This is a genomic window from Pantoea conspicua, assembly GCF_002095315.1.
In the GTDB taxonomy this organism is placed as follows: Bacteria; Pseudomonadota; Gammaproteobacteria; order Enterobacterales; family Enterobacteriaceae; genus Pantoea; species Pantoea conspicua.
This window is the reverse complement of record NZ_MLFN01000006.1, coordinates 1-113,822: the sequence shown is the minus strand read 5'-3', so window position 1 is coordinate 113,822 and position 113,822 is coordinate 1. Positions and strand designations below refer to the sequence as shown.

Genomic DNA, 113,822 nt, shown 5'->3' with positions numbered 1-113,822 from the left:
CGCGGCGGTGCATCCTGCAGGCTGCCACACAGCATCTCGCGTTTGGGCCCGAAACCTTTGCGCCGGGTAACGCTGAAGCCAGCCTGCTGCAATCCGCGCCGCACGAAGCCGGCGGCAGTAAAGGTGGCAAAGGTGGCCTGCGGCCGCGCCAGCGCTGCCATCATGCTGAACAGCTCAGGCGTCCACATATCGGGGTTTTTCGACGGCGCGAAGCCATCAAGAAACCAGGCGTCCACCTGTCGATGCAGGCTGTCATCCAGCGTACTTATCAGCTGATTAATATCACCCAGCCACAGATCGAGCGTGATGCGCCCGCCATCGAACAGTAAACGCTGGCAGCCGGGCAGGGCGGCCGGCCACTGCGCCTGTAATTCGCTGGCCCACGGCGCCAGTTCAGGCCAGTGCTGATGCGCGGCGGTTAAATCAGCGCGCGTTAACGGAAACTTCTCAAAGCTGATGAAATGCAGACGTTTTAAAATCGCATCTGGCTGCTGACGCTGAAAGGCATCAAACGCCTGCCACAGCGTCAGAAAATTGAGGCCGGTGCCGAAACCGCTTTCCGCCACAATCAGTAACTCACGCGGATGCTGAGCGAAGCGCTGCGGTAACTGATTCCCCCCAAGGAAGACGTAGCGTGTCTCTTCCAGACCGTTATCATTGGAGAAATAGACGTCGCCAAACGCTCGGGAAACAGGTGTACCCTGTTCATTCCAGTTCAGCTGTGCATGTTCGACCGGGGTTAATTTCACGCTAAAGGCTCATTTTTCAGGCAATGACGCGATTTTAACGACCGACGTGACATGACGCAAATTTACAAAAGGAAATGGCTGATCGGACTTGTTCGGCGTACAAGTGTACGCTAGAGTGCTCGTCAATTAAGAAGAAGTGGATGAGGATTATTGAATGAAACGTGCTGTGATTACTGGCTTAGGGATCGTTTCCAGTATTGGTAATAACCAGCAAGAGGTGCTGGCATCTCTGCGTGAAGGGCGCTCTGGCATCACCTTTTCTGAAGAGATGAAAGATTCCGGCATGCGTAGTCACGTCTGGGGTAACGTAAAATTAGATACCACCGGCCTCATCGATCGCAAAGTTGTGCGTTTCATGAGTGATGCGTCCATCTATGCCTATCTTTCCATGGAAGAAGCAATTAAAGATTCTGGCCTGAGCGTGGAAGCGTATCAGAACAACCCACGTGTGGGTCTGATTGCCGGTTCAGGCGGCGGTTCACCGCGTTTCCAGGTATTCGGTGCTGATGCAATGCGCAGCCCACGCGGCCTGAAAGCGGTTGGCCCGTATGTGGTCACCAAAGCGATGGCTTCTGGCGTTTCAGCCTGCCTCGCCACGCCGTTTAAAATTCACGGCGTAAACTACTCCATCAGTTCAGCCTGTGCTACTTCAGCACACTGTATCGGTAATGCGGTTGAACAGATCCAGCTGGGCAAACAGGACATCGTGTTTGCCGGCGGCGGCGAAGAGTTGTGCTGGGAAATGGCCTGTGAGTTCGACGCCATGGGCGCGCTCTCTACCCGTTACAACGACACACCAGAAAAAGCGTCACGCACCTATGATAATGAGCGTGACGGCTTTGTTATCGCCGGTGGCGGTGGCATGGTGGTAGTTGAAGAGCTGGAACATGCGCTGGCCCGCGGTGCGCACATCTATGCTGAGATCGTCGGCTACGGTGCGACCTCAGACGGCGCAGACATGGTAGCACCGTCAGGTGAAGGCGCGGTTCGCTGCATGAAGATGGCGATGAACGGCGTTGATACGCCTATCGACTACCTCAACAGCCACGGCACCTCAACGCCAGTGGGTGATGTGAAAGAGCTGGGTGCGATTCGTGAAGTCTTTGGCGACAACACCCCGTACATCTCTGCCACCAAAGCCATGACCGGTCACTCACTGGGTGCGGCGGGCGTGCAGGAAGCGATCTACTCGCTGCTGATGCTGGAGCATGGCTTCATTGCCCCAAGCATCAACATCAGCTCACTGGATGCGGCGGCTGAAGGCATGAATATCGTGACTCAGCCAATGGAAAAAGCGCTGACGACTGTGATGTCCAACAGCTTCGGCTTCGGCGGCACCAACGCCACCCTGACCATGCGTAAATATCAGGCGTAATACGCTGACAGATTTCAGAAGGACCGGCTTGCCGGTCCTTTTTTTTGCCGATTATCCTCGCTGACACTTAGTTTTTTCCGGCCAGCAACCCGTGTAGTTTATCGCATCCCGCCACGATCTCATCTGGCGTCAGCGCCGCATAGCCCAGTATCCAGCCTTGCTGACGCGCCGGTCCGGCATAAAGCGGGCTAAGACGCGGCAGCAACAGGCCGATCTGCGCGGCCCGGGCGGTTAACTGCGCCTCATTCTGCGCTAACTTCACCGTTAGCTGTAATCCGCCGCCGCTGTCGATCGGGGTGATCCACGGCGTCAGCCGCTGGTTAATCTGCTCGATCAACTGCTCACGCCGGCTGCGATAGAGTTGACGCATCAGCCGCAGATGACTGGCGAAATGGCCCTGTTGCAGAAAGGCCGCAGTAATGGCCTGCGGCAGCAGGGCGCTGTGACCATCCAGCACGCTGCGTGCCTGGCCCATCGGTGCCACCAGCGCGGGCGGCACCACCATCCACGCCAGCCGCAGCGAGGGAAACAGTGATTTGGAGAAGGTGCCGAGGGTAATCACCCGCTGGTGACGGTCCAGCCCCTGCAACGCCGGGATTGGACGCTCGTGATAGTGAAATTCGCTGTCGTAATCGTCTTCAATCAGCCAGCTGCGGTTGCGCCGCGCCCAGTCCAGCCAGGCCAGCCGTCGTGGCAGACTCAGGGTGATCCCGGTCGGATAGTGATGGGACGGAGTCAGGTACATCAGCTTCGCACTGCCGCGGGTCGGCAGTGCGCCTTCGTCATCCAGTGCGATACCGCGTATCCGCGCACCCGCTGCCAGAAACGCGTTGCGCGCCCCGGGATAGCCCGGCTCTTCCATCCAGACCTCATCACCTGCATCCAGCAGCATCAGCGCCAGCAGCTGTAATGCCTGCTGGGAGCTGGTGAGGATCATCACCTGCTCTGGCTGGCAATGCACGCCGCGTGACAGCGCCAGGTAATCTGCAATGGCGCGTCGTAACGGCAGATAGCCGCAGGGATCGCCATATCCCATCGCGTCACGACCGAGTGAACGCTGCACGTTGCTGCTCAGCCGTCGCCAGGTCTCATGTGGAAAAGCGCGTAACTCCGGTGAACCGGCAGCAAACGCGTGGGGAAACGGCGGGTCCTGGCAGCCACCGGTTGCCAGCACCTGTTGACCGCGAGCCGAAAAATGAGCCGGCTGATGAACCCCTGACGGTGCTGACGGCGCGGGCATAGTAATCGCCACGAAGCTGCCGCGACCGGTTTCTCGCCGCAGATAGCCTTCACTCTCCAGCTGACCGTAAGCCGCCTCTACCGTGACGCGTGACAGGTTGAGATCGCGGGCCAGCTGGCGGGTGGAGGGCAACTGCTGACCGGCGTGCAGATGATGGCGGCTAATTGCCAGTCGCAGGGTGGTACACAGCCGTTCGCGCAGGCCGCCGGTGGCCTGATGTTGAAAAAGTTGCAACAGCGGTGAGCGCATAAGGGTCTTATCCGGTGGGTAAAATGGGTCTCAGAGAACAGTCCACTTTGCCGTAAACTGCCGGTACACCACAACAGGAGAATTATGATGTCATCGGTATTACGTATTCCCGCTGCCACGCCGCAGCAGAGTCTCGACTATTTACAGGCTAAACTCGCTTATTACACCGATGCCTGGGATCTGGCGGAAGATCTGGCGCAGCGCCAGCCGGAGGTTGTGGTGATTGATGCGCGCGCTGCAGCGGTCTATCGCGCGGGTCATATCTGCGGGGCGATCAGTTTTCCCCATCGTGAAATGGATGCGGTCAGCACCGCTCAGCTGGATCGCAGCAAAGTCTATGTCACCTACTGTGACGGGATTGGCTGTAACGGGTCGACTAAAGCGGCGTGGAAACTGGCGGCGCTGGGTTTTCAGGTGAAGGAGCTGATTGGCGGGCTGGATTTCTGGAAGCGCGACGGTCATCCGCTGAGCTGGGGAGATGCGCCGGGCGAGTGGCCAGTGGCCGCGCCCGACGCCGCCTGCGGCTGTTAACTCACAGCACCAGCCAGAAGATAAACAGCACCAGCAGTACCACGGCTATTCCCGGCAGCGGACGCTTTGCCAGCGGTTGCAGCGTCGGCGGCAACGAGGCGACAAACGGCGACCAGATCGGTTGCGGTTTGATCTCGCTGGCGGCCAGCGGCTGTTCGTGGATCTTTTCGGCGCGACGGCTGAACAGGAAGTTCAGCAGGTCCTGCGTCTGGGTCACGGTAAGCACCGTTTGCGGTGTCGCCTGGAAACGCTGCTGGCTGTAATCCTCCAGCAAGCGCTGCTCATGCTGATCGAGCGGCTGCTTCAGCGACGCTTCCAGCAGTTGCAGCGTCGGCGCGCTGTGCTGACTCAGAGTCTGACGCACCTGCAAATATTGTGTCAGTAACGGGAAATGACGCGACGGAATCGGATCGCCGCTGGTCAGGTTCACCAGCTTCAGCGCAGCGGTCCAGAGTTTACCGGTCGATTCGCCGGTGGCAGCGGCGAGACGCACCACCTGCTGATTCAGGGTCTGATGCTCAGCGGGTAACAGGCTGCGATCGCTGACGCGGGTCTGCTGCGGCTGTGGAATCGCCATCTGACCATTCTGCAACATGGTCAGCACCTGACGCAGCTGATCCTGGCTGAGCGCGCTCAGTACCGTCTGACCAAATTGCTGACGAATGAAATCGCTGACCGCCTGGCGATTATTGCCTTTCGGCAACAGATCGGTCAGCTGGGTCATCAGCTGACGCGTTGCATGACCGGTCTGCGCCTGGGTCAGGCGGCCATTCAGGTACTGCTCCGCCGCCGGAAAATGGCGCGACTGGAGTTCCGCTTCACTCTTAACGCCCACTTCATGGCGCACGCCGGCCCACAACTCAGGCGCTTTCAGATTACTGAGCGAAAGAATACGCACGATCAGACGTTCTAACGTGGTGCGCTGGGCAGGGGAGAGCGGCTGCTCACCGGCCACCGAACCAGGACGCGTTGCGCCGGTTTGCGGATTGACAGATGAACGATCGCCGACCGGCACACCGGGGCCGCTGAGAGGTTGCATGGCGGATTCCTTGGGGAAAACAGAACAGCGTGGGGTGCGCCGGAAAATGAATGCGCCATGATAGCAAAAGCCCCCGGGAAATCCCACGGGGGCGCACGCGTTTCGGCGGGAGATTTACTCTTCTGCCAGCTTCAGACGGTGACGACGCCAGCGTTTCCAGATTGGCGGCACGACCAGCACGGCAATCGCCAGCACCAGCAGCACTTTGCAGATCAGGCTTTCCCACAGGATGAACATATTCCCGTTGCTGATCGACAGCGCACGACGCAGGTTCTGCTCCAGCATTTCACCCAGCACAAAGCCCAGAATTAACGGCGACATCGGAAAATCCATCTTACGCAGGATATAACCGAAGATCCCCAGCCCGACCATCAGCAGCAGATCGAAGGTGGTGCTGTGTACCGCGTAAACGCCAACGGCGGAGATGGCGGCAATTGCCGGTACCAGGAACCACAGCGGAATGGTCAGCATACGGGCGAAAACGTTGATCATCGGGATGTTCATGACCAGCAGCATCACGTTGCCGATTAACAGCGCGGCAATCAGTCCCCAGACAATATCCGGCTGCTCAACAAACATCGCCGGTCCCGGCGTGATGTTATACAGCGTCAACGCGCCGACCATCACCGCGGTCGTACCCGAGCCGGGGATCCCCAGCGTCAGCATCGGGATAAAGGAACCACAGGCTGAGGCGTTGTTAGCCGCTTCTGGTGCGGCCACGCCGCGAATATCGCCTTTACCGAACTGATCGCTGCCGCTGATCTTCTTCTCGGTCATGTAGGCGATGGCGCTGGCGATGGTTGCACCGGCACCCGGCAGCACCCCGACGAAGAAACCGATGAAAGAGGAACGCAGCGTGGCGCCGGTTACCGTTGCTGCTTCTTTCATATTGAACATCATGCGTCCGCTGGCCCGTACCGCTTTCTGCCCGCCGCTGGTCGACTCCAGCATCAGCAGAATTTCGCTGACCGAGAACAGACCAATCACCACCACCACAAACTGAATGCCGTCGGAGAGATGAACGCTGTCAAAGGTAAAGCGGTAGACGCCAGTATTGGCATCGACGCCCACCGTGGCCATTCCCAGCCCAATCAGCGCGGCGAGGAACGATTTCAGCGGGTTATGGCTCATCATGCTGCCAAGACAGGCGATGGCGAACACCATCAGGCAAAATATTCCGCCGGACCAAACGCCAGCGACCAGCTGGCCAGCAGTGGGGCGAACAGAATAATGCCGATAATGGCGATGGTGGAACCGATAAAGGAGCTGACCGCCGAAATCGACAGGGCGACGCCCGCCTTGCCCTGTTGCGCCATCGGATAACCATCCAGCGCGGTCATGATCGCGCCAGCGTCACCGGGTACGTTAAGCAGAATAGACGAGATACGTCCGCCATATTCACAACCGATATAGACCGTTGCCAGCAGAATCAGCGCCGATTCCGCCGGTAAGTGCAGCGCAAAGGCCAGCGGCATCAGAATCGCCACGCCGTTAATCGGGCCAAGGCCCGGCAGCAGGCCGACGATGGTGCCGATAAAGCAGCCAATCAGGGCGATCAGCAGGTTCTCTGGCGTCATGGCGACGGCAAAGCCCTGCATTAAAAAGGACCAGGTATCCATGATGCTCTCCTTAACTCAGCCAGCTGCCGACCGGAAGGGTCACTTCCAGCAGGCGGTCAAAGGCGTAAAACAGCGTGCTGCCCATCACCAGCCCGGCCAGCGCCGCTGCCCACCAGCGTGCGCCAAACAGCAGACCGATGCCGAAAGTCAGCAGGGTGGTACAGATGGCAAAGCCCAGCGTTTCAAACAGCCAGCCATACAGCATCATCATCAGCGCCAGCGCCACCAGCCGTTTCAGCGTGCTGGCGGACGGCCAGTGAATGGTGTCGGGTTTACGAAATAGCATCAGCAGGGCACAGATCGCCATCAGGCCGAGGATCGCCATCGGGAAGGGCCGCGGCCCCACCGGTTCATAGCTGTATTCGCTCTGAATTTGCCAGGCCACCACCATGCCGCCAAGGCACAGCGCCAGCCAGAGGCCCGCAAAAATACGATCGCTCATTATTCGCTCCTGTTATTTGGCCAGGCCAAATGATTTCGCCTGCTCACGGTAATCCGCCACCTGCTTTTTCACGTAGCTGTCGAGCTCCTGGCCAAACATGTTGAATTCAAACAGGCCGCGCATATCACGCTGCTTTTTGAATTCCGGGGTATCCACCATTTTTTTGAACGCCTGCTCCCACCACTGATAATCGGCGTCGCTGACTTTCGGGCCGAGGTAGTAACCACGGATGACCGGCCAGACAATGTTGAAACCTTGCTCTTTAGCGGTTGGCACCTGCGCCAGCTGTCCCGGCAGACGCTGTTCGGACATCACCGCCAGCACCCGCATTTTGCCACTCTGCAGATGCGGCACCATCTCACTCATGTCGCCGGAGACCACCTGAATATGGTTGCCAAGCAGTGCGGTTACCGGCTCACCGCCGCCTTCAAAAGCGACATAGCGCATCTTGCGCGGATCGATACCCGCTTCGCGCGCCAGCAGGGCGGTTTTCATCCAGTCCTGGCTGCCGATGGAAGCTCCGGCACCGACCACCACTTTGGTCGGGTCCTCTTTCATTGCCGCCATCAGTTCGCCCAGGGTTTTCCACGGTGCATCGTCACGCACCGCCACCATGCCGTAGTCGGTTCCTACCGCTGCCAGCCACTTCACATCGTCCACCGAGTAGCGGCCAAATTTCCCCTGCGACAGGTTCAGCAGCGAGCCGCCAGAGAAGGCCACCACCGTGCCGGCTTCAGCCGGGCGCTGGGCAATAATCGCGTTGTAGGCAACCGCACCGACGCCGCCGGGCATGTAGGTGACGCGCATCGGCGACTCAATCTGTTTGGTTTCCTGCAGCGAAACCTGCAACAGCTTACAGGTGAGGTCAAAACCTCCCCCCGGTTTGGCCGGTGCAATACATTCAGTGCGACCCGGGCCCTCGGCGGCGGTTGCAGCAGGCACCATCAGCGCCAGCAGGGCGGTGGTCAGGGCGGTATGGATTATTTTTTTTCATCGTGGGCTCCATTCATTCTTCCAGAGTGTGATTGCTGCCGAACTATTGGCGTTACTGAATTGTTAAAACAATTACCTTTCATTTACCTTTCACTGCCCGGATTTAATGACAGGATGTGATATGCGTCTCTTACTGGTGGAAGATACGGCTGACCTGGCGCGCTGGCTGCAAAAAGCGCTGACCCAAAAAGGCTTTGCCGTCGACTGGGTGGCTGATGGCGTCGCCGCCGATCACGCCCTGCAGTGTGAAGCCTATGGGCTGGTGGTGCTGGACGTCTCACTGCCGCGCATCGATGGGCTGGAAGTACTGACGCGGTTGCGGCGGCGCGGACAGAGCGTGCCGGTTTTGCTGCTGACGGCGCGCAGTGCGCTGGACGATCGGGTGCGCGGCCTTAACCTCGGGGCAGATGACTATCTGACCAAACCTTTCGAACTGGATGAACTGGAAGCGCGACTGCGGGCGCTGCTGCGGCGCAGCCAGAGTCAGGCTGCGCAAAGTCAGTCGCTGGGCCAGCTGGTGCTGGATGGCGAAGGCTATTTCCTGCTGGGCGACCGGCCGCTGGCGCTGACGCCGCGTGAATCGAGCATTCTGACTACGCTGATGCAGCGCCACGGCCGGCCGGTTTCCCGCCAGCATCTGTATGAACAGACGTTTAGCCTGACGGATGAGGCCAGCCCGGAGAGCATTGAGCTGTATGTCCATCGGGTGCGGAAAAAACTGGCGGGCAGCGACGTTGCCATCGTGACGCTGCGCGGACTCGGCTACAGCCTGGAAATGCTGCCGTGCGGCTGATTCATTCACTGCGCGGCGAACTGCTCGCCTGGCTCGGCCTGCCGCTGCTGCTGCTGTGGGCGTTGTCGGTCTACACCCATTATCAGAGCGGGCTGGCGGCCGCCAATCAGGCTTACGATCGCTCACTGCTGGCATCGGCGCGCACCGTGGCAGAACGGCTGGTGGTGCGCCAGCATCATCTCGAGGTGGATGTCCCCTGGGTGGTGCTCGACAGTTTCGAACGCAACATGAACGACCAGCTGTTTTATCAGGTGATCTCTCCACAGGGCAAAACGCTGTCCGGTTACGATGACCTGCCGCCGATCCCGCCGGCCAGCGAAATGTCGACCGCTTACCCGGCGCTGGTACACTTTTATGACGGACGTTATCACCAGCATCGCATTCGGGTGGCGGCTCTGTGGCAACCCGTGAGCGAGGCGGGCGTCGATGGCATGGCGCTGGTGGTGGTGGCGGAAACCGTCAACTCCCGTCAGGAGTTTGCTCGCGGGCTGATGCGTACCGCGCTGATCAGCCAGAGTGGGCTGGTGCTGATGACGCTGCTGCTGGCCAGCCTGATGCTGCGCCGGGTATTACGCCCGCTGCGGCGACTGTCACGTATTGTATTAGAGCGCGACGGTGGTGAATTAACCCCGCTGCCCTCGCTGCCGTGGTCAGAACTGCAACCGCTGATCATCGCCTTTAACCGCTATCTGGCGCGTTTGCGCGGCCTGCTGGCGCGTCAGGATCGCTTCAGCGCAGATGCAGCACATCAGCTACGCACGCCGCTCACCATTCTTAAAACCCAGGTGAGCGTGGCGCTCAGCAGTGAACGACCTGAGCAGTGGCAGGAGAGTCTGCTCGGGATGCGACATACGCTGGATGAGACCATCTTACTCACCGATCGGCTGCTGCAACTGGCGCGTATCAAGGCGCGTCACGGTGAAGATAAACCGATGATGCGGGTCGATCTGGCGGTCATCGTGCGTGAAGCCTGCCTGAGTCGTTACTCGGCGGCACGTACCCGGCAAATCGATCTCGGCTATGAAGGCGAGGAGAGCAGTCAGGTGATCGGGGATGGCGTGCTGCTCGGCGAGCTGTGTGCCAACCTGCTGGACAACGCGATTAAATATACTCCGCATCATGGCATCGTTACCGCGCGGGTGGTGGCGGGGAAACTGGAGATCGAGGACAGCGGGCCGGGCATCGCCGGGGCAGAGCAGTTGAAAGCGCTACAGCCCTTTCAGCGGCTGGATAATGTCGGAATGCAGCCCGGTGCCGGGATTGGGCTGGCGCTGGTGCAGGATATCTGTGCCTGGCATGGTGCCAGTATGCAGCTGGATCGCAGCCCGCAACTGGGCGGGCTGCGCGTGACGGTGCGGTTTACAACCGACGCAGGCTGACCGGCTTAGTCCGGGTCAGCGGCATGCGCAGCCGCTGGGCCAGCATCACCCCGAACAGCGTCAGGCCGCCACCAATCCAGTGGTAGCTGTGCAACTGCTCATGCAGGAACATCACTGCGATCACGGCGGTAAACACCGGGATCAGATTCATAAAGATGCTGGTCGTGCTGGCCCCCAGGCGTTGTACACCGTGGATCCACAGGAACGGCGCGATGATCGAGGCAAACAGACCGGCAAACGCCACCAGCGGCAGATTTTGTCGGTTAAGCGCCACCTCAGGTGCCAGCAGAAAGCCAGGCAGCAGCAGCACTACACCGAATAAAATCTGCACATACAGGCTGTGCCAGATCGGCAACGGCAGCGCCCAGCGCCGGGTCAGCACGCCATACAGCGCATAGGCGGCGGAGGCGGCCAGCATCAGCAGTTCGCCTTTGCCCAGACCCTGATGCAGCAACTGCATCACATTACCCTGACTCACCAGCCACACCAGGCCAATGAACGAGATAATGCTGCCGAGCAGGATACCGAGTGTCGGGGCGATCCGCAGGATCACCACGCTCAGCAGCACTGTCAGCAGCGGGATTAACGCCCCGATAATGCCCATAAACAGTGCGCTGACGCTCTGGGCCGCATAGTAGGCGAGGCTCTGATAGAGCACCATGCCCAGCAGGCCAAGGATCAGTAACCGCCAGAGGTGTGGCCGGATCGCCTGACGCGTCCGCCATATGCCGGGCAGTACAAACGGCGTCAGCACCAGCAGCGCCAGTAGCCAGCGATAGAAGGAGATCGCTGCCGGATCGATTGCCGTTGCCGACAGCTTGCTGACAATCGAGTTGATCGACCAGATCAACACCGCGAACAGCGGGTACAGGAAAAACATGCTCACTCTCCACAGGCTAAGATGAGGCGCAGTGTACGCTTGTCCGGATTTATCCAGATAGTTAATATCAGACAAAATCAATCGCTCTCCGGACATAATGACCCTACAGATTACCTACCAGCCGCCGCTGGACGCACCACAGCTGCACTACTTCATGCGTTTCGAACAGGCCAATGCCCATACCGAATATCTGCCGCATACCCATGACTGGGGTCAGCTGATCTTCGTGAAAAGCCATGTGCTGGAGATGCGGGTAGAGGGCGAACGGTTACTGACCCCGGCCGATATCCCGGTGTGGATCCCGCCGGGTCACCGGCACAGCAGCTATAACCATCGTCAGGCGCAGTTCCGCACCTTTAACCTCGCCGCCGCGTTATGCACCGGCCTGCCGCAGCGCGCCTGTCTGTTGATAGTCGATCCGATTGTCCACGCCATCATGGATGAGTTTGCCGGACAGCAGATTGAGCAGCCGGTCACCGAAGCGCAGTGGCGGCTGTGTGAGGTGCTTCGCGATCGCCTGCCGCTGGCGCAGGTGCAGGAGAGCTATCTGCCGACCTCAACCGATAAATTTCTGGCACCGGTGCTGCACGCGCTGGAAGCCAATCCAGGGGATAACACCACGCTGGCAGGCTGGGCGGCGCGGGTTTTTACCACCGAGCGGACGCTGGCACGACGCTGTCAGCAACAGCTGCATATGACCTTTGGCGAGTGGCGACAGCGGCTGCGTTTTCTGCGCGCCATTGTGCTGCTGGAGCAGGGCGCCAGCGTGCAGAGCATCGCCTATGATCTCGGCTACAGCTCCGCATCGGCGCTGATTGTGATGTTCCAGCAGCAGGCCGGCACCACGCCGGATCGTTACCGCGCGCGGTTAGGCTAACGCGTCGCTTTGTGCCAGAATAATGGCCTTTATTGCAACAGACAGGAAAGCCGTGGTGAAGATTCTCGTCGATGAAAATATGCCGTATGCCCGTGAGTTGTTCAGTCGCACCGGAATGGTGGTGGCGGTGCCGGGTCGTCCATTGCCGGCGGCGGAGCTGGCCGATGCCGACGGCCTGATGGTGCGGTCGGTGACTCAGGTGAATGAAGCGTTGCTGGCCGGTAAGCCGGTGAAGTTTGTCGGCACCGCCACCGCAGGCACTGACCACGTCGACGAAAACTGGCTGGAGCAGGCGGGGATTGCTTTTTCAGCCGCGCCGGGCTGCAACGCCATCGCGGTGGTGGAGTATGTCTTCTCCTCGTTGCTGCTGCTGGCGGAACGTGACGGTTTCCAGCTGCGTGATCGCACCGTCGGGATCGTCGGCGTTGGCAACGTCGGCGGACGGCTGCAAAAACGGCTGGCGGCGTGGGGCGTTAAAACCCTGCTGTGCGATCCGCCGCGTGCCGATCGCGGCGACGAAGGTGAATTTCACTCGCTGGAGACGCTGGTTGAGCAGGCGGATATTCTGACCTTCCATACGCCGCTGTTCAAATCGGGACCGTATAAAAGCTGGCATCTGGCGGATGCGGCGTTACTGATGGCGCTGAAGCCCAACACCATTCTGATCAACGCCTGTCGCGGCCCGGTGGTCGATAATGCCGCGCTGCTGGAAGTGCTGAAGATGCGTGCTGACCTCAGCGTGGTGCTGGACGTCTGGGAGCCGGAGCCGGATCTGTCGCTGGCGCTGCTCGATAAGGTAGATATCGCCACCGCGCACATTGCAGGCTATACCCTCGAAGGCAAAGCGCGCGGCACCACGCAGGTATTTGAAGCCTGGTGCGACTTCATTGGTCAGCCCCAGCAGGTGCCGCTCAGCAGCCTGCTGCCGGTGCCGGAATTCAGCGACATCACCTTGAATGGCCCGCTGGATCAGGCAACGCTGAAACGGCTGGTGCATCTGGTGTATGATGTGCGCCGCGATGATGCGCCCCTGCGAAAAGTGGCGGCTCAGCCTGGCGAATTTGATCGCCTGCGTAAGCAGTATCAGGAACGCCGCGAATGGTCTTCACTGCAGGTTTGCTGCGATGACGCTGCAACCGCTGAGATGCTGACCCTGCTGGGTTTTAACGCAACACACGCTTCCCGATAATTTGCGTTCTGGCGCGAATGCCTGCGGGCAGGGAAAAATCCGAATCCCTGGGCGGTGAGATCACCGCCTTCTGTTTTTATGTCATTGTCTGGAGTAAACCAACATGTCTGACGGCTGGAATATTGCGCTACTGGGCGCGACAGGCGCAGTAGGGAACGCTGTACTGGAATTGCTGGCGGAACGCCAGTTCCCGGTTGGTGAATTGTATCTGCTGGCCAGCGAAAACAGCGCCGGTGAGATTAAGCGTTTTGAGGGCCGCTCGGTGCGGGTCGAAAACGCGGCGGAATTTGACTGGTCGCAGGCGCAGCTGGCGTTTTTCGTTGCCGGTCGCGATGCCTCTGCCCGTTTTGCTGATGACGCGGCGAACGCCGGGTGCTTAGTGATCGATAGCAGCGAGCTGTTTGCGCTGGAACCTGATGTGCCGCTGGTGGTGCCGGATGTCAATCCGCAGGTGCTGGCCGATTATCGCAACCGCAACATTATCAGCGTAGCGGATAACCTGGTCAGCCAGTTGCTGACCGCGATCAAACCGCTGATGGATGCGGCGGGCTTAGGCCGGTTGCAGGTCACCAATCTGATCTCCGTTTCCAGCTACGGCAAAGTGGCGGTGGATGCGCTGGCCGGTGAAAGTGCCCGGCTGCTGAACGGCATCCCGGCGGATGAACACCACTTCGGCCGTCAGCTGGCATTTAACCTGATGCCGCAGCAGGCTGATGCCGAAGGCAGCGTTGAAAGCGAACGCCGCCTGGTCGATCAGGTGCGTAAGGTGCTGCAGGATGAAGGCTTACCGATTGCGGTCAGCAGCGTGCAGGCTCCGGTGTTCTATGGCAACGCGCAGATTGTGCACATTGAAAACCTGCGTCCGCTGTCGGCTGAAGAAGCGCGTGCCGAACTGGCGCTGGTGTCAGATATCTCCCTGAGCGAAGAGGATTCTGTCCCGACACCGGTCACCGATGCCTCCGGCAACGGGGCGCTGAGTATCGGCGGCGTGCGCAATGATTACGGTATTCCGGAGCTGCTGCAGTTCTGGTCAGTGGCCGATAATATTCGCTTTGGCGGCGCATTAATGGCGGTGAAAACGGCTGAGAAACTGGTTCAGGAGTACCTGTAACCATGTCCGACGGTCAGACGCAAAAACTGGCGCTCGGCATCGAGTATGACGGCAGCCGCTATTACGGCTGGCAGCGTCAGCAGGAAGTGCGCAGCGTGCAGGAGAAGCTGGAACGCGCGCTGTCAAAAGTGGCCGATCATCCGGTCAGCGTGTTTTGTGCCGGACGCACCGATGCGGGCGTCCACGGCACCGGGCAGGTGGTGCACTTTGAAACCACCTCTCAGCGGGCGGACGGTGCCTGGACATTGGGCGTCAATGCCAATCTGCCGGCAGATATTGCGGTACGCTGGGTTAAAGCGGTGCCGGATGAATTTCACGCCCGTTTCAGCGCCACCGCCCGACGCTATCGCTATCTGATCTACAATCAGCGGCTGCGTCCGGCGGTACTCGCGCAGGGGGTGACCCATTTTTATCATCCGCTGGATGCTGAAAAGATGCATCGCGCCGGGCAGTGTCTGTTGGGTGAGAATGACTTCACCTCGTTTCGCGCCGTGCAGTGTCAGTCACGCACCCCGTGGCGCAACGTGATTCACCTGAATGTGACGCGTCAGGGGCCGTACGTGATTGTTGATATCAAAGCCAACGCCTTTGTGCATCACATGGTGCGCAATATCGTCGGTAGCCTGATGGAGATCGGTTGCGGCAATCAGCCGGAATCATGGATGGAGACGCTGCTGGCGGCGAAGGATCGGACATTAGCCGCAGCCACTGCCCGGGCAGAGGGGTTGTATCTGGTGGCGGTGGATTACCCATCCCACTTTGCGTTACCACAGCCGTCGATGGGACCGTTGTTCCTCGCGGATTAATTCACTTTAGGGCTAAAAGGGCGCGTTATGGAGTTCATCCATTTTCTGGTTGATTTTATTTTGCACATTGATGTGCATCTTGCCGAACTGGTTGCGCAGTACGGTATCTGGATTTACGCTATTTTGTTCCTGATTTTGTTCTGCGAAACCGGTTTAGTGGTGACGCCATTTCTGCCCGGCGATTCGTTACTGTTTGTGGCGGGCGCACTGGCGGCGCTGCCTGGCAACGATCTCAACGTTCATCTGATGGTGGCGCTATTAGTGGTAGCGGCGATCCTGGGCGATGCGGTCAACTACACGATTGGCCGTCTGTTTGGTGAGCGGTTGTTCAGCAATCCGAACTCAAAAATTTTCCGTCGCAGCAATCTGGATAAAACCCATGCGTTTTATGCCCGCCACGGCGGCAAAACCATTATTCTGGCGCGCTTTGTGCCGATTGTTCGCACCTTCGCGCCGTTTGTTGCCGGTATGGGACACATGTCCTATCGTCACTTTGCGCTGTTCAATGTCACCGGTGCGCTGGCCTGGGTGCTGCTGTTCTCCTATGCCGGTTACCTGTTTGGCGATCTGCCGATTGTGCAGGAAAACCTGAAGCTGCTGATCGTCGGTATTATTCTGGTCTCAGTATTGCCGGGCGTGATTGAAGTCTGGCGTCATCGCCGCCAGGCAAAGCAGCAGAAGCAGCCCTGAACGGCGGCTTCGCTCAGGGGTAAGACCAGATTTTTATCCACAGTCTGAACGGGTTGTGGTTTAATGAGCGACATTTACCGTCTGCTGAAGCGGTTTTCAGCAGTATCAAGACGACTGGACCAGGTCAGTTTTAAACAGAAAGGTCATCAATGAGCTGGATTGAACGCATTCTTAATAAAAGCACCACGACGCCTACGCGCAAAGCCAGTATCCCGGAAGGGTCTGGACCAAGTGCGATAGCTGTGGCCAGGTTCTCTACCGTGCCGAGCTGGAGCGTAATCTCGAGGTCTGCCCGAAGTGTGACCATCACATGCGTATGCACGCCCGTGAGCGCCTCGGCAGTGTCCTCGATCAGGGCACGATGGTTGAGCTTGGCAGTGAACTTGAACCTAAAGATCTGCTCAAGTTCCGCGACTCCAAGAAGTACAAAGATCGTCTGATCGCGGCCCAGAAAGACACCGGCGAAAAAGATGCGCTGGTCGTGATGAAAGGTCAGCTGCACGGCATGCCGGTCGTGACGGCAGCCTTTGAATTTGCCTTTATGGGCGGTTCAATGGGCTCTGTGGTCGGTGCGCGTTTTGTACGTGCGGTTGAGCAGGCGTTAGAAGATAACTGCCCGCTGATCTGCTTCTCCGCCAGCGGCGGGGCGCGTATGCAGGAAGCGCTGCAGTCGCTGATGCAGATGGCGAAAACCAGTGCGGCACTGGCAAAAATGCGGGAGCGCGGTCTGCCTTACATTTCCGTGCTGACTGACCCGACCATGGGTGGCGTTTCGGCCAGTTTTGCTATGCTGGGCGACCTCAATATCGCGGAACCTAAAGCGCTGATCGGCTTTGCCGGCCCACGTGTTATCGAGCAGACCGTGCGTGAAAAACTGCCGCCGGGCTTCCAGCGCAGTGAGTTCCTGATTGAAAAGGGCGCGATTGATATGATCATTCGCCGTCCGGAAATGCGGTACAAACTGGCAAGCCTGCTGGCGAAAATGATGAATCTGCCAGCACCGCTGCACGATGGTGAACAGTCCGCCCCGGCGACGACTGAACCGGAGAGCAACGAGGCCTGACAGGAGATAGAGGCGCGCCCGTCGCGCCTTTCACCAATGCACCGTATACCCTCAGCATCCGTCTGCCGGGTATAAATAAGCAAAACGGGACATATGGACAATCTTCACCTCCCTCAAGCCACGTCGCCTTTGGCCACGTGGCTTTATTATCTTGAGCACCTGCATACTCAGGCCATCGAACTGGGCCTGGATCGTATTCGCCAGGTGGCGCAACGTCTCGACCTGCTGAAACCGGCTCCCTTCGTCTTCACTGTCGCCGGTACCAACGGCAAAGGCACCACCTGTCGCACGCTGGAAACGCTGCTGATGGCGGCCGGCTATCGCGTCGGCGTCTACAGTTCACCGCATCTGGTGCGCTATACCGAACGGGTACGGGTACAGGGCCAGGAACTGAGCGAAGCACAACACTGCGCCAGTTTCGCTGACATTGAATCCGGACGCGGTGATATCTCTCTGACCTATTTCGAATTTGGCACCCTGTCAGCGTTGAAGCTGTTTCAGCAGGCGCAACTGGACGTGGTGATTCTGGAAGTGGGTCTCGGCGGACGGCTCGATGCCACCAATATTGTGGATGCGGATGTCGCGGTGGTCACCAGCATCGCGCTCGATCATATCGACTGGCTTGGCCCGGATCGGGAAAGTATTGGTCGGGAGAAAGCGGGCGTTTTCCGTGCCGGCAAACCGGCGGTAGTGGGTGAACCTGATATGCCGTGCAGCATTGCGGCGGTGGCCAGTGAAAAGGGCGCGGCGCTGCTGCAACGCAACCGGGACTGGTCTTATCGTGAGCAGCCGGAAAGCTGGTCGCTGCGTGACGCGCATGGCGAGCTGAACGATCTGCCGCTGCCGCAAGTGCCGCTGCCCAATGCGGCGACGGCGCTGGTGGCGCTGCGTGCTTCCGGGCTGCAGGTCAGTGAAGCGCAGATTCGCGCCAGCCTGCCGTTAGCCATGCTGCCGGGTCGCTTTCAGACCCTGAGTGAATCGCCACGGGTGATTCTGGACGTAGCGCATAATCCGCACGCGGCGGCTTATCTGGCGTCACGCCTGGCGACGCTGCCAAAAACCGGCAGGGTTCATGCGGTGGTGGGTATGCTGCATGACAAAGATATTGCCGGCACGCTGGCGGCACTGTCACCGGCGGTGGATAGCTGGTACTGCGCGCCGCTCGACGGACCCCGCGGGGCTACCGCGGCGCAGCTGCTGCAATGGCTGCCGCAGGGCGAAGCATTCAGCACGGTAGAACAGGCCTGGCAGCAGGCGCGCCAGCAGGCGCAGCCGCAGGACATTGTGCTGGTGTGTGGTTCGTTCCACACCGTGGCGCAGGTCATGGAATCGATTGAGACGGAGAAAGGGCGTGGCAAGTAAGTTTCAGAACCGTTTAGTCGGCACCGTTATTCTGGTCGCCGTCGGCGTGATTGTATTGCCGGGGCTGCTGGACGGGCAGAAGAAGCACTATAAAGAGGAGTTCGCTGCCATTCCGCTGGTGCCGAAACCGGACGATCAGCAGGACAGCGAGATGGTGCCGCCGGTTACCCAGACGCTGCCCGCGCAGCCGCCGGAAGGTGCCGGTAATGCGGTCAGCAGCAGCAGTGGTAAAACCAACGCCCCGGCTGATCAGGGACGCACCAGACCGGCAGAAGAGAGCGAGCCCGCCGTGGTAACGCCACCGCCGGTCCATCAGTCGACGCCCGTTCAGGTGAAGCCAAAACCGGTCGAGCAGCCAAAACCGAAGCCGGTTGAGCAGCCGAAGCCTAAACCGGTCGAACAGCCAAAACCGAAACCGGTTGAGCAGCCGAAAACCGTGGAGCAGCCGAAGCAGACTGAGCAGCCGAAAGCTGCGGAGCCGAGCGCACCCGCGGGTCAGGCCTATGTGGTTCAGCTGGGCGCACTGAAAAACGCCAGCAAAGTGAATGAGATTGTCGCGCAGCTGCGGCTGTCGGGCTATCGCGCCTTTACCGTGCCGTCAACGCCGGTACAGGGAGCGATCACCCGCATTTACGTCGGGCCGGACGCCTCAAAAGCGAAAATGCAGGCTGCAGTGGGCGAGCTGAAAAGCATCTCCGGACTGGGCGGCGTAGTGAAGCCGTACAGCGCGCGCTAACCCTGGCGATTGGCGCTGCCGATAGCAGTAACAGGCAGCGCCTTTAGCGCCATAGCACAGGCGGTTAACGTCGCGAAACGGTTAAAAACATGACGGTTTTCAATGGCCTGACCGTGCGGAAATCAACCAGGCGACGAAGGTTTTTTTCACCGCCTTTTTTATGGATGCAGAACAGGAAAACCGCTACGCAAACGTTTTCTTTTTCTGTTAGAATGCGCCCCGAACTGGATGCAGGGGTGCAATGGCACTGGCGCTGGAAGAGTTCATGATCTGGATTGATTACGTCATTATTGCGGTAGTTGGTTTTTCGGCTCTGGTCAGCCTGATCCGTGGGTTTGTCCGGGAAGCCTTATCTCTTGTTACCTGGGGATGCGCGTTTTTTGTCGCCAGTCATTACTACGCCTACCTTGCAGTCTGGTTTACAGGGTTTGACGACGAACTGGTTCGTAACGGTATCGCCATCGGGGTGTTGTTTGTCGCCACCCTGATTGTCGGTGCGATTGTGAACTACGTGATCGGCTCGCTGGTGGAAAAAACCGGCCTGTCGGGAACCGACCGGGTATTGGGCGTCTGTTTCGGGGCGTTGCGTGGTGTGCTGATAGTGGCCGCGTTGCTGTTCTTCCTCGATACTTTCACCGGCTTTTCAAAAAGTCCGGACTGGCAACAGTCCCAACTCATTCCCGAGTTCAGTTATATAATCAGGTGGTTTTTCGATTACCTGAAAAGCACGTCGAGTTTTTTACCCCGGTGATGCGACCGGGAGTGCGGCTTAATGAGGAAATGACAACATGTGCGGTATTGTCGGTATCACCGGTTTCATGCCGGTCAACCAGTCGATCTATGACGCGTTAACGGTGCTCCAGCACCGCGGGCAGGATGCCGCAGGCATTTGTACTATCGATGCGCTGAAGTGCTTCCGTCTGCGTAAGGCCAATGGCCTGGTCAGCGACGTTTTCGAAGCACGCCACATGCAGCGTCTGCAGGGCAACATGGGGATTGGTCACGCGCGTTATCCTACCGCGGGCAGCTCAAGTGCCTCTGAAGCGCAGCCATTCTACGTAAACTCGCCGTACGGTATCACGCTGGCCCATAACGGTAATCTGACCAACGCCCACGAACTGCGTAAGCATCTGTTCGAGAAAGGCCGCCGTCACGTGAATACCACCTCAGATTCTGAAATTCTGCTGAATATTTTTGCGCAGGAACTGGATCGCTTCCAGAACGATCCGCTGGAAGCCGACAACATTTTTGCTGCCGTCGCGGCGCTGCACCAGCAGGTGCGCGGCGCCTATGCGGTGGTGGCGATGATCATCGGTCATGGCATGGTGGCGTTCCGCGACCCGAACGGCATCCGTCCGCTGGTTCTGGGCAAACGCGTGATCGCTGATGGCCGTACCGAATATATGGTCGCCTCGGAAAGCGTGGCGCTGGATACGCTGGGGTTTGAGTTCATCCGTGACGTTGCGCCGGGTGAAGCGGTCTATGTCACTGAGCAGGGTCAGCTCTCTACCCGCCAGTGCGCCGAAAACCCGAAAAGCAATCCCTGCCTGTTCGAGTACGTCTACTTTGCACGTCCCGACTCTTTCCTCGACAAGATTTCGGTCTACAGCGCCCGTGTCCGCATGGGCACCAAGCTGGGTGAGAAAATTGCCCGCGAGTGGGAAGATCTTGATATCGATGTGGTGATCCCGATTCCGGAAACCTCGACCGATATCGCGCTGGAAATCGCGCGCATTCTCGATAAGCCCTATCGTCAGGGCTTCGTGAAAAACCGTTACGTTGGCCGCACCTTTATCATGCCGGGCCAGCAGTTGCGCCGCAGCGCCGTGCGCCGCAAGCTGAACGCTAACCGTGCCGAGTTCCGGGATAAAAACGTGTTGCTGGTAGATGACTCCATCGTGCGCGGCACCACCTCTGAGCAGATTATTGAGATGGCGCGTGAAGCCGGTGCGAAGCGGGTTTACCTGGCGTCAGCGGCACCGGAAATTCGTTTCCCGAACGTCTATGGCATTGATATGCCCAGCGCCACCGAACTGATTGCCCACGGGCGTGAAGTGGAAGAGATTCGCCAGCTGATTAAAGCCGATGCGCTGATTTTCCAGGACCTCGACGATCTGATCGAAGCGGTGCGTGAAGAGAATCCGGATATTACCCAGTTCGAATGTTCGGTGTTTAACGGGGTTTACGTGACAAAAGATGTCGATCAGCAGTATCTGGAGTATCTTGAATCGCTGCGTAATGACGACGCCAAAGCGCTTCAGCGGCAGAATGAAGTCGAGAACCTCGAACTGCATAACGAAGGCTAAGTGCCAGCGTTAAAGCAGAAAAAACAGGGCGGGAGCAATCCCGCCCTGTTTGTTTTCAGAAATCACCTGGCCGCGTTATGATGGTGCATCCGGATACAGCAAGGTTGGAATATGAAACGACTCATCATTGGCATCTCTGGCGCCAGCGGGGTGATTTATGGCGTACGCATGCTGCAGGTTTTGCAGCAGGTCGATGAGGTGGAAACCCATCTGGTGATGAGCCAGGCGGCGCGTCAGACCCTGGGGCTGGAGAGCGATTACTCGCTGCGTGAGGTGCAGGCGCTGGCCGATGTGGTGCATGACGTGCGCGATATTGCGGCAAGCATTTCATCAGGATCGTTTAAAACTCTTGGAATGGTCATTTTGCCGTGCTCAATGAAAACCCTGTCCGGCATTGTCCACAGCTACAGTGATTCGCTGCTGACCCGTGCGGCTGACGTGGTGTTAAAAGAGCAGCGTAAGCTGGTCCTGTGTGTACGGGAAACGCCGCTGCACGTCGGCCACCTGCGCATGATGACCACCGCAGCTGAGCTGGGCGCGATTATCATGCCACCGGTACCGGCGTTCTATCATCGCCCGGAAACCATTGAGCAACTGGTTGATCAAACGGTTAATCGTGTCATCGATCAGTTTGATATCGAATTGCCAGAGGATTTGTTCGCACGCTGGCAGGGTGCATAAAGTTCCACTGGCGCACTTATTTAGTGCATAAGCGCGCCTCGGATCACTCTTCGTGCATTTGATGCACCAAAAGTTAACATCATCGCTTTTTCTCTTTTACTTCACTGTTATATTCCCCTGACAAACTCAGCGTTTTCGGCTGTCCGACCTCACGCTAAGTGCGCGGATAACTTGCAGAACTGGCATGAAACATGCAAATTACTTTGCGCAAACACATCACGAACCACATAACAAAAAGCACTTCACTTGAGGGTAATCTATGAAAAAGCGTGTTCTGGCTCTTTCCCTGATGCTGGGTTTATCCAGTGCTGCCAGCGTATTTGCGGCGGTACCAGGTTCAATCCGCATCGGTACAGATCCAACCTACCCACCGTTTGAGTCAAAAAACGCGCAAGGGCAGTTAGTGGGCTTTGATATCGACCTCGCTAACGAAATCTGTAAACGCATTCATACCCAATGTACCTATGTTGAGAGCGACTTTGACGCGCTGATCCCTTCGCTGAAAGCGAAGAAAATTGACGCCATCATCTCTTCTCTTTCGATCACAGCAAAACGTCAGGAAGAAATTGCCTTCTCGGAAAAACTCTACGCCGCCAACGCGCGCTTAGTGGCACCAAAAGGTTCAAAAATTGAGCCGACGGTTGAGTCGCTGAAAGGCAAAAATATCGGCCTGTTACAGGGGACCACTCAGGAAACCTACGCCAACCAGAACTGGCGGCCAAAAGGTGTCAATGTGACCCCGTATGCCAACCAGGATCTGGTCTATCAGGATCTGAATGCCGGACGTATTGATGCCGCGTTCCAGGACGAAGTCCAGGCGAGCGAAGGGTTCCTGAAGCAGCCGGTGGGTAAAAACTACGCGTTCGCCGGTCCGGCAGTGAAAGATGACAAAATCTTTGGCGTCGGTACCGGTATGGGGCTGCGTAAAGATGACAGCGAACTGAAAGCAGCCATCGACAAAGCCTTTGCTGAGATGCGTAAAGATGGCACCTACGACAAGATTGCGAAGAAGTATTTCGACTTTAATGTGTACGGCGACTAACCATCCTGTCGCTCTGCCCACAGGTTGAGGAGGTTAGCGGACCGGATGCAGGTGCAGCGATTGCCGACGGCTGTCGGCGTTGCTCTCATCGGCATTGACTGGCCTGCTGAAATCCGCAACCACGAGGCAGAGCATAGCTGCCCGCGCACCACTGGCGGGCAGCGTTCCGTTTCCACCGCACGACAGGACCCTTTCGATGCTGTATGGCTATTCTGATGTAATTCTTCGGGGCACGCTGGTGACGCTGGAACTGGCGCTGACCTCAGTCGTGCTGGCAGTACTGCTCGGCCTGATTGGGGCCGGCGCCAAACTCTCCCGTAACCGACTGCTGGCGATGATTTTTGAAGGCTACACCACCCTGATTCGCGGTGTGCCGGACCTCGTTCTTATGCTGCTGATCTTTTACGGTCTGCAGATTGTGCTCAACCAGGTGACCGACGCGCTGGGTATGGCCCAGTTTGATATCGACCCGATGGTCGCGGGTATCATCACGCTCGGCTTTATCTATGGTGCTTACTTCACTGAAACCTTCCGCGGCGCCTTCATGGCGGTGCCAAAAGGGCAGATCGAAGCGGCAACCGCCTTTGGTTTCACCGGTTCACAGGTGTTCCGCCGTATACTGTTTCCGGCGATGATGCGCTATGCGCTGCCGGGCATTGGCAACAACTGGCAGGTCATCCTCAAGGCAACGGCGCTGGTCTCCCTGCTGGGGCTGGAAGATGTGGTGAAAGCCACGCAGCTGGCCGGTAAAAGTACCTGGCAACCGTTTTACTTCGCGATTGTGGCGGGCGTTATTTATCTGGTGTTCACCACGCTGTCAAACGGCGTGCTGTGGTGGCTAAACCGGCGCTATACGGTCGGCGTGAAGAGGGCGAGTTATGATTGATATCATTCAGGAATACTGGAAATCGCTGCTCTGGACCGACGGTTATCGTTTTACCGGTGTTGCTATCACCCTGTGGCTACTGATCCTCTCAGTCACCATTGGAGGATGTCTGGCGATTCTGCTGGCGATAGCGCGGGTTTCCCCTAACCGGTTTATCAGCTTTCCGGTCTGGCTCTTCACCTACGTTTTTCGCGGTACGCCGCTCTATGTGCAGCTGCTGGTGTTCTATTCCGGTATGTATACGCTGGAAGTTGTGAAAGGCACTGAACTGCTGAACGCATTTTTCCGTAGCGGGCTGAACTGTACGCTGCTCGCATTCACCCTCAACACCTGCGCCTACACCACGGAAATCTTTGCCGGTGCGATTCGCTCGGTGCCACACGGTGAGATTGAGGCGGCGCGGGCTTACGGCTTCTCCACCTTTAAACTCTATCGCTGCATTATCCTGCCCTCGGCGCTGCGTACGGCGCTGCCGGCCTACAGCAATGAAGTGATTCTGATGCTGCACTCCACGGCGCTGGCCTTCACCGCCACGGTGCCGGATCTGCTGAAAATCGCGCGGGATATTAACTCGGCGACCTATCAGCCGTTCACCGCTTTTGGTCTGGCGGCTGTGTTGTACCTGATTATCTCTTACGTGTTGATCAGCCTGTTCCGCCTGGCGGAACGTCGCTGGCTGGCCCATGTGAAACCCTCTTCATCGCATTGAGTAGAACTATGGCTGACAATAAATTAAGCGTCACCGAATTGCATAAGCGTTACGGTGAACATGAAGTGCTGAAAGGGGTCTCGTTAACTGCTAAAGCGGGCGATGTGATCAGTATTATTGGATCGTCCGGCTCAGGGAAAAGTACCTTTTTACGCTGCATTAACTTCCTCGAAAAACCGAGTGAAGGCAGCATTTTGGTGAATAACCAACAAATCACCTTAGTCCGTGACAAAGATGGTCAGCTCAAAGTGGCTGACAAAGAGCAGCTGCGCGCGTTGCGTACCAGTCTGACCATGGTGTTCCAGCACTTTAATCTGTGGAGCCACATGACGGTGCTGGAAAACGTCATGGAAGCGCCGATTCAGGTGCTGGGACTCAGTAAAGCGGCAGCGCGTGAGCGTGCCATCAAATACCTCGATAAAGTCGGGATTGATGCGCGGGCGCAGGCGAAGTATCCGGTTCACCTTTCCGGCGGTCAGCAGCAGCGTGTGTCAATTGCGCGCGCGCTGGCGATGGAGCCAGAGGTGTTGCTGTTTGATGAACCGACTTCGGCGCTGGATCCGGAGCTGGTAGGCGAAGTGCTGCGCATCATGCAGAAGCTGGCGGAAGAGGGCAAAACCATGGTGGTGGTCACCCACGAGATGGAGTTCGCCCGTCACGTCTCAAGCCATGTGATTTTCCTGCATCAGGGCAAAATTGAAGAGCAGGGGCCGCCTGCGGAGCTGTTCGGCAGCCCGAAAAGCCCGCGTTTACAGCAGTTCCTCAAGGGATCGCTGAAGTAACGGTTACATGTTAGTTAAGGCGAGGGAAGCGGGGCACCGGCGTAACGTGCCCTGCGCAGAATGAGTACGAGCCGCGTTTGAGATTTTGCATCATCTTTGCGTTCTGCCCTCGCACTCTGCATCCATGCTGAGATATCACTTCTGCAGTAGCTTCAGCGCTGTATCCTCATCGGTCACCAGTCCTGATACCCAGCCGCCCTGTAATGCAGCACGGATTGCAGGATACTTGCGCTCGCTACCCGCAAAGCCAATAATTTTGCGCTGAGTCCGACTTTCCAGTCGCACGCTGGTCAGTAGCTCATCCGTTTCTCCCCACACCCGTTCACCCTGCTGATTGAAAAAGTGACCGAGCATTTCGCCCACCACGCCGCGCCCATTTAGCGCCTCGACCTGCGCATCTGTGATAAATCCCTCGGCGTTCAACGGACAGCCCGGCATCACTTCGCCTATACCCACAAAAGCCACGTCCGCCTGTAATGCGCGATCAATGACGCGCTGGTAAACCTTATGCTGAATCCACATCGCTTTATCCTGTGGGGTGTCGGCGTATAAGGGCGCAGGGATAAAGAAATACTTACCTTGCATCTTTTCGGCCATCTTCAACGGTACGTCATAGCGTGTACCGGAATCATCCCGCGCGATGGCACCAATCATGGAAACACAATGATGCTGCGGGCGATCAACCCAGGGTAGCGCATCGATCATAGAGCGCAGGGTTTTACCGGAACCAATACCGAAAACCTGAGGCGTTTCCTCATTGATGAATTGTGTCATCACTGCCGCGCCTTCTACTGCCAGCATTTGTTGAACAGCCTCATCATTCAGACTGGCCGATGGCACTACGCGGCACAAATCCAGACCAAACTTCGCCTGTACCTCGTGCGCCAGCTGCAGGCAGTGTGTGACGGGATGATCGATTTTTACGTTCACCATACCCATTTCACGTGCACTGGATACCAGACGCTGCGCGACCTGTCGTGACAATCCCAATGCCTGCGCAATCTCTTGCTGTGTCACGCCTGCGACGTAATACATCCATGCGGCACGTGCGGCCAGCTCCTGCTTTTTCTCTTCTCTGCTCATCACGATGTTCCGTCGAATTCGAGGAGGCATCTTAACGCCGTGCGGTACGAAAAGCACTAGCTGAGCAAAAGCCCGAAAAAAGAGCAAAAGTATTATTTGTGACTCAGCTCGCAGAAGGATCTTCGTAATGGGATCTATGCTACCTGGCATCGGGCAAATGCCCTTTAGTGTGGCAAATGTTTAAATGAGGCGATTATGAACAACCAATCAGTGTGGATGCACATCGGCGCGGGATCTTTTCATCGGGCACATCAGGCGTGGTATCTGCATAAACTGCGTGAGCAGGGTGATGAAAGCTGGAGCATCGCGCTCGGCAATATCCGGAATGACGCAGTGCCGCTGCTCAATCAGCTCGCGGCGCAGCAGGGAGAATATGTGCTGGAAACCGTGACGCCTGAAGGTAAGCGCGACTACGAAACCATCACCTCGCTGCGCAAAATTTTGCCCTGGGACAGTGATATCAGTGCCTTGATTGAGCAGGGGGCCAGCGCGGAAACGCGAGTCATTAGCTTTACCGTGACCGAAGCGGGTTACTACCTGACACCCGCGTTTACACTGGATCTCAATCAGGCAGATGTGAAGGCCGATCTGGGTGGCGATATCCGCACCCTTTACGGCGCACTCAGCCATATTCTGACACAGCGTGTTACGCAAGGCGGGGCGCCGGTTACGCTGCTGAACTGCGACAATTTGCGGCACAATGGTGAGCGGTTCCGTGACGCCTTTCTGGCGTTTCTTACGGCCAAAGGCGATACCGCGCTGGCCGACTGGGTGCGCACCCAAACCCGCTCACCGAATACCATGGTCGATCGCATTACCCCCCGCCCTACGCCGGAGGTGGCAGAACGCGTACAGGCAGCGACCGGCAAACAGGATGGCGCAGCCGTAATGGCCGAATCTTTTATTCAGTGGGTCATTGAGGATGATTTTATTGCCGGGCGCCCGGCGCTGGAAAAGGTCGGTGTTGAACTGGTGGAGTCGGTACTGCCGTGGGAAGAGGCGAAAATTCGCATTCTCAATGCGACACATGCTGCGATTGCCTGGGCGGGCACACTGATTGGTCTGAACTATATCGATGAGAGCACCCGCCATCCGACGATTTATCAACTGGCTCACGACTACGTGACCCAGGATGTTATTCCCTCTCTGTCGCCCAGCCCGCTTGATTTAGCGGATTATCGTGACGTGGTGCTGGCCCGCTTCAGCAACCCTTACATTAAAGACACCAATCAGCGCGTTGGTGCGGATGGTTTGTCCAAAATTCCCGGCATGGTGACGCCAACCCTGCAACAGTGCTACCAGCGCGGCGTGCAGCCCACCGCAACGGCGGTGATTCCGGCACTGTTCTTCCTGTTTATGCAGCGATGGGCCAATGACGATTTACCCTATCGCTATCAGGACGGTGCCCTACAGGTCGATACGCTGCGTAAGCAGTTCGCCAGCGCCGATCCGCTCCATGCGTACCTGAGTGATAGCGCGCTGTTTGCGGAACTGGCATCGGATATGGCGTTTCATGAGTTAGTCACTCGCCGTGTTGCGAGTTTGCAGCAGTGGCTGAAACAGCCTGAACTGGCGGCGGTGTAATTATGTATCTCGGCATTGATATCGGCACCTCAGAGCTTAAGGCACTGATTATTAATACGCACGGTGAGATTGTGGCGTCTCAGCACGCCACGCTGAGCGTGCAGCGTCCCCATCCCCACTGGGCTGAACAGGATCCTGAATGCTGGTGGCAAGCCTGCAGCGAGGTTCTGGCGGGATTACGTCATCAGTTTCCTCTGGCATGGGCCGCGATTCGCGCTATTGGATTATCGGGACAGATGCACGGGGCCGTGTTGCTGGATGCCGGGGGGAAGGTGCTGCGTCCGTGTATCCTTTGGAACGACACGCGCAGTGCACCGCAGTGTGAAAGGCTACGGGAGCGCTATCCCCGGATAATGGAAATTAGCGGCAATATGATTATGCCCGGCTTCACTTTGCCGAAACTGCACTGGGTCGCGGAAAATGAGCCTGAAATTTTTAGCCGCGTCGATAAGGTCCTGCTGCCGAAAGATTACCTGCGCTGGCGTCTTACCGGGCGCTTTGTCAGTGAGCCTTCGGATGCTGCCGGAACGCTGTGGCTTGATGTGTCCCGGCGTGACTGGTCGGACGAACTGCTGACCATCACCGGACTGACTCGCGCTCATATGCCTGAGCTGGTGGAAGGCAGTGCAATAAGTGGACGCCTGCAGCCGACACTGGCGAGCGAGTGGGGCTTATCTACTGCGGTTACTGTCGCGGGGGGCGGCGGTGACAATGCCGCATCGGCAGTCGGTGTGGGTGCGGTGAATCCCGGTGATGCGTTTATCTCATTGGGTACCTCTGGTGTGATTTTTGTCGTAAACGACCGCTTACAGGCTGACCCTCAACTCGGGGTGCATGCCTTTTGCCATGCACTACCGGGCCGCTGGCACCAGATGAGTGTGATGCTCAGCGCCGCCAGTTGTCTGCGCTGGCTGTGTAATCTGCTGTCGATCAGTGAAAGTCAGCTCATGGAGGAGATGCTACAGCTCAGTGATGAGCAAATGCATAGCGCCCCGGTTTTCCTGCCTTATCTGTCTGGTGAACGCACACCACATAACGATCCTGACGCCTCCGGTTCTTTCTTCAATCTGCGTCATGAAACGCCACGCGCCGTGTTGGGCTATGCGGTGCTTGAAGGCGTGGCATTTGGACTGGCTGATGGGTTGAAGGTGCTCGGCGACGCCCGGCATCTCATTCAGCAGTGCAGCCTGACCGGTGGTGGTGCGCGCAGCGCGCTGTGGGCTCAGCTGATTGCAGATGTGCTGCAACTGCCAATCGTTACTCATCCAGCCAGCGCGTCTGGCGCGCTGGGTGCTGCACGTTTAGCGTGGCTGGCTGATGGCGGTTCTGAGCATGAGGTATGTCTGAAGCCGGCTGTACAGGCGCGCTACCAACCGGACGAGAGACGCGGCGTCGTGCTGCAACAGCGGCTGCGTCTGTTCCGGGAACTTTACATCCAACAACAACAGGTGCGCAGCTTGCTGCCTGCATAACAACTAACCCGATAGAAGGTCATTGTGATGCAATCGAACGAATACTGGTTTGGCTTACCGAAAAAGATGTTCTGGGGCTTCCTCGCAATCGCAATCTTTATGGCGGGTGATGGCTTTGAGATGGCGTTTCTGTCGCGCCATATCACCGATATGGGTTTTACGCCTGCGCAGTCTGCAGTCGTATTCACCTTCTATGGCTTAGCGGCAGCCCTGGCTGCCTGGGCATCTGGCGTGGTAGCCGAGTTGATCACGCCGCAGCGCGCGATGATGATTGGTTTTGTGCTATGGATCGTAATGCATGCACTGTTCATGTCGCTGGGGCTTGGCCTGCGCAACTATCCGCTTATGGTGCTTTTCTACGGCATTCGCGGGCTGGCTTATCCGCTGTTTATCTACTCTTTCATGATGATGCTGGTGCAGGTCTTACCGCGCGAAAAACTGGCGGCAGCGACCGGCTGGTTCTGGGCGATGTATTCTGTCGGCATCGGCGTGATTGGTAGCTATCTGCCAAGTCTGACCATCCCGATGCTGGGGGAAACCGGTACGCTTTGGCTGGCCATCATCTGGGTAGCCTGTGGTGGGATCCTCGCATATTTCAGCCTGCGCAAGGTACCCGTGGATCGCTCTCGTGTGAATTTGCCAATGCGTGACAAGATGACAGAGATGTCGCGTGCCGTGACCATCCTGTTCACCAATCAGCATGTGTTTTATGCCTGCCTGATTCGCATCATCAACACGCTTTCGCTGTTTGGTTTCGCCATTATCATGCCACTGCTATTTGTCGATCGTCTCGGCTTTACCATCTCTGAATGGCTTCAAATCTGGGCGGTGTTCTTCTTTGTCACTATTTTTACGAATATCTTCTGGGGCCTCACGGGTGAGAAGCTGGGCTGGATCCGTCAGGTGCGCTGGTTTGGTTGCCTGGGGATGGCCATCTCCAGCCTGGCCTTCTATTACCTGCCGCTGTATGCGGGGCATAACTTCTGGGTAGCATTAATCCCTGCGGTAATGCTGGGGATCTTTGTCGCAGCTTTTGTACCGATGACCGCCGTATTTCCGACGCTGGAGCCGCATCATAAGGGCGCTGCGGTCTCGATTTACAACCTGTCTGCGGGACTCAGTAACTTTGTGGCACCGGCTATCGCCTCAGTCATGTTGCCATTCTTCGACATTGTCGGTGTGGTATGGGCATATACCGGGCTATACGTGTTCGCTGGCGTACTGACCTTTATTATTCGTGTGCCACAACCGGGGCATACGCGTGAAGAGAAGGTAATGAAGTCGCGTGTAGCAGAGCAACGTAACTAACTGAACATACGGCGGCCCTGGGCCGCCGTATGTTTATCCTGCGACATCCTGCAGCGCCTGCTCCAGATCGTACCAGCGGAAGGTAAATCCCGACGCCTCCAGCCGTTTCGGTATCACATGCTGTCCACCCAGCACCAGCACGGCTGATTCACCCATCATCAGTTTAATGGCGCTGGCAGGCGTGCGCATAAAGGCCGGACGGTGCATCACCCGACCCAGAATGGCGGCAAACTGCTCATTGCGTACCGCGTAGGGTGCGACCATGTTAAATGGGCCGCGCAGATCGTCATGATCCAGCAGCCAGATAATCGCGCTAAGCATATCGTCAAGATGGATCCACGGCATGTATTGCTTGCCACTGCCGATCGGGCCGCCTATCCCCAGCTTAAACGGCAGTTTCATTTTGCTGAGCGCGCCGCCCCCGGCAGCCAGCACCACACCGGTGCGTAACAGGCAGACGCGGGTGCGATCGCTTTCAGCCGCGAGCGCCAGCTGCTCCCAGCGCGCGCACAGTTGATGGGTAAATTCGTCGTTTCCGGGGTCCTCTTCGGTCAGCACCACATCGCCGCTGTCGCCGTAAAAGCCGGTTGCCGAGCCGGAGATCAGCACCGCCGGTGGCGTGCTGCTGGCATTGATCAGTGAGGCGATCTGTTCCGTGATCTGCCAGCGGCTTTCGCATAACTGCTGCTTATGCGGTTCGGTCCAGCGTTTGTCGGCAATTGGCTCGCCCGCCAGGTTGATCACCGCATCAACATTATTGAGATCGGACTGTTGCGCCAGCCCTGACCAGAGCGCCACCTCATCGCCCAGTTTTTCACGCGCGTTCCCCACGTCACGCGTTACCACACTGATCTGGTGACCGAGCTGTTGCAGGCGTGGAATCAGATGACGACCTATCAATCCCGTACCACCGGTAATAAGAATGTGCATGTTGCGGCTCCCTTGACGTTGTTGTTATTTATTCTCTTCAGCATAGAAGAGTAAGGCCGGTGTGAAGTGAGTCGCGTCGCGCTTTCTTTCAATCAGGCGAAACATCGGACCAGCTCAGCGTTGCCTTCAGAAATAAAAGTCGGTAAACATGATGCAACCCTGACAGCCAATTGAGGTAACCGATGAATTATCCGCCCATCACCCTGTGGTCAGATTCATCATTTTTCAGTCCCTACGCCATGTCGGCTTATGTTTCTCTCACCGAAAAGGGCATCCCTTTTACCCTTAAACGGGTCGATTTGTCGCAGAACCAGCAATTCGCAGCGGCCTATCGTGAGCTCTCGTTAACCTGCCGGGTTCCCACACTGCAGATCGATGATTTTTTGCTGAGCGAATCCTCGGCCATCAGCGAATATCTCGAAGAGCGGTTTCCGGCTCCCGAATTTGAGCGCCTCTATCCACGCGACCGTGAAAAACGTGCGCGGGCAAGAGAAATTCAGGCCTGGTTGCGCAGCGATTTCCTGTGGATCCGACAGGAACGTCCGACTGAAGTGCTGTTTGCCGGCGAGCGATTTTCACCGCTGACCGCCACAGCGCAGCAGGCGGTGGATAAGCTGGTTACGGCGGTTGAACGTCTGTTACCCGAGGGGCAGCAAAATCTGTTTGGTGAATGGTCAATTGCCGATACCGATCTGGCGGTGATGCTCAACCGACTGGTACTGCACGGCGATCCGTTACCCGCACGCTTACAGCACTATGCTGAGTTTCAGTGGCAGCGCGCCTCAGTACAACTGTGGTTAGCTGAAAGCGGTAAAAATCGATAGCTTTCGAGGCTTGCTCAAGCTAACGGAAGTGATTACCTTACGCCACACTATGATAATAACGTGGTAAACAGCGCGTGCCTCCAGGCACGCTAAACAGGAAAGGGTTACGGATGGTGGATCACATTGCGGGTGACGATGTCGAGTGGGTCGATATCGTCAGCGAAGAGAATGAAGTCGTTGCTCAGGCGACACGCGCACAGATGCGTGCTCAATGCCTGCGTCACCGCGCTACCTATATCGTGGTACATGACGGTATGGGCAAGATTCTGGTACAGCGTCGTACCGAGACCAAAGATTTTATGCCGGGCAAACTGGACGCGACCGCAGGCGGCGTGGTGCAGAGCGGCGAAGATATGCTGGAGTCGGCGCGACGTGAAGCGGAAGAGGAGCTGGGCATTGCCGATGTGCCGTTTGCCGAACATGGCAAATTCTACTTCGAAGATGAGCACTGCCGGGTCTGGGGCGGGCTGTTCAGCTGTGTGTCACACGGACCCTTTGCGATGCAGGAAACGGAAGTCGATGAGATCATCTGGATGACGCCTGATGAGATCACCGCACGTTGTGATGAGTTCACCGACGATTCGCTAAAAGCGTTGTCGCTGTGGATGAGCCGCAACGGCGAGAACCGCGCCTGAAAAAGGATGAACCACGCTGCGTGTGCCGTTCACCGGAATCTGTAGTGACACTGAAGACCGCAGCATCTGCTGGCCATGCGATCGCAGACAAAAAGGGCATGCACAGTGGCATGCCCTGTCTGACAGATTAACGCTTAGCCTTCAGCCTGCTGTGACTGAATAGCGGTCAGAGCGATGGTGTAGACGATATCATCCACCAGTGCGCCGCGTGACAGATCGTTGACCGGTTTACGCATACCCTGCAACATCGGACCAATGGAGATCAGGTCGGCAGAACGCTGTACCGCTTTGTAAGTGGTGTTACCGGTGTTGAGATCCGGGAAGATAAACACCGTGGCGCGACCCGCGACCTGAGAGTTGGGGGCTTTGGACTTCGCCACATCTTCCATGATCGCTGCGTCATACTGCAGCGGGCCATCGATCACCAGATCCGGCCGTTTTTCCTGCGCGATACGTGTGGCTTCACGCACTTTTTCCACATCGCTGCCTGCACCCGAGGTGCCGGTGGAGTAGGAGATCATGGCGACACGCGGGTCGATACCAAAGGCTTTAGCGGAATCGGCTGACTGAATCGCGATCTCTGCCAGCTGCTCAGCGCTCGGGTCCGGATTAATGGCGCAGTCACCGTAGACCAGCACCTGCTCAGGCAGCAGCATAAAGAACACCGACGACACCAGCGAACTGTTCGGTGCAGTTTTGATCAGCTGCAACGGTGGACGAATGGTGTTAGCGGTAGTGTGCACGGCACCGGAAACCAGACCGTCGACTTCGCCGCTTTCCAGCATCATGGTGCCCAGCACCACGTTATCTTCCAGCTGTTCCTGCGCCACCACTTCGGTCATGCCTTTGCTCTTACGCAGCTCAACCAGACGCGGCACGTAGTTTTCACGTACCTGAGCCGGATCGACAATCTCGACGCCTTTGCCCAGCTCAACGCCCTGTGCAGCAGCGACACGCTGAATCTCATCCGGATTACCTAACAGCACGCAGGTCGCGATGCCGCGTTCGGCACAGATCGCGGCGGCTTTCACGGTACGCGGCTCATCACCTTCTGGCAGCACTACGCGTTTGCCCGCTTTACGCGCCAGCTCGGTCAGCTGATAGCGGAAGGCTGGCGGCGACAGACGACGGCTGCGTTCAGAAGTCGCGGTCAGTGACTCAACCCAGTCAGCATTAATGTAGCTGGCGACATACTCCTGCACTTTTTCGATGCGCTGGGTGTCATCAGCCGGCACTTCCAGATTGAAGCTCTGCAGGCTGAGCGAAGTCTGCCAGGTGTTGGTTTTCACCATAAATACCGGCAGGCCGGTCTGGAACGCGCGCTCGCACAGTTTCGCGATGCGCTCGTCAATTTCATAATTACCGGCCAGCAGAATCGCACCAATCTCGATGCCATTCATTGCGGCCAGGCAGGCGGCAACCAGCACATCCGGACGGTCAGCTGAGGTGACCAGCAGCGAGCCAGGGCGGAAATGCTCCAGCATATGCGGAATGCTGCGGGCGCAGAAGGTAACGGATTTCACCCGGCGGGTCTGAATCTCGCCTTCGTTGATGATGCGCGCATTAAGGTGACGGCACATATCGATGGCGCGGGTCGCGATCAGATCAAAGCTCCACGGCACGCAGCCTAATACCGGCAGCGGGCTGTCGGAAAACAGCTGCTTTGGATCGATATTCGCGATGCTGGCTTTTGACGAGTCATCAAAAATCTCTGACAGGTCAGGGCGGGTACGCCCTTGTTCATCCACCGGCGCATTCAGTTTATTGATGATCACGCCGGTGATGTTCTTATTCTTCTGTCCGCCAAAGCTACTTTGGGTCAGTTCAATGCGTTCTTTCAGCTGGGCCGGAGAGTCATTACCCAGCGCCATCACGAAGACGATTTCCGCATTCAGGGTTTTCGCGATTTCGTAGTTCAGCGCGTTAGCGAACTGATGCTTACGGGTCGGGACCAGGCCTTCCACCAGCACCACTTCGGCATCCTGGGTGTTGGCATGGTAACGGGAGATAATTTCTTCCATCAGCACATCCTGCTGGTTCGATCCCAGCAGAGATTCTACCCGTGACATCTGCAGCGGTTCAGCGGCAGGAATCGATGAGTTCTTACGGATGATGGTGGTGGTTTGATCCGGGGTATCGCCGCCAGAACGCGGCTGAGCAATCGGCTTGAAGACGCTGAGACGCACGCCTTTACGTTCCATGGCGCGAATAACGCCGAGGCTGACGCTGGTCAGGCCGACGCTGGTGCCGGTCGGAATGAGCATAATTGTACGTGACACGATTGAACCTCTCAGGAATGGCAGGGTGTCAAAACAACTCCGTCAGCCTGAGCTGACGGAGGGAAGTGATTACGCAGTCAGACGCGCGGCGTCCTGGGCGATGACCAACTCTTCGTTGGTTGGAATCACCAACGCCGGGCGGGTGCCTTCTTTATTGATGTAGCCGGACTGGCCAAAGCGGGCCGCCAGGTTACGATCGTGATCGACGTCGAAACCGAGTAGCGCCAGCTTCTGCAGCGACAGTTCACGCACCATTGCGGCGTTTTCACCAATTCCACCGGTGAAGACCACGGCGTCAAGGCGGCCATCCATCAGCGCGGTGTAGCTGCCGATATATTTCGCCAGGCGGTGACAGAACACATCCATCGCGCGCTTCGCATCTTCTTTGGTGGTGTAGTTCTCTTCGACGTAACGACAGTCGCTGGTCACTTCGGTCAGCCCTAACAGGCCGGACTCTTTGGTCAGCAGCTTGTTGATCGCATCCACACTCATGCCCAGCGTATCGTGCAGGAAGAAGATAATGGCCGGATCGATATCACCACTGCGGGTGCCCATCACCAGACCTTCCAGCGGCGTCAGACCCATTGAGGTATCGACGCACTCGCCATTGCGGATTGCCGAGACGGAACCGCCGTTGCCGAGGTGACAGGTAATGATGTTCAGCGAAGCCAGCGGTTTGTTGAGCATTTTGGCCGCTTCATGCGTCACGTAGAAGTGGCTGGTTCCGTGCGCGCCATAGCGACGGACGCCATGCTCTTTATATAATTTGTATGGCAGCGCGTAGAGATAGGACTCTTCAGGCATTGTCTGATGGAAAGCGGTGTCAAATACCGCGACATTCTTATCTGACAGGTGCGGGAAGTTTTTCATCGCCTCGTCGATACCGATCAGGTGTGCAGGGTTGTGCAGCGGGGCGAATGAAGAAGCATCTTTAATACCCTGGATCACCTCTTCTGTAATCACCACAGACTGCGTCAGTTTTTCGCCGCCGTGAACAATGCGATGCCCGATTGCAGCAATTTGTGCCGAAAGCGCGGGTTTTTGTGCCAGAATAGTTTTAACAATGAAATTCAGTGCTTCGCTATGCGCAGCGCCGGCACCGAGAGGGGCTTCCTGTTTTTGACCGTCCAGCTTCCATTTAATACGCGCTTCAGGAAGATGAAAGCATTCCGCCAGACCAGACAAAAACTCGTCACCGCTGGCTGGATTGAGGATGGCAAACTTAAGGGAAGAGCTGCCACAGTTCAGGACCAGAACTAACTTACTCGACATGGAAGTACCTATTTTTAGAGAGTGGCGAAAAAAAACGCAATCAGACTATCAGCGTAGCCCATGAAAGCTGGTAGATTAATGATAAACATCATGCGGTAGTCAGAAACCTGCTTTTCCGCAAAAAATTTTGGTAATTTTACGCAAAAATTTGAAATTTCTTTGTCGAAACATGACTCGTCCTCTTCCCAAAGGCGGTCGTTGCTGCCGGAAAGGTGAAGAAACGGCGTCAGGATAGCCGGAGTCACCTTTAAAGACAAAAAAAATTGAAGGATGTCACGTAAAGTTGTGTAGTTATAACTATTTTTTAATCTTTGCAGTATTAGTTGAGGTGAGCCATGGCGAATGAATCTGGCAGTACCAGCTGGTTCCGGATGTTTCAGCGCGGACAGCATTACATGAAGACCTGGCCAGCTGATAAGCGCCTGGCACCGGTCTTCCCGGAAAACCGTGTCTCATCAGCGACGCGTTTTGCCATTCGTTTTATGCCACCTTTGGCCATTTTTACGCTGACCTGGCAGATCGCGATGGGTGGCCAGCTCGGCCCGGCAGTGGCTACCGCACTGTTCGCCTGTAGCCTGCCTATGCAGGGATTGTGGTGGCTGGGTAAACGCTCAGTCACGCCGCTTCCGCCAACATTGCTCAACTGGTTTCATGAAGTGCGCGCGAAACTGGAAGAGGCAGGGCAGGCTATCGCTCCGATCGAAGGTAAACCAACCTACCAGGCGCTGGCTGACGTGCTGAAACGCGCCTTCAAACAGCTGGACCGCACCTTCCTCGACGACCTCTGAATCACGCCGTTTTTACACTAAAAAACCCGGCGAACCTGCAGTCAGATCAAAGAAAGGCGATACGGAGATTTCCGTATCGTCAGCCCTGTGTGATCATTTCCGCCTTGTCTGTTACCTGAGCGGTCTCTGGCCGGGAGTAAATGATGGAAATGACCCATGCACAGCGTTTGATCCTTACTAACCAGTACAAAATCATGGCAATGCTTGAGCCGGAAAATGGTGAGCGCTTCCGCCGTTATCAAACCATTATCGAACGCGGCTATGCGCTGCAGATGCGCGAGCTGGACAAAGAGTTTGGTGAGCTGAGTGAAGAGACCTGCCGGACGGTGATCGACATTATGGAGATGCATCATGCACTGCACGTCTCCTGGTCGAACCTGAAAGATAAAGGCACGCTGGAAGAGCGGCGTCTGGCTTTCCTCGGTTTCGATGCGGCAACCGAAGCGCGCTATCTGGGTTACGTGCGTTTTATGGTAAACAGCGAAGGGCGCTATACCCATTTTGATTCCGGCTCCCACGGTTTTAATGCCCAGACGCCGATGTGGGAAAAGTATCAACGTATGCTGGCTTTGTGGCAGACTTGTCCGCGACAGTACCATTTAAGCGCCAATGAAATTGCGCAAATAATTAATGCCTGAGGAGGAGTGACGCGTGACCTACAGTGGTTTTCTATTTGATTTAGACGGCACCTTAGTGGATTCACTGCCCGCAGTCGAACGCGCCTGGAGTCAATGGGGCGCCCGCCACGGCATTGCAGCGGAAGAGATTCTGGCATTTATCCACGGCAAACAGGCGATCACTTCACTGCGTCATTTTATGGCCGGACAGCCGGAAGCGGCGATACAGGCGGAATTTGTGGCGCTGGAACAGGCCGAAGCTGCAGATACGGATGGCGTTCAGCCACTGCCGGGCGCACACGCATTGCTGAATACACTTAATGAACTGCAGATCCCCTGGGCCATTGTGACTTCAGGTTCTGTCCCGGTGGCATATGCACGACATAAAGCAGCAGGATTACCGCAGCCGGCGGTGTTCATTACTGCCGAGCAGGTCGCCAAAGGTAAACCCGAGCCGGACCCTTATTTGCTGGGTGCCGAAAAGCTTGGCTTAGCAGCCACCTCCTGCGTCGTCGTTGAGGATGCGCCAGCCGGGATTCTCTCAGGCCTTAACGCCGGTTGTGCGGTGATCGCGGTTCATGCGCCGGCTGACACGCCACGATTTAACGAGGTGGCGTTGTCACTCACCTCGCTTGAGTCATTAATCGTGACCCGTCATACCGAGGGGCACTTCAGCTTTGAGCGCAAAGACTAATGATCATCCCGCGCCGCGGGTTCAGAGCGGCGTATCCTGCGAAATTTCATCCAGTGACAGGCTGAAACTGGGAATAAACACCTCAACGAAGTAATCCATTTCCGGCGAGCGACGGTCGGCCAGGGTTTTTTCCAGCCTGACCTTCGCCAGCAGAAATTCGTTGTTGCCGGCGGAAAGCTCTTCCAGACACTTCACGTAAGCACAGAGTGCATCCGCCTGCTTCACGACCGCCTGTTCTTCTTCGCTGTGCAGATGCTCATCAATCAGCGGGCGGTAGATCGCCTGAAACTCTTCAGGCAACATCTCAATCAGCTTCTGCTGCGCAATTTTTTCAATCTTTTTATATTCGTGGGCAATTTGCGCGTTGTAATACTTCACCGGGGTCGGCAGATCGCCGGTCAGCACTTCGCTGGCATCATGGTAGAGCGCCAGCATGGCGATGCGATCGGCGTTAAGCGTACCGTTGAACTTCAGGTTTTTAATCGACGCCAGGGCGTGCGCTACCATCGCGACCTGCAGACTGTGCTCAGAGACGTTTTCGGTGCGCACATTACGCATCAATGGCCAGCGATTGATCAGTTTCAGGCGGGAGAGATGGGCAAAGAAGTGGCTTTGAGTCATGAGCGTTCCTGTGAGCCGACAGGGGAGAGACGGGCTCTCCCCAAATAGCGTCAGTATACGCGGCTGAGATTATTGACGATAGCCTTGCAGGAAGCGGCCAAACTTATTGATCGCCATCTCAAGATCATCGACGCGTGGCAGGGTGACGATGCGCAGATGATCCGGCCACGGCCAGTTAAAGGCGCTGCCCTGTACCAGCAACACTTTCTCCTGCAGCAGGAAATCCAGCACCATCTTCTGGTCGTCAAAAACGTTGAATTTTTTCGCATCAATGCGCGGGAACATATAGAGCGCGCCCTGCGGTTTCACGCAGCTGACGCCGGGAATATCATTAATCAGCTCCCAGGCGCGCTGGCGCTGTTCATACAGCCGACCGCCAGGCATGATAAATTCACTGATGCTCTGATAGCCGCCCAGCGCGGTCTGAATCGCATGCTGAGCCGGTACATTGGCACAGAGCCGCATTGAAGCAAGCATCTCCAGCCCTTCAATGTACCCTTTAGCGTGCTTTTTCGGGCCGTTCAGCACCATCCAGCCCTGACGGAAGCCAGCCACACGATAGGTTTTCGACAGGCCATTAAAGGTCACCGTCAGCAGATCGGGAGCCAGCGCGGCGATGCAGTGATGCTGTGCCTCGTCGTAAAGAATTTTGTCGTAGATCTCATCGGCGAAAATGATCAGGTTATGCTGACGGGCAATTTCGACGATCTCTAACAGCAGCTCTTTGCTGTAAACCGCACCGGTGGGGTTATTCGGGTTGATGATAACGATGCCGCGGGTGCGTGGCGTGATCTTGCTGCGGATATCATCCAGGTCGGGGAACCAGCCAGCCGATTCATCACACAGATAATGCACCGCTTTACCGCTCGACAGTGATACGGCTGCGGTCCATAACGGGTAATCGGGTGCCGGTACCAGCATCTCATCGCCACTGTTCAGCAGGGCCTGCATCGCCTGCACGATCAACTCAGAGACACCGTTACCAATGTAGATATCTTCGACGGTGACATCGCGCATATCGCGCGCCTGGTAATGCTGCATGATCGCTTTACGGGCAGAATACAAACCTTTCGAGTCGCAATAACCCTGTGCGCTCGGCAGATTACGAATCACATCCACCAGAATTTCATCAGGTGCTTCAAAACCAAACGGCGCAGGATTGCCGATGTTCAGTTTAAGCACTTTATTGCCTTCTTCTTCGAGGCGTTTGGCCTCTTTCAATACCGGACCGCGGATATCGTAGCAAACGTTATCCAGCTTGCCGGATTTATCAATCTGAAAAGTCATTGTTACCGCCTTAATGGGCAGAATCCTTTTGGCTGCCACAGAAATCAAACCAGCACAATGTACTCTCCTCACGAAGACAAAAGAAGGGCGCGGCTCGGTTTTGGCGCGTTCAGCACCTTTTCCCGCCGCTGATAGCGCAAAAGATATTTGTTATCCTGATAATTAGTTAAACTATCCGCATCAGAATTATTAAACGATATTTTTAACTGACAGAGGCGGGCGCAAGCGGGTCTGTTTTTGCATATTATGAAACATTTTTGGAACTTATGACGGTTGAACCTTTTCTGACATCTGAAATACATACTCAACGAAATAGTTAAACGTTATTTTATTGATGGTTAAATAATCATCGTTTAAGGGATGTTGATGCGGCTCAGGTCTTAATGCTGCTAAAGAATGATGTCGTCGGCACCTTTCATAACCGGAGAAGTGCCAAAAGATCAGGTCCGGATGGCACCAGATTAGTAAATCAGAAGGCATTCACTGTCACTTTCGACCACCGATCAGACTGACGGAAGAAGTGGAAAGAAAGCGATACGCTGGCAGAATGGACCGGAAATGCCTTTAGCACAAAATTTACAGCGGTTTTCACAAAATCATTTCCATTTTGAAGTCAAAAATGATTAAGTATAATTTATTATTTAGTGCATCTTGCCGCTCCGCTTTAACGGGCGCAACATCGCACATTTTGTCCCGCCTCGCTATTTTGGGTGGGAATAAGACAACTACGCAGCTTCCTGCATTCGCGCACCCCGCGCCTTCGATTCAGAAGTTGTATCTGTCTTCCTGATCCTGTTGATCTTCTGACGGGTCTTCAGCGGTCTGTAAATGTCAGTGAAATTTTTTGTGTCAGTCTTAACACAGGACTGTCATTGAGCACCATTACTGTTTATCTCTTTGATAAGCTTAGTAATAACACCAGGGTAGTAGTTCGTAAAAATCTAATAAGTGAAGAAAAACATGACTAATGCAAATCGTCCGATACTGAATCTCGACCTCGATCTGCTGAGAACCTTCGTTGCCGTTGCTGATCTGAATACGTTTGCCGCGGCCGCTGCAGCGGTCTGCAGAACGCAATCAGCCGTCAGCCAGCAGATGCAACGTCTGGAACAATTGGTAGGTAAAGAGCTGTTTGCCAGACATGGACGTAATAAGCTATTAACCGAGCACGGAATCCAGCTTTTAGGTTACGCCAGAAAAATCCTTCGTTTTAATGACGAAGCCTGCACCTCCCTGATGTACAGCAATATTCAGGGTGTGCTGACGATTGGCGCGTCCGATGATACCTCTGACACTATCCTCCCGTTCCTGCTAAACCGGGTTACCTCGGTTTATCCGAAGCTGGCAATTGATGTGCGGGTAAAACGTAACCCTTTCATGATGGAAATGCTCAATCAGGGCGAAGTCGACCTTGTGGTCACGACCTCCAGCCCGGGCAATTTCACCTATCAGGTTCTGCGCTCGTCACCGACATTGTGGTATTGCGCGGCAGATTACATTTTCCAGCGTGGCGAAGCCATTCCATTGGTGTTGCTGGATGAGCCGAGTCCTTATCGCGACATGGCAATCGATCATCTCAATGAAGCGGGCATCCCGTGGCGTATTTCGTACGTTGCGTCAACGCTGGCTGCGGTTCGTGCGGCGGTTAAAGCGGGATTGGGCGTGACGGCACGTCCGGTCGAGATGATGAGTCCGGAACTGCGGGTAATGGGCGCAGCAGAAGGTTTGCCGGTGCTGCCGGATACCCAGTATCTGCTGTGTCGCAATCCTGACAGCGATAACGAACTGGCACTGGCAATCTTCAATGCCATGCAGTCAACCAATGATCCGTACAATCTGAGTGCAAATCCGGATGGTACGCTGTTACTGGACGACGAAGAGTAAGTTCGTTGTCATCATGCTGCACAGAAAATGTGCGGAATGAGTGGGACAAAACTCCGATAAAAAAAGCCTTTCATTCTGTAAGCAGAATGAGAGGCTTTTTTTTACCCGCCTGATGATTGCTGACCACGATTTCCGGTTCGCCAGCCCCCTGTTCTGATAGTCACCTGCTGCAATTAATTTCATCTCTGCTGTAACTGAAATTTACCCACCAAAAAAACGGACGCTTCGTTTCGCCTTGTGTGGAAAAATGGAGAAATTTAACGCAAAAAGGGCAGAAGTGTGTTCTGGATCAAAAAAATACCCCTGATAAGGGGAAGGAAAACCCGCAGATACCTGTCAAAATATGTTTGTTAAATGCACGATCCATGCGTGTAAATACCCGCTACACTAAAATTAACCCTACAGACTGAAGCGATTTAGCTGGAAAGCGGGGCATCATTTGTTAATAATATGATGCAGGTGTGAAATAATGTTTGGATACTTTTGTCAAAGTTGACAAAAGGTTATAGAAAGGAGTAAAAAACCCCATAAAATTGCTGCTTATTTAAGAATAACAGCGACATTTAAAAGGTTTTTATCCTTCCCTTGAATCGATGTGGTCAGTTTGCTGCGGGAAACGCGTGCAGGATGCCAGCGCCACTTTTGATGAGTAAGCAATGAGTATGTCAACTACCACCGAAATCATCGCTCAGCATTGGGCGTTTATCGTCTTTATCGTCATCGCATTTGGCCTGTGTGCTTTCATGTTGACCGGAGGATGGCTGCTTGGCGGCAGAGCGCGCGCGCGTCATAAAGACACGCCGTTCGAGTCGGGCATTGAGTCAGTAGGCGACACCCATATCCGCCTGTCGGCCAAATTCTATCTGGTTGCGATGTTTTTCGTCATCTTCGACGTCGAAGCCCTCTTTTTATACGCATGGGCGACCTCAATCCGTGAAAGCGGCTGGGTCGGCTTTGTGGAAGCCGCAATTTTCATTTTGGTGCTCCTGGCGGGCCTGGTCTATCTGGTACGCATTGGCGCACTCGATTGGGCTCCTGCTCGTCGCCGCGTCGTGGTTAAAACCACCACGATCAGTCACACCAATCCTCACAAGCAGTAAAAGAGAGGCAATAAGATGGACTATACGCTCACCCGCATAGACCCGAACGGTGGTGAGAACGACCGTTATCCTCTGCAAAAGCAGGAAATCGTCAGCGATCCGCTGGAGCAGCACGTTCATCGCAGCGTTTACATGGGCAAACTCGAAAATGCCCTGCACGACATGGTGAACTGGGGGCGTAAAAACTCCCTGTGGCCTTACAACTTCGGCCTCTCTTGTTGTTATGTAGAGATGACGACCTCGTTTACCGCCGTGCATGACGTGGCACGTTTTGGTGCTGAAGTTATGCGCGCCTCACCGCGTCAGGCCGACTTTATGGTGATCGCCGGTACGCCATTTACCAAAATGGCCCCGGTGATTCAGCGTCTGTATGACCAGATGCTGGAGCCGAAATGGGTGATCTCAATGGGTGCCTGCGCGAACTCCGGCGGCATGTATGACATCTATTCCGTGGTGCAGGGCGTGGATAAATTCCTGCCGGTTGATGTGTATATCCCTGGCTGCCCGCCGCGCCCGGAAGCCTATATGCAGGCGCTGCTGCTATTGCAGGAGTCGATTGGCAAAGAGCGTCGTCCGCTGTCGTGGGTGGTTGGCGATCAGGGTGTTTACCGCGCCAACATGCAGTCCGAGCGTGAGAGAAAACGCGGTGAGCGCATTGCGGTCACTAACCTGCGTAGCCCGGACGAAGTGTAAGTTAACCGTATGGATGGCAAAACGCGCCTGCAGCAGAACATCACAATTTAATGCATGGCCCCATCCTGACGCCTTCATTTGAGTGCCTGAGACCAGGCCGGAATGGTGAGTAACGTATGACAGATTTGACCACGCAAGATCTCGCTCAGCCTTCATGGCAAACCCGTGATCACCTTGATGACCCGGTGATCGGCGAGTTGCGTAACCGTTTTGGGCCGGATGCCTTTACCGTTCAGGCGACCCGCACCGGGATTCCGGTGGTCTGGGTGAAGCGTGAACAGCTACTGGAAATCACCGGGTTCCTGCGTAAACTACCCAAGCCCTACGTCATGCTGTATGACCTGCATGGCATGGATGAGCGTTTACGCACCCACCGCGCAGGCCTGCCTGCCGCGGATTTTTCCGTTTTCTATCATCTGCTGTCGATTGAACGCAATCGCGACATCATGCTCAAGGTAGCGTTATCTGAAAATGATATGCACCTGCCGACCCTCACCCGTCTTTTCCCGAATGCCAACTGGTATGAGCGTGAAACCTGGGAGATGTTTGGTGTGACCTTCGATGGTCACCCGCACCTGACCCGCATCATGATGCCGCCGACCTGGGAAGGTCACCCGCTGCGCAAGGATTACCCGGCGCGCGCCACAGAATTTGATCCGTTTACGCTGACCAAACAGAAAGAAGATCTGGAGATGGAGGCGCTGACCTTCAAGCCGGAAGACTGGGGAATGAAGCGCAGTACCGCTAATGAGGACTTCATGTTCCTCAACCTCGGTCCTAACCACCCGTCAGCGCACGGGGCTTTCCGCATCATTCTGCAGCTGGATGGCGAAGAGATTGTCGACTGCGTACCTGACATCGGTTATCACCATCGCGGTGCCGAAAAGATGGGTGAACGTCAGTCGTGGCACAGCTACATTCCTTACACCGACCGCGTCGAGTATCTCGGCGGTTGCGTTAATGAAATGCCTTACGTGCTGGCGGTGGAGAAACTGGCCGGTATCGTGGTGCCGGATCGCGTTAATGTGATCCGCGTGATGCTGTCAGAACTGTTCCGCATCAACAGCCATCTGCTCTACATTTCGACCTTTATTCAGGACGTCGGTGCCATGACGCCGGTGTTCTTTGCCTTTACCGATCGCCAGAAAATTTATGACGTGGTTGAAGCCATTACTGGCTTCCGTATGCACCCGGCCTGGTTCCGCATTGGTGGCGTGGCACACGACCTGCCGAAAGGCTGGGAACGTCTGCTGCGTGACTTCCTTGACTGGATGCCGAAGCGCCTCAAGGAATATGACAAAGCCGCGCTGCGCAACAGCGTGCTGGTGGGTCGTTCCAAAGGGGTTGCCGCGTACAACATGGAAGAAGCGCTGGCGTGGGGCACCACCGGTGCGGGTCTGCGCGCCACCGGTCTCGACTTTGACGTGCGTAAATGGCGTCCGTACTCCGGCTACGAAAACTTCGACTTCGAAATCCCGACCGGTTCAGGCATCAGTGATGCGTACAGCCGCGTCCAGCTGAAGATGGAAGAGATGTGGCAGTCACTGCGTATCCTGGAACAGTGCCTGAACAACATGCCGGAAGGTCCGTTCAAAGCCGATCACCCGCTGACCACGCCGCCGCCGAAAGAACGCACATTGCAGCACATTGAAACGCTGATCACCCACTTCCTGCAGGTCTCGTGGGGCCCGGTAATGCCGGCCAACGAATCCTTCCAGATGATTGAAGCGACCAAAGGGATCAACAGTTACTACCTGACCAGCGACGGCAGCACCATGAGCTACCGCACCCGCGTGCGTACGCCTAGCTTCCCGCATCTGCAGCAGATTCCATCCGTGATCCGTGGCAGCCTGGTATCCGACCTGATCGTATACCTCGGTAGTATCGATTTTGTTATGTCAGACGTGGACCGCTAATTATGCACGATCAACACATTGCCATTAAAACGATCGACCCCAACGAGGTCTTCGTGCTGAGCGCGGAAGAGCATCACGCCATTGAGCACGAAAAACACCACTACGAAGATGCGCGTGCCGCTTCAATCGAAGCGCTGAAGATCGTGCAGAAAGCGCGCGGCTGGGTGCCGGATGGCGCGATCCACGCCATCGCTGAGGTGCTGGGTATTCCGGCCAGTGACGTTGAAGGTGTAGCGACATTTTATAGCCAGATCTTCCGTCAGCCGGTCGGCCGTCATGTGATCCGCTACTGCGACAGCGTTGTCTGTCACATCACCGGTTATCAGGGCATTCAGGCGGCGCTGGAACAGAATCTGAATATCAAACCGGGCCAGACCACAGCGGACGGACGCTTCACGCTGCTGCCAACCTGCTGTCTGGGTAACTGCGATAAAGGGCCAACGATGATGGTGGATGAAGATACCCATGTGCATCTGACGCCAGAAGGCATCGCCACTTTGCTGGAGCAGTATCAATGACATTGAAAACTATCATTCGTACTGCTGAAACCCATCCACTCACCTGGCGGATGCGCGATGACAAGCAGCCGGTGTGGATTGATGAATACCGCAGTAAAAACGGCTATGCCGGTGCTGAAAAAGCGCTTAACAGCATGTCGCCTGATGAAATCGTGGCGGCGGTGAAAGACTCTGGGCTGAAAGGGCGTGGCGGTGCAGGCTTCTCCACCGGGCTGAAGTGGAGCCTGATGCCGAAAGATGAGTCGATGAACATCCGTTATCTGCTGTGTAACGCCGATGAAATGGAGCCAGGCACCTATAAAGACCGCCTGCTGATGGAGCAGATGCCGCACCAGCTGGTGGAAGGGATGCTGATCAGCGCCTTCGCACTCAAGGCTTACCGTGGCTACATCTTCCTGCGCGGCGAATACATTGAAGCGGCGGTGCATCTGCGTCGGGCGATTGCAGAAGCGACCGAAGCGGGCTATCTCGGTAAAAACATTCTCGGCACCGGTTTTGACTTCGAGCTGATTGTTCACACCGGTGCGGGCCGCTATATCTGCGGCGAAGAGACGGCGCTGATTAACTCGCTGGAAGGCCGTCGTGCTAACCCGCGTTCCAAACCGCCGTTCCCGGCGAGCGCGGGCGCATGGGGTAAACCGACCTGCGTCAACAACGTGGAAACGCTGTCAAACGTGCCGGCCATCCTGGCTAACGGCGTCGACTGGTACAAAGGGATCTCGAAAAGCGACGACGCCGGTACCAAGATGATGGGCTTCTCTGGTCGGGTGAAAAATCCTGGCGTCTGGGAACTGCCGTTCGGTATTACCGCACGTGAAATCCTGGAAGATTATGCTGGCGGGATGCGTGACGGACTGCGCTTTAAAGCCTGGCAGCCTGGCGGGGCAGGGACCGACTTCCTGACCGATGAGCACCTGGATCTGCCAATGGAGTTTGCCAGCATTGGTAAAGCGGGCAGCCGTCTGGGTACGGCGCTGGCGATGGCGGTCGATCACGAAATCAATATGGTTTCGCTGGTGCGCAATCTCGAAGAGTTCTTCGCCCGTGAATCGTGCGGCTGGTGTACGCCGTGCCGTGACGGTTTGCCGTGGAGCGTGAAAATTCTGCGTGCGCTGGAGCAGAAACAGGGTCAGCCAGGCGACATCGAAACCTTACTGCAACTCTGCCGTCAGCTCGGTCCGGGTAAAACCTTTTGCGCACACGCGCCGGGTGCGGTTGAGCCGTTGCAGAGTGCGATTAAGTATTTCCGTGAAGAGTTTGAAGCCGGCATGGCGCCGCAGGTGTTCGGTAATACCCGCGCGATTGGCGGGATTCAGCCAAACCTGCTGAAAGCGCGCTGGTAATTCACCGCAGGATACGGAATCAGGCCTGGTGCCGCCGCCCCGACAATCGTCAGTGTGTCGGGGCAAGAATATGATTAACGCTCGTTTCTGACGAGCCTTACGGAAGCATGTCACTATGGCTACAATCCATGTAGACGGTAAAGAGTATGATGTGAACGGAGCGGACAACCTGCTACAGGCGTGTCTCTCTCTGGGCCTTGATATTCCTTATTTTTGCTGGCATCCGGCGCTGGGAAGCGTTGGGGCCTGCCGCCAGTGCGCGGTAAAGCAATTCCAGAATGCCGAAGATACCCGCGGTCGTCTTGTCATGTCCTGCATGACACCGGCTTCTGATGGCACATTTATCTCCATCGATGATGGCGAAGCGAAAGAGTTCCGCGAAAGCGTGGTGGAATGGCTGATGACCAACCATCCGCACGACTGCCCGGTATGTGAAGAGGGCGGTAACTGTCACCTGCAGGATATGACAGTGATGACCGGCCACAGCTTCCGCCGTTATCGCTTCACCAAGCGTACTCACCGCAATCAGGATCTTGGCCCGTTCATTTCCCATGAGATGAACCGCTGTATCGCCTGTTACCGCTGCGTGCGTTACTACAAAGATTATGCTGACGGCAAAGATCTGGGTGTTTACGGTGCGCACGACAACGTCTATTTCGGTCGCCCGGAAGATGGCACGCTGGAGAGCGAATTCTCCGGTAATCTGGTTGAGATCTGCCCGACCGGCGTATTTACCGATAAAACCCACTCCGAACGCTATAACCGTAAATGGGATATGCAGTTTGCGCCGAGTATCTGCCAGCAGTGCAGCGTCGGCTGTAACACCAGCCCGGGTGAGCGTTACGGTGAACTGCGCCGTATTGAGAACCGCTACAACGGCACGGTAAACCACTATTTCCTGTGTGACCGTGGCCGTTTTGGTTATGGCTATGTCAACCGCAAAGATCGTCCTCGTCAGCCAATGCTGCTGCGCGGCAACGACTGGGTGACACTCAACGCAGAACAGGCAGTGAATGCCGGCGCGGATCTGCTGCGTCAGGCGAAAAAAGTGATTGGTATCGGTTCGCCACGCGCCAGCATTGAAAGTAACTTCGCATTGCGTGAACTGGTTGGCGCAGAAAACTTCTCCACCGGTATGCCGGCTGGCGAACAGGCCCGACTGGAACTGATGCTTAAGGTGCTGCGTGAAGGCGGGATCTACACGCCGTCGCTGCGTGAAATCGAAAGCTACGATGCGGTGCTGGTGCTGGGTGAAGATCTGACCCAGGTTGGCGCACGCGTGGCGCTGTCTGTGCGTCAGGCGGTAAAAGGCAAAGCGCGCGACATGGCGGCGGCCCAGAAAGTGGCAGACTGGCAGATTGCGGCGATCCTCAACATCGGTCAGAACGCCAAACATCCGCTGTTTATTACCAACGTTGATGAAACCCGTCTGGATGATATCGCGGCATGGAGCTATCGCGCCCCGGTTGAAGATCAGGCGCGACTCGGTTTTGCCATCGCCAATGCGCTGGATGAAACCGCTCCGGCAGTGACCGACTTCGACAGCAAGCTGAACGGCAAGATGGATGTCATCGTGCAGGCGCTGGCCGGTGCGAAAAAACCGTTAATTATCTCCGGGACCCACTCCGGCAGCAGCGCGATGATCGAAGCGGCAGCCAACGTGGCGAAAGCGCTGAAGGCGCGCGGTGCCGATGTCGGGCTTACGCTGCTGGCGGGACACGCCAACAGCGTAGGTCTTGGCCTGATGGGCGGCAATCCGCTGGAGAGTGCGCTGGAGCAGCTGAGCAGCGGTGAAGCCGATGCGCTGGTTGTGCTGGAAAACGATCTCTATCGTCACGCACCGAAAGCGCTGGTTGATGCGGCACTGGCACAGACCACCAACGTGATTGTGGTCGATCATCAGCGCACCGCCACGCTGGAGAAAGCCGGTCTGGTGTTATCGACCGCCAGCTTCGCCGAAAGTGACGGGACCTCGATTAACCACGAAGGCCGCGCACAGCGTTTCTTCCAGGTTTACGATCCCTCCTACTATGACAACAGCATTGTGATGCTGGAAAGCTGGCGCTGGCTGCATTCGCTGCACAGCACGCTGGAAAGCCGTCACGTCGACTGGACGCAACTGGATCACGTGATTGATGCGGTAGTGAGTCATCTGCCACAGCTGGCCGGCATTAAAGATGCGGCACCGGATGCCAGCTTCCGTATTCGCGGACAGAAACTGTCGCGTTCACCGCACCGTTCCAGTGGCCGTACCGCCGCGCGCGCCAATATCAGCGTGCACGAACCGCGTCAGCCGCAGGATCAGGACACCATGTTTGCCTTCTCGATGGAAGGGAACAACCAGCCAGGCGCACCGCGCTCGCAGATTCCGTTTGCCTGGGCTCCGGGCTGGAACTCGCCGCAGGCGTGGAACAAATTCCAGGTCGAAGTGGGCGGCAAACTACGTAATGGCGATCCGGGCGTCCGCCTGTTTGAAGCCAGCGCAGCCCAGCTGCCATGGTTCAGCAACGTCCCTGCGGCGTTCGTCAGTGAAGCGCAATGGCGCGTGGCCCCGTATTACCAGCTGTTTGGTAGTGAAGAGATGTCACAGCGTTCACCGGTGTTCCAGCAGCGTATGGCGCAGCCGATGCTGGTGATTAACCCGGATGATGCGGCGAAACTGGGCGTCAACAATGGTGCTGCCGTGGAGTTCACCTGTGCCGGTGAAACGGTGCGTCTGCCGGTCCGTTTCTCTGCATCACTGCAGGCGGGACAGATTGGTCTGCCGTTGGGCATGCCGGGCGTACCGCCGTTCCTGGCGAACGGTAAAATCGACAAACTGCAGGAGGCGGCGCAATGAGCTGGTTAACACCGGATGTTATCGACATTCTGCTGGCCATCGGTAAAGCCATCGTCATTCTGCTGGTGGTTGTGGCCTGTGGCGCGTTCATGAGCTTTGCCGAGCGTCGTCTGCTCGGCCTGTTCCAGAACCGTTACGGACCGAACCGGGTAGGCTGGGGCGGCTCGCTGCAGCTGGTAGCGGATATGATCAAAATGTTCTTTAAAGAGGACTGGGTCCCGCCGTTTACCGACCGTTTTATTTTTACCCTGGCACCGGTTATCGCTTTTGTATCGCTGCTGCTGGCATTTGCCATTGTGCCGGTTTCGCCAACCTGGATGGTCACGGACCTGAATATCGGTCTGCTGTTCTTCCTGATGATGGCGGGCCTGGCGGTTTACGCCGTGCTGTTCGCTGGCTGGTCGAGTAACAACAAATACTCGCTGCTGGGTGCGATGCGTGCTTCTGCGCAGACCCTGAGCTACGAAGTGTTTCTCGGACTGTCGCTGATGGGCGTGGTCGCGCAGGCGGGCTCGTTCAACATGAACGATATCGTTAACAGCCAGACCCATTTGTGGAACATCATTCCGCAGTTCTTCGGCTTCGTGACCTTCTGTATTGCGGGCGTTGCGGTGTGTCACCGTCACCCGTTTGACCAGCCGGAAGCGGAACAGGAACTGGCCGATGGTTACCACATCGAATATGCCGGTATGAAGTTCGGCCTGTTCTTCGTCGGCGAATATGTGGCGATTACCACCGTTTCAGCGCTGATTGTGACACTGTTCTTTGGTGGCTGGCATGGCCCATTCCTGCCGCCGTTCATCTGGTTCGCCCTGAAAACGGCGTTCTTTATGATGATGTTCATCCTGATTCGTGCTGCGCTTCCGCGTCCACGCTATGACCAGGTGCTGTCGTTCGGCTGGAAAGTGTGTCTGCCGTTGACGCTGTTGAACCTGCTGGCGACCGCCGCAGTGATTCTCTACACAGCGCAGTAAGGGGTTAACAAATGACTTTAAAAGATATTGTCGTTGGCTTTGGCACGACAGTGCGCAGTATCTGGCTGATTGGCCTGCACGCCTTCGCCAAACGTGAAACGCAGATGTACCCGGAAGAGCCGGTTTATCTGCCACCACGCTATCGCGGCCGCATCGTGTTAACCCGCGATCCGGATGGCGAAGAACGTTGCGTGGCCTGTAACCTGTGCGCCGTGGCCTGTCCGGTCGGCTGTATTTCGTTGCAGAAAGCAGAAACCAAAGATGGTCGCTGGTACCCGGAGTTTTTCCGCATCAACTTCTCACGCTGCATTTTCTGCGGCATGTGTGAGGAAGCCTGTCCGACCACGGCGATTCAGCTGACGCCCGATTTTGAACTGGGTGAGTTCAAGCGTCAGGATCTGGTGTATGAGAAGGACGATCTGCTGATCTCGGGTCCGGGTAAATATCCGGAATACAACTTCTACCGCATGGCGGGTATGGCGATTGACGGTAAAGATAAGGGCGAAGCGGAAAATGAAGCCAAGCCTATCGACGTCAAAGGCTTATTACCTTAAGGAGCAAGGCATGGAATTTGCGTTTTATCTTTGCGGGCTGGTGGCGGTGCTGACGACGTTGCGCGTCATTACCCACACTAATCCGGTACATGCGTTGCTGTACCTGATCATTTCGCTGCTGTCGATTGCGGGCGTCTTCTTCTCGATGGGTGCCTATTTTGCCGGCGCGCTGGAGATCATCGTCTACGCCGGTGCGATTATGGTGCTGTTCGTCTTCGTGGTGATGATGCTGAACCTGGGCAAACAGACGGAGAAGCAGGAACGCGAATGGTTGAGTCCGTCACTGTGGATTGGACCTGGCCTGGTGTCGCTGCTGCTGCTGGTGGTGATGGTTTACGCCATCCTCACCGCCAACGATCAGGGCATTGACGGCACCATTATCGACGCGAAAGCGGTCGGTATCAGCCTGTTTGGTCCTTACGTGCTGGCGGTGGAACTGGCTTCCATGCTGCTGCTGGCGGGTCTGGTGGTGGCGTTTCACGTCGGTCGTGAAGATCGTCAGGGTGAAGTGCTCAGCAACCGCGTTTCTGACGCCGCGCAAGCGAAAAAGGAGAATGCATGATCCCGTTACAACATGGATTGATACTTGCTGCCGTGCTGTTCGTCCTCGGACTGACTTCGCTGGTGATCCGCCGCAACCTGCTGTTTATGCTGATCGGCCTTGAGATCATGATCAACGCCGCCGCGTTAGCGCTGGTGGTGGCCGGGAGTTACTGGGGTCAGGCCGATGGACAGGTAATGTATATCCTGGCGATCAGCCTGGCCGCAGCCGAAGCCAGTATTGGCCTGGCGCTGCTGCTCCAGCTCTATCGTCGTCGTCAGACGCTGAACATTGACACTGTGAGCGAGATGCGCGGATGAATCTTCTCTATTTAACAGTACTGTTTCCGCTAATCGGCTTCCTGCTGTTAGCGTTTTCCCGTGGTCGCTGGTCAGAAAACCTGTCGGCCGCGATTGGTATGGGATCGGTAGGACTGGCAGCGCTGACCACGGTGATGGTCGGCGTCGACTTCTTCGCCAACGGTCAGCAGGCTTATACTCAGGCGCTCTGGACCTGGATGCATGTCGGCAACTTTGACATGAAGGTCAATCTGACCCTGGACGGCCTGTCACTGACCATGCTGTCAGTAGTCACCGGTGTCGGTTTCTTTATCCACATGTTCGCCTCCTGGTACATGCGCGGTGAAGAGGGTTACTCGCGTTTCTTCGCCTATACCAACCTGTTTATCGCCAGCATGGTGGTTCTGGTGCTGGCCGATAACCTGATGCTGATGTATCTCGGCTGGGAAGGGGTAGGGCTCTGCTCTTACCTGCTGATCGGCTTCTACTACAGCAATCCGGACAACGGCAAAGCGGCGATGAAAGCGTTCATCATCACCCGTGTCGGCGATGTGTTTCTGGCGTTCGCGCTGTTCATTCTCTACAACGAACTGGGCACGCTGAACTTCCGCGAGATGATGGAACTGGCACCGGCGCACTTTGCCGCAGACAACCACATGCTGCAGTGGGCGACGCTGATGCTGCTGGGTGGCGCGGTCGGTAAATCGGCACAGCTGCCATTACAGACCTGGCTGGCCGATGCGATGGCCGGTCCGACACCGGTTTCGGCACTGATTCACGCCGCGACCATGGTGACCGCGGGTGTCTATCTGATTGCCCGTAGTCACGGTCTGTTCCTGCTGACGCCGGAAGTGCTGCATCTGGTCGGCATTATCGGGGCGATTACCCTGGTACTGGCTGGCTTCGCCGCACTGGTGCAAACCGATATCAAACGCGTACTCGCTTACTCCACCATGAGCCAGATTGGCTACATGTTCCTGGCGCTGGGCGTCCAGGCGTGGGATGCGGCGATTTTCCACCTGATGACGCACGCCTTCTTTAAAGCGTTACTGTTCCTCTCCTCCGGTTCAGTGATTCTGGCCTGCCATCACGAGCAGAACATCTTTAAGATGGGCGGCCTGCGTAAGAGCATCCCGCTGGTTTACACCTGCTTCCTGGTGGGCGGCGCGGCACTGGCGGCACTGCCGCTGATTACCGCAGGCTTCTACAGTAAAGATGAGATCCTGTTTGGCGCACTGGCTAACGGTCACATCAACCTGATGGTTGCCGGCCTGGTGGGCGCTTTCCTGACCTCAATCTACACCTTCCGCATGATCTTCATCGTGTTCCACGGCGAAGAGAAAATTCATGCGCATGCCGGTAAAGGCATTACCCATCATCTGCCACTGATTGTCCTGCTGCTGCTCTCTACCTTCATCGGCGCGCTGATTACGCCGCCACTGGCTGGCGTGCTGCCGGCCAATGAATTTGGTGAAGCGGGTAAAGTGGGACTGGAAATCACCTCTGGCGTGGTCGCTATCGTCGGCATTCTGATTGCTGCCGCGTTGTGGCTGGGCAAACGTGAGCTGGTAACGAAGATCGCCAACAGCGCACCGGGCCGTTTCTTCGGTACCTGGTGGTTCGCGGCCTGGGGTTTCGACTGGCTCTACGACAAAGTGTTCGTCAAACCTTACCTCGGTATCGCGTGGCTGCTGAAACGCGATCCGCTGAATGCCCTGATGAACCTGCCTGCGCTGTTCTCACGTATCGCCAATAAAGGTCTGGTGGTGAGTGAAAACGGGTATCTGCGCTGGTATGTCGCGTCAATGAGTGTCGGTGCCGTAGTGGTGCTGGCCCTGATGCTGGTGATTTAAAGATTGATGAGCGGGGCAGGTTGTTTAACTTGCCCATTGAGAATGTCAAAAGTTGTCTCAGGTAAGGGCGTTATCGTCGACGTCAGTTTCATCACCGCCAGCGCACAGCAACCGGAGCATACTAAAGTATGTGAGGATTGCGAGCACTGCCGGGGATGAAACTGGCGAGTAAGATAGCCCGAACATAGACAAAAAAAAGGGAAGTGTGCCGTGTTATTACCTTGGCTAATTATCATACCCTTCGTCGGTGGTCTGATTTGCTGGCTGACCGAGCGCCTTGGCGCGAAGGTGCCACGCTGGATCGCGCTGATTACCATGGGGCTGACGTTGGCGCTTTCGCTGCAACTCTGGTTGCAGGGAGGCTATTCACTGACGCAGGCAGCGGGCATTCCGCAGTGGCAGTCAAGTTTCTCCGTACCCTGGATTCCACGCTTCGGCATCAGTTTCCATGTCGCCATCGACGGTCTGTCGCTGCTGATGGTAGTGCTGACCGGCCTGCTCGGCCTGATGGCGGTGCTCTGCTCCTGGAATGAGATTTCAAAGTATCAGGGCTTTTTCCACCTGAATCTGATGTGGATTCTGGGTGGCGTGATCGGGGTGTTCCTTGCCATCGATATGTTCCTGTTCTTCTTCTTCTGGGAAATGATGCTGGTGCCGATGTACTTCCTCATCGCGCTCTGGGGTCATAAAGCCTCTGACGGTAAAACCCGTATTACTGCCGCCACCAAATTCTTCATCTATACCCAGGCGTCAGGTCTGGTGATGCTGATTGCGATTCTGGGACTGGTTTTCGTCCACTACAACGCCACCGGCGTCTGGACCTTTAACTACGAACAGCTGCTGAAAACGCCGATGTCGAGCGGTGTCGAGTATCTGCTGATGCTGGGCTTCTTTATCGCTTTCGCGGTAAAAATGCCGGTGGTACCGCTGCATGGCTGGCTGCCGGATGCGCACAGCCAGGCGCCAACCGCCGGTTCGGTGGATCTGGCTGGTATTCTGCTGAAGACCGCGGCTTACGGTTTACTGCGCTTCAGCCTGCCGCTGTTCCCGAACGCCTCTGCCGAGTTTGCGCCGATTGCCATGTGGTTAGGCATCATCGGTATTTTCTACGGTGCCTGGATGGCGTTCTCTCAGACCGATATTAAACGTCTGATCGCTTACACCTCGATCTCCCACATGGGCTTTGTACTGATTGCGATCTACACCGGCAGCCAGCTGGCGTTCCAGGGTGCGGTGATACAGATGATCGCGCACGGCCTGTCAGCCGCCGCACTCTTCATCCTGTGTGGTCAGCTGTATGAGCGTCTGCATACCCGTGACATGCGTCAGATGGGCGGTTTGTGGTCCCGGATTAAATGGATACCAGGCCTGTCGCTGTTCTTTGCTGTGGCTAACCTCGGGATGCCGGGCACCGGTAACTTCGTCGGCGAATTTATGATTCTGACCGGCAGCTTCCAGGTGGTGCCGGTGATTATCGTCATCGCGACCTTTGGTCTGGTGTTCGCCTCGGTCTACTCGCTGGTGATGATGCAGCGCGCTTACTACGGCGAAGCGAAATCTAAAGATCCGCTGCCGGGCATGTCGCCGCGTGAGTTTCTGACTATCGGGGTACTGGTGGTGCTGCTGGTGCTGCTGGGCGTCTATCCACAGCCGATTCTGGATACTTCGCACGCTGCCATGAGCAATATTCAGCAGTGGTTTACCGCTTCAATTTCAACTACAAGGCCGTAATTCGCCATGACAATAACTCCTCAACAATTGATCGCGTTGCTGCCGCTGTTAATCGTCGGATTGACGGTGGTGGTTGTGATGCTGTCCATTGCCTGGCGACGCAACCACTTCGTTAACGCCACGCTAACGGTGGTGGGCCTGAACCTGGCGCTGCTGTCACTCTACTTTGTCGGCCAGGTCGGGGCGATGGATGTCACACCGCTGCTGCGGGTTGATGGCTATTCCATCTTTTATACCGCGCTGGTTGTACTGGCGAGTCTGGCAACCTGTACCTTTGCTTATCCATGGCTGACGGATTTCCCCGACAACAAAGATGAGTTCTATCTGCTGGTGCTGATTGCGGCACTCGGTGGCATCGTGCTGGCCAGCGCTAACCATCTGGCCGCGCTGTTCATCGGCATTGAGCTGCTGTCACTGCCGCTGTTTGGTCTGATCGGCTACGCCTTCCGGCAGAAACGTTCACTGGAAGCGGCACTGAAATATACCATCCTGTCGGCGGCGGCTTCGTCGTTCCTGCTGTTTGGTATTGCGCTGATTTACGCTGATTCCGGTAACCTCAGCTTTGTGACGCTTGGCAAGAGCCTGACCGACAGCATGATTCAGGAGCCGCTGCTGCTGGTGGGCCTGGGCATGATGATTATCGGTCTCGGCTTTAAACTGTCGCTGGTGCCGTTCCATCTCTGGACGCCCGATGTTTATCAGGGTGCGCCTGCGCCGGTTTCTACTTTCCTGGCGACTGCCAGCAAAATTGCGATTTTCGGCGTGATCATGCGTCTGTTCATGTATGCACCGGTGACAGATAGTGAAGCGGTGCGGACCGTGCTGGGCGTGATTGCATTCGTCTCGATCCTGTTCGGTAACCTGATGGCGATTTCACAGAGCAACATCAAGCGTCTGCTGGGTTACTCTTCAATCGCTCACCTCGGTTACCTGCTGGTAGCGCTGATTGCAGTGAAAGATCATCAGCTGTCGCTGGAAACAGCCGGGGTTTATCTGGCCGGTTACCTGTTCAGCAGCCTCGGCGCGTTTGGCGTGGTGAGTCTGATGTCCAGCCCGTACCGTGGCCCGGACGCCGATTCGCTTTACTCCTATCGCGGTCTGTTCTGGCATCGTCCGATCCTGTCAGCCGTGATGACGGTGATGATGCTGTCACTGGCCGGTATCCCGATGACACTCGGCTTTATCGGTAAATTCTACGTTATCGCCTCGGGCGTCAGTGCACACCTGTGGTGGCTGACCGGTGCCGTGGTCGCGGGCAGTGCGATTGGTCTTTACTACTATCTGCGCGTTACGGTGAGCCTCTACCTCAGCCCGCCGGAACTGCATACCCGCGATACGCCGGCTAACTGGGCCTTTACCGCTGGCGGCGTGGTGGTGCTGATCTCAGCGATTCTGGTGCTGCTGTTAGGGGTCTACCCGCAGCCGCTGATTACGCTGGTGCAGATGGCCCAGCCGCTGATGTAAGTTCGACCCTTACCGAACAATCAGGCCTGCGGGCCTGATTTTTTTTGCCTGTAATTTACCTGCCGCGCGGCGGGGATCTGTTTCGCCACAGGCTGATCCGCTAAAGTGAACAAGCTGACAAGGAGAAAGTATGGACATAATCTGGCGGGATAAACATCATCGTGACCTGACCACCACCGAGCTGTATGCGCTGCTGGCACTGCGCTGTGCAGTGTTTGTGGTTGAACAGCAGTGCGTCTATCTGGATGTGGATGGGCAGGATTTGCAGGGTGACAACCGTCATCTGCTGGGGATGCACAATAACCAGCTGGTCGCCTATGCGCGGCTGCTGGCCCCGGTTGATACGTCCAGCCCGGTAAAGATCGGCCGGGTGATTGTGTCAGATAGCGTGCGAGGCGCCCGGCTGGGCAACCGCCTGATGACTGAGGCGCTGGCGAGCTGCCAGCAGCACTGGCCGGGACGGGATCTGTTTCTCTCCGCGCAGGCGCATCTGCAGGCGTTCTATAGCCAGCACGGCTTTGTACCGATCGGTGAGACTTACCCCGAAGATGGCATTCCGCACATTGATATGCAGAAAGCCGCCACGACAGGATAAAAAAAGGCGAGGCCAGTGCCTCGCCTTACGGACTTAGCCCGGCGTCATCTGCCGGTCATCAACATATTTGCGCTGGTCCGGTGCCGGCGGGAAGTACTGATAAAGCCAGGTTTCGCTAAGGGTCTCCTCCTTGCTGCGCAGGAACAGACGCATCTCCACCGGCTGGGTGGAGTCACTGTTCGGATACCAGTCAAACAGAATACGGTAGCCTTTCAGCGGATCCACGTAGAGGATCTCAACCTGCTTCACGCTGCCGGAAGAAACGGTGATCACCGGTTCAATCCCTTTCGGCGCGGCAGCCTGCAGATCGCCACCAATAAAGTCGATGGCAAAGCGGCGACACCAGGTTTCCGGGAAGTGCTCGCCCGGAGCCCAGCCTTCCGGGAAGCCGCCAATACCGGTACGGGTGGCATCGACGCGCGCCAGACCGCTGCGAACCGGCGGCAGACCACTCCAGTAGAGCTTGTAGGAGAAGTTCAGCTCGCTGCCTGCCTTCACCGGCTCAGCCGGCTGCCAGAAGCAGACGATGTTATCCAGCGTCTCTCCGGTGGTGGGGATCTCCATCAAATTGATCGCGCCTTTACCCCATTTACCGACCGGCTCCACCCACAGGCTTGGGCGTTTGTCATACCAGCCAATCACATCCTGATAATCTTTGAAGTCGTGATTAAGCTGCAACAGACCAAAACCGCGCGGGTTCTCGTCTTCATAAGCATTAAACTGCAGACGCTGTGGGTTGTTGAGCGGACGGGCAATCCATTCGCCTTTTCCGGTCCACATCGCCAGCCGATCGGAGTCATGAATCTGTGGATGGTAGGTGTTGCACATGCGGCGTTCGTTGGTGCCACAGCTGAACATGCTGGTCATCGGCGAGATGCCGATCTGGCGGATCTCTTTACGGGCAAACAGGTGGTTTTCCACTTCCATCACCACGCGTTTCTCTTCGCAGTGGATGATGAACTTGTAGGCGCCGGTCAGGCTGGCACCATCCAGTAAGGCGTAACAGGTGAAGGTGGTGTCTTCCGCTTTCGGGGTTTCAAACCAGAAGGCGGTGAAATCCGGGAACTCTTCCTGGCCATTGCTGAAGGTGTTAACGGCCACGCCACGCGCCGATAAACCGTACTGGAAGGTGTCATCCACGGCACGGAAGTAGCTGGCACCCAGGAAGGAGACGATGTCGCGACGCGCCAGTTCCGGCTTTTAAACGCCCGGAAACCGGCGAAGCCGAGATCGGTTTTTCCTTCCAGCTGTTGCGTATCAACGTGCGCATTGTTGTAGTTGAACAGCTCAGGTCGGAAGTGAATTTCGCGCGCCTGGCGGCTTTCACCATCAACCGAGAACATGCGGATACGCCGTTTGAAGCCCATGCCGACGTGGAAGAACTGGACGTCAAGTTCACGGTCGGGAATGTTGTTCCACAGTGAATGGCTGGCGTCATACTGAATTTCGTTATAGGCCTGCGGCGTCAGCGTGGCCAGCGTTTGGGGCAGCGCGCCGGGCGCACCACTCCAGGGTTGTTTCGCCAGCGCGGCTGCATTCTTCTTCAATACGTCGAAATCGAAGCGTACTGCGGTTCCGTCAGCAATGCCATCTTCTGCCCAGGCGGATTGCGCAAACAGCGTTGACAGGCCGGTCATGCCGCTGACGGCGGAGAAGGCCATTGACGCTTTCATAAACATTCTTCGATTCATGCCAGAGATCATTCCTTAGCTGTTCGAGTTTGTCGTGACTGTCGTGCGGGATGCACTTTCATGGCCCGATAATCACAGGCAACAGGAGGATACGACAGTCCGGTTACGGTAAAATTCACTCCGAAGAAAATTTATCAGATTAATCAAAGAAGCGAAGCGAAATTCGGTGTTTGCCCCTGCGTCTTACACTTCTTTGCGAAAGCGTAGCGGATATCCCGGCGATTTGTCTGGCGTTAGCAAATGAAATATCAGGTGATTCCTGGGGCGGTAAAACGGCAGAGCGCCAGATTGTGGCTATAGTTAAGGGACTGCTTTGCAATTCACACGGAGGAAATGATGGTAAATCAGACTGATCAATTCGAAACCAACCTCGATGACGATATTACGCTGCTGACCGAAACGCTGGAAGAAGTGCTGAAGTCTTCAGGCGATCCGGCGGATCAAAAATATATCGAGCTTAAAACCAAAGCGGAACAGGCGCTGCATGACGTTAAAGCCCGTGTCAGCCAGGCGTCCGACAGCTATTACTATCGTGCTAAACAAGCGGCCTACCGTGCCGATGATTACGTGCATGAGAAACCGTGGCAGGGAATCGGTATCGGCGCCACTGCCGGTCTGGTGCTCGGCCTGCTGCTGGCGCGTCGCTAATCATCCAGACGGTACCCTGACAGCACAGTGATGATAAAAACGGCGGGCGATCCCCGCCGTTTTCGTTGCCGTTTTTGCCGCGCCACGCTGAAAGCCGTTATCAGCGAAACTCCCATCGTGCCACCGGCGCGCGACTTCTCCGCGGTCACACCCTCAGCCAGACTCCTTCTGTTCAGTCCCGCCTGCGTTCAGCGGGGATTGATGCTGATTGTGTTTTAGCCGCGGACTTCCTACAGTAAAGCGACCGGCATAAGGAGAACCAACGTGATCAGAGTCGAGATGCTTTCAACCGGGGATGAGGTGCTGCATGGCCAAATCGTCGATACCAATGCGGCCTGGCTGGCCGATATTTTATTCCAGCAGGGATTACCGATGACCAGCCGCACCACGGTGGGCGATGCCCTTGATTCGCTGGTGAGCACGCTCCAGGCGCGCAGTCATGAGGCGGATGTGCTGATCGTCAATGGCGGGCTGGGACCCACCAGTGACGATCTCAGCGCGCTGGCCGCCGCGCAGGCCTGCGGTGTCGAGCTGGAGCTGCAAACGGACTGGCTGGAACAGATGGAAGCCTGGTTTGCCAGCCGCGGACGAGTAATGGCGGCCAGTAATCGGAAACAGGCGGAGATCCCGGCGAATGCCGAACTGATTGATAATCCGGTCGGCACCGCCTGCGGCTTTGCCCTGCAGTTGAATCGCTGCTGGATGTTTTTTACCCCCGGCGTGCCGTCTGAATTCAAAGTGATGGTCGAGCAGCAGATCATTCCGCGTCTGAAAGCGAAGTTTTCCCCGCCTGAACCGCCGCTCTGTCTGCGTCTGACCACTTTTGGTCGTGGCGAAAGCGATCTGGCCGCGGAGCTTGAGCCACTGGCGTTACCGGAAGGGGTGGTAATGGGTTACCGCTCTTCAATGCCGATCATTGAGATCAAACTCACCGGCCCTGCCAGCCAGCGCGTGGCGATGGAACAGGTATGGCAGCAGGTGCGCCTGCAACTGGCAGAATGCACTATCTTTGAAGGTACGGAGGGGCTGCCGGCGCTGCTGGCACGTGAGCTGGAGCAGCGCGGTGAGCAGCTGGCGGTGAGTGAGCAATACACCGCCGGGCTGCTCTACTGGCAACTGGCAGCTGCCGGCGTGCCGCTGCGTGGCGCTGACATCTTTCCACCCCAACAGGAGACGCTGGAGCAGCAGGTGACCCGCACCCGCGAACTTGCTGCACAGCAGCAGGCAGCGCTGGCGCTTTCTATTGGCAGCCTGGAACAGGAAGAGATTTCAGTGGCGCTGCATACGCCGGATGGCAGTGTTGGTCAGCGCGTAAAATTCAGCACCGGTCGCCATAACCTGGAGACGCGGCAGAAGGTGGTGGCGATGATGGCGATGAACATGCTGCGCCGCTGGTTACACGGCAGTGAAGTCAGCACCGGTCACGGCTGGATTGATGTGGTTGAAACCGTCAGGCAGTGATATCAGTGAAAACAAAACGGGCGCCTGAGGCGCCCGTCCTGGATGTGACTGCGAATTAACCCCATACAGCGTCATTCTCGCAGCAATAAATTAGCTCAAAGCGCAGGGAACACGGGCAGAAGAGAAAAGCGTCCCGCGCCATGGACGGCGCGGGCCGAGCTGTCAGGGGTGACGCTTTTGCGTCTTTCCGATCTGACCGTGTTCCCTAAGCTGACTCGATCTCACAGCAAATCAAGCCAGACTTATTCCACCTCAGTTATAACTCAAGCTCAATCTCACCTTTGGCTTTACAGCAGCAGGGCAGGATCTCATCCTGCTGCACAAAGGCCAGCGGCCGCTGTGGGTAATGCACTTCGCCTTTCAGTAGCCGCATCCGGCAGGAGCCGCAGTAACCTTCGCGGCACTGAAACTCCACGCAGAGATTGTTGGCTTCCAGCAGCGTCAGCAGATTGGTATGCTCGTCTGTGCATTCCAGCCGGGTGCCGGAACTGCGCAGAATCACAACGTCGCGGCTCATGATTAGAGCTGGAAATCGTCGAAGTCGTTCTCGCCCACTTCTGAATCGATCTGACCGACCAGATAGGAGCTGACCTCCACTTCCTGCGGCGCAACCTGAACGTTGTCAGAGACCAGCCAGGAGTTAATCCATGGGATTGGGTTTGAGCGCGTCTGGAACGGCAAATCAAGGCCAACAGCCTGCATACGGATATTGGTGATGTACTCAATGTACTGGCAGAGAATATCTTTGTTCAGGCCGATCATCGAACCGCCGCTGAACAGATATTCTGCCCACTCTTTTTCCTGCAGTGCGGCTTTCTTAAACAGCTCGAAGCACTCTTCACGGCACTCTGCCGCAATCTCTTTCATCTCCGGATCGTCTTCACCGCTACGCAGCAGGTTCAGCATGTGCTGGGTGCCGGTCAGGTGCAGCGCTTCATCGCGGGCGATCAGCTTGATGATTTTGGCATTGCCTTCCATCAGCTCACGCTCGGCGAACGCGAATGAACAGGCGAAGCTGACATAGAAACGGATCGCTTCCAGCGCATTGACACTCATCAGGCAGATATAGAGTTGCTTCTTCAGGGCGCGCAGGCTGACCACAACCTGTTTACCGTTGACCTGATGGGTGCCTTCGCCCAGCAGATGCCAGTAGTTGGTCATCTCAATCAGATCATCGTAATAGCGTGAGATATCCTGGGCACGGGCCAGAATCTGCTCATTGGTGACGATATCGTCAAACACCACCGCCGGGTCATTCACGATGTTGCGGATGATGTGGGTATAAGAGCGCGAGTGGATGGTCTCAGAGAACGCCCAGGTTTCGATCCAGGTTTCCAGCTCAGGAATGGAGATCAGCGGCAGCAGCGCCACGTTCGGGCTACGACCCTGAATCGAGTCCAGCAGGGTCTGATACTTCAGGTTGCTGATGAAGATGTGTTTTTCGTGGTCCGGCAGCGCCTGATAGTCGATGCGATCGCGTGACACATCCACCTCTTCCGGACGCCAGAAGAAGGAGAGCTGCTTTTCGATTAGCTTTTCAAAGATGTCATATTTCTGCTGGTCGAAGCGCGCCACGTTTACCGACTGACCGAAAAACATCGGCTCTTTCAGCTGGTCATTTTTGTTCTGTGAGAAAGTGGAGTAAGCCATAAAAAAATGTCCAAAAGTAGACGAAGCGAAGCCGCCCCGTGAAAGGAGTGGGGCGGGAGTCTCTCCCGCCCGCCCGTTAGATCTTACATGCGCCGCTTTCGCAGCCATCATCCTGGATAGAAGGGGCCAGGTCATCCTGTGCATCTTCCGCACCGTCACGGGTGTTCTGGTAGTAGAGCGTTTTCACGCCAAACTTGTACGCCGTTAGCAGATCTTTCAGCAGCTGCTTCATCGGCACTTTGCCGTTGGCGAAGCGCGACGGATCGTAGTTGGTGTTAGAGGAGATCGCCTGGTCGATAAACTTCTGCATCAGACCCACCAGTTGCAGGTAACCGTCATTGTTCGGCATTTCCCACAGCAGTTCGTACTGGTCTTTCAGACGCTCATACTCCGGCACCACCTGACGCAGAATGCCATCTTTCGAGGCTTTAATGCTGATGTGGCCGCGCGGCGGTTCAATGCCGTTAGTGGCATTGGAGATCTGCGATGAGGTCTCAGACGGCATCAGTGCAGAGAGCGTTGAGTTACGCAGGCCGTGCGTTTTAATCTCTTCACGCAGGCTTTCCCAGTCCAGGTGCAGCGGCTCGTTGCTGATGGTATCGAGATCTTTCTTGTAGGTGTCGATCGGCAGAATGCCCTGCGCATAGGTGGTTTCGTTGAACCACGGGCAGGCACCTTGCTCTTTCGCCAGCGCATTGGAGGCTTTCAGCAGGTAATACTGAATGGCTTCAAAGGTTTTATGGGTCAGGCCATTAGCGCTGCCATCGGAGTAACGCACACCATGTTTCGCCAGGTAGTAAGCGTAGTTGATCACGCCGATACCCAGGGTACGACGACCCATTGCACCACGTTTAGCCGCCGGGATCGGGTAGTCCTGATAATCGAGCAGCGCATCGAGCGCACGTACCGCCAGGGTCGCCAGCTCTTCCAGATCGTCCAGGCTTTCAATCGCGCCAAGGTTGAAGGCTGACAGCGTACACAGGGCGATCTCACCGTTTTCGTCGTTCACATCTTCCAGTGGCTTGGTCGGCAGTGCGATCTCAAGGCAGAGGTTAGACTGGCGAACCGGCGCGATGCTGGCGTCAAACGGGCTGTGGGTGTTGCAGTGATCGACGTTCTGAATGTAGATACGGCCGGTAGAAGCACGTTCCTGCATCATCAGTGAGAACAGGTCGACCGCTTTGACCCGCTGCTTACGGATGCTCTGGTCCTGCTCATATTTAGTGTAGAGACGCTCAAACTCATCCTGATCGGCGAAGAACGCATCATACAGGCCTGGCACATCAGACGGGCTGAACAGGGTGATATCTTCCCCTTTCAGCAGGCGCTGATACATCAGCTTGTTGAGCTGCACGCCGTAGTCCATGTGACGCACGCGGTTACCTTCTACGCCACGGTTGTTTTTCAGTACCAGCAGGCTTTCGATTTCCAGATGCCACATCGGGTAGAACAGCGTCGCTGCGCCGCCGCGTACACCGCCCTGAGAACAGGACTTCACCGCTGTCTGGAAGTGCTTATAGAACGGGATACAGCCGGTATGGAACGCTTCACCGCCACGGATTGGACTACCCAGCGCACGGATACGACCGGCGTTGATGCCGATACCGGCGCGCTGAGAAACATATTTCACAATCGCGCTGGAGGTGGCGTTGATCGAGTCCAGGCTGTCGCCGCATTCAATCAGTACGCAGGAGCTGAACTGACGCGTTGGCGTGCGCACGCCGGACATGATCGGCGTCGGCAATGAGATTTTGAAGGTCGAGATCGCATCGTAGAAGCGCTTGATGTAATCCATACGCGTTTCGCGCGGATAGCCAGAGAACAGGCAGGCAGCGACCAGGATATAGAGGAACTGCGCACTCTCGTAGATTTCGCCCGAGACGCGGTTCTGCACCAGGTATTTACCTTCCAGCTGCTTCACGGCGGCGTAGGAGAAGTTCATGTCACGCCAGTGGTCGAGGAACTCGTCCATCTGAGCAAACTCTTCTTCGCTGTAATCTTCCAGCAGGTGACGGTCATATTTGCCCATGCCGACCATTTTAACGACCTGGTCATACAGCTTCGGTGGCTCAAACTGGCCATACGCTTTTTTGCGCAGATGGAAGATCGCCAGGCGTGCGGCGAGGTACTGATAATCCGGGGCATCGCGAGAGATGAGGTCTGCTGCGGCCTTGATGATGGTCTCATGAATGTCAGACGTTCTGATGCCATCATAGAACTGAATGTGGGAGCGCAGCTCCACCTGCGATACTGAGACGTTGTTCAGCCCTTCGGCTGCCCAGTCCAGTACACGGTGAATTTTGTCGAGATCAATGCGCTCCTGGCGGCCATCGCGTTTAGTAACGAGCAGACTTTGGTTCATGTCGCGTTTTTACCTTTGCGTGAGTATCCAAAAATTAAAAGAAATCCCGGTTTATACACAGCATATTCATTGTGAATAATATGTGGATAAACACAACATCTAGGGGGTTTGGGCTAAAGCCATAACTATATGGGGGCATATTTTAGTATTTTACTGCCGCTTAACAAGAGGAAAAAATGATGTCTGGAGGGGTTGTAATTTCTGCGAAATTTCTTAGCCCGCGTCTTATAAGGCTCGCCATCATGTCAACCGGATCCCACTTTTTTTTCTTAATTTGATCGGGCGCGTATTTCTTATTCAATCCGCTCTGCCAGGCCTGAGAAAGGGTGAAAAATCGCCAAAATCCGCTACCCGCGCTTCTGCTGGCAGTCGAACACGCGATGCGCATCTGGGTCAGCCAGTACCGGTTCAGTCTAACCCGTTGGCCGATAACAGAATGGTGCCCCCGGCGGTGGAGCAACCCGCTACGCGGTAGCCGCCTGGCTGCCGATGAACGGATAATAAAGGAGGGCGGGAAGCGGTGACGGCGCCAGCAGATGAAAGCTGCTGACGCTTGATCCTGCGGCGAGGCCCGTGCGCTATCCGCCGGGCCGCGTGACTCAGACCGCGCGGTGGGTATGCACCATATAGTTGACGTCGGTACCCGGTGCCAGCTTAAAGCGGTTGGTGACGGGGTTGTAGTGCAGGCCGATGATGTGGCGTTCACGCAGCGCGGTTTCATCTACCCAGCCCAGCAGCTCGGAGGGACGGATAAACTTCTTCACGTCGTGGGTGCCGCGCGGCACCATGCGCAGCACATATTCAGCGCCAAACACCGCCAGCAGCCAGGCTTTCGGGTTGCGGTTAAGGGTAGAGAAGAAGACTTCGCCACCGGGCTTGACCAGCTGCGCGCAGGCGTGAACCACCGAGCGCGGATCGGGCACATGCTCCAGCATCTCCATGCAGGTCACCACATCATATTTTCCGGCGTGCTGTTCCGCGTGCGCTTCCACCGTCTGCTGGACATAGTCGAGCGTGACGCCGCTCTCCTGGGCATGCAGGCGCGCCACGGCCAGTGGTTCAGCGCCCATATCCAGTCCGGTGACGATAGCACCTTCACGCGCCATGCTTTCCGCTAAGATGCCGCCGCCACAGCCGACGTCGAGCACGGTTTTACCAAACAGACCGTTGCTGTGTTGGGCGATATAGCCCAGCCGCAGCGGGTTGATCCGGTGCAACGGTTTAAATTCACCCTCCAGATCCCACCAGCGCGAGGCCACGGCCTCAAATTTGGCAATTTCCTGCGCATCGACGTTCTGCTGATGATTCTGCGGTTGTGCATTCATTGAATCGTAACTCCTGACAAAATGTGCCATCAGTATAAACGCTTAACCGGTTATGGCACACCTTTCAGGCGCAAGGAAAAGCGGCTGAAATCGGTGGTTAACGTTCACCAGAGCATTGCAGTGTGATATACTTTCGCACCTTTAAAATCCGGGATTAAGTAGAGGGATAGCGGCTCCATGAGCGACCTTGCGAGAGAAATTACACCGGTCAATATCGAAGAAGAGTTAAAGAATTCTTACCTCGATTACGCCATGTCGGTCATCGTTGGCCGAGCTTTACCCGATGTGCGTGACGGCCTGAAGCCGGTGCATCGTCGCGTACTCTTTGCGATGAGCGAACTGGGTAACGACTGGAACAAACCCTATAAAAAATCTGCCCGCGTCGTGGGTGACGTTATCGGTAAATATCACCCGCATGGTGATTCCGCCGTTTACGACACCATTGTACGTATGGCCCAGCCTTTCTCCCTGCGTTACATGCTGGTGGACGGTCAAGGCAACTTCGGCTCCATCGACGGTGACTCCGCTGCGGCGATGCGTTATACCGAAGTCCGCATGTCCAGAATCGCCCACGATCTGTTAGCTGACCTGGAAAAAGAGACCGTCGATTTTGTCCCTAACTACGACGGCACTGAGCAGATCCCTGAAGTTCTGCCGACCAAAATTCCCAACCTGCTGGTTAACGGTTCCTCCGGTATCGCCGTGGGGATGGCAACCAATATTCCGCCGCATAACCTGCGCGAAGTGATCAACGGCTGCCTGGCCTACATTGAAGATGAGAACATCAGCATTGAAGGGCTGATGGAGCACATTCCGGGACCCGATTTCCCGACCGCTGCCATCATCAATGGTCGTCGTGGCATTGAAGAAGCCTACCGTACCGGGCGCGGCAAAATTTATATCCGTGCGCGTGGCGAAGTGGAAGCGGACGCTAAAACCGGCCGTGAGACCATCATCATTCATGAGCTGCCTTACCAGGTTAACAAGGCGCGTCTGATTGAGAAAATCGCCGAGCTGGTGAAAGAGAAGCGCGTCGAAGGCATCAGCGCACTGCGTGATGAGTCTGATAAAGACGGTATGCGCATCGTGATTGAGATTAAGCGTGATGCGGTCGGCGAAGTGGTGCTGAATAATCTCTATTCACTGACTCAGCTGCAGACCTCGTTCGGCATCAACATGGTGGCGCTGCATCAGGGTCAGCCGAAGATTATGGCGCTGAAGGAGATTCTGGAAGCCTTTGTCCGCCATCGTCGTGAAGTGGTGACGCGTCGTACCATCTTTGAACTGCGTAAAGCCCGTGACCGTGCGCATATCCTTGAAGGTCTGGCGATTGCGCTGGCCAACATCGATCCGATTATTGAACTGATTCGTCGTGCGCCAAGCCCGGCGGAAGCCAAAGCGGGTCTGATTGCGCAGGCGTGGGATCTGGGCAACGTTTCCGCGATGCTGGAACGTGCCGGTGATGATGCCGCGCGTCCGGAGTGGCTGGATGCGCAGTTCGGTATCCGTGACGGCCAGTACTATCTGACCGAGCAGCAAGCTCAGGCGATTCTGGATCTGCGTCTGCAGAAACTGACCGGCCTTGAGCATGAAAAACTGCTGGATGAGTATAAAGCACTGCTGGATCAGATCGCTGAACTGCTGCACATCCTGTCCAGCGCCGAGCGTCTGATGGAAGTGATTCGCGAAGAGCTGGAACTGATGCGCGATCAGTTTGGCGATGAGCGTCGTACCGAGATCACCGCCAATACTGCTGACATCAATATCGAAGATCTGATCAATCAGGAAGATGTGGTCGTGACGCTGTCGCATCAGGGCTATGTGAAGTATCAGCCTCTGACCGATTACGAAGCGCAGCGTCGTGGTGGTAAAGGCAAATCGGCCGCGCGTATCAAAGAAGAGGACTTCATTGATCGCCTGCTGGTTGCCAATACCCATGACACTATTCTCTGCTTCTCAAGCCGTGGCCGTCTCTACTGGATGAAGGTTTATCAGCTGCCAGAAGCGAGCCGTGGGGCGCGTGGACGTCCGATCGTTAACCTGCTGCCGCTGGAAGCCAACGAACGTATTACCGCGATTCTGCCGGTACGCGAGTATACCGAAGGCTTTAACATCTTCATGGCGACTGCACTCGGTACCGTGAAGAAGACCGCGCTGAAAGAGTTCAGCCGTCCGCGTAGCGCCGGCATTATTGCCGTGAATCTGCGTGACGACGACGAGCTGATCGGCGTGGCGCTGACCAACGGTAACGATGAAGCGATGCTGTTCTCTGCGGCCGGTAAAGTGGTGCGTTTCGCGGAAACCGCGGTTCGTGCGATGGGCCGTACCGCATCCGGTGTGCGCGGTATCAAGCTGGCCGAAGGCGATCGCGTGGTGTCGTTGATTGTGCCGCGTGAAGAGGGTGCAATCCTGACCGTGACGCAAAATGGCTACGGTAAACGTACCGCCAACAGCGAATACCCGACTAAGTCGCGTGCGACGCAGGGTGTTATCTCGATCAAAGTGACCGATCGTAACGGTCCGGTGATTGGCGCGGTTCAGGTAGTCGATGGCGATCAGATTATGATGATCACCGATGCCGGTACGCTGGTGCGTACTCGCGTCTCTGAAGTCAGCATCGTGGGTCGTAATACCCAGGGTGTGATTCTGATTCGTACGGCAGAAGATGAGAACGTGGTGGGTCTGCAACGCGTTGCTGAACCGGTTGAAGAAGAAGAGCTGGATTCAATCGACGGGAGCGTAGCGGAAGGCGAGGAAGATATCGCGCCGGAAGCGGAGATCGACGATGAAGAGATTGCACCGGAAGCGGATGCGGAAGACGAAGACGACGCGGCTGAAGACGAAGAGTAATTTGTCTGACGTAAGCTGAGATTCGTTGCCGAAACGGCAGGCCAGGGGAAACCCGGCCTGCCGTTTTTTTTGGCGCTGATGGAGGGAGCATTGAGGTGGCGCTGCGGTGAGTGGGGGGCGGTGGTGGAGTGAAGCGGTGGAGGGCGCTGCGGTGAGCTGGGTGCGGACGAAAGACCCGCACTGCCCGATCGCAAAGGAATCCCGCTTCCCGGCGGATCGGCCGCGCCATCCCTGGCGCGGACGCTTTGCTCTTCGGGCAGAGAGGGCCTTTCTTGGTCTGGCTGTGGTGCGCTGGTAGTTGTGGGGTGTGATGGAGTGAAGCGGTGAAGGCGCTGCGGTGAGCTGGGTGCGGCCGAAAGGCCCGCACTGCCCGATCGCAAAGGAATCCCGCTTCCCGGCGGATCGGCCGCGTCCATCCCTGGCGCGGACGCTTTGCTCTTCGGGCAGAGCGGGCCTTTCTGGTCTGGCTGTGGTGCGTTTGTTTCTAAGCGCTGTCGGATGCTTATCCTGCTGTCACCGGCTTCACTTTGTGAAAAAACAGCAGGGGCGTAAGGCAGAGTTAAAAGATTCCCAAACCTGGCGCTAAACCCGCTACCGACTGGCTTTTTTTGCCCGTTAAAGCTAGTGTATGGGCATTAAAAATCGATGATGCGACTAACCTTGCCAACTGCGAGTTCCACTTGAAATATCCTGTCTCTTTCCGCACCACGCTTCGCATCTCGCGCTATCTTTTTCGCGCGCTGGCGCTGCTAATCTGGATGCTGGGCGCCGTACTGACTGCCTTCTATATCATCAGCGTGTTGCATGAAAAAGAGACGCAGGTTCGTCAGGAGTTCGCCAGTAATTACGGATCTATTCAGTGGTATGTCCGGCATTCAGCCGACATGATGCGTGAGCTGAAATATATCACCGAGAACCGCTTAACCAACGCCAGCAGCGGGCTGGATGTACTGACCGGCATGATGCCAGGCAAGGCGGCTCAGCCGCAGTTTACACCGCTGTTTTCCGATGGCGACTGTACCTCAATGAGCAACACCTGGCGTAACTCGCTGGATTCCCTCAGCTACTACATCAACTACTGGAAAAGTAACTTCGCCTCGTCGTATGAGCTGAATCGGGTATTTTTCATTGGTGGCGAAAATCAGTGTCTGGCTGACTTTACCATCGGTAGCAGCAACGCCGATCGCGAACGTAGCCTGAAATCTCTGCGTGAGAACGTGCTGCGCTACCGCAACAGCAATGAAGAAGAGCGCCGCAATCCGATGTACTGGATTAACAGTACTGCCCAGCCGGGTGTCGGGACCTTCTACATGGTGGTGCCGGTCTATGTCGCCAATAAGCTGCAGGCGCTGCTCGGCGTCGAGCAAAATATCCGGCTGGATGAATTTATTCAGCCAGGCAGCCTGCCGGTTATCGCCTCGGTAACCGATGAAAATTATCGTCCGTTACTTAATTCACGCCGTGGCGGTCTCGGCTTTTCGCTGGACGATCTGCCCGACGATAAAACCTGGTTTGGCTATCTCAACGGCTATCGCCAGCTGGTACTGAAGAAACCGCTGCCGCCGTCCGATCTTAGCGTGGTGTGGTCTATTCCGACTCAGGTGATGGTCGATCAGCTGAAGCTGATGATGATCAATGCACTGCTGCTCAATATTTTCAGCGCGATACTGTTGTTTACCCTTGCCTGGCTGTTTGAGCGCCGGATGTTCCTGCCCGCCGAAGAGAATGCGCACCGGCTGGAGGAGCATGAGCAGTTTAACCGTAAAATTGTCGCCTCCGCGCCGGTGGGTATCTGTATCTTGCGTACCAGTGATGGCACCAATATTCTGAGCAATGAACTGGCGCACAACTATCTGACGCTGCTGACCCAGGAAGATCGCCAGCGGCTGAATGAGATCATTGGCGGCCAGCAGGTGAATTTTGTCGATGTGCTGACCGGCAGTAACACCAACCTGCAAATCAGCTTTGTTCACTCGCGCTATCGCAATGAAAACGTAGCGATTTGCGTGCTGGTGGATGTCTCGGCGCGTGTCCGGATGGAGCAGTCGCTGCAGGAGATGGCGCACGCGGCGGAACAGGCCAGTCAGTCGAAATCGATGTTCCTCGCCACCGTCAGTCACGAACTGCGCACGCCGCTTTACGGCATCATCGGCAACCTCGATCTGTTGCAGACCAAGCAGCTGCCCAGCGGCATTGATTCGCTGGTGACCGCGATGAATAACTCCTCCAGCCTGTTGCTGAAAATCATCAGCGACATTCTCGACTTCTCTAAAATTGAGTCGGAACAGCTGAAGATTGAGCCGCGTCCGTTCGCGCCGCGTGAAATCGTTACCCATATCGTGGGCAACTACCTGTCGCTGGTGGTGAAGAAACGGCTGACGCTTTACTGCTTCATAGAGCATGATGTCCCGCAGGTGCTGGATGGCGATCCGCTGCGTCTGCAACAGGTGATCTCAAACCTGCTGAATAACGCGATTAAGTTTACCCACACCGGCTGTATCATCCTGCATGCGTATGTGGCCGAGGGTTATCTGGCGTTCCGCGTGCGCGATACCGGGGTTGGTATTCCGGCCAAAGAGCTGCCGCGGCTGTTTGATCCTTTCTTCCAGGTGGGCAATGGCGTACAGCGTAATTTCCAGGGTACCGGGCTGGGGCTGGCGATTTGTGAAAAACTGATCAACATGATGGACGGCGATATTGAGGTCGACTCAGAGCCGGGCATGGGCAGTCAGTTCATCGTACGCATTCCGATTTATAAAAGGCAACAACCTGCGCTGCCGCTGCTGGAAGGGATGCAGGATAAGAAAATCTGGCTGGCGATGTGCAACGAATACCTGGCGGAATTTATTGCGCGTCAGTTGCGGCGGCAGGGCATTCAGGTTGCTGAATACAACGGCAAGCCCGGCCCGGAGGATGTGGTGATGACCGATCACGAACTGGATATAGATCTACCGCTGCGGGCACTGGTCACCTTTGACGGGGCGCATGTGGATATGCCACGTGAACCTCATCCGGGACGCTGGATTCATTCTACCGCCACGCTGCATGAAGTCCCGACGCTGCTGGCGCGTATCTATCGCATCGTGCTGGACAGTGACGCAGCGGATGCGCTGTTGCTGGCCGGGCCGGTAGAGCAAAAAGTAGATAACGACGACATTATGGTACTGATTGTTGACGATCATCCGATCAACCGTATGCTGCTGTCTGAACAGCTCGGCACCCTGGGCTACCAGGTCAAAACCGCGCAGGACGGGGTAGACGCGCTTAATGTGCTGAGCCGCAATGAGATCGATATTGTGCTGACCGACGTTAACATGCCGAATATGGATGGCTATCGCCTGACGCAGCGGCTCCGTCAGCTGGGACATCTGTTCCCGGTGGTGGGTGTAACGGCCAACGCGCTGGCTGAAGAGAAGCAGCGTTGTATGGATGCGGGTATGGATAACTGTCTGTCGAAACCGGTGACCTTAGATGTGCTGAAGGTGACGCTGGCGATCTATGCAGAGCGGGTACGTAAAACCCGGGCAGGATAGGGCAGGAGTAAAGGCGGTGCCGGTGGCACCGCCTCGTGATACTAGTCTCTTTCGACCTGGGTCTGGCTGACAGACGACAGGTAGTTCAGCAGCGCGATATCATTATCCACGCCCAGTTTCATCATCGCTGATTTCTTCTGGCTACTGATGGTCTTAATACTGCGGTTCAGTTTCTTGGCAATTTCGGTTACCAGGAAACCTTCAGCGAACAGACGCAGCACTTCGCTCTCTTTTGGTGACAGGCGTTTGTCGCCGTAACCGCCAGCGCTGATCTTCTCCAGCAGTTTTGCCACGCTTTCCGGCGTATACTTTTTGCCTTTCTGCAATGCGGCCAGAGCTTTTGGCAGATCGGTTGGCGCGCCTTGCTTCAGAACAATCCCTTCAATATCGAGATCCAGTACGGAGCTCAGAATTGCCGGGTTGTTGTTCATGGTCAGAACGATAATCGACAGATCCGGATAGTGACGTTTAATGTATTTAATCAGCGTGATGCCATCGCCATACTTTTCACCTGGCATAGAGAGGTCGGTGATCAGGACGTTGGCATCGAGCTTAGAGAGATTGTTGATCAGTGCTGTTGAGTCTTCGAACTCACCTACAACGTTAACCCATTCAATTTGTTCCAGAGACTTTCGGATACCGAAAAGAACAATCGGATGGTCATCGGCAATAATTACGTTTAAGTTATTCATCTTATTGGTTACCTTGCTGCAGCAGTTGATTGACGTAAGCGTCAATATCACTGGTGGTATTTTTAATGTTTGAATCGTCACACGCTTTAATGTGGTGTTCTAACTCTTCACAAAGCTGTTTGCCGGGAGTCAGATTGAGCATGGCAAACACGCCTTTAAGGCGATGCGCTGTCTGAGCAAGCGAGGCGTAGTCCTTTTCCGCCGACTCAGTATACAGTCTCTTTACATCAACCGGTACTGTCTCCGTAAACAGCTGGAAATAGCCGCCGCTCATCAATGGCGTGGCCGCTTCTTCTTCAGCATCATCATCCATCACATCGTGTGACAGTTGCTTCTCAATCAGCGCCAGCAATGCATCGAGCAGCGCATTACTGAGATTGAAATTAACCCGATACTGCTGATCATTCAGCGCATGATGACCGGGTTCATCACCGGCCAGCAGCAGTGACCAGCCGCTCAGTTTGGCAGGATCATCAGTGATCAGCACATCATGATCCTGCCCGGAAATACGCTCGTCAGGCGTCAGACAACGCGCACCCCAGTTTTCCAGATGGCGGCAGACGATCTTGTGTACGTCTTCCACGGCGATCTCGACCAGTGCGGTGACGCCATCGAGAATTTTCTCCTCTTCCTCTTCGGTTTTCTGTTCCAGCACCAGCGGCAGCTGCATATTGTAGCGGGTACCGATATCTGCTTTCGCCACGATATCCAGACTGCCGCCCATCTGCTTGCACAGCTGTTTGCACAGGAAGAAGGCCATACCCGACGCCTGGCCATAACGATCCTGGCGGGTATCGCCAAGAAACGGGAAGTCGACATTTGCCAGCTCATCCACCGTCAGGCCGGCACCGGTATCGACCAGTTCAATCATCAACCGGTCGGTCTGGTTATCCGCTGCTTTGACTTCCAGCGTGATTTTGCCCCAGCGCGTGGTGGTCAGCGCGTAGTGCATCAGGGTAATCAGAACTTTACGCAGCGCACGACGATCGCCAAAGCGCATTTCATCATTCGGCAGATGATTGTTCACCACCAGCGCCAGCCCTTTACGACGCATCAGCGGCAGGCTTTCCAGTGCGATCTCATCCAGCAGTTCCTGCAGGCTGAATACCGTTGCGTCCGGTGACCAGTCGTGCGCCTCCAGCCGGTTAAGCAGCACAATATCATCGACCAGTCGCGCCAGACCCTGACTTTCATCCAGCACGTCCAGTACGGTTTCATCGCTGTCACGCTGACTGAGCTGGACCAGCTGCGAGACAATTTTTTCCAGCGGCTGATTCAGGGCATGGCCGAGATTATGCAGCAGCTGCTGTCGCATCTGATGGTTACGATCCAGTACCTGCTGCGCTTTTTGCAGCTTCTTATTCACCAGCAGCTCACGATCCTGGTCACGCATCATAAACAGCTGAGTATGAGGCGACAGCACGCTTCGGGCGTGGCGGATCTCATACACTTCATTATTGATGGTGGCCTGCAAAACGCCCTGATGCTGGTCGGACATATTAATGATCTTCTGCAGATTAAGATGTGGCAGAAGATGTTCCGCAATCTTATTACTCAGCAGGGTGCGGTTACTGGCAAAGTCATACACCAGCAGACCGACCGGCAGGCTGGCAACAATCTCTTCATTTAATACCCGCAGCGAATCCAGTTCAGCGCTCTGGTTCTCGCTGGGCCGCAGTGATTGCTGGCGCAACAGCACCATGCCACCCAATGACAGCAGGAACAGCAGCAGATTGATCAACAATGGCCACAGCAGATTGTGCAGGGTATCGATAATCAACCGGCTAATCGGCACCCGATAGACCAGCTGCAGCGAGGTACTCGGCAGCGTAGCCGCAATTTCGACATTGGGGTTCACCAGCGAAATCCGGGTATTTTCCGCCTCCTGCTGATCGCTGGCGGTGGTAGCAGGCAAGGTCGTGTCCTGGCGCAGCTGGAAGTTCTCCAGCGGCATGTTTTGCGGGATCAGATCGTTGACCGGCAGATCAAAGGCCACTACGGTTGCCAGATGGCCTGGCTGGTTAAAGGTGGTACGCAGGGTAAAGTAGTGATCGTTCTGAAAGGCGAGATGACGCAGCGCCGAGAAACTTTCGCGCTCATCCAGCGCATTGGCCTGCTGCAACATTTCCGCACGGCGGCCATCCACCATCGAGCTGATGGCACTCTCTTTGTAGCGGGTCGCCATATCTTTCAGCGGCAGGGTAGAGATCATAATCAGGCTGTTATCCTGACCGTTGAGAAAGTACATCGACCAGGTCGGATTTTCCGCGCCCCATAGCGTGTCGAGATAATTGGACATCCGCATGGTCATGTCGAGCGTGCTGCTGTCGTGCGAGCCAAAAATCAACGCCTCGGTTTTGCGTCGGGTTTTTTCCAGATAATAGACGTCCGGACGCAGCCGCGTCTCCTGCAGACTGGAGCCGGGCGCGGCACCCGCTGCGCTGGTAGAGAGGTTTTCATAAATCTGCCAGGTGGCAAAACGGTAGGCATCGATGCGTTTCTGCACGTCGCGCGCCAGATCGATCATGGCATAGCGTTTTTCGGTCAGCCAGGCGTTAACCGAGTTATGCACCATAAAGCCCAGCGCCAGCAGCAGCACCAGATTAAAAACCACAAAGAAGCGGGTGACATTGCCGGATGTCAGGGGAAACTTATAAGGCAACATAGCGTGTCTGATACCTGAATTATCGCGCAACTTTTCGCGCACTGGCGGCCACAGCTAACAGCAATAGCGCAATCAATAAAAACGCGCCGCTGAGACTGATCCATTGAGAAATGAATCCGATTAAAGCCGGACCTGAGAGAATACCCGCATATCCCAGCGTTGTCATGGCAGAAATCGCCAGGTTCGCCGGCATATCCCGTTGATTCCCGGCGGCATTGAATAACATCGGCACGGTGTTCGACAAACCGAACCCGACCAGCAGAAAGGCCAGCAGGGCCACTTCCGGCCACGGCAGCCAGACGGCCAGGCTCATGCCGGCAGCAGCCGTCAGCGCGCCGGTCAGCATTACCGGATAGCGGCCAAAACGGTGAATCACCTTATCGCCGCTGAACCGGCCCAGCGTCATTGCCAGCGAAAACAGCGCATAGCCCAGACCGGCATAGGTCGGCGACATGGCTGGATTTTGCAATAACAGCAGCGCGCCCCAGTCCAGAACCGCGCCCTCTGCCAGAAACAGGATAAAGCAGAGCAGGCCCAGAAAGGCGACCCAGCCACGGGGGATCACCAGCCAGGGCTGATCGGGCTGATGTAAGCGCTCATTCAGCAAGCCCGGCAAACGCCACACTAACAGCAGCAGCATCACGGCCATGATCACCAGTATGGCGGTCAGTGGAGTAAAGCTCAGGCTCAACAGCAGGCTGACTGCACCAGCACCCAGAATGCCGCCGAGGCTGAAGAAACCGTGGAAACCAGACATCATCGGTTTGCCCGCGGCTTTCTCAACCTGTACCGCCTGGTAATTCATCGCCACGTCCAGCATCCCCAGACCGGCACCAAAACACATTAATGCTGCTGCCATCACCAGATGGGAATCAGCCGTGGCCAGCAGCGGCATCATCGCCAGCACCAGCAATGCTGAAAAGCCCATTACCCGACGACAGCCAAATCGCGCCACTAAGGTACCGGTTACCGGCATCGCCGCCAGCGAACCCATACCCAGGCAGAGCAGCAGCGCACCAAGAGAGGCACCGCTCAGCTGCAGGCGATCGCGGGCAAAGGGCACCAGCGGTGCCCAGGCCGACATGCCTAATCCATTGATTAAGAAAACAGTTCGGGTGCCCCAGCTCAGGCGGCTGTGCTGTTTATTTTGCGGTGCAGCGTCCAGTGCAGTCATAGCTCAGATTCGTCAGTGGCAAAGCGAAAAAGTGTAGCATCGCGGCCATGAAAACCGGCATCCCCGCACCAATTATTATCGATGGAGTGGACGCAGCAGATGCGTAACAAAACCGCGAGTTTACCGACTTTTAGCCTGGCGCGGATTTTTTCCAGAACTTTCCTGGCTAAATTCGCGGCGTCGGGCGTGACTTAAGCCAAATTTGATCGCTGTTTTTCAACCAGTTGACGTAAAAACCCGCCTTCAGGGCCAGCCATAATTGTTGGCTGAATCGCTTAATTGAGAAATTCTTTTCTGCCGCTCTAAAGCGCTGGCAAAAGTTACTTTTTAACCTTTTAGCATCCTTTTGGGCAACTTCCTGCAACAAATTGACATGTAAAACAACGATAAAACAAATTTTCTGGTTGCTTCACTTCAAATATTTCTTATGAAAATAATGTTAAATCATAACAAAATCTGCACATTGAAATTGATTTATGCCTCAGTTACGTTAAAGATTAAGCAGGCGAGACCGCTACGTTTTGCGTATAACGATGATCAGATAATCCAATAAAATATCGCCCTGTATCGGTTTCATCCCGATTCTCGGCAACATATGGCTTGACTGCCTTTATATACACCGGGCTAAGACGCTTTCTGTCTGACAGAAGGCGAAAGAATGTGTGGAGACTACAAGCATAAAAATATTTTATGTTTTTAGATTCAGTATATTAGCTAATCTGGTGGAGTAGAGGTTACACATGGCAGAACTCACGCAAGGCCGGGTCGATATCATTTCGCGCGAAAACGGCACGCTCATCTCGCAGACAACCGGTGGTTCATCACAAACGATTAACCTCGCCGAACCCAGCGTGGTCCGCATTAGCGGCACGCGTGCAATGGTGACCCAGTACGAACGCCAGGGCGACGATCTGGTTCTGCATATGCGCGACGGCAGCACGGTGCGCTACCAGAAATTTTTCTTAGATGACGCCGAGGGCGAACACAGCGAACTGGTTTTGATGATGGCGTTAACCCGCCGGAGCATGCGCTGTTCCCGCAGACCGCAGAAGGGGCAGACCTGGCTTCCACCTCAGTGACGCCGAGCTATGAATCGCTCGACAGCGTGGAACCGCTGTTGCTGGCCGACAATACCAACTCATCAATGGGTGTGATCACCGCCGGTGGTCTCGGCGTGCTGGGCTTAGCGGGCCTTGCCATCGGTGCCGGCGGCGGCGGCGGCGGTGGTGGCGATAACAACAATGGCACCGATCCTGGCACGCCCGTCGATCCGGGAACGCCCGGTGCGCCCGCCATTACGCTGAATACCTTTGCCGGCGACGACCTGCTGGATAATGCGGAAAAATCGACCGATCAGTTGCTGAGCGGCACCACCAGCAACGTTGAAGCGGGTCAGATTGTGACCATCAGCCTCGGCGGGCAGACCTACAATGCCAGCGTCGCTGCGGATGGCAGCTGGAGCGTCACTATTCCGGCCAGTGCGCTGGCCGCGCTAGCCGCCGGTACTACCACCATTTCCGTCAGTGTCACCAATGCGGCGGGCACCAGCGCCAGCGGTACGTTGCCGATAAACGTTTTCGCGCCGGAAACCGATCCCGGTACGCCTGCCACTCCAGCCATCACTCTTAATCCGTTTGCCAGCGATAACCTGCTGGATAACAGCGAAAAAACCAGCGCGCAAACGCTGTCAGGCAGCACCAGCAACGTCGAAGCGGGTCAGCCGGTCAGCATAACGCTTGGCGGTCAGACCTATAACACCAGCGTCGGCGCTGATGGCAGCTGGAGCGTCACTATTCCGGCCGCGGCACTGGCCGCACTGGCGGCAGGGGCCACTACCATTTCCGTCAGCGTCAGTAATGCCGCCGGGTCCAGCGCTTCCGCCACTCTGGGCATCACCGTTCAGCAAGCTGATAGCACGCCCAATGCGCCCACTCTGACCATCAATCCGTTTGCCGGTGACGACGTTCTGAGCAGCAGTGAAAAAGCCACCGACCAGACGCTGAGCGGCACTACCAGCAACGTGCAGGCCGGCCAGCTCGTTACTATCACGCTGGGCAGCCAGAGTTTTAACGCCACGGTCGGCGAAGATGGCAGCTGGAGCGTCAGCCTCTCTCCTGCTGCCCTTAGCGCGCTGGCGCAGGGCGCGCAGACGATTACCGCCACCGTCAGCAATCAGGCGGGCGTACAGGCCAGCGAAAGCCGTCCGATTCAGGTCCAGGCACCGATTACCGAGCCCGGTGCGCCAGGCGTGGAGATCAATCCGTTTGCCGGTGACAACGTCCTCAGCAACGAAGAGAAAGCGGTCGATCAAATCCTGAGCGGGACCACCACCAATATTGAAGCGGGGCAGGTGGTTACCGTCACGCTGGGCGGCCAGAACTACAGCGGCAGCGTGGCTGCCGACGGTCGCTGGCAGGTTACCGTTCCGGCAGATGCGCTGGCGGCACTGGCAGCGGGCAGCAACACCATCACGGTCAACGTGGCGAATGCGGCAGGCACCGCCGCAACAGGGAGTCTGGCGATCGGCGTTGATGCGCCGGTCACTCAGCCTGGCGTTCCGGTTATCGCCATCAATCCGTTTGCGGGCGACGATATCCTCAGCAATGACGAAAAAATAGCGATCAGACGCTGAGCGGCAGCACCGGCAACGTTGAAGCGGGACAGATCGTAACCATCACCCTTGGCGATCAGACCTACACCGCCGCCGTGGGTGCAGATGGTAGCTGGAGCGTGGCGCTACCGGCAGCGGCGCTGAATGCGCTGGCGTCAGGGACGCTGGCTATTTCAGTCGTCGTCACCAGCCTGGCCGGCGTCGAAGCCAGCGAAAATCGTGACATCAGCGTTGAAATCCCGGTCACGCCGGGCGTGCCCAGCGTGACGCTGGCAGATTTCGCCGGCGATAACCAGTTAAGCAATATCGAAAAAACCAGCGACCAGACGCTGAGCGGCAGTACCAGCAATGTTGAGGCCGGTCAGATCGTTACGGTGACGCTGGGTGGTCAGACTTACAGCACCAGCGTCGGCGCGGATGGCAACTGGAGCCTTACCGTGCCTGCCGCGGCACTGACGGCGCTGGCGGCGGGCGATACTACTATCACGGTGTCGGTCAGCAATGCGGCCGGTAGCACCGCCACTACCGCGCTGCCCATTACCGTTGAAGCGGCGGTCACCCCGCCAGGCGAACCCACCGTGGCGATGGGTCAGTTTGCCGGCGATGACATCCTTAGCAACGATGAAAAGGGCACGGCCCAGACGCTAAGCGGCACCACCACCAATATTGAAGCGGGCGCGCAGGTCAACGTGACGCTGGGCGGACAGAACTACCCCGGTATCGTCGACAACGCCGGCAACTGGCAGGTGACGATTCCGGCAGCGGCGCTGGGCAATTTACCCGCCGGTTCGAATGCCATCAGCGTGACGGTGAGTAATACCGCCGGCACCAGCGTCAGTGAAACGCGTGATATCGCGGTGGAGGCGTCAGGCACCGGGCCAGCCATCCCGACCCTGACGATTAACGATTTCGCCGGTGATAACCTGCTCAGCAACGATGAAAAAAGCGTTGATCAGATCCTGAGCGGCACCACCACCAATATTGAAGCCGGGCAACTGGTTAACGTGACTCTCGGCGGCCAGGTTTACAGCGCCAGCGTCGATGCCGATGGCGGCTGGAGCCTGACGGTGCCTTCCACGACGCTGGCCGCGCTGGCGGCGGGCGATACCACTATCACGGTGTCGGTCAGCAACGCTGCCGGCACCACGATCAGTGACACCCTGCCGATCGGCGTCGCGGCACCGCTCACCCTGCCGGGCGAGCCGACCGTTACCCTCAATCAGTTTGCCGGTGATGATATTCTCAGCAACAGCGAGAAAACCGGCGATCAGCTGCTGAGCGGCACCACTACCAATATTGAATCTGGCCAGCCAGTTACGGTGACGCTGGGCGGTGAGACCTTCACCACCACGGTGGCCGCAGACGGTAGCTGGAGCGTCACCATCCCGGCCCCGACGCTGGCGGCTTTAGCCGCAGGCAGCGTCACGCTGAGCGTGTCGGTTAGCGATCTGACTGGCACAACGGTAAGCGAAACGCGTGACATTGCGGTAGAGCCGCCGGTGACGGCACCCGGCACGCCGACCCTGACGCTGGATGCGTTCACCGGCGATAACCTGTTGAGTAACGACGAGAAGCTGGATGCACAGGCAGTTTCCGGCACCACCACCAATGTGGAAGCGGGTCAGATTGTGACCGTGACACTGGGCGGGCAGTCATACAGTGGCACCGTCAGCGACGACGGTAGCTGGAATATCAGCATCGCCGCCGATGCGCTTGGCGCACTGGCAACGGGGTCCACGACGCTGGTCGTCACGGTCAGCAACGCGGCAGGCACCGCCGTGAGTGAAAGCCTGCCGATCACCGTCGAAGCATCGCCGGCCGTTCCTGGCGTTCCCACGCTGACCATTGATCAGTTTGCGGTTGATGATGTACTGAATAATGACGAGAAAGCGACTGAACAGTTGCTGAGCGGCAGCACCACCAACGTCGAGGCGGGACAGATTGTGACTGTCACGTTCGGCGATCAGAGTTTCAGCGCCACGGTAGTGGCGGATGGCAGCTGGAGCCTGACCATTCCGGCCAGCGCGCTGGCTGCAGTGGCTGCCGGAAGCGCTACCGTGAGCGCCACCGTGAATAACCTGGCGGGCGTCGGGGCCAGCGAAAGCCGCGGCATCGTGGTCGAAGCCTCACCCGAGCCTGGCGCTCCCGCGATTACGATCGATCCCTTTGCCGGTGACGATCTGCTGGACAACGGCGAGAAAGCTGTCGATCAGACGCTCTCCGGCACAACCCTTAACGTCGAAGCGGGGCAAACCGTCACCATCACGCTGGCAGGCGACAGTTACAGTGCGCAGGTTGGCGCGGATGGTCGCTGGAGCACTCAGATTCCGTCTGCGGCGCTGAGCGCACTGGCGGCAGGTACCACCCCGCTTGCGGTGAGCGTCAGCAGCGCGGCAGGCATCGCCGCCAGCGACAGCCGTGAGATCAACATCGCGCCAGCCGCAGGCGAGCCGGGCGTACTGACCATCAGCGAGCCATTAAGCGGCGATGGCTTCCTTAACCAGCAGGAGATCGGCAGCGATCTGCTGATCTCCGGTTCAGCCGTTGGCGTCGCCGCCGGGCAGGCCGTGCTGGTCGCCTTTAACGGCAGCACCTACAGCGGCGTGGTCGCCAGCAACGGATTCTGGAGCGTCACCGTCCCGGCCAGCGCTCTGGCCGGGATCGCCGATGGGGTCCAGTCGGTGTCGGTGACCGCCTTTGATGCGACTAACACGCTGCTGACCGATTCAGCACCGCTAAACGTGGTGGTGAGTAACCAGCCAGAGATCAACCTGAACACCAGCGCGCTCACTGATGGCATTCTCAACCGCGCCGACGCCAGCAGCGATCAGCTGATCGGCGGCACCACCGGAAAAGCGGTGGCGGGTCAGCAGGTCGGGCTGGAACTCAATGGCAAAACCTACAGCGCTACGGTGAGCGCCGACGGCAACTGGAGCCTGGCCCTGCCGGCCAGCGATCTCGCTTTGCTGCCGCAGGGCGCCAACAGCCTGAATATCGCGGTTATCGATGAGGCGGGTAACCGCGTTGAGGATACCCTGAATTTCAGCGTTGATACGCTGTTGCCAAATCTGATTGTGGCGGCGGTGGCTGGCGGTGACGGCATTCTCAACAGCAGCGAAGTCTCGGCCGGGCTGCCGGTCAGCGGCACCGGCGCTGCGCCGGGCGAAGTGGTGTCGGTGGTGCTGAATAACCAGAGTTACAGCGCCACGGTGGATAACGCTGGCAACTGGACCGTCACCGTACCGTCCGACGCGCTGCAGGCGCTGGCGGATGGCAGCAGTTACACCTTAGGCGTCACCCTGACCGATGCCAGCGGCAACAGCATCACTCAGACTCAGTCGCTGGCGGTTAGTACCCCGTTGCCGGTCGCAACGGTCGCAGCGCCCGGCGGTGACGGCGTGCTCAGCAACGGCGACCTGACACAACCGCTGCTGATTGGCGGTACCGGCACGGCAGGCGATACCGTCTCGGTGGTGCTGAATGACAAAACCTACACCGCCACGGTGGATGACAATGGTAACTGGGCCACGTCGGTGCCGATCGCCGATCTTGGCGCGCTCGCCAACCAGACCTATCCGGTGACGGTCACGGTGACCGATGCTGCCGGTAACAGCAGCGAGCAGGCTACTGAACTGCGGGTTGCGATCGCTCTGCCTGCGTTAACCCTGAACGATCTCACCGATGATGGCGTGATCAACGTTGCCGATGCGCAGCAGCCGCTGATCGTCAGCGGTACCGGCGATCAGGGCGATCAGATTCGCGTCTCCCTCAACGGACAGACTTACAGCGCGGTAGTCACGCAGGATGGCAACTGGAGCGTTAACATTCCGGCTGCCGATCTGGCGCAGGTGCCGGAGGGTGCGCAGACGATTACGGTAGTTGCCACCGACAGCGATGGCAACGTCAGCCAGACGGCGGATGCCGTGACCTTTGCCACCACGCCACCGCTGCTGGACCTGTCCAGACCCGGCAGCGATGGTTATATCAATATTGCTGAGCACAGCCAGGATCTGACCCTCGACGGACGTGGCGGCAGTGCAGGGGATACGGTATCGGTCGACTTTAACGGCGCGGTCTACACCGCGACGGTCGATACCAGCGGCAACTGGAGCGCCACGGTGCCGGCGGCGGTAATTGACCAGCTGGCTGACGCTATCTATCCGGTTAACGTGACCCTCACGGATGCGTACGGTAACAGCAGCAGCGTGCTGTCTGACGTTACCGTGCTGGCGGCGACGCAGCCAGCGCTGACCATCAATCCGGTCACCGCTGACAATCAGGTCGATAGCGCGGAACAGCTCAGTGACATTCTGGTCACCGGCAGCGTGACCGGCGTTCCGGCCGGTACGCCGGTGGTGCTGACGATCAACGGTCAGTCTTATGATGGCGAAGTACGGGCAAATGGTGACTGGAGCGTCACGCTGCCAGCGGGATCGCTGGGCGCGGCCGGAGAAAAAACCTTTACGGTGGCGATTTCGGACGTTGCCGGTAACCCGGCGCAGCCTGCTGAAGGGCAGTTCACCGTCATTACCACTGACGCGCCGCTGTTATCGATTGCACCCGTGAGTGAGGATAATGCACTTAACGCGATTGAAGCGCTGAGCGATCTGACTGTCAGCGGCAGTTCCAGCAACCTGCCTGTCGGCAGCGTGGTCAGCGTGACGCTGGTGGCGGGCGGCACCGTCTATAGCGCCACCACCGATGAAACCGGCGCCTGGGCGGTCACCGTCCCGGCGGGGGATCTGGCTAACCTGCCGCAAGGTAGCACCACGGTGACCGTGACGTCAGGTGAGGTCACCAGCAGCCAGACGCTGCTGGTGGCGACCACGCCGCTGGCTGCTCCGGCAATCGATACGCCGTTTACCGACAGCGTGCTCAACAGTGCCGAAGCCAGCACGGTTCAGACGCTGACCGGAACCACAGCACCAGGCCTGGCGGTTAACGTTACCGTCGGCGGCAATACCTGGCCGGCAACGGTAGCAGCGAATGGTGACTGGAGCCTGATCCTGCCACCATCGGCCCTGCAGGCGCTTGCCCAGGGCAGTAATCCGATCACCGTCACCACCTTCGATCTGGCCGGCAACAGCAACAGCACCACGGTGCCACTGACGGTGGATACCGGTATTCCGACGCTGGTGGTCAACCCGATTGCCAGTGATGGCATTATTAATGGCGCTGAGGCTGACGCCGATCTGACGATCAGCGGAACCGTCGCGCCTGGCAGCATCGTCAGCCTGGCGCTGAATGACGTTCCCTATCAGGCGATTGTCGCTGATGACGGTCGCTGGACGGTCACCGTGCCACGCGCCGATTTGCAGGCGCTGAACGATGGCCGCTACGACCTTAACGTCACGGTCACCAGCGTCGGTGGTAACAGCAACAGCAGCGTCCTGCCGGTGACCGTTAATACAACCGCACCGGATTTCAGTCTTAATCCGCCAGCGGGTGACGGCGTGCTGAACGGCGCGGAACAGGCGGCGGGCTTCAGCTTTAGCGGAACCGGCAGTGAAGGTGATCGGGTCAGCCTGACGCTGAACGGCGTCACGTACACCGGCACGGTCAATATCGACGGTAACTGGTCGCTGGCCGTACCGTCAGCTGCACTGGCGGGTCTGAGTAACGGCAGCAGCTATCCGGTGGTGGTCACCGTCAGTGACGTCGCGGGCAACAGCAGCAGCCAGAGCAGCACGCTGAGCGTGGCGACCGCCGCGCCGCCGCTGAGCGTCGAGCCGGTCAGCGGCGACAATGCGCTGAGCGTCGGCGATCTGACGCAGCCACTGGTGATCAGCGGTACCGGTCAGAATGGTGATCGGATTACGGTCGGGCTGAACGATACGCTCTACAGCACCACCGTTGGCGTCAACGGCGGGTGGACGTTGCAGATTTCTCCTGACGATCTGGCCGCGCTGCCGTCGGGCAGCAATTCACTGACCCTCACCTCCACCGACGCCAATGGCAACCAGACCAGCCAGATCATCGATCTGAACGTGGTGAACGCGCCAGAACTCCAGCCAACGCTGACCATTGACAGTGACACCTTTGCTGGCGATGGCGTGGTGAGTGCCGCCGAACAACTGCAGCCGCTTACCCTGCGCGGCACTACCACCAATGTCGAATCGGGTCAGCAGGTCAGCGTCTCTCTCAATGGCATCGACTACGCTGGCGTGGTGGACGCCAGCGGCAGCTGGAGCATTGTGCTGCCGGCAGGCGCGCTGGCCGGTCTGGGGGAGGGCAGTCAGACCCTGTCCGTCAGCGTGATCAATGCGGTAGGCAACACCATCAGCAGCCCGCTTAACTTTAGCGTGGATACCACCCAGCCGTCTGTCGCCCTGGCACCGATCAGCGGCGATAACTACCTCAACGCCAGTGAACTGACTGGTGATGTGGCGGTAAGCGGCAGCACCAGCGGTCTGCCGCAAGGCAGCATCGTCGGGGTGACAGCGAATGGCACCACCGTCACCACCACCGTGGCGGCAGACGGAAGCTGGAGCCTGATCTTACCGGCAGGCACCTTTACCACCGCACCGGACGGTCCGCTGACCGTTACCACCACCGTTACCGATGCTGGCGGCACGCCGCTGGCGACCACCGGCTCGGTCATTACCGTCATCGCCACCACGCTGCCTGTCGCTACGGCAGGCGACGCCTTTAGTGACAACATTCTCAACGGTGCGGAAGCGGCAACCAGCGGCATCATCACCGGTAACACTGGCGTCAGCGGCGACGGCCAGACGGTCGGTGTGACGCTGGGTGGCGTCAGCTACAGCGGGTCGGTCGATGAGGCGGGTAACTGGCAGGTCACTATCCCGTCTGAGGCGCTGTCAGCCCTGCCACAGGGGGATACCGCCTACACCGTTGTGGTCAGCGATGTGGCCGGTAACAGCAGTCAGGCAGTCGGTACGGTGGCGGTTGATACGCTGCCACCGTCACTCAGCCTGAATACGCCGTCGGACGGCATCATTAATGTCGCCGAAAGTCAGCAGCCGCTGGCACTCGGCGGCAGCAGTGATGCTAACGCCCTGATTGTTGCCAGCTTTAACGGCACCAGCCTCAGCACCACGGCGGACGCGAACGGCAACTGGACGCTGGTGCTGCCCGCCACTATTTACAGCGGACTGATCAACGGCAGCTATCCGCTGACCGTGACCGCCAGCGATGCAGCAGGCAACAGCACCATCACCAGCACCAGCCTGGCGCTGAAAGTTGAGCCGGCTAGCCTGCCAACCCTGACGCTGGATGCGTTTGCCGGCAATAATGTGGTGGATGGCGCGGAGCGGCAGACCGATCAACGCCTCTCCGGTACCACCACCAATGTCGAGCCAGGTCAGCTGGTGACCGTGACTATTGACGGCAACATTTACAGTGCGGCAGTGCAGACGAACGGTGTCTGGAGCCTGACCGTGCCAGCTGGCGCACTGAGTGCGCTGGCTGACGGTAGCGCCAGCTTTACGGTGGCGGTCAGCGACGTGGCGGGCAACACCGCCAGCAATACGCTGGCCTTCGACGTCAACAGCAACGCTTCCGGCCTCGCGCTTAATGCGCTGAGTGAGGATAACTATCTGAATGCCCAGGAGCTGGGTGAGCCGCTGATCGTGACCGGCACCTCGGTCAATGTGCCTCAGGACGGCACGGTCACGGTATTGCTTAACGATATCAGCTACACCGCGCAGGTCTCGGCGAACGGTAACTGGAGCCTGATCGTACCGGCCAATGCATTGGCCGGTCTGGCGGATGGCGCTTACACCCTGACGGTCACCGCGACCGACAGCGGTGGCACGACGCTCAGCAGCACCTCGACGCTCACCGTGCTGGCGACCAGTCTGCCCGATCCGGCGATCACCAGCACGTTTGGCGATGGCACGCTTAACAGCAGCGACATTACCCGCGATCAGACCCTGAGCGGCATCACCGGGGCCACCGGTGACGGCCAGACCGTCAGCGTGGTGCTGAATGGCAACACCTATACCGCGACGGCTGACAGCAACGGTAACTGGTCGATTTCTGTGCCCGCCGCCGCGCTGGCCGATCTGCCGGAAGAGAACATCAGCTACAGCGTGACGGTACGTGATGCGGCAGGCAATACCGCCGCTACCGACGGCAGTGTGCGGGTAGATCTGACGCCGCCAGCCTTAATCCTTAATGCGGTGGCGGATGACGACATCGTCAATATTGCCGAAAGCAACGCGCCGGTTATCCTGAGCGGCAGCAGTGATGCCGGGGAAGGCCAGCTGGTCACCCTGACGCTCAACAATCAGATCTGGACCACCACGGTGGCAGAAAATGGCGACTGGAGCCTGACGTTACCGGCTGGCGCGCTGGCGGGTATTCCGGCCGGTCTCTATATTCTGACCGCCACCGTCAGTGATGCGGCGGGCAACCCGGTAACCGAAACGCGCGAGATCAATGTGGCAACCGGTTCGCTGTCGGTCAGCATTGAAACGCCGTTTGGTGATGGCTATCTGAGCCGTAACGACGCTGACACCAGCCAGACCCTCAGTGGCACCACCGGTTTGATCGGCGAAGATCAGACGGTGATCGTCACGCTGGGCGACAACGATTATCCTGCCACGGTCGATGCGCAGGGCAACTGGGCGGTGACGCTGACAGCGGCGGAGTTGCAGGGGCTGAGCGAAGGCATCGCCACGCTGGTGGTGAACGTCAGCGATGCTGCCGGTAACAGCGGCTCGCTGGCCAGCAGCGTTACGGTAGATTTCACGCTACCTGCGCTGAGCATCAACGCCATCGGTGGCGACAACATCATTAACTCACTGGAGGTGCTGCAGGATGTCGCGATTAGCGGCACCGCCTCCGTTGCTGATGCCGGTCAGATCGTCACCGTCAGTTTCCAGAATGTGGATTACCAGACGCAGGTGCTGTCTGATGGCAGCTGGCAGGTGACACTGCCTGCCAGCGTGCTGCAGGGGCTGACGGATGGCAGCTATCTGGTTGGGGTATCGCTTACCGATGCGGCAGGCAATTCAAACAGTACCAGCCAGACGCTGACCCGTGATGCCGACGGTGCAACGCTGCCAACCCTGACCATCGGGCCGATCAGCGATGATAATTACCTTAATCAGGCCGAAGCGGCAAACGATCTCATTATCAGCGGCACCAGCACCAATCTGGCTGAAGGTCAGGTGGTCACGGTTACGCTGAACAATATCGACTACAGCGGTACGGTAGTCGCCGGTGGCGGCTGGACGGTGACCGTCCCGGCGGCGGATGTGGGGAATCTGCCGGATGGCGAGCAGCTACTGGTGGTGGTTTCTGCTGATGTTGCCGGTAACCCTGCCAGCAGCAGCAGCAGCCTGGTGGTAGTCGCCAGCGATCAGGCCCAGCCGACGCTCAGCGTCAATGTGGTCGCGGGTGATGATGTGATCAACGCCACCGAAGCCGCGGGCGAGGTGGCGGTCAGCGGCACCAGCACCCAGCTGGTCAGCGGCACGCTGGTCACGGTAACGTTCAATCAGGCCGATTACACCACCACGCTCGATGCGAATGGCAACTGGACAGTCAACATTCCTTCGACCGCCTTCGATAACCTGGCATCGGGCAGCAGTCAGACCGTGACGGTGACAGCCAGTGACGTGGCGGGCAATTCGGCCAGCGCAACCCAGCAGATCAGCCTGGATACCATGCTGCCGATTCTGACTGACATCGTGGTCAGCGCCGGCGATAGCCTCAATCAGGTCGAGTCTCTGCAGGATCTGACCATTACCGGCAACACCGATATCGGCCTGCCGGTGGCCGTAACGCTGAACAACGTGACCTATACCGCCACCGCAAACGGTGAAGGTGTCTGGACAATTACTGTCCCGGCAGGGGATTTACAGCAGCTGGCTGACGGCCCTAATCCGATCAGCGTCTCGGTCACGGATGCCGCCGGGAATACCACCACCGACACCACCACATCACTGAATGTGGCATTCAATACGCTGCCAGCGATCACCCTGAATACGCCTTTCGGTGATGCACTGGTTAGCGCCGATGATGCAGCCGGTGCGCTAACACTCACCGGTAACAGCACCAGCGTGCCGGCGGATAGTCAGGTGACAATTACCATTGGCAATCAGTCCTTTACCACCACCGTCGATGCCAGCGGCAACTGGACGCTGAACCTGGAGGCGGGTGCGCTGACAGCCTTGCCAGACGGCCAGACTCAGGTTGTGGTCTCCACCCGCGATGCGGCCGGTAACCCGGCGCAGGCGACGGCGGGCGTCGAAATTCTGCTGACGCCGCCAGTGGCGCCGACGTTTGCCACCACGCTGTTCGGCGATAACGTGATCAACAGCAGTGAAGCGGCAACGGTACAGCTGATTACCGGCACTACCGCAGTGGGCGACGGCCAGACGGTCAGCGTCACGGTCGGTGATGACAGGATTCCGTTATCGGTGACGGTTGATGAGAACGGCAACTGGACCGCCAGTCTGACACCAGAGTACATCGCGATTCTTGGCGACGGGCAGCACAACCTTACCGTGACGACCACTGACCGCGCGGGTAACAGCATTGACGCGACGAAGACGTTTGTCTCGGCGATTACGCCGATTGCCGCGCCAACGCTGGATACGCCGTTTACTGATGGCCGTATCAATGCAGACGAAGCGGCTGCCGGTGGAACGCTGACAGGCGCGCTCAACATCACCAATCCGGCCTCCGTGGCGGTCACGGTCAATGGTACGGTCTATTCCGCCACCCTTGATGCAGATGACGGCCGCTGGACGCTGGATCTGCCACCGGCCCTGTTGCTGTCGCTGCCTGACGGTAACTGGCCGGTCACCGTGACGGTCACCGATGTCAACGGTAACAGCGCCAGCAACGGCGGTAATGTACTGGTCGCGGTTAACACACTGCCTGACGTTACCCTTAATCTGCCGTTTGGCGACGGTGCGCTCAGTGCGGCTGAAGCTGGCAGCGAGCAGGTGCTGAACGGATCAACCGGCATCACCGGTGCCGGACAGACGGTGAACGTAGTGATCTCAGGCTTTAATGGTGATCAACCGCTGACGGCGACAGTACAAGGCGATGGCAGCTGGTCACTGACGCTGACGCCAGCGGAGCTAGCGACCTTCACCAGCGGCAGCCACACTATCACGGTCACCGCCAGCGACATTGCCGGTAATACCGACAGCACGGCGCTTAACGTGGTGACCGAGGTCACTGTGCCCACACCGACCTTTAACGACGGCGCGTTGGGTACGGACAGCGTGCTGAACATCAGTGACGCGGCGGCAGGTGTGACGCTGACCGGCACCACCGGCAGCGTCGGGGACAATCAGGCAGTGAGTATCACGGTCGATCTCAACGGGGTACGCTACACCGGAAGGGTAGACGGTGATGGAAACTGGGTGGTCACTATTCCGGCCAACGCCCTGAACTCACTGAGCGACGGTGCGCATACCCTGACGGTCAGCGTGGTCGATGCGGCGGGCAACACCGGTACGGCAGAGCTGCCGTTCAGCGCCGATCTCACGGCACCGCTGCCGACGCTGGTGCCGGAGAGCAGCATTAATGCCGCCGATGTCGCCAGTGGCGTGACGTTGACCGGCACCACCGGTGAAGCGGGTGAGAACCAGAGCGTGCAGGTGACAATCGGCAACAACGTCTACTCCGCCGTGGTGACCGCCGACGGTGGCTGGACGCTGCCGCTGGAGAGTGCACAGCTGTCGCTGTTAACCGATGGCAGCTATCCGGTCACCGTGACGGCAACCGATGCAGCCGGTAACAGCAGCAGCATCAACAGTTCGCTGGTGATCGATACTACGCCACCGACGCTGACTGTCGGTGCCTTTGCCGGCGATGACATCCTCAACTATAGCGAGAGCATCCAGCCGCAACTGCTGAGTGGTGTCGCGAACGGGGCTGAACCGGGCAGCGTGCTCAGCGTTGCGCTGGGTGCCACCACACTCGGTACGGCGGTGGTCGGGGCAGACGGCAACTGGAGCCTGACTCTGACGCCGGAACAGATGGCCTCCTTCACGCAGCCGACCACCACGCTGGCAGTCAGCGTCAGCGATCTGGCGGGCAACAGCATCAGCCAGGATGTGACCTTCGCGGTTGATCTCACGCCACCGGCAGGACCGCTGGTGGCGCTGGGAACGATCTCTGGCGATAACATTATCAGTACCGCTGACCAGGCGGGCGGGGTGGTGATCAGCGGCACCTCGGCTAACCTGGGCGCGGGCGGCGTGGTCTCGGTGGTGATCAATGGCGAAACTTATGGCACTACCCTGAATGGTGATGGCAGCTGGGCGAGCGTCGCCTTGCCGGTCACGGCGTTTGGCACGGGCGGTAGCGCAACCATTACTGTCAATGCCACCGACGGTACGACGCCGGTGACGACACAAGGCAGCGTACAGATCGATCTGACGCCACCAGCGCTGACGCTTAACGACTTTACCGGCGACAACCGGATCAATGCCGCTGAAAGTGCTACCAGTCAGGTGATTAGCGGCACCGCCGATACCGCTGAAGTCGGGCGGACGGTGGTGGTCACCTTTAATAACAAAACCTATAACGCTATCGTGCAAAGCAATGGCAACTGGTCCACCACGGTACCGGCCAGCGACATGCAGGCACTGCCGGATGGCGCATCCACGCCGATTACCGCCCAGCTGGCGGATGCCGCCGGTAACGTCACCACCGTCAGTGAGGCGGTGACGGTCGATACCACGGCACCGCTAATCCTGATTGATGCCTTCCTCGGCAATAACGTGATCAATGCGGTGGATCTGGCCACCAGTCAGCTGCTGACCGGCAGCGCACAGGGTGCAGAAGGGCAGACCATTGGCCTCTACCTGGGTGACGGCGCGCCGATTGCCACGGCGGTGGTGGGCGCCGATGGCTTCTGGTCCCTCAATGTCGATCCACTGGTGCTGTCAGACCTGACGGATGGCGCGCTGGTATTTGGCGTGCGGGTCAATGACCTCAGCGGTAACCAGACCGACGCCACCCTGACGGTGAATAAAGTGGTCAACAGCGCGCTGACGCTGGTGGTCGACTCGGTGTTTGGCGATGGAACGCTGAGCGCCATTGATACCACGGTGGCGCAGACCATTACCGGGGTCGCGACCTCGGCGGGAGTAGGCGCCACGGTCTCGGTCGTACTGGGCGGAACGACGCTGTCAGCCGCAGTGGGTCAGGATGGTAAGTGGGCGATTGTGGTACCGCCTTCCGTGCTGGGGCTGCTGAGCGACGGCGAGCTGGCGCTAAACATCACGCTGACCGATGCCGCCGGGAACATCCGTACCGTACCGGAAACCGTGACGGCAATTGTCAATGCCGTGCCGGTGGTCGGCGACCTTACCGGCCTGTTCGGCGACGATAACCTGCTCAACATCGTTGAAGCCGCTGCCGGTCAGCTGATCGGTGGGGTGATTGAAAATGCCGCCGCCGGTTCGCAGGTCACCGTCACCTTTGGCAGCCGCAGCTACACCACCACGGTGCAGGCAGGTGGCAACTGGAGCGTTAACCTGCCGGGCAGCGATCTCAGTTCACTGCTGAATGGCAACCTGACACTGGGTGTCAGCGTCACCGATCCGGCGGGTAACGTGGCTTCCAGCAGCGCATCTATCGGCATCTTTACCCAGACGCCATCCATCAGCCTGACCTCGCTGTTTGGTGATGGCGTGCTGAACCTGGCGGACATTGCCACCGGCCAGGTGATCAGTGGGGTGGTGAACAATGTTGCGCAGGGATCGGTGGTGACGCTGAATGTCGGCAACAGTCAGCTGACCGCCACCGTGGGCGCTGGCGGCGCCTTCAGCGCCACGGTGACGCCGGATATTTTAGGCACGCTGGCGCAGGGTAACCTGACGGTCGGCGCTTCGGTCACCGATGCGGCGGGCAATACCGCCAGCACCAGTGCCGGTTTCCGGGTCGATACCTTGCTGCCCACCATCACCGTTAATCCGCTGTTTGGTGACGGTCTGCTCAACGTGGCGGATGCGCTGATAACCCAGGTGATCGGCGGCGCGGTGGGCGGGGCGGAAGCGGGGGCGCGAGTGGTGGTCTCCGTGGGCTCACAGCAGTTTGTGACCGCCACCGATGCGAATGGCAATTTTAATATTTCGCTGACGCCAGCCCTGTTGCAGGGCATTGCCGATGGCGATCTCACCGTCGGGGTCAGCGTCACGGACAGCGCGGGCAACACCAGCACTGCCACCGCGGGCGCGCTGGTGGGTATTCATAACCTGCCGAAGGTAACGCTCAATCCGCTGTTTGGTGATGGGGTGCTGAACCTGGCGGAGTCGCTGGTGACCCAGACCATCAGCGGCACCGTATCGGGTGTGGCGGCAGGCAGCAGCGTCCGGCTGGCGATTGGCAATACCACCGCCACCGCGCTGGTGAACGCCGACGGCAGTTTCTCGACCACGGTGACGCCAGCGGTGCTCTCTACACTGCTGAGCGGCAACTTCACGGTCAGCGCCTCGGTGACCGATCCGGTGGGCAACGTCTCCAGCATTAACGCCGGCGTCTCACTGGGACTGTTCCAGCCGACGCTGTCGGTGAATACGGTGTTTGGTGACGGCGTGCTGAGCGCAGCGGATCTGGCTTCAAACCAGACCATCAGCGGCAGCTCCAGTCTGTCGGCCGGATCCACCGTCAGCGCCACGCTGAACGGTCTGACCTACACCACCAAAGTGTTGAGCGGCGGCAGCTGGAGTATCAGCGTGCCGAAAGCAGATCTGGCGGCGATCACTGACGGCAGCAAACCCGTCATCGTCACCGGTACCGATGCCTATGGTAACGTGGCGACCAGCAATAATACGCTGAGCGTGATTGCGCACACCGCGCCCACCGTCGCTATCACCTCCCTGTTTGGTGACAATGCACTGAGCGCGATCGATGTTAAAACCGCGCAAACCATCAGCGGCAGCGCCACTAATGCGGAAGGATCGGTGGTGCGCGTGGTGCTGGGCGGCCAGACTTACAGCACCACGGTGAGCAGCAACGGCAACTGGAGCCTCTCTGTCCCGGCAGCAAGTCTCGCTGCCATTAGCGATGGCCTTCAGACCGTCACCGCCAGCGTCACCAACGGTGCGGGCCTTAGCGGCAGCGGTTCGGCCTCGCTGGGTGTGGTCAGCCACACCACGCCAACCGTCAGCCTGAGCAGCTACTTTGGCGGTGATGGTTATCTGAATATCGCGGAAGCCGATGCGCCGAAAACCATCAGTGGCACCAGCACCAATGCCGTCGGCGGCACGGTGACGGTGAACGTGGCGGGTAATGTCCTCACCACCACCATTGGTGCCAACGGGGCATGGAGTATCAGCGTGCCGTCAGCGACGCTGAAAGCTATCCCGGACGGCAGTCATCCACTCACCGTCACGGTCGCCGACATTGGCGGCAACACCGTCACCAGCAACAGCAGCTTCACCGCGCTGTCGCACAATACGCCGCTGGTGGGAGCCGATCCGGTACTCAGTGTCGTGACCTCGTTGCTCACCGGACTGACGGTACAGGGCGGATCGCTGAACGCGGCGCAGGGGTCGAAAGTCAGCGTCACGCTGTTGCTCGGCAACGGCGGCAACGGACCGACGATCAATACTACTACCGATGCGCTGGGACGCTACTCTGTCAACTTCGCGCCGTCATTACTGTCGGTTGGCGGGCTGCTGCTGTCGCTGGGTACGCTGGCGAAAGTCACCATCACTGATGTGGCAGGCAACAGCTATTCGACCACCAATACCCTGCTGCTAGGGTCATTGTTGCCGATTACCACTGCCGCCAGCGAGTCGGTGGCGCTGTTCCCGGTCGCCGATGACAGTGCCACGGTAGCCAGTGTCAGTGGAGAAACGCAGCACGCCAGCAGCAGTGAGGAAAGTTCCCCTCACGCTGCCGTGGTGTCCACACTGACCACGGAGGCGGATATCGTCACGCCGCTCAGCAGCAGTGACAGCGCCAACGCTACGGAGACCGCCGCCGCCGCGCCGGCAGAGGAGGCCAGCTACACCATTGGTGGCGTGGTGATCACCCTGGCCGATGGCAGCACGCTGGAGGGCGCGTCAGTGATCGGCAGCAGCGGGGCTGATACCGTGACGGTCACTGACCTCAACTTTACTCACATTGATGGTGGCGCAGGCACCGATACGCTGGTGCTGAACGGCGAGCATCTGAACCTGGATCTCACCACGCTCGGCCTGAAAGTGGAGCACATTGAAGTGCTTGACCTGGGGAAAACCGGCACTAACGCGGTGAAACTCGATCTCAACGAAGCACTCAGCATTACCGATAAACAGAGTGATGATTTGATGATCAAGGGAGCCGATGGCAGCCAGGTGACGCTGGCGAACAGTAATGGCGGCGTCTGGGCCGTGACCGGTGAGCGCACGGTTGAGGGGCAAACCTTTGAGGTTTACCACAACTCGGCGCTGACCAGCGATAACACCCTCGGCGACGTGCTGGTGCAGCATAACCTGCAGGTGCATATCGTCTGACTTCGCTAAAAGGTCAGTAATGCTGATGAAATCAGCGGGTGTGTGAGCGCCCGCTGATTTTTTTATTTACCGCCCGTGATAATTTCATTTTCCAGATTTTCGCCACTATTCATTAATCAGATGAAAGATTAGGGTAGGGGCAGAAAACGGCGCCACGCCGCCGGTTGCACAGAATCTGACGTCATAATTTCTTTAGCTGCTTTTTTAGTAGCCTATTCATTAATCCTTGTTACCTGCGGGTAACCAATTTTGGCCAGCGGAAACGGGCGGCCTGCGCTCGCCCGACATAACTGCGTCAACCAAAACGATCAGTTTATCTGATGGTTTTCGCCTGCATTTCTGTTCTGATTTGAGGTTACCTATGTCACAACGCGATACGCTTCGTGCCGTCCGGCTCGAATCTATTTTTCAGACGGCGGTCAGTGAATTTGCCGTGCCCGCCACGCCCGATCTCGCCCCGACCGCCAGTGCCAGTGACCCTCTTTCGCTGCCTGTTGCCGGCACGTCAGCGGAGACGTCGCTCAACTCACCGCTCAATCTCTCTGCGCTGGCGGTGAGCACCGCCGTGGATACCCAGCCACCCGCTGCGCTGCGGCCCTATGAACCGATCGCTGCAGATGGCGTGATCGCTAACTGGGAAGCCCAGAACCCGGTTCATCTGCGCGGCCAGGCGGTGGGAGAGGCGGGCTCAACCGTCACCCTGACTTTTAACGATCAGAGCTGGCACAGCACCGTCAATCAATGGGGTTACTGGAACGCCTCGATGCCCGCCGAGGTTTTGAAAGGCGTACCGGACGGTAATCACACCCTGACGCTGACCATCACCGATAAAGCCGGGAATAGCACAGATACCACGGTCGATTTCGGTCTCTATGCCGATCGCAGCATTAAGCCGACTCTGACGGTCGACACCATCAGTAAAGATGATGCGGTCAACATTGAGGAGAGCGTCTATGGCGTGGAGATCAGCGGCAGCGGCACGCATCTGGCGGCGGGCGGACGGGTTACGCTGACCCTGGGCAGCCTCACCACCACCGCCCTCGTCGACAGTGACGGCAAATGGACCGGCAACTTCAATGAAAGCGATCTGAAAGCCCTGCAGGATGGGGTCTACACTCTGCAGGTCAGCGCGAAAGACCCTAATGGCAATACCGCGACCGAAACGCATCAGCTCACCCTGATTACCCATCTGAGCAGCCTGCCGCAGATTAGCTTCGACAAGGTGACGGCCGACGACGTGATCAATCTGGCGGAAACCCAGCAGGATCTGTTGCTGAGTGGCACGCTCTCGACCGTGATGCCGGGCCACCGGCTGGTGATTACCGGCGCCAATGAGAAAGATTACGCCGCCACGGTTGGCGAGGATGGTCACTGGCAGGTGGTGATCCCGGCGGCGGATGTCCACGCATTTATTAACGTTGGCGAGATCCGCGCCTGGTCGATTGACGGTGCCAACAACTACACCGATGCCAGCCATGAGCTGAATATCAAAACCGGCTTTATTCCGATCTATATCGAGATGAATATTGGTGGCGATATGATCCTTAACTATCAGGAGGCGCAGCACGATCTCAGTCTGTATGTCGAAGGGGCCAACGAAATGGTACTCAATGGCAAAACCTATCAGCCGGACAGCAAAGGCATGGTCACCCTGAGCGCCAGCGATCTGCAGGCATTACCGGATGGCCCGGTATCCGCCACCTTTAACCGCTGGGATGACTATGGCAACAGCGACAGCCAGACCTACAGTGAGCTGTTTACCGTGGCAATCCATCAGCGCCCGACCCTGACGCTGGAGACTCCGTTCGACGATAACCTGATCGACGCCGCCGATGTCAATAACTGGCATCTGATCCAGGGCAGCTCGACCCATCTGGAACCGGGCAGCCTGGTGCAGTTAAGCCTCGGCGATCAGCACTACAGTGCCAGTGTGAAAGCCGATGGGGGCTGGGCGCTGACCATTCTGGCCGGGCAACTGGCCCCGCTGGATGACGGTGAATATCAGATGACGGTGAGCGCCACAGACAGCGCCGGTAATCTGGCCAGCGCCAGCCAGATGGTGACGGTGGCATCACATACTGACACTGCCGCGACGCTCAATTCACTGGCGGTGGATCAGCTGCTGGAGAGGCTCAGCCCGAACGGTGAGGCAGAAAGCCTGACGGCCGTAGCATCGTCTCCTGCCGCTGCAGCACCCGACAGCAATCTGGTCGCCGAATCGCCTTATACGCTCGCCGATCATCTGTGGCAGCACGCCGCCACGCATCCTCTGGTCTGACCCACAAAACATTAGTTCAGGTACTGCCTTCCGGACGGGTTAGTTAAGCCCGTCTGGATTGGCGGACAACTTTCTGTTGTTTAAATTTTGCCCGGTTAACAAAATAATTAATTATTTCATCGATATTTAGCAGGAAGAAGACAGGGTTATGTTCTAATAATGTTAAAGGTCGTTTAGCGTCTGGCTTGCGAACCATAAATTAAATGACGCAGTTTAACGAGGCGATAGCCCGTAACGGCGCACCGTTTTGCACTCTTTGTTCACCGGGAAAACACCATGATGATAAGAACCCCTGTTGGTAAACATAATGAACAAAGCGCGATTGACCTTTTTGTTATGCGCCCTGAATGGCGTAGTGTTGCCCGCGGCCATTGCCGCACCCTTGCCCAAAGCTGAATTTAACTGGCGTGCCGCCCCCAGCGAAGAACAGATAGCCACCTTAACGCTGCGTGACGCCATTCTCCGCGCTTTCGCCCGCAACCCGAAAATCTCGGAAGCGGCCGCACAAATCCACGTCGGTGAAGGCGATCTCGACGCCGCTAAAAGCGCCTGGTATCCGCAGATCTCTCTGCAGGGTGCGGCAGGCCGATCTCATCAGACCGACTCCGCCGGCAGCCTGAATAACAATGGGTCTGGCGGCATCATGCTCAGTCAGTTGCTGTACGATTTTGGCCGCACCGGCGGGGCCATCGATGAACAGCACGCCTTGTCCGATGCCTATCTCTTTGGCCTGTTCGACGCCATGACCACCGTGGCGGAAGATACGCTGCAGGCCTATCTGGACGTTAAACGTTACCAGGCGCTGGCGGAGACGGCCCTTACCAATATCGCCTCACTGGAGCGGGTACGGGATATCGCCCGACTGCGCGCCGATGCCGGCCTCAACTCACAATCGGACGTATTACAGGCGGAAACCCGCATCGCCGCCATGCATGCCACGCTGGAACAGTATCGGGCGCAGCTGCGTTCGGCCAAAGCGCAGCTGACGGTGCTGACCGGCGTGGTACCGGCTGGACTGCCGGAGTTGCCGCAGGCGCTGCTGAACCAGCAGATTACCCTCGACAAAATTGCCTACGCCAACAGCGCCGCGGTGCGCAGTGCCCAGGCTAAACAGGAAGCGGCACGCGAGCGGGTGCGTCAGGCGCAATCTGGTCACTGGCCAACCATCAAAGTTCAGGCGGGCCGGACCCGTTATGAGAACGATCGTCAGTCCTACTGGGATGATGAAGTCCAGCTACAGGTTGAAGCGCCGCTCTATCAGGGCGGGATGGTGAATGCCAGAACGCAATCCGCTGAAGGCGATCGTGAAGCGGCGCAGGCGGCAGTGCAGCAGGCCAAACTGACCATCAATCAGAATGCTTCTACCGCCTATGCCGACATGATTGGTGCGCAGCAGCGTCAGGCGGCCGGTGAAGTACAGCTGGCCAGCGCCGACCATACCCGAAACGTCTACGCCGATGAGTATCGGCTCAGTAAGCGCAGCCTGAACGATCTGCTGAGCGTGGAACAGGATGTGTTTCAGGCAGACAGTTCGCGTATCACCGCGCTTTACGATGGCTGGGATGCCACCGTGCGCTACGCCGCGGCGGTCGACAATCTGCTGGATATTCTGGGTATCGATCGTCAGCGCAGCAGCGGCGATCTCCTTCCTTCGCTGCAATAGCGAGCTTCTGTATTAAAAGGCATTAACGATGAGTGCACAAAACCTGAATACCGAAAACTGGATTGCCGCCATGCTGCGTGTGGCGGCGCGCTTCGGTAAGCCTGCCGACGGCAAAACCTTACGCCAGCAGATGCGCTGGTTTGAACATCTGCCGGTGGCACAGCAGCTTGAACGCCTCTCCGGGCTGCTCGGGCTGCATCTGACCATGGTGCCGCAAAACAAGCTGCGCTGGCGTCAGGAGATCACCCCGGTGGTGCTGGTGCTGGAAAACAGCAGCGTGGCGGTGCTGGAAGGCATCGATCCCGACGGCAGTGCGCGTTACTGGCTGAGTGAAGGCGGGGACGTAGTGCGTGAAGGCGCACTGTCCGAACTGCTGACCCGTAGCCAGGGCGATGTCGGGGTGATCGGCGTGGCGGCACGCGGCCGCGATGCGCGTATCGATGAGTTTGTTCAGCCCTATGAGCCGCACTGGTTCTGGAAAAATTTCCGCGGTATGGGCCGACGCATTACCGAGATCTCGCTGGCGTCGGTGATCAGCAACGTGCTGGCGCTGGCCGGGATCCTGTTCTCGATGCAGGTCTACGATCGGGTGATCCCGGCGCAGTCGCAGGCGACGCTCTGGGTGTTGTTTGTCGGGGTGCTGATTGCGGCGGCGATAGAGTATCTGATCCGCCTGATGCGTACTCAGTCTCCGACTTAATGGGTAAACGCATCGACCTGAAAGTCTCCGCCATGCTGTTTGCCCGGGCGATGAGCATCCGTAATGAAGCGCGGCCAAAATCGACCGGCTCATTTATTTCGCAACTGCGTGAAATTGATCAGGTGCGTGAACTGCTGACCTCGACCACGGTAGGTGCCGCCGCCGATCTGCCGTTTGTTATCCTGTTCCTGTTCATCATGTCATTTATCGGCGGCTGGCTGGTGCTGATCCCGCTGGCAGCGATCCCGCTGATCGTTATCCCTGGCATGCTGGTACAGATCCCGATGGCGCGGCTGGCGAAAGAGGGGCTGCGGGAAGGGGCGCTGCGTAATGCGGTGTTGGTGGAAACCATTGAAGGCATTGAAGATATTAAAGCGCTGCAGGCGGAACCCTATTTTCAGCGCCAGTGGGAACAGACGCACGAGGTCAGCGCTGCAATCAGTAACCAGCAACGCTTATGGGGCGCGCGGCTGACCGGCTGGGCCTCGACGGTGCAGCAGCTCACTTACGCCGGGATGCTGGTGTTTGGGGTCTACCTGATACTCGATTCGCAAATCACCACCGGTACCCTGGTCGCCTGTAGCCTGCTCTCTTCACGCACCATCGCGCCGCTGATGCAGCTCACGATGGTCTTTTCCCGCTGGCAGCACGCCAAAATGGCGATGAAAGGGCTGGATGAGCTGCTGAAGAAACCGCTCGATCAGCCTGAGGCCGCCACGCTGGCCCACTGTCCGACGCTCACCGGGCAGTACGATCTGCGTAACGTGCACTACAGCTACGACGAAGAGAATGAAAAGAACGTCCTCAACGTTCAGCAAATGCAGATCAAACCGGGCGAGAGGATCGCCATTCTCGGCAAAGTCGGCGCCGGCAAGTCAACCCTGCTAAAAATTCTCGCCGGTCAGGCGCTGGCAACTCAGGGCAAGGTGATTGTCGACGGCGTTGATATTGAACGCATCGATCCGATCGATCTGCGTCGTCAGCTCGGCTGGCTATCCCACGATTCGCGGCTCTTTTTTGGCACGCTGCGGCAAAACCTGATGCTGGGTAATCCGCACGCCAGCGAGCAGGAGATGCTGCAGGCGCTGCGCATCAGCGGCGCGTTGTCGCTGGTGCAGCAGGATGCGGCCAGTCTGGATCGCATTATTAATGAAGGCGGTCGTGGCCTGTCAGGTGGACAGCGTCAGATGGTGATGCTGAGCCGGATGATCCTGCGCCAGCCGCAGGTGGTGTTGCTGGATGAGCCGACGGCCGCGATGGATGAGCAGTTAGAGGAACATGTTATCCGTCAGCTACAGGGCTGGATCAGCGGTCGCACGCTGATCCTGGTTACCCACCGTCCGGCGCTGCTGAAGATGGTCGATCGTATTGTGGTGATGGATAACGGCCGGATCGTGGCCGATGGGCCGCGTGACGAGATCCTGCGCCGCGCCACCTCAACCGCCGCCCAGCCGGCACCGGGCCCGAATAAAGGAGATGCCGCATGAGTCTGGTGATGATTGATAAAGATCTGGCGCGCCATGAGCGCCGTACGTCCGCCATTATCTGGCTCTGTACCGCGGCGCTGGCAATTTTCCTTATCTGGGCGCACTTCGCCATTCTGGATGAAGTCACCGTCGGCACCGGCAAAGTGACGCCCTCCAGCCGGGCGCAGGTGATTGACAGCCTGGATGGCGGTATCGTCAAACAGCTCAACGTGCATGAGGGCGATATTGTCGAGAAAGGGCAGATCCTGGCGACGCTGGACCCGACGCGCTTCCAGTCCAACTTCGGTGAAGCTCAGGCCAAAGTGCGCACGCTGCGTGCCTCCTCGGAACGGCTGGACGCCGAGCTGTCAGGCACGCCGCTGCAGTTCAGCGCGGAGACCCTGAAGGAACCGCAGCTGGTGACGCGCGAAAGGCAGTTGTATGAATCCCGGCGGCGCAACCTGACGGAAACCATCAGCAACCTGCAGCAGTCGCTCAAACTGGTGCAGGATGAACTGCGTCTGACTGAGCCGCTGGTGGCCAAAGGCGCTGCCGGGCAGGTCGAGGTGATCCGCCTGCGGCGTCAGGTCAGCGACCTGCGCGGCAAAATCGATGAGGCGCGCAATGATTATCTGGTACGCGCCCATGAAGAGCAGGTGAAAAACAATGCTGAACTGGATGCGCAGTTGCAGGTAGCGGCGGGTAAAGAGGATCAGCTGATGCGCGCTACGCTCTATTCGCCGGTGCGCGGCATCGTTAAAGATATTCAGGTGACCACGGTCGGTGGCGTACTGGAGCCGGGCGGCAAGCTGATGGAGATTGTGCCGCTGGAAGATCAGCTACTGATCGAAACCCGCATCAATCCACGTGATATCGCTTATATCCGGCCTGGCCTGGCGGCAATTGTAAAAATCACCGCCTACGACTCCTCTATCTATGGCGATCTACCGGGCGAGGTGGAAATTGTCTCGCCGGATACGCTGCAGGATGAGGTTAAGCGCGATCAATACTACTACCGCGTCTACGTCCGCACGCAAAAGGCAGAGCTGACTAACCGCGCCGGGCGCAAATTCCCGATTGTGCCGGGTATGGTCGCCAATGTTGAAATTAAAACCGGCCAGAAATCGGTGATGGATTACCTGCTTAAACCGCTGAATAAAGTTAAAGAATCGCTGCGGGAGCGCTAATACCGCGATCCAGATATTATCTCAGTCTGCTTAATTACCGTGATAAATTAAGTGAGCAGATATATTGTCAGGCAAGCGGCAAATAACAGAAGGATTAACTTTCTGTGCCGCTTAATAACAATGTTAATTTAACCGGTAAAATCAAGTTTACGCAGATATAGCCGTAGCGGTGGATGACAGGCAAAAAAATGCCGGACAAACATGTCCGGCGGGAAATAAAGGGTAAACATCTCATTCGGGGTGAATGAAGGTAATAATGAAATAAATGATGATAGCGGGATCTATTGTATTACCTGATGACGCATAAGTTTTATCATTCAGTGCTTCAGAGTAATCTGATGTAACGCGTTGATAACAAAGGTGACAGAATCAGTTTGGCTTTTTGTGCCATATTTTTTATCGATGTGTGCTGGTTATTAGTTCCCCAGATATTACATTATGAAATAACTGTTTCGTACTCTGAAACACTTTTGGAAATTTAGTAGCATTTTCGTGATGGATTATTGCCCGATATAAAATAACAATGGCCTGCCGGCTGAATTTTTAATCATTCAGTTAGCAGTGGCAAATAATAAAGGCACATTACAGAGGGTAATAAAATGAAACGTCGCGTTCTCTCCCTGTTGGTCCCTGCGTTGCTGGTCGCAGCAGGATCGGCAAACGCAGCTGAAATCTACAATAAAGACGGCAACAAATTAGACCTGTTCGGTAAAGTCGATGGTCTGCACTACTTCTCCGATAATGATGGTTCTGATGGCGATCAGTCCTACGTCCGCTTTGGTTTTAAAGGCGAAACCGAAGTCAGCGACCAGCTGACCGGTTACGGCCAGTGGGAGTATCAGGCGGCGCTGAACAATGCCGAATCTGAAGGAACGGCTGACAGCTATACCCGTGTGGGCTTTGCTGGTGTGAAATTTGGTGATGCAGGCTCGTTCGACTACGGTCGTAACTACGGCGTCGCTTACGACATCGGCGCATGGACCGACGTTCTGCCGGAGTTCGGTGGTGATACCTATGGCGCGGACAACTTTATGTTCCAGCGCGGCAACGGTATGGCAACCTACCGCAACAGCAACTTCTTTGGCCTGGTCGATGGCTGGAACTTTGCGGTGCAGTATCAGGGCAAAAACGGCAATGGTGATGAATCACCGAATGGTCGTGATGTGCTGGGTCAGAACGGTGACGGCTGGGGCCTGAGCACCACCTACGATCTCGGTTCCGGTTTTGGTATTGGTGCGTCGGCATTCCAGTCTGACCGTACCAACGATCAGAACGGCAACCAGGCAGGTATCCTCGGCCGTGGTGACAAAGCAGAAGCCTACACCGGCGGTCTGAAATATGATGCCAACAACGTTTACCTGGCAGCGATGTACACCAAATCTTATAACGCAACCCGCTTCGGCAGCAGTGATTCCACCGCGTTTGGTTACGCTGATAAAGCGGAAAACTGGGAACTGGTGGCGCAGTATCAGTTCGACTTCGGTCTGCGTCCATCGCTGGCGTATGTTACCTCACGCGGCACCGACGTGCAGAACTGGGGCAAACAGAACCTGAAGAAATACATTGATGTAGGTGCGACCTACTACTTCAACAAAAACATGTCCACCTACGTGGATTACCAAATCAACCTGCTGGATGACAACCAGTTTACCGACGCGGCCGGTATCAACACCGACGACGTGGTAGCGCTGGGTCTGGTTTACCAGTTCTGATTTGTTCAGGTGCGCAGCCACGGCTGCGCACCTGCGTCATCATTCCTTTTCTTTTATCTCTTCTGCTGCTCGCCACGTTTTCGCTTTTGCAACGGTCGTGCCCGGTGAAACCACCGCGCCAAATCGGGCCCCTTCAAACGCGACGCCCCCCAGCGTAAAGGCCGAAAAGCTCAGCCACTGATGCCAGGCTGCCTGCAGGTTTTGTGAACTTTTCATTCTGCACCTCTCAGAGATAAACACTGTTTCAACAGTGCAGAATTCATGCCAGCTTTACCGCTCTGATAGCCACGGGCCTGCCGCGCACTCTGGTAAACTTGCCGCGCAGGTTAAGGCGGCGTATGCCCCGTTAAGGTGCAACACTGCTGATTAATGGCGCGACCGTGATAGCGACATGTGACGATGACGGCGCTGATGCCAGACTTTGTAGCTGCTAAAAATGAACAGACCCAGGGCAATGGCAAGAATCACATAGATCATCTGCTGCTCCTTTCATTAAACCTAACCGTTAAACGTAAATCGCCCGGTTACGGGCGGATGCATAGTAGATGACTGACTGATACTGTCGCCATTGGATAAAGTATTCAACCCTATTTTAACCTCTTTACCAGCCATTTATGCTCTGTAGCAGGAATAGATAAATTTTTACAAGTGAGGAGTGATGCGATATCAGATTAATCTGCTGTCTTTACCTTTTGCCATCCTGTTGTTAGCGGGCTGTGATAAGCCAGCGACAAGCTCCTCAATGGTGCTGGAAGGCAAAACCATGGGGACGGTATGGCGTGTCAGCCTGGCGGACGTCGCCAGCGAGCGCAAAGCGGAATTGCAGCAACGTATTCAGCAGCAACTGGACAGCGATGACGCCGAACTTTCTACCTGGAAACCCGATTCTAAGCTGTCACGGTTCAATCAGAGCCGCACACTGACGCCGCAGCCGGTCAGCGAGAACATGGCGGATATCGTCACGCTCTCCTTGCGCATTGGTGCTAAAACCGGGGGGGCGATGGATATCACCGTCGGACCGCTGGTCAATCTGTGGGGCTTCGGCCCGACAAAGCAGCCGATTCATATCCCGGATGAGGCGCAAATTGCCGCGGCTAAAGCGCAGACCGGCCTGCAGCATCTGCGGGTCATTCAGGGCGCAGGCGGCCAGTGGCTGCAAAAAGATCTGCCGGGCCTCTATGTTGACCTTTCAACGGTGGGCGAGGGCTTTGCCACCGATCATCTGGCTCGCCTGATGGAGCAGCTGGGGATCAACAACTACCTGGTTTCGGTGGGTGGCGCGGTACTGAGCCGTGGGCTGAACGCGCAGCATCAGCCGTGGCGGGTAGCGATTCAGAAGCCGACCGACCGCGAAAACGCGGTACAGGCGCGGGTTGATCTGGAGGGGCACGGCATCAGTACCTCTGGCAGCTATCGCAACTATTATGAACTGGACGGCAAGCGCGTTTCACACGTCATCGATCCCATTACCGGCCGGCCGATTGAGCATAGACTGGTTTCAGCTACCGTGATCGCGACCACCGCGCTGGAGGCTGACGGCTGGGATACTGGCCTGATGGTGCTTGGCAGTGAAAAAGCCAAAGCGCTGGCGATCCAGCAGCATCTCGCGGTCTATCTGATCAGTAAAGAAGGCGAGGGTTTCGTGAGCTGGATGTCACCGCAGTTTGCCGCCTTTTTGATTAAACCTGAGTCGACAGGAGCACCCTGATGTTAGATCTGTTTAGTGAAGAGCAACCCTGGCAGGAACCGCTGGCGGAGGGCGCGGTGATCCTGCGCCGCCGCGCGCGCGATGAGGCAGAAGCACTCTATCAGCAGATTCTGGCCATTGCTGACCAGAATCCGTTTGCCCATCGCATCACGCCGGGCGGCCATCGTATGTCGGTGGCGATGACCAACTGCGGCGATTTTGGCTGGTCGGTTGATTCGCGCGGGTATCAGTATCAGCAGCAGGATAACCTCAACGGGCAAAAATGGCCGCCTATGCCGCCACTGTTTCGCCACCTCGCGCAGGCCGCGGCGCGTGAAGCAGGGTTCCCCGACTTTCATCCCGATGCCTGCCTGCTCAATCGTTATGAGCCGGGCGCGAAGCTGACTCTGCATCAGGACAAAGATGAGAAAGATCTGCGTCAGCCGATCGTTTCGGTCTCGCTGGGATTACCGGCGGTGTTTCAGTTTGGCGGTTTTGAACGCGGCGACAGCACACAACGGGTGCTGCTGGAACATGGCGACATTGTGGTGTGGGGCGGGCCGTCACGCCTGCGTTATCACGGCATCCTGCCGCTCAAGCCAGGCGTGCATCCGCTGGTGGGTGCCTGGCGTTATAACCTGACGTTCCGCCGCGCCTTTTAATCCGCTGCGCGACCCGCGAAGCGTTGCGAATAACTATTGCTATCATTTTGCATCACATTACACTGCAGGCTGTTTTTTGACTGCTGGATTGCCTGCATGACGTTGTTAAGCGTTGTTTTTCGCCAGTTTCGCTGGCCTTTTATCGGGGTTATCGCGCTGACGCTGCTGAGCGCAGTGTTGGGTATTGGCATGATTGCCTTTATCAACCGCGAAATGATCGTCGCGATCAATAGCTCCTATACGGTTCTGCCGCAATTCCTGCTACAGCTGGTGGTGCTGATGGCGGTGACGCTGGCCTCCCAGCTGGCGCTGACCATGCTCGGCCATCAGTTTGTCTGGCGGATGCGCGGTGAATTTATCAAACGTATTCTGGATACCCGGGTGGAGCGCATCGAGCAGCTCGGCAGCGCGCAACTGCTGGCGGGACTGACCAGCGACGTGCGTGCCATTACCCTGGCCTTTGTGCGTCTGCCGGAGCTGATCCAGGGGATTATCATTACGCTCGGCTCGGCGTTTTATCTGGCCTGGCTCTCACCCAAAATGCTGCTGGTGACCAGCGGCTGGCTGGCCGTCACGCTGGTTGGTGGCTGGCTGCTGGTCTCCCGCGTCTATCAGCACATGGCGAAGCTGCGTGAAATTGAAGATCATCTCTATCGTGACTACCAGACGGTGATTGACGGACGTAAAGAGTTGCAGCTCAACCGCGAGCGCGCCCGTCAGATCTATGAAACGGTTTATCAGGAAGATGCCACCGCCTGGCGACACCATATCGTGCGTGCCGATACCTATCATCTCAGCGCGGTGAACTGGTCCAACATCATGACACTGGGCGCGATCGGCATGGTCTTTTTTATGGCCAACAGTCTGGGCTGGGCCAATACCGCGGTGGCGGCGACCTTTTCCCTGACGCTACTGTTTCTTCGCACGCCGCTGCTGTCGGCAGTGGGCGCGCTGCCGACCCTGCTCAGTGCGCAGGTCGCATTCCGTAAACTTAATGCCTTTGATCTTGCGCCTTATCAGCCTGATTTCCATGCATCGCCGTCAAAAGCAAACTGGCAGACGCTGGAACTGCGCGATGTCTGTTTTCATTACGGTGAAAACGGTTTTAAGGTTGGCCCGATTAACCTGACGCTGCGCCGCGGTGAACTGCTGTTCCTGATTGGCGGCAACGGCAGCGGTAAATCGACGCTGGCGATGCTGCTGACCGGGCTTTATCGGCCTCAGTCTGGCACGCTGCTGCTGGATGGCCAGCCGATAAACGCGGACGGGCTGGATCGCTGGCGTCAGCACTTCTCGGCCGTCTTCACCGATGTGCATCTGTTTGATCGGCTGATTGGTCATGAAGGAATACCGGCGAATCCGGCGCTGGTGCAGCAGTGGCTGGAACGGCTGAAAATGCAGGACAAGCTGAAGATTGAGGGCAATAAAGTGCTGAATCTTCAGCTCTCTAAAGGGCAGAGTAAACGGCTGGCGTTGCTGCTGGCGGTCGCCGAAGAACGGGATGTGCTGTTGCTGGATGAATGGGCAGCGGATCAGGACCCGCATTTTCGCCGTATCTTCTATCGTGAACTGCTGCCCTGGCTACAGGCGGCGGGCAAAACGGTGTTCGCTATCAGCCATGATGATCACTACTTTATCCATGCCGATCGGTTGCTGGAGATGCGGGAAGGGCAGCTGAGTGAACTGACCGGCAGCGAACGCGAACAGGCGACGCTGGACTCGGTACAACGCACCGATACCGGGCTTTGATGCAGGCTGGCAAAGCTTAGCAAAAAGGCATATTAGCTGCCTCAGCGGCTTACGGGTTATGCTGGAAATCAGCAGAGAGCCTGCTCTCTGCCATCCTGGAACTTCTTCTTTCGTCATGTGTTTACCCCGGCTAAGCCGTTTTGCTTAGCCGGTTTTTTTATCCCTGATGTGTCAGCAGGGTAATCACGCTATCCTCCCGCCATACAAATTCTGCCTGCAAGGTTGTGCCCAGGGTAAAACGATCGCTGAAGTGTTCGGTGAGCCGTAACGTGGCGCGCTGACGGCTGAGATCAACGGTTTCCAGCACCGCCTGCTGGAAGTCCATTGGCTGATGCAGCTGTGGCCACAGCGCTTTATAAAGCGACTCTTTTAGCGAAAACAACAGGGTAGCAGCCGCATTAAAACCAATAGGCAGCGCGCGCAACCGTTGCTGTTCCTGTGACGTCATCAGCAGTTCAGCGGTTTCATTCGCCGTCGCCTCTGACATCAGCTGTTCAACATCCACACCGATACAAATGGGCTGACGGGTCACTGCCAGCGCCACCATACCGGCGCTGTGAGACAGCGAAGCCTGCACGCCGTCGGGCCAGCAGGGGGAACGGTCGGGCCCATTCGTCAGAATGAAGTCATCAATGCCCAGTCGCGCCATCACTGTACGAGCCAGTTGCCGGCTGGCAAGGTATTCGGCCCGCCGCTTGTTCACCGCCCGTGCCAGCCGATCGGGCAGCGGTATTCCCCACGCGACGGCGAGAGAATCACGGTAATGTTGCGGGTTGAAGCGGCTCACCGCCAGCCAGGGATCGCTGTCGCTCAGATGCTGGGAAAGGATAAAGCCGCCTGCGGGAGACGGCAGCGGAACGTCGGGATAGCGCATGTGGTGCCTGACTGAAGCCAAAAGGGCATTAAATCAGGCACGGGATGCCGGAGCAAGCCGACCGCCGGGATCAGTCGTTCGGGGGAATGGCAAAACTTTTCAGTGAAACGACAAAATGGTGGTGACCTTTACTGATGCGAGCGCCGCGGTCGCACCAGTGGCTCGCCAGACGAAAGAAGTCGTCGCTGCCAATGTCGTACGCCAGTTCCACTTTGCTAATGCCTGAATGCAATAACGCTTCTGCATCCTTCAGGCTTTTCGCTTTGATCGCCATAAAAATTATCCATCAATTTCAGGGGAGTCCAGAGTAGGCAATTTCTGTGACATTTTTGTTTCAGTTTGATGAATTGGCGTCGCGTTCTGCTTATTTTGTGAGGCGGACTGGATTTCGCTGTAATGTGTAACCGGCTGAATGCATGACAGATGTTAGCTGACATGGCGAAGTTTTCTGAAAGCGCAGCCAGAGAAAAGGCCGCGTCTGGCGCGGCCTTAGTGGGTTACTTCTTGTCTGGCGGTGTTTGTTGCTTATCGCCGGACTCTGGTGCTTCGGTTGGATCGTCTTTTTCGATTGCTGTCATGAACTCTCCTATCGTTACCCACACGATCTTCAGTATAGATCGGAATAGGCAGAGTGCGAGCAAAGTGACCGTTTGATGACAAAAATCAGAGAGGCTGACTCGTGGAGTGCCCTTTCAGAGAGGGGTCGAAACTTAGCCCATGTCTGCAGAGTGTCAGAAAACAGAGTGGATAAAACAGGTTGTTACTTATTCAGAAAGCCATTTTTCAGCCCAGACTGATTCAGTAAGCAAATTTACGCTTAGCGGTTTACGAGCACGCCCGACGTCCTGCCCTTTAAGCTTCCATCCTGGTCTGAATTGCGGTGTATTACCTGGGGGGTATCTACATAATTAATTGAATTTAATCATTTTTTAAGGGGGTGGGAGGTTGATTGTTGTAATACGCATAGTCAAATGAGAATAAAATCCATTATAAAGATGGTTTATTGGTTAGCGGTGTTTTATTGACCTGAATCAAAATTCGCCTCTCAAATTAAGTTTAAAGTTTGCTCATTAATTTGCATCTAAAAATAACTTTAAGCTTCTTTACTGAGAATCCAATAATGAAAATTTCGATGATAGCCTTAGTCGTATGTAGCGTTGCTTCCGTGTCTGCTGTTGCTGGTGAGTTTGATACAGCCGCTGCTAATGCTCATGTGGCGGCAAAAGTTTCTGAAAATGCCAACATTGCTCAGGCAATAACAAGCCGGACTTATAATGACAATCCTAAATCAATGGAAAACATTGGTTATGCAAAAGCCGCTGATCGTGCTGACGTAAACGCTGCTAAGGCTCTGGATGCAAAAAATGCTGCTTTCTCCCAGGTGACCGGCTCAGCGTTGCGTGACCAGATTCAACAGCAACAATACAAAGCAATGGAACATAAAACTACAGTGCCTAATGAAAGGATGTCTGATATAAGGGAGTCTGTGACGACAGCGCCGGCAGTTCTCTCAAGT

Annotated in this window: 78 protein-coding genes and 5 pseudogenes; 57 read left to right on the top strand and 26 right to left on the bottom strand. The window is 56.9% G+C overall.

The window, feature by feature from the left end; all coding sequences use genetic code 11:
- Positions 1–749, bottom strand: a 749-nt coding sequence (gene mnmC2 / locus HA41_RS04380) for a tRNA (5-methylaminomethyl-2-thiouridine)(34)-methyltransferase MnmC2 (protein WP_143807253.1), incomplete at its 3' end; no start/stop codon positions are given.
- Between the two features lie 154 nt (positions 750–903).
- Between mnmC2 and fabB the strand changes: the two genes are divergently transcribed.
- Positions 904–2,124, top strand: a complete 1,221-nt coding sequence (fabB, locus tag HA41_RS04375; RefSeq protein WP_094119745.1) for a beta-ketoacyl-ACP synthase I — start codon at positions 904–906, stop codon at positions 2,122–2,124.
- Positions 2,125–2,191: 67 nt separating this feature from the next.
- Here the strand turns inward: fabB and pdxR are convergent, their stop codons facing one another.
- Positions 2,192–3,613, bottom strand: a complete 1,422-nt coding sequence (gene pdxR / locus HA41_RS04370; RefSeq protein WP_094119744.1) for a MocR-like pyridoxine biosynthesis transcription factor PdxR — start codon at positions 3,611–3,613, stop codon at positions 2,192–2,194.
- 87 nt (positions 3,614–3,700) lie between these two features.
- On the opposite strand from pdxR, the gene HA41_RS04365 reads away from it, so the two are divergent.
- A complete protein-coding gene (locus HA41_RS04365) occupies positions 3,701–4,144 on the top strand; it encodes a rhodanese-like domain-containing protein (RefSeq protein WP_094119743.1) in 444 nt (147 codons plus the stop codon).
- A 1-nt stretch (position 4,145) separates the two neighbouring features.
- Here the strand turns inward: HA41_RS04365 and flk are convergent, their stop codons facing one another.
- From flk to HA41_RS04345, 4 genes and pseudogenes are all read right to left on the bottom strand, one after another.
- Positions 4,146–5,183 carry a flagella biosynthesis regulator Flk gene (gene flk / locus HA41_RS04360; RefSeq protein WP_094119742.1) on the bottom strand — a complete coding sequence of 346 codons (1,038 nt, stop codon included), beginning with the start codon at positions 5,181–5,183 and terminating at the stop codon, positions 4,146–4,148.
- Positions 5,184–5,297: 114 nt separating this feature from the next.
- Positions 5,298–6,802: pseudogene (locus HA41_RS04355) on the bottom strand (tripartite tricarboxylate transporter permease).
- 10 nt (positions 6,803–6,812) lie between these two features.
- Complete coding sequence (locus tag HA41_RS04350) at positions 6,813–7,244, bottom strand: tripartite tricarboxylate transporter TctB family protein (protein ID WP_094119741.1); 432 nt, start codon at positions 7,242–7,244, stop codon at positions 6,813–6,815.
- Positions 7,245–7,256: 12 nt separating this feature from the next.
- Positions 7,257–8,189 carry a Bug family tripartite tricarboxylate transporter substrate binding protein gene (locus tag HA41_RS04345; RefSeq protein WP_094119740.1) on the bottom strand — a complete coding sequence of 311 codons (933 nt, stop codon included), beginning with the start codon at positions 8,187–8,189 and terminating at the stop codon, positions 7,257–7,259.
- Positions 8,190–8,358: 169 nt separating this feature from the next.
- Between HA41_RS04345 and tctD the strand changes: the two genes are divergently transcribed.
- Together tctD and HA41_RS04335 are read left to right on the top strand one after the other, a co-directional pair.
- On the top strand, positions 8,359–9,030 hold the full coding sequence (gene tctD, locus HA41_RS04340; RefSeq protein ID WP_094119739.1) for a transcriptional regulator TctD: 672 nt from the start codon (positions 8,359–8,361) through the stop codon (positions 9,028–9,030).
- A complete protein-coding gene (locus HA41_RS04335; protein ID WP_094119738.1) occupies positions 9,021–10,409 on the top strand; it encodes a sensor histidine kinase in 1,389 nt (462 codons plus the stop codon). The genes tctD and HA41_RS04335 overlap by 10 nt, the downstream gene beginning before the upstream one ends.
- Here the strand turns inward: HA41_RS04335 and HA41_RS04330 are convergent.
- Positions 10,390–11,289 (bottom strand): DMT family transporter, encoded by a 900-nt coding sequence (locus HA41_RS04330; protein ID WP_094119737.1) that lies wholly within the window; start codon positions 11,287–11,289, stop codon positions 10,390–10,392. The genes HA41_RS04335 and HA41_RS04330 overlap by 20 nt on opposite strands.
- Positions 11,290–11,386: 97 nt before the next feature.
- Here HA41_RS04330 and HA41_RS04325 point away from each other — a divergent pair, with 97 nt between their 5' ends.
- From HA41_RS04325 to hisP, 15 genes and pseudogenes are all read left to right on the top strand, one after another.
- Positions 11,387–12,166: an AraC family transcriptional regulator gene (locus tag HA41_RS04325; RefSeq protein ID WP_094119736.1), complete on the top strand. Its 780-nt coding sequence runs from the start codon at positions 11,387–11,389 to the stop codon at positions 12,164–12,166.
- Between the two features lie 55 nt (positions 12,167–12,221).
- On the top strand, positions 12,222–13,355 hold the full coding sequence (gene pdxB, locus HA41_RS04320) for a 4-phosphoerythronate dehydrogenase PdxB (RefSeq protein WP_094119735.1): 1,134 nt from the start codon (positions 12,222–12,224) through the stop codon (positions 13,353–13,355).
- A gap of 103 nt (positions 13,356–13,458) precedes the next feature.
- Positions 13,459–14,466 carry an aspartate-semialdehyde dehydrogenase gene (locus HA41_RS04315; protein ID WP_094119734.1) on the top strand — a complete coding sequence of 336 codons (1,008 nt, stop codon included), beginning with the start codon at positions 13,459–13,461 and terminating at the stop codon, positions 14,464–14,466.
- Positions 14,467–14,468: 2 nt separating this feature from the next.
- Entirely contained in the window at positions 14,469–15,272 is an 804-nt protein-coding gene (gene truA, locus HA41_RS04310) for a tRNA pseudouridine(38-40) synthase TruA (protein WP_094119733.1), read from the top strand.
- A gap of 27 nt (positions 15,273–15,299) precedes the next feature.
- Positions 15,300–15,962 (top strand): DedA family protein, encoded by a 663-nt coding sequence (locus tag HA41_RS04305; protein WP_094119732.1) that lies wholly within the window; start codon positions 15,300–15,302, stop codon positions 15,960–15,962.
- A gap of 149 nt (positions 15,963–16,111) precedes the next feature.
- Positions 16,112–17,025, top strand: a pseudogene (gene accD, locus HA41_RS04300) (acetyl-CoA carboxylase, carboxyltransferase subunit beta).
- Positions 17,026–17,118: 93 nt separating this feature from the next.
- A complete protein-coding gene (gene folC, locus HA41_RS04295; protein ID WP_094119731.1) occupies positions 17,119–18,387 on the top strand; it encodes a bifunctional tetrahydrofolate synthase/dihydrofolate synthase in 1,269 nt (422 codons plus the stop codon).
- Positions 18,377–19,123: a cell division protein DedD gene (dedD, locus tag HA41_RS04290; protein WP_094119730.1), complete on the top strand. Its 747-nt coding sequence runs from the start codon at positions 18,377–18,379 to the stop codon at positions 19,121–19,123. Before folC ends, dedD begins: the two co-directional genes overlap by 11 nt.
- Positions 19,124–19,388: 265 nt before the next feature.
- On the top strand, positions 19,389–19,874 hold the full coding sequence (cvpA, locus tag HA41_RS04285) for a colicin V production protein (RefSeq protein ID WP_031376251.1): 486 nt from the start codon (positions 19,389–19,391) through the stop codon (positions 19,872–19,874).
- Positions 19,875–19,911: 37 nt separating this feature from the next.
- Positions 19,912–21,429, top strand: a complete 1,518-nt coding sequence (gene purF / locus HA41_RS04280; RefSeq protein WP_094119729.1) for an amidophosphoribosyltransferase — start codon at positions 19,912–19,914, stop codon at positions 21,427–21,429.
- A 111-nt stretch (positions 21,430–21,540) separates the two neighbouring features.
- Positions 21,541–22,110, top strand: coding sequence for a UbiX family flavin prenyltransferase (locus HA41_RS04275; RefSeq protein ID WP_094119728.1), 570 nt, complete (start codon positions 21,541–21,543; stop codon positions 22,108–22,110).
- Positions 22,111–22,369: 259 nt separating this feature from the next.
- Entirely contained in the window at positions 22,370–23,152 is a 783-nt protein-coding gene (gene argT, locus HA41_RS04270) for a lysine/arginine/ornithine ABC transporter substrate-binding protein ArgT (protein WP_094119727.1), read from the top strand.
- Positions 23,153–23,348: 196 nt separating this feature from the next.
- The gene (locus HA41_RS04265) at positions 23,349–24,038 is read left to right on the top strand and encodes a histidine ABC transporter permease HisQ (protein ID WP_094119726.1); all 690 of its coding nucleotides are present in this window, start codon (positions 23,349–23,351) and stop codon (positions 24,036–24,038) included.
- Positions 24,031–24,747, top strand: coding sequence for an ABC transporter permease (locus tag HA41_RS04260; RefSeq protein WP_094119725.1), 717 nt, complete (start codon positions 24,031–24,033; stop codon positions 24,745–24,747). The genes HA41_RS04265 and HA41_RS04260 overlap by 8 nt, the downstream gene beginning before the upstream one ends.
- A gap of 8 nt (positions 24,748–24,755) precedes the next feature.
- Positions 24,756–25,529 (top strand): histidine ABC transporter ATP-binding protein HisP, encoded by a 774-nt coding sequence (gene hisP / locus HA41_RS04255; RefSeq protein WP_094119724.1) that lies wholly within the window; start codon positions 24,756–24,758, stop codon positions 25,527–25,529.
- 135 nt (positions 25,530–25,664) lie between these two features.
- Here hisP and HA41_RS04250 read toward each other — a convergent pair whose 3' ends face one another.
- Positions 25,665–26,612, bottom strand: coding sequence for a sugar-binding transcriptional regulator (locus HA41_RS04250; RefSeq protein WP_094119723.1), 948 nt, complete (start codon positions 26,610–26,612; stop codon positions 25,665–25,667).
- A gap of 195 nt (positions 26,613–26,807) precedes the next feature.
- On the opposite strand from HA41_RS04250, the gene dalD reads away from it, so the two are divergent.
- From dalD to HA41_RS04235, 3 genes are read left to right on the top strand one after another with little or no spacing between them, the layout of a single operon-like run.
- The gene (gene dalD, locus HA41_RS04245; RefSeq protein WP_094119722.1) at positions 26,808–28,196 is read left to right on the top strand and encodes a D-arabinitol 4-dehydrogenase; all 1,389 of its coding nucleotides are present in this window, start codon (positions 26,808–26,810) and stop codon (positions 28,194–28,196) included.
- Positions 28,197–28,198: 2 nt separating this feature from the next.
- Entirely contained in the window at positions 28,199–29,668 is a 1,470-nt protein-coding gene (xylB, locus tag HA41_RS04240; protein ID WP_094119721.1) for a xylulokinase, read from the top strand.
- Positions 29,669–29,695: 27 nt separating this feature from the next.
- The gene (locus HA41_RS04235) at positions 29,696–30,976 is read left to right on the top strand and encodes an MFS transporter (RefSeq protein WP_094119720.1); all 1,281 of its coding nucleotides are present in this window, start codon (positions 29,696–29,698) and stop codon (positions 30,974–30,976) included.
- Between the two features lie 33 nt (positions 30,977–31,009).
- Here the strand turns inward: HA41_RS04235 and HA41_RS04230 are convergent, their stop codons facing one another.
- Complete coding sequence (locus tag HA41_RS04230) at positions 31,010–31,906, bottom strand: TIGR01777 family oxidoreductase (RefSeq protein ID WP_094119719.1); 897 nt, start codon at positions 31,904–31,906, stop codon at positions 31,010–31,012.
- A gap of 182 nt (positions 31,907–32,088) precedes the next feature.
- On the opposite strand from HA41_RS04230, the gene yfcF reads away from it, so the two are divergent.
- Positions 32,089–32,730: a glutathione transferase gene (gene yfcF, locus HA41_RS04225; protein ID WP_094119718.1), complete on the top strand. Its 642-nt coding sequence runs from the start codon at positions 32,089–32,091 to the stop codon at positions 32,728–32,730.
- A gap of 110 nt (positions 32,731–32,840) precedes the next feature.
- On the top strand, positions 32,841–33,365 hold the full coding sequence (yfcD, locus tag HA41_RS04220; protein WP_094119717.1) for an NUDIX hydrolase YfcD: 525 nt from the start codon (positions 32,841–32,843) through the stop codon (positions 33,363–33,365).
- Positions 33,366–33,499: 134 nt separating this feature from the next.
- On the opposite strand, the gene pta is transcribed toward yfcD, so the two are convergent.
- The 3 genes from pta to HA41_RS21040 form a co-directional block, all read right to left on the bottom strand.
- Entirely contained in the window at positions 33,500–35,644 is a 2,145-nt protein-coding gene (gene pta, locus HA41_RS04215) for a phosphate acetyltransferase (protein ID WP_143807251.1), read from the bottom strand.
- A gap of 69 nt (positions 35,645–35,713) precedes the next feature.
- The gene (gene ackA, locus HA41_RS04210; protein ID WP_094119715.1) at positions 35,714–36,916 is read right to left on the bottom strand and encodes an acetate kinase; all 1,203 of its coding nucleotides are present in this window, start codon (positions 36,914–36,916) and stop codon (positions 35,714–35,716) included.
- Between the two features lie 14 nt (positions 36,917–36,930).
- Complete coding sequence (locus HA41_RS21040) at positions 36,931–37,308, bottom strand: hypothetical protein (RefSeq protein ID WP_162287200.1); 378 nt, start codon at positions 37,306–37,308, stop codon at positions 36,931–36,933.
- On the opposite strand from HA41_RS21040, the gene yfbV reads away from it, so the two are divergent.
- The 3 genes from yfbV to HA41_RS04190 all read left to right on the top strand — a co-directional run bounded on the left by yfbV (position 37,252) and on the right by HA41_RS04190 (position 39,015).
- On the top strand, positions 37,252–37,704 hold the full coding sequence (gene yfbV / locus HA41_RS04200) for a terminus macrodomain insulation protein YfbV (RefSeq protein WP_094119713.1): 453 nt from the start codon (positions 37,252–37,254) through the stop codon (positions 37,702–37,704). The genes HA41_RS21040 and yfbV overlap by 57 nt on opposite strands.
- Positions 37,705–37,847: 143 nt before the next feature.
- Positions 37,848–38,342, top strand: coding sequence for a YfbU family protein (locus tag HA41_RS04195; protein ID WP_094119712.1), 495 nt, complete (start codon positions 37,848–37,850; stop codon positions 38,340–38,342).
- A gap of 13 nt (positions 38,343–38,355) precedes the next feature.
- A complete protein-coding gene (locus tag HA41_RS04190; RefSeq protein ID WP_094119711.1) occupies positions 38,356–39,015 on the top strand; it encodes a sugar phosphatase in 660 nt (219 codons plus the stop codon).
- A gap of 21 nt (positions 39,016–39,036) precedes the next feature.
- Here the strand turns inward: HA41_RS04190 and yfbR are convergent, their stop codons facing one another.
- Together yfbR and HA41_RS04180 are read right to left on the bottom strand one after the other, a co-directional pair.
- A complete protein-coding gene (gene yfbR, locus HA41_RS04185) occupies positions 39,037–39,636 on the bottom strand; it encodes a 5'-deoxynucleotidase (protein ID WP_094119710.1) in 600 nt (199 codons plus the stop codon).
- Between the two features lie 69 nt (positions 39,637–39,705).
- Complete coding sequence (locus tag HA41_RS04180) at positions 39,706–40,923, bottom strand: pyridoxal phosphate-dependent aminotransferase (RefSeq protein ID WP_094119709.1); 1,218 nt, start codon at positions 40,921–40,923, stop codon at positions 39,706–39,708.
- 960 nt (positions 40,924–41,883) lie between these two features.
- On the opposite strand from HA41_RS04180, the gene lrhA reads away from it, so the two are divergent.
- The 15 genes from lrhA (at position 41,884) to HA41_RS04105 (ending at position 59,227) form a co-directional block, all read left to right on the top strand.
- Positions 41,884–42,807, top strand: coding sequence for a transcriptional regulator LrhA (lrhA, locus tag HA41_RS04175; RefSeq protein ID WP_094119708.1), 924 nt, complete (start codon positions 41,884–41,886; stop codon positions 42,805–42,807).
- A gap of 656 nt (positions 42,808–43,463) precedes the next feature.
- Entirely contained in the window at positions 43,464–43,907 is a 444-nt protein-coding gene (locus tag HA41_RS04170; protein WP_031376237.1) for an NADH-quinone oxidoreductase subunit A, read from the top strand.
- Between the two features lie 15 nt (positions 43,908–43,922).
- Positions 43,923–44,600, top strand: a complete 678-nt coding sequence (locus HA41_RS04165; protein ID WP_009089012.1) for a NuoB/complex I 20 kDa subunit family protein — start codon at positions 43,923–43,925, stop codon at positions 44,598–44,600.
- Positions 44,601–44,716: 116 nt separating this feature from the next.
- A complete protein-coding gene (gene nuoC, locus HA41_RS04160) occupies positions 44,717–46,516 on the top strand; it encodes an NADH-quinone oxidoreductase subunit C/D (protein ID WP_094119707.1) in 1,800 nt (599 codons plus the stop codon).
- 2 nt (positions 46,517–46,518) lie between these two features.
- On the top strand, positions 46,519–47,034 hold the full coding sequence (gene nuoE, locus HA41_RS04155; RefSeq protein ID WP_046288191.1) for an NADH-quinone oxidoreductase subunit NuoE: 516 nt from the start codon (positions 46,519–46,521) through the stop codon (positions 47,032–47,034).
- 2 nt (positions 47,035–47,036) lie between these two features.
- A complete protein-coding gene (gene nuoF, locus HA41_RS04150) occupies positions 47,037–48,377 on the top strand; it encodes an NADH-quinone oxidoreductase subunit NuoF (RefSeq protein ID WP_208612741.1) in 1,341 nt (446 codons plus the stop codon).
- 115 nt (positions 48,378–48,492) lie between these two features.
- The gene (nuoG, locus tag HA41_RS04145; protein WP_094119705.1) at positions 48,493–51,216 is read left to right on the top strand and encodes an NADH-quinone oxidoreductase subunit NuoG; all 2,724 of its coding nucleotides are present in this window, start codon (positions 48,493–48,495) and stop codon (positions 51,214–51,216) included.
- Entirely contained in the window at positions 51,213–52,190 is a 978-nt protein-coding gene (gene nuoH / locus HA41_RS04140; protein WP_046288193.1) for an NADH-quinone oxidoreductase subunit NuoH, read from the top strand. Before nuoG ends, nuoH begins: the two co-directional genes overlap by 4 nt.
- Before the next feature lie 11 nt (positions 52,191–52,201).
- Complete coding sequence (gene nuoI / locus HA41_RS04135) at positions 52,202–52,744, top strand: NADH-quinone oxidoreductase subunit NuoI (protein ID WP_031376232.1); 543 nt, start codon at positions 52,202–52,204, stop codon at positions 52,742–52,744.
- 10 nt (positions 52,745–52,754) lie between these two features.
- Positions 52,755–53,306, top strand: coding sequence for an NADH-quinone oxidoreductase subunit J (nuoJ, locus tag HA41_RS04130; RefSeq protein ID WP_031376231.1), 552 nt, complete (start codon positions 52,755–52,757; stop codon positions 53,304–53,306).
- Positions 53,303–53,605, top strand: coding sequence for an NADH-quinone oxidoreductase subunit NuoK (gene nuoK / locus HA41_RS04125; protein ID WP_003854236.1), 303 nt, complete (start codon positions 53,303–53,305; stop codon positions 53,603–53,605). Before nuoJ ends, nuoK begins: the two co-directional genes overlap by 4 nt.
- On the top strand, positions 53,602–55,437 hold the full coding sequence (gene nuoL / locus HA41_RS04120) for an NADH-quinone oxidoreductase subunit L (protein ID WP_094119704.1): 1,836 nt from the start codon (positions 53,602–53,604) through the stop codon (positions 55,435–55,437). The genes nuoK and nuoL overlap by 4 nt, the downstream gene beginning before the upstream one ends.
- Before the next feature lie 210 nt (positions 55,438–55,647).
- The gene (nuoM, locus tag HA41_RS04115; RefSeq protein WP_094119703.1) at positions 55,648–57,168 is read left to right on the top strand and encodes an NADH-quinone oxidoreductase subunit M; all 1,521 of its coding nucleotides are present in this window, start codon (positions 55,648–55,650) and stop codon (positions 57,166–57,168) included.
- Positions 57,169–57,174: 6 nt separating this feature from the next.
- Positions 57,175–58,632 carry an NADH-quinone oxidoreductase subunit NuoN gene (gene nuoN / locus HA41_RS04110; RefSeq protein ID WP_031376228.1) on the top strand — a complete coding sequence of 486 codons (1,458 nt, stop codon included), beginning with the start codon at positions 57,175–57,177 and terminating at the stop codon, positions 58,630–58,632.
- Between the two features lie 130 nt (positions 58,633–58,762).
- On the top strand, positions 58,763–59,227 hold the full coding sequence (locus tag HA41_RS04105; protein ID WP_094119702.1) for a GNAT family N-acetyltransferase: 465 nt from the start codon (positions 58,763–58,765) through the stop codon (positions 59,225–59,227).
- Between the two features lie 33 nt (positions 59,228–59,260).
- On the opposite strand, the pseudogene HA41_RS04100 reads toward HA41_RS04105, so the two are convergent.
- Positions 59,261–60,918, bottom strand: a pseudogene (locus HA41_RS04100) (glucan biosynthesis protein D).
- Positions 60,919–61,254: 336 nt separating this feature from the next.
- On the opposite strand from HA41_RS04100, the gene elaB reads away from it, so the two are divergent.
- Both elaB and HA41_RS04090 read left to right on the top strand, forming a co-directional pair.
- Positions 61,255–61,566 carry a stress response protein ElaB gene (elaB, locus tag HA41_RS04095; RefSeq protein ID WP_031376225.1) on the top strand — a complete coding sequence of 104 codons (312 nt, stop codon included), beginning with the start codon at positions 61,255–61,257 and terminating at the stop codon, positions 61,564–61,566.
- 264 nt (positions 61,567–61,830) lie between these two features.
- On the top strand, positions 61,831–63,027 hold the full coding sequence (locus HA41_RS04090; RefSeq protein ID WP_094119701.1) for a nicotinamide mononucleotide deamidase-related protein YfaY: 1,197 nt from the start codon (positions 61,831–61,833) through the stop codon (positions 63,025–63,027).
- 256 nt (positions 63,028–63,283) lie between these two features.
- Here HA41_RS04090 and yfaE read toward each other — a convergent pair whose 3' ends face one another.
- The 4 genes from yfaE to ubiG all read right to left on the bottom strand — a co-directional run bounded on the left by yfaE (position 63,284) and on the right by ubiG (position 68,364).
- The gene (yfaE, locus tag HA41_RS04085) at positions 63,284–63,544 is read right to left on the bottom strand and encodes a class I ribonucleotide reductase maintenance protein YfaE (RefSeq protein WP_010258095.1); all 261 of its coding nucleotides are present in this window, start codon (positions 63,542–63,544) and stop codon (positions 63,284–63,286) included.
- Between the two features lie 2 nt (positions 63,545–63,546).
- Positions 63,547–64,677: a class Ia ribonucleoside-diphosphate reductase subunit beta gene (gene nrdB, locus HA41_RS04080; RefSeq protein WP_094119700.1), complete on the bottom strand. Its 1,131-nt coding sequence runs from the start codon at positions 64,675–64,677 to the stop codon at positions 63,547–63,549.
- A gap of 76 nt (positions 64,678–64,753) precedes the next feature.
- Complete coding sequence (gene nrdA / locus HA41_RS04075; protein WP_094119699.1) at positions 64,754–67,039, bottom strand: class 1a ribonucleoside-diphosphate reductase subunit alpha; 2,286 nt, start codon at positions 67,037–67,039, stop codon at positions 64,754–64,756.
- A gap of 599 nt (positions 67,040–67,638) precedes the next feature.
- On the bottom strand, positions 67,639–68,364 hold the full coding sequence (gene ubiG, locus HA41_RS04070; RefSeq protein ID WP_094119698.1) for a bifunctional 2-polyprenyl-6-hydroxyphenol methylase/3-demethylubiquinol 3-O-methyltransferase UbiG: 726 nt from the start codon (positions 68,362–68,364) through the stop codon (positions 67,639–67,641).
- 177 nt (positions 68,365–68,541) lie between these two features.
- Here ubiG and gyrA point away from each other — a divergent pair, with 177 nt between their 5' ends.
- Both gyrA and rcsC read left to right on the top strand, forming a co-directional pair.
- Entirely contained in the window at positions 68,542–71,214 is a 2,673-nt protein-coding gene (gyrA, locus tag HA41_RS04065; RefSeq protein ID WP_094119697.1) for a DNA topoisomerase (ATP-hydrolyzing) subunit A, read from the top strand.
- A 680-nt stretch (positions 71,215–71,894) separates the two neighbouring features.
- Positions 71,895–74,747 (top strand): two-component system sensor histidine kinase RcsC, encoded by a 2,853-nt coding sequence (gene rcsC, locus HA41_RS04060; protein WP_094119696.1) that lies wholly within the window; start codon positions 71,895–71,897, stop codon positions 74,745–74,747.
- A gap of 41 nt (positions 74,748–74,788) precedes the next feature.
- Here the strand turns inward: rcsC and rcsB are convergent, their stop codons facing one another.
- Genes rcsB through HA41_RS04045 form a run of 3 tightly spaced genes read right to left on the bottom strand, consistent with a single transcriptional unit; the run spans position 74,789 to position 79,278 of the window.
- Complete coding sequence (gene rcsB / locus HA41_RS04055) at positions 74,789–75,439, bottom strand: response regulator transcription factor RcsB (protein WP_009089068.1); 651 nt, start codon at positions 75,437–75,439, stop codon at positions 74,789–74,791.
- A gap of 1 nt (position 75,440) precedes the next feature.
- Entirely contained in the window at positions 75,441–78,101 is a 2,661-nt protein-coding gene (gene rcsD / locus HA41_RS04050) for a phosphotransferase RcsD (protein ID WP_094119746.1), read from the bottom strand.
- Positions 78,102–78,123: 22 nt separating this feature from the next.
- Positions 78,124–79,278: an MFS transporter gene (locus HA41_RS04045; protein ID WP_094119695.1), complete on the bottom strand. Its 1,155-nt coding sequence runs from the start codon at positions 79,276–79,278 to the stop codon at positions 78,124–78,126.
- Positions 79,279–80,018: 740 nt separating this feature from the next.
- On the opposite strand from HA41_RS04045, the pseudogene HA41_RS21765 reads away from it, so the two are divergent.
- The 7 genes and pseudogenes from HA41_RS21765 to ompC form a co-directional block, all read left to right on the top strand.
- Positions 80,019–81,748, top strand: a pseudogene (locus tag HA41_RS21765) (BapA prefix-like domain-containing protein); the annotation flags it as partial.
- Between the two features lie 158 nt (positions 81,749–81,906).
- Positions 81,907–98,328 carry an Ig-like domain-containing protein gene (locus HA41_RS04035; RefSeq protein WP_482809935.1) on the top strand — a complete coding sequence of 5,474 codons (16,422 nt, stop codon included), beginning with the start codon at positions 81,907–81,909 and terminating at the stop codon, positions 98,326–98,328.
- 361 nt (positions 98,329–98,689) lie between these two features.
- Positions 98,690–100,606 carry an Ig-like domain-containing protein gene (locus HA41_RS04030; RefSeq protein ID WP_094119693.1) on the top strand — a complete coding sequence of 639 codons (1,917 nt, stop codon included), beginning with the start codon at positions 98,690–98,692 and terminating at the stop codon, positions 100,604–100,606.
- 307 nt (positions 100,607–100,913) lie between these two features.
- Positions 100,914–102,269, top strand: a complete 1,356-nt coding sequence (locus HA41_RS04025) for a TolC family outer membrane protein (protein WP_094119692.1) — start codon at positions 100,914–100,916, stop codon at positions 102,267–102,269.
- Positions 102,270–102,297: 28 nt separating this feature from the next.
- Positions 102,298–104,456: pseudogene (locus tag HA41_RS04020) on the top strand (type I secretion system permease/ATPase).
- Positions 104,453–105,622, top strand: coding sequence for a beta-barrel domain-containing protein (locus HA41_RS04015; protein WP_094119691.1), 1,170 nt, complete (start codon positions 104,453–104,455; stop codon positions 105,620–105,622). Before HA41_RS04020 ends, HA41_RS04015 begins: the two are co-directional and overlap by 4 nt.
- A gap of 599 nt (positions 105,623–106,221) precedes the next feature.
- Positions 106,222–107,334: a porin OmpC gene (gene ompC, locus HA41_RS04010; RefSeq protein WP_094119690.1), complete on the top strand. Its 1,113-nt coding sequence runs from the start codon at positions 106,222–106,224 to the stop codon at positions 107,332–107,334.
- 39 nt (positions 107,335–107,373) lie between these two features.
- On the opposite strand, the gene HA41_RS21080 is transcribed toward ompC, so the two are convergent.
- Positions 107,374–107,550 (bottom strand): hypothetical protein, encoded by a 177-nt coding sequence (locus tag HA41_RS21080; RefSeq protein WP_167373373.1) that lies wholly within the window; start codon positions 107,548–107,550, stop codon positions 107,374–107,376.
- Between the two features lie 150 nt (positions 107,551–107,700).
- The gene (locus HA41_RS21150) at positions 107,701–107,811 is read right to left on the bottom strand and encodes a response regulator (RefSeq protein ID WP_208612740.1); all 111 of its coding nucleotides are present in this window, start codon (positions 107,809–107,811) and stop codon (positions 107,701–107,703) included.
- Between the two features lie 181 nt (positions 107,812–107,992).
- On the opposite strand from HA41_RS21150, the gene apbE reads away from it, so the two are divergent.
- The 3 genes from apbE to HA41_RS03990 all read left to right on the top strand — a co-directional run bounded on the left by apbE (position 107,993) and on the right by HA41_RS03990 (position 111,432).
- Entirely contained in the window at positions 107,993–109,042 is a 1,050-nt protein-coding gene (gene apbE / locus HA41_RS04000) for an FAD:protein FMN transferase ApbE (RefSeq protein WP_208612739.1), read from the top strand.
- Positions 109,042–109,683, top strand: coding sequence for a DNA oxidative demethylase AlkB (gene alkB, locus HA41_RS03995; protein WP_094119688.1), 642 nt, complete (start codon positions 109,042–109,044; stop codon positions 109,681–109,683). Before apbE ends, alkB begins: the two co-directional genes overlap by 1 nt.
- A gap of 96 nt (positions 109,684–109,779) precedes the next feature.
- On the top strand, positions 109,780–111,432 hold the full coding sequence (locus HA41_RS03990; protein ID WP_094119687.1) for a multidrug ABC transporter permease/ATP-binding protein: 1,653 nt from the start codon (positions 109,780–109,782) through the stop codon (positions 111,430–111,432).
- 157 nt (positions 111,433–111,589) lie between these two features.
- Here the strand turns inward: HA41_RS03990 and HA41_RS03985 are convergent, their stop codons facing one another.
- Positions 111,590–112,306, bottom strand: coding sequence for a 4'-phosphopantetheinyl transferase family protein (locus HA41_RS03985; protein WP_094119686.1), 717 nt, complete (start codon positions 112,304–112,306; stop codon positions 111,590–111,592).
- Positions 112,307–112,376: 70 nt separating this feature from the next.
- A complete protein-coding gene (locus HA41_RS03980) occupies positions 112,377–112,580 on the bottom strand; it encodes a hypothetical protein (RefSeq protein ID WP_031377240.1) in 204 nt (67 codons plus the stop codon).
- Positions 112,581–113,426: 846 nt separating this feature from the next.
- Between HA41_RS03980 and HA41_RS03975 the strand changes: the two genes are divergently transcribed.
- Positions 113,427–113,822: hypothetical protein (locus HA41_RS03975; RefSeq protein ID WP_143807249.1), on the top strand; the 396-nt coding region annotated here is incomplete at its 3' end.

Excerpts from the sequence above, each read along its gene's own strand:
- HA41_RS04015 (WP_094119691.1), top strand. The coding sequence starts at position 104,453 with ATGAGTCTGGTGATGATTGATAAAGATCTGGCGCGCCATGAGCGCCGT.
- nrdB (WP_094119700.1), bottom strand. The coding sequence starts at position 64,677 with ATGGCTTACTCCACTTTCTCACAGAACAAAAATGACCAGCTGAAAGAG.
- flk (WP_094119742.1), bottom strand. The coding sequence starts at position 5,183 with ATGCAACCTCTCAGCGGCCCCGGTGTGCCGGTCGGCGATCGTTCATCT.
- HA41_RS04305 (WP_094119732.1), top strand. The coding sequence starts at position 15,300 with ATGGAGTTCATCCATTTTCTGGTTGATTTTATTTTGCACATTGATGTG.
- nuoC (WP_094119707.1), top strand. The coding sequence starts at position 44,717 with ATGACAGATTTGACCACGCAAGATCTCGCTCAGCCTTCATGGCAAACC.
- HA41_RS04105 (WP_094119702.1), top strand. The coding sequence starts at position 58,763 with ATGGACATAATCTGGCGGGATAAACATCATCGTGACCTGACCACCACC.
- xylB (WP_094119721.1), top strand. The coding sequence starts at position 28,199 with ATGTATCTCGGCATTGATATCGGCACCTCAGAGCTTAAGGCACTGATT.
- dalD (WP_094119722.1), top strand. The coding sequence starts at position 26,808 with ATGAACAACCAATCAGTGTGGATGCACATCGGCGCGGGATCTTTTCAT.
- HA41_RS04275 (WP_094119728.1), top strand. The coding sequence starts at position 21,541 with ATGAAACGACTCATCATTGGCATCTCTGGCGCCAGCGGGGTGATTTAT.
- nuoK (WP_003854236.1), top strand. The coding sequence starts at position 53,303 with ATGATCCCGTTACAACATGGATTGATACTTGCTGCCGTGCTGTTCGTC.
- HA41_RS04315 (WP_094119734.1), top strand. The coding sequence starts at position 13,459 with ATGTCTGACGGCTGGAATATTGCGCTACTGGGCGCGACAGGCGCAGTA.
- alkB (WP_094119688.1), top strand. The coding sequence starts at position 109,042 with ATGTTAGATCTGTTTAGTGAAGAGCAACCCTGGCAGGAACCGCTGGCG.
- HA41_RS04170 (WP_031376237.1), top strand. The coding sequence starts at position 43,464 with ATGAGTATGTCAACTACCACCGAAATCATCGCTCAGCATTGGGCGTTT.
- yfbV (WP_094119713.1), top strand. The coding sequence starts at position 37,252 with ATGGCGAATGAATCTGGCAGTACCAGCTGGTTCCGGATGTTTCAGCGC.
- HA41_RS04345 (WP_094119740.1), bottom strand. The coding sequence starts at position 8,189 with ATGGTGCCTGCTGCAACCGCCGCCGAGGGCCCGGGTCGCACTGAATGT.
- nuoE (WP_046288191.1), top strand. The coding sequence starts at position 46,519 with ATGCACGATCAACACATTGCCATTAAAACGATCGACCCCAACGAGGTC.
- HA41_RS04030 (WP_094119693.1), top strand. The coding sequence starts at position 98,690 with ATGTCACAACGCGATACGCTTCGTGCCGTCCGGCTCGAATCTATTTTT.
- nuoH (WP_046288193.1), top strand. The coding sequence starts at position 51,213 with ATGAGCTGGTTAACACCGGATGTTATCGACATTCTGCTGGCCATCGGT.
- nuoI (WP_031376232.1), top strand. The coding sequence starts at position 52,202 with ATGACTTTAAAAGATATTGTCGTTGGCTTTGGCACGACAGTGCGCAGT.
- gyrA (WP_094119697.1), top strand. The coding sequence starts at position 68,542 with ATGAGCGACCTTGCGAGAGAAATTACACCGGTCAATATCGAAGAAGAG.
- yfaE (WP_010258095.1), bottom strand. The coding sequence starts at position 63,544 with ATGAGCCGCGACGTTGTGATTCTGCGCAGTTCCGGCACCCGGCTGGAA.
- HA41_RS04235 (WP_094119720.1), top strand. The coding sequence starts at position 29,696 with ATGCAATCGAACGAATACTGGTTTGGCTTACCGAAAAAGATGTTCTGG.
- truA (WP_094119733.1), top strand. The coding sequence starts at position 14,469 with ATGTCCGACGGTCAGACGCAAAAACTGGCGCTCGGCATCGAGTATGAC.
- cvpA (WP_031376251.1), top strand. The coding sequence starts at position 19,389 with ATGATCTGGATTGATTACGTCATTATTGCGGTAGTTGGTTTTTCGGCT.
- purF (WP_094119729.1), top strand. The coding sequence starts at position 19,912 with ATGTGCGGTATTGTCGGTATCACCGGTTTCATGCCGGTCAACCAGTCG.
- yfcF (WP_094119718.1), top strand. The coding sequence starts at position 32,089 with ATGAATTATCCGCCCATCACCCTGTGGTCAGATTCATCATTTTTCAGT.
- lrhA (WP_094119708.1), top strand. The coding sequence starts at position 41,884 with ATGACTAATGCAAATCGTCCGATACTGAATCTCGACCTCGATCTGCTG.
- ompC (WP_094119690.1), top strand. The coding sequence starts at position 106,222 with ATGAAACGTCGCGTTCTCTCCCTGTTGGTCCCTGCGTTGCTGGTCGCA.
- HA41_RS04180 (WP_094119709.1), bottom strand. The coding sequence starts at position 40,923 with ATGACTTTTCAGATTGATAAATCCGGCAAGCTGGATAACGTTTGCTAC.
- elaB (WP_031376225.1), top strand. The coding sequence starts at position 61,255 with ATGGTAAATCAGACTGATCAATTCGAAACCAACCTCGATGACGATATT.
- HA41_RS21150 (WP_208612740.1), bottom strand. The coding sequence starts at position 107,811 with ATGATCTATGTGATTCTTGCCATTGCCCTGGGTCTGTTCATTTTTAGC.
- HA41_RS04350 (WP_094119741.1), bottom strand. The coding sequence starts at position 7,244 with ATGAGCGATCGTATTTTTGCGGGCCTCTGGCTGGCGCTGTGCCTTGGC.
- nrdA (WP_094119699.1), bottom strand. The coding sequence starts at position 67,039 with ATGAACCAAAGTCTGCTCGTTACTAAACGCGATGGCCGCCAGGAGCGC.
- HA41_RS04250 (WP_094119723.1), bottom strand. The coding sequence starts at position 26,612 with ATGAGCAGAGAAGAGAAAAAGCAGGAGCTGGCCGCACGTGCCGCATGG.
- nuoN (WP_031376228.1), top strand. The coding sequence starts at position 57,175 with ATGACAATAACTCCTCAACAATTGATCGCGTTGCTGCCGCTGTTAATC.
- rcsB (WP_009089068.1), bottom strand. The coding sequence starts at position 75,439 with ATGAATAACTTAAACGTAATTATTGCCGATGACCATCCGATTGTTCTT.
- HA41_RS04230 (WP_094119719.1), bottom strand. The coding sequence starts at position 31,906 with ATGCACATTCTTATTACCGGTGGTACGGGATTGATAGGTCGTCATCTG.
- pdxR (WP_094119744.1), bottom strand. The coding sequence starts at position 3,613 with ATGCGCTCACCGCTGTTGCAACTTTTTCAACATCAGGCCACCGGCGGC.
- HA41_RS04265 (WP_094119726.1), top strand. The coding sequence starts at position 23,349 with ATGCTGTATGGCTATTCTGATGTAATTCTTCGGGGCACGCTGGTGACG.
- HA41_RS04025 (WP_094119692.1), top strand. The coding sequence starts at position 100,914 with ATGAACAAAGCGCGATTGACCTTTTTGTTATGCGCCCTGAATGGCGTA.
- HA41_RS04195 (WP_094119712.1), top strand. The coding sequence starts at position 37,848 with ATGGAAATGACCCATGCACAGCGTTTGATCCTTACTAACCAGTACAAA.
- fabB (WP_094119745.1), top strand. The coding sequence starts at position 904 with ATGAAACGTGCTGTGATTACTGGCTTAGGGATCGTTTCCAGTATTGGT.
- ackA (WP_094119715.1), bottom strand. The coding sequence starts at position 36,916 with ATGTCGAGTAAGTTAGTTCTGGTCCTGAACTGTGGCAGCTCTTCCCTT.
- HA41_RS04165 (WP_009089012.1), top strand. The coding sequence starts at position 43,923 with ATGGACTATACGCTCACCCGCATAGACCCGAACGGTGGTGAGAACGAC.
- ubiG (WP_094119698.1), bottom strand. The coding sequence starts at position 68,364 with ATGAATGCACAACCGCAGAATCATCAGCAGAACGTCGATGCGCAGGAA.
- folC (WP_094119731.1), top strand. The coding sequence starts at position 17,119 with ATGGACAATCTTCACCTCCCTCAAGCCACGTCGCCTTTGGCCACGTGG.
- tctD (WP_094119739.1), top strand. The coding sequence starts at position 8,359 with ATGCGTCTCTTACTGGTGGAAGATACGGCTGACCTGGCGCGCTGGCTG.
- HA41_RS03985 (WP_094119686.1), bottom strand. The coding sequence starts at position 112,306 with ATGCGCTATCCCGACGTTCCGCTGCCGTCTCCCGCAGGCGGCTTTATC.
- HA41_RS04260 (WP_094119725.1), top strand. The coding sequence starts at position 24,031 with ATGATTGATATCATTCAGGAATACTGGAAATCGCTGCTCTGGACCGAC.
- nuoL (WP_094119704.1), top strand. The coding sequence starts at position 53,602 with ATGAATCTTCTCTATTTAACAGTACTGTTTCCGCTAATCGGCTTCCTG.
- nuoG (WP_094119705.1), top strand. The coding sequence starts at position 48,493 with ATGGCTACAATCCATGTAGACGGTAAAGAGTATGATGTGAACGGAGCG.
- HA41_RS21080 (WP_167373373.1), bottom strand. The coding sequence starts at position 107,550 with ATGAAAAGTTCACAAAACCTGCAGGCAGCCTGGCATCAGTGGCTGAGC.
- HA41_RS04365 (WP_094119743.1), top strand. The coding sequence starts at position 3,701 with ATGTCATCGGTATTACGTATTCCCGCTGCCACGCCGCAGCAGAGTCTC.
- HA41_RS03980 (WP_031377240.1), bottom strand. The coding sequence starts at position 112,580 with ATGGCGATCAAAGCGAAAAGCCTGAAGGATGCAGAAGCGTTATTGCAT.
- hisP (WP_094119724.1), top strand. The coding sequence starts at position 24,756 with ATGGCTGACAATAAATTAAGCGTCACCGAATTGCATAAGCGTTACGGT.
- argT (WP_094119727.1), top strand. The coding sequence starts at position 22,370 with ATGAAAAAGCGTGTTCTGGCTCTTTCCCTGATGCTGGGTTTATCCAGT.
- yfbR (WP_094119710.1), bottom strand. The coding sequence starts at position 39,636 with ATGACTCAAAGCCACTTCTTTGCCCATCTCTCCCGCCTGAAACTGATC.
- HA41_RS21040 (WP_162287200.1), bottom strand. The coding sequence starts at position 37,308 with ATGCTGTCCGCGCTGAAACATCCGGAACCAGCTGGTACTGCCAGATTC.
- yfcD (WP_094119717.1), top strand. The coding sequence starts at position 32,841 with ATGGTGGATCACATTGCGGGTGACGATGTCGAGTGGGTCGATATCGTC.
- HA41_RS03990 (WP_094119687.1), top strand. The coding sequence starts at position 109,780 with ATGACGTTGTTAAGCGTTGTTTTTCGCCAGTTTCGCTGGCCTTTTATC.
- HA41_RS04330 (WP_094119737.1), bottom strand. The coding sequence starts at position 11,289 with ATGTTTTTCCTGTACCCGCTGTTCGCGGTGTTGATCTGGTCGATCAAC.
- apbE (WP_208612739.1), top strand. The coding sequence starts at position 107,993 with ATGCGATATCAGATTAATCTGCTGTCTTTACCTTTTGCCATCCTGTTG.
- HA41_RS04045 (WP_094119695.1), bottom strand. The coding sequence starts at position 79,278 with ATGACTGCACTGGACGCTGCACCGCAAAATAAACAGCACAGCCGCCTG.
- nuoJ (WP_031376231.1), top strand. The coding sequence starts at position 52,755 with ATGGAATTTGCGTTTTATCTTTGCGGGCTGGTGGCGGTGCTGACGACG.
- HA41_RS04325 (WP_094119736.1), top strand. The coding sequence starts at position 11,387 with ATGACCCTACAGATTACCTACCAGCCGCCGCTGGACGCACCACAGCTG.